General features: G+C 39.5%; 106 protein-coding genes. 83 read left to right on the top strand and 23 right to left on the bottom strand.

The window, feature by feature from the left end:
- The first annotated feature begins 426 nt into the window (after positions 1 to 426).
- The 3 genes from FS608_RS20255 (at position 427) to FS608_RS20245 (ending at position 4,166) form a co-directional block, all read left to right on the top strand.
- Positions 427 to 963, top strand: coding sequence for a sigma-70 family RNA polymerase sigma factor (locus FS608_RS20255; protein WP_144554391.1), 537 nt, complete (start codon positions 427 to 429; stop codon positions 961 to 963).
- Positions 941 to 2,281 carry a DUF4179 domain-containing protein gene (locus FS608_RS20250; protein WP_144554390.1) on the top strand — a complete coding sequence of 447 codons (1,341 nt, stop codon included), beginning with the start codon at positions 941 to 943 and terminating at the stop codon, positions 2,279 to 2,281. The genes FS608_RS20255 and FS608_RS20250 overlap by 23 nt, the downstream gene beginning before the upstream one ends.
- A 253-nt stretch (positions 2,282 to 2,534) precedes the next feature.
- On the top strand, positions 2,535 to 4,166 hold the full coding sequence (locus FS608_RS20245; protein WP_144554389.1) for a M4 family metallopeptidase: 1,632 nt from the start codon (positions 2,535 to 2,537) through the stop codon (positions 4,164 to 4,166).
- 378 nt (positions 4,167 to 4,544) lie between these two features.
- Here FS608_RS20245 and FS608_RS30440 read toward each other — a convergent pair whose 3' ends face one another.
- Complete coding sequence (locus FS608_RS30440) at positions 4,545 to 4,709, bottom strand: hypothetical protein (protein ID WP_186328828.1); 165 nt, start codon at positions 4,707 to 4,709, stop codon at positions 4,545 to 4,547.
- A gap of 133 nt (positions 4,710 to 4,842) precedes the next feature.
- Here FS608_RS30440 and FS608_RS20240 point away from each other — a divergent pair, with 133 nt between their 5' ends.
- Complete coding sequence (locus FS608_RS20240) at positions 4,843 to 5,331, top strand: GNAT family N-acetyltransferase (protein WP_260871750.1); 489 nt, start codon at positions 4,843 to 4,845, stop codon at positions 5,329 to 5,331.
- Positions 5,332 to 5,504: 173 nt separating this feature from the next.
- Positions 5,505 to 5,726, top strand: a complete 222-nt coding sequence (locus FS608_RS20235; RefSeq protein ID WP_144554387.1) for a hypothetical protein — start codon at positions 5,505 to 5,507, stop codon at positions 5,724 to 5,726.
- 71 nt (positions 5,727 to 5,797) lie between these two features.
- Here the strand turns inward: FS608_RS20235 and FS608_RS20230 are convergent, their stop codons facing one another.
- From FS608_RS20230 to FS608_RS20215, 4 genes are all read right to left on the bottom strand, one after another.
- Positions 5,798 to 6,307, bottom strand: a complete 510-nt coding sequence (locus tag FS608_RS20230; protein ID WP_144554386.1) for a DoxX family protein — start codon at positions 6,305 to 6,307, stop codon at positions 5,798 to 5,800.
- A 512-nt stretch (positions 6,308 to 6,819) separates the two neighbouring features.
- Positions 6,820 to 7,209: an SRPBCC family protein gene (locus FS608_RS20225; protein ID WP_144554385.1), complete on the bottom strand. Its 390-nt coding sequence runs from the start codon at positions 7,207 to 7,209 to the stop codon at positions 6,820 to 6,822.
- A gap of 36 nt (positions 7,210 to 7,245) precedes the next feature.
- Complete coding sequence (locus FS608_RS20220) at positions 7,246 to 7,701, bottom strand: SRPBCC family protein (protein ID WP_144554384.1); 456 nt, start codon at positions 7,699 to 7,701, stop codon at positions 7,246 to 7,248.
- Positions 7,685 to 8,011, bottom strand: coding sequence for an ArsR/SmtB family transcription factor (locus FS608_RS20215; RefSeq protein WP_222127384.1), 327 nt, complete (start codon positions 8,009 to 8,011; stop codon positions 7,685 to 7,687). The genes FS608_RS20220 and FS608_RS20215 overlap by 17 nt, the downstream gene beginning before the upstream one ends.
- A 191-nt stretch (positions 8,012 to 8,202) precedes the next feature.
- On the opposite strand from FS608_RS20215, the gene FS608_RS20210 reads away from it, so the two are divergent.
- From FS608_RS20210 to FS608_RS20200, 3 genes are all read left to right on the top strand, one after another.
- Positions 8,203 to 8,910: an MBL fold metallo-hydrolase gene (locus tag FS608_RS20210; protein ID WP_144554383.1), complete on the top strand. Its 708-nt coding sequence runs from the start codon at positions 8,203 to 8,205 to the stop codon at positions 8,908 to 8,910.
- Positions 8,911 to 8,922: 12 nt separating this feature from the next.
- Positions 8,923 to 9,495, top strand: a complete 573-nt coding sequence (locus FS608_RS20205) for a TetR/AcrR family transcriptional regulator (protein WP_144554382.1) — start codon at positions 8,923 to 8,925, stop codon at positions 9,493 to 9,495.
- 171 nt (positions 9,496 to 9,666) lie between these two features.
- The gene (locus FS608_RS20200) at positions 9,667 to 10,272 is read left to right on the top strand and encodes an exonuclease domain-containing protein (RefSeq protein ID WP_144554381.1); all 606 of its coding nucleotides are present in this window, start codon (positions 9,667 to 9,669) and stop codon (positions 10,270 to 10,272) included.
- 101 nt (positions 10,273 to 10,373) lie between these two features.
- Here FS608_RS20200 and FS608_RS20195 read toward each other — a convergent pair whose 3' ends face one another.
- Both FS608_RS20195 and FS608_RS20190 read right to left on the bottom strand, forming a co-directional pair.
- Positions 10,374 to 10,799, bottom strand: coding sequence for a VOC family protein (locus FS608_RS20195; protein ID WP_144554380.1), 426 nt, complete (start codon positions 10,797 to 10,799; stop codon positions 10,374 to 10,376).
- A gap of 194 nt (positions 10,800 to 10,993) precedes the next feature.
- Positions 10,994 to 11,518, bottom strand: a complete 525-nt coding sequence (locus FS608_RS20190) for a DinB family protein (protein WP_144554379.1) — start codon at positions 11,516 to 11,518, stop codon at positions 10,994 to 10,996.
- Between the two features lie 172 nt (positions 11,519 to 11,690).
- Here FS608_RS20190 and FS608_RS20185 point away from each other — a divergent pair, with 172 nt between their 5' ends.
- The 7 genes from FS608_RS20185 (at position 11,691) to FS608_RS20155 (ending at position 16,587) form a co-directional block, all read left to right on the top strand.
- Positions 11,691 to 11,918, top strand: a complete 228-nt coding sequence (locus FS608_RS20185; RefSeq protein WP_144554378.1) for a hypothetical protein — start codon at positions 11,691 to 11,693, stop codon at positions 11,916 to 11,918.
- A 104-nt stretch (positions 11,919 to 12,022) separates the two neighbouring features.
- Positions 12,023 to 12,511 (top strand): hypothetical protein, encoded by a 489-nt coding sequence (locus FS608_RS20180; protein ID WP_144554377.1) that lies wholly within the window; start codon positions 12,023 to 12,025, stop codon positions 12,509 to 12,511.
- A 167-nt stretch (positions 12,512 to 12,678) separates the two neighbouring features.
- Entirely contained in the window at positions 12,679 to 13,125 is a 447-nt protein-coding gene (gene grpE, locus FS608_RS20175) for a nucleotide exchange factor GrpE (protein WP_186328827.1), read from the top strand.
- Positions 13,126 to 13,220: 95 nt separating this feature from the next.
- Complete coding sequence (locus FS608_RS20170; protein ID WP_144554375.1) at positions 13,221 to 14,405, top strand: tetratricopeptide repeat protein; 1,185 nt, start codon at positions 13,221 to 13,223, stop codon at positions 14,403 to 14,405.
- Between the two features lie 165 nt (positions 14,406 to 14,570).
- Positions 14,571 to 15,404 carry a BglG family transcription antiterminator LicT gene (gene licT, locus FS608_RS20165; RefSeq protein ID WP_144554374.1) on the top strand — a complete coding sequence of 278 codons (834 nt, stop codon included), beginning with the start codon at positions 14,571 to 14,573 and terminating at the stop codon, positions 15,402 to 15,404.
- A 258-nt stretch (positions 15,405 to 15,662) separates the two neighbouring features.
- Positions 15,663 to 16,049: a VOC family protein gene (locus FS608_RS20160; protein WP_144554373.1), complete on the top strand. Its 387-nt coding sequence runs from the start codon at positions 15,663 to 15,665 to the stop codon at positions 16,047 to 16,049.
- 145 nt (positions 16,050 to 16,194) lie between these two features.
- A complete protein-coding gene (locus tag FS608_RS20155) occupies positions 16,195 to 16,587 on the top strand; it encodes a globin domain-containing protein (RefSeq protein WP_144554372.1) in 393 nt (130 codons plus the stop codon).
- Between the two features lie 45 nt (positions 16,588 to 16,632).
- On the opposite strand, the gene FS608_RS20150 is transcribed toward FS608_RS20155, so the two are convergent.
- The 3 genes from FS608_RS20150 to FS608_RS20140 all read right to left on the bottom strand — a co-directional run bounded on the left by FS608_RS20150 (position 16,633) and on the right by FS608_RS20140 (position 19,800).
- Complete coding sequence (locus FS608_RS20150) at positions 16,633 to 17,928, bottom strand: ABC transporter substrate-binding protein (protein WP_144554369.1); 1,296 nt, start codon at positions 17,926 to 17,928, stop codon at positions 16,633 to 16,635.
- 76 nt (positions 17,929 to 18,004) lie between these two features.
- On the bottom strand, positions 18,005 to 18,832 hold the full coding sequence (locus FS608_RS20145; RefSeq protein WP_144554367.1) for a carbohydrate ABC transporter permease: 828 nt from the start codon (positions 18,830 to 18,832) through the stop codon (positions 18,005 to 18,007).
- A complete protein-coding gene (locus FS608_RS20140; protein WP_144554365.1) occupies positions 18,832 to 19,800 on the bottom strand; it encodes a carbohydrate ABC transporter permease in 969 nt (322 codons plus the stop codon). Before FS608_RS20140 ends, FS608_RS20145 begins: the two co-directional genes overlap by 1 nt.
- Positions 19,801 to 20,005: 205 nt before the next feature.
- Here FS608_RS20140 and FS608_RS20135 point away from each other — a divergent pair, with 205 nt between their 5' ends.
- From FS608_RS20135 to FS608_RS20110, 6 genes are all read left to right on the top strand, one after another.
- A complete protein-coding gene (locus tag FS608_RS20135; protein ID WP_144554363.1) occupies positions 20,006 to 21,826 on the top strand; it encodes a sensor histidine kinase in 1,821 nt (606 codons plus the stop codon).
- Positions 21,823 to 23,412, top strand: coding sequence for a response regulator transcription factor (locus FS608_RS20130; RefSeq protein WP_144554361.1), 1,590 nt, complete (start codon positions 21,823 to 21,825; stop codon positions 23,410 to 23,412). Before FS608_RS20135 ends, FS608_RS20130 begins: the two co-directional genes overlap by 4 nt.
- Positions 23,413 to 23,559: 147 nt before the next feature.
- Positions 23,560 to 25,356 (top strand): sensor histidine kinase, encoded by a 1,797-nt coding sequence (locus tag FS608_RS20125; protein ID WP_144554359.1) that lies wholly within the window; start codon positions 23,560 to 23,562, stop codon positions 25,354 to 25,356.
- Complete coding sequence (locus FS608_RS20120) at positions 25,334 to 26,914, top strand: response regulator transcription factor (protein ID WP_144554357.1); 1,581 nt, start codon at positions 25,334 to 25,336, stop codon at positions 26,912 to 26,914. Before FS608_RS20125 ends, FS608_RS20120 begins: the two co-directional genes overlap by 23 nt.
- A 26-nt stretch (positions 26,915 to 26,940) precedes the next feature.
- Positions 26,941 to 28,266 (top strand): ABC transporter substrate-binding protein, encoded by a 1,326-nt coding sequence (locus FS608_RS20115; RefSeq protein WP_144554355.1) that lies wholly within the window; start codon positions 26,941 to 26,943, stop codon positions 28,264 to 28,266.
- Between the two features lie 431 nt (positions 28,267 to 28,697).
- A complete protein-coding gene (locus FS608_RS20110) occupies positions 28,698 to 28,922 on the top strand; it encodes a hypothetical protein (RefSeq protein WP_144554353.1) in 225 nt (74 codons plus the stop codon).
- A gap of 38 nt (positions 28,923 to 28,960) precedes the next feature.
- Here the strand turns inward: FS608_RS20110 and FS608_RS20105 are convergent, their stop codons facing one another.
- On the bottom strand, positions 28,961 to 29,866 hold the full coding sequence (locus tag FS608_RS20105) for a nuclease-related domain-containing protein (RefSeq protein ID WP_144554350.1): 906 nt from the start codon (positions 29,864 to 29,866) through the stop codon (positions 28,961 to 28,963).
- A gap of 262 nt (positions 29,867 to 30,128) precedes the next feature.
- Here FS608_RS20105 and FS608_RS20100 point away from each other — a divergent pair, with 262 nt between their 5' ends.
- From FS608_RS20100 to FS608_RS19975, 25 genes are all read left to right on the top strand, one after another.
- Positions 30,129 to 31,064, top strand: coding sequence for an ABC transporter permease (locus FS608_RS20100; protein WP_144554441.1), 936 nt, complete (start codon positions 30,129 to 30,131; stop codon positions 31,062 to 31,064).
- Positions 31,065 to 31,082: 18 nt separating this feature from the next.
- A complete protein-coding gene (locus FS608_RS20095; protein WP_144554348.1) occupies positions 31,083 to 31,964 on the top strand; it encodes a carbohydrate ABC transporter permease in 882 nt (293 codons plus the stop codon).
- Positions 31,965 to 32,025: 61 nt separating this feature from the next.
- On the top strand, positions 32,026 to 33,642 hold the full coding sequence (locus tag FS608_RS20090) for an ABC transporter substrate-binding protein (RefSeq protein WP_144554346.1): 1,617 nt from the start codon (positions 32,026 to 32,028) through the stop codon (positions 33,640 to 33,642).
- A 183-nt stretch (positions 33,643 to 33,825) separates the two neighbouring features.
- Positions 33,826 to 35,304 carry a glycoside hydrolase family 32 protein gene (locus tag FS608_RS20085; protein ID WP_144554344.1) on the top strand — a complete coding sequence of 493 codons (1,479 nt, stop codon included), beginning with the start codon at positions 33,826 to 33,828 and terminating at the stop codon, positions 35,302 to 35,304.
- 68 nt (positions 35,305 to 35,372) lie between these two features.
- On the top strand, positions 35,373 to 39,179 hold the full coding sequence (locus FS608_RS20080; RefSeq protein ID WP_144554341.1) for a GH32 C-terminal domain-containing protein: 3,807 nt from the start codon (positions 35,373 to 35,375) through the stop codon (positions 39,177 to 39,179).
- Between the two features lie 149 nt (positions 39,180 to 39,328).
- Positions 39,329 to 40,315, top strand: coding sequence for a carbohydrate kinase family protein (locus FS608_RS20075; RefSeq protein WP_144554338.1), 987 nt, complete (start codon positions 39,329 to 39,331; stop codon positions 40,313 to 40,315).
- A 36-nt stretch (positions 40,316 to 40,351) separates the two neighbouring features.
- Complete coding sequence (locus FS608_RS20070) at positions 40,352 to 41,491, top strand: Gfo/Idh/MocA family protein (protein WP_144554336.1); 1,140 nt, start codon at positions 40,352 to 40,354, stop codon at positions 41,489 to 41,491.
- A 96-nt stretch (positions 41,492 to 41,587) separates the two neighbouring features.
- On the top strand, positions 41,588 to 41,773 hold the full coding sequence (locus FS608_RS20065) for an ABC transporter ATP-binding protein (protein WP_144554334.1): 186 nt from the start codon (positions 41,588 to 41,590) through the stop codon (positions 41,771 to 41,773).
- A gap of 50 nt (positions 41,774 to 41,823) precedes the next feature.
- Positions 41,824 to 42,021, top strand: coding sequence for an ABC transporter transmembrane domain-containing protein (locus tag FS608_RS20060; protein ID WP_144554332.1), 198 nt, complete (start codon positions 41,824 to 41,826; stop codon positions 42,019 to 42,021).
- Between the two features lie 149 nt (positions 42,022 to 42,170).
- Positions 42,171 to 42,983, top strand: coding sequence for a Cof-type HAD-IIB family hydrolase (locus FS608_RS20055; protein ID WP_144554330.1), 813 nt, complete (start codon positions 42,171 to 42,173; stop codon positions 42,981 to 42,983).
- A 145-nt stretch (positions 42,984 to 43,128) separates the two neighbouring features.
- Positions 43,129 to 44,103 (top strand): LacI family DNA-binding transcriptional regulator, encoded by a 975-nt coding sequence (locus FS608_RS20050; protein WP_144554328.1) that lies wholly within the window; start codon positions 43,129 to 43,131, stop codon positions 44,101 to 44,103.
- A 301-nt stretch (positions 44,104 to 44,404) separates the two neighbouring features.
- Entirely contained in the window at positions 44,405 to 45,361 is a 957-nt protein-coding gene (locus FS608_RS20045) for an ABC transporter permease (protein WP_144554325.1), read from the top strand.
- A gap of 18 nt (positions 45,362 to 45,379) precedes the next feature.
- Positions 45,380 to 46,294 carry a carbohydrate ABC transporter permease gene (locus FS608_RS20040; RefSeq protein ID WP_251026625.1) on the top strand — a complete coding sequence of 305 codons (915 nt, stop codon included), beginning with the start codon at positions 45,380 to 45,382 and terminating at the stop codon, positions 46,292 to 46,294.
- An 84-nt stretch (positions 46,295 to 46,378) separates the two neighbouring features.
- On the top strand, positions 46,379 to 48,019 hold the full coding sequence (locus tag FS608_RS20035) for an ABC transporter substrate-binding protein (protein ID WP_260871749.1): 1,641 nt from the start codon (positions 46,379 to 46,381) through the stop codon (positions 48,017 to 48,019).
- 70 nt (positions 48,020 to 48,089) lie between these two features.
- On the top strand, positions 48,090 to 49,061 hold the full coding sequence (locus FS608_RS20030) for a PfkB family carbohydrate kinase (RefSeq protein ID WP_144554323.1): 972 nt from the start codon (positions 48,090 to 48,092) through the stop codon (positions 49,059 to 49,061).
- Between the two features lie 105 nt (positions 49,062 to 49,166).
- Positions 49,167 to 49,403, top strand: coding sequence for an aspartyl-phosphate phosphatase Spo0E family protein (locus tag FS608_RS20025; RefSeq protein ID WP_144554321.1), 237 nt, complete (start codon positions 49,167 to 49,169; stop codon positions 49,401 to 49,403).
- A 75-nt stretch (positions 49,404 to 49,478) separates the two neighbouring features.
- Positions 49,479 to 50,975 (top strand): glycoside hydrolase family 32 protein, encoded by a 1,497-nt coding sequence (locus FS608_RS20020; RefSeq protein WP_144554319.1) that lies wholly within the window; start codon positions 49,479 to 49,481, stop codon positions 50,973 to 50,975.
- A 33-nt stretch (positions 50,976 to 51,008) separates the two neighbouring features.
- On the top strand, positions 51,009 to 51,617 hold the full coding sequence (locus FS608_RS20015) for a YesL family protein (RefSeq protein ID WP_186328826.1): 609 nt from the start codon (positions 51,009 to 51,011) through the stop codon (positions 51,615 to 51,617).
- 195 nt (positions 51,618 to 51,812) lie between these two features.
- The gene (locus FS608_RS31365) at positions 51,813 to 57,110 is read left to right on the top strand and encodes a GH32 C-terminal domain-containing protein (RefSeq protein ID WP_483861893.1); all 5,298 of its coding nucleotides are present in this window, start codon (positions 51,813 to 51,815) and stop codon (positions 57,108 to 57,110) included.
- A 199-nt stretch (positions 57,111 to 57,309) separates the two neighbouring features.
- Positions 57,310 to 59,706, top strand: coding sequence for a GH32 C-terminal domain-containing protein (locus tag FS608_RS20000; protein WP_144554315.1), 2,397 nt, complete (start codon positions 57,310 to 57,312; stop codon positions 59,704 to 59,706).
- Between the two features lie 334 nt (positions 59,707 to 60,040).
- On the top strand, positions 60,041 to 61,372 hold the full coding sequence (locus FS608_RS19995) for a glycoside hydrolase family 68 protein (RefSeq protein WP_144554313.1): 1,332 nt from the start codon (positions 60,041 to 60,043) through the stop codon (positions 61,370 to 61,372).
- Positions 61,373 to 61,398: 26 nt separating this feature from the next.
- Complete coding sequence (locus tag FS608_RS19990; protein WP_144554311.1) at positions 61,399 to 62,739, top strand: glycoside hydrolase family 68 protein; 1,341 nt, start codon at positions 61,399 to 61,401, stop codon at positions 62,737 to 62,739.
- A gap of 219 nt (positions 62,740 to 62,958) precedes the next feature.
- Entirely contained in the window at positions 62,959 to 64,305 is a 1,347-nt protein-coding gene (locus FS608_RS19985; RefSeq protein ID WP_144554309.1) for a glycoside hydrolase family 68 protein, read from the top strand.
- A 128-nt stretch (positions 64,306 to 64,433) separates the two neighbouring features.
- The gene (locus FS608_RS19980; RefSeq protein ID WP_144554307.1) at positions 64,434 to 65,834 is read left to right on the top strand and encodes a sucrose-specific PTS transporter subunit IIBC; all 1,401 of its coding nucleotides are present in this window, start codon (positions 64,434 to 64,436) and stop codon (positions 65,832 to 65,834) included.
- 48 nt (positions 65,835 to 65,882) lie between these two features.
- A complete protein-coding gene (locus FS608_RS19975; protein ID WP_144554305.1) occupies positions 65,883 to 66,743 on the top strand; it encodes a PRD domain-containing protein in 861 nt (286 codons plus the stop codon).
- A 78-nt stretch (positions 66,744 to 66,821) separates the two neighbouring features.
- On the opposite strand, the gene FS608_RS19970 is transcribed toward FS608_RS19975, so the two are convergent.
- Entirely contained in the window at positions 66,822 to 71,246 is a 4,425-nt protein-coding gene (locus FS608_RS19970; protein WP_144554302.1) for a pullulanase X25 domain-containing protein, read from the bottom strand.
- Positions 71,247 to 71,622: 376 nt separating this feature from the next.
- Here FS608_RS19970 and FS608_RS19965 point away from each other — a divergent pair, with 376 nt between their 5' ends.
- Positions 71,623 to 72,690 carry a LacI family DNA-binding transcriptional regulator gene (locus FS608_RS19965; RefSeq protein ID WP_144554437.1) on the top strand — a complete coding sequence of 356 codons (1,068 nt, stop codon included), beginning with the start codon at positions 71,623 to 71,625 and terminating at the stop codon, positions 72,688 to 72,690.
- Positions 72,691 to 72,754: 64 nt separating this feature from the next.
- On the opposite strand, the gene FS608_RS19960 is transcribed toward FS608_RS19965, so the two are convergent.
- A complete protein-coding gene (locus FS608_RS19960; RefSeq protein WP_144554300.1) occupies positions 72,755 to 73,531 on the bottom strand; it encodes an AraC family transcriptional regulator in 777 nt (258 codons plus the stop codon).
- 124 nt (positions 73,532 to 73,655) lie between these two features.
- On the opposite strand from FS608_RS19960, the gene FS608_RS19955 reads away from it, so the two are divergent.
- The 7 genes from FS608_RS19955 (at position 73,656) to FS608_RS19925 (ending at position 81,998) form a co-directional block, all read left to right on the top strand.
- Positions 73,656 to 74,735 (top strand): Gfo/Idh/MocA family protein, encoded by a 1,080-nt coding sequence (locus tag FS608_RS19955; RefSeq protein ID WP_144554298.1) that lies wholly within the window; start codon positions 73,656 to 73,658, stop codon positions 74,733 to 74,735.
- Positions 74,736 to 75,693: 958 nt separating this feature from the next.
- The gene (locus FS608_RS19950; protein WP_144554296.1) at positions 75,694 to 76,422 is read left to right on the top strand and encodes a ThuA domain-containing protein; all 729 of its coding nucleotides are present in this window, start codon (positions 75,694 to 75,696) and stop codon (positions 76,420 to 76,422) included.
- On the top strand, positions 76,422 to 77,456 hold the full coding sequence (locus FS608_RS19945; RefSeq protein WP_144554293.1) for a Gfo/Idh/MocA family protein: 1,035 nt from the start codon (positions 76,422 to 76,424) through the stop codon (positions 77,454 to 77,456). Before FS608_RS19950 ends, FS608_RS19945 begins: the two co-directional genes overlap by 1 nt.
- A gap of 16 nt (positions 77,457 to 77,472) precedes the next feature.
- Complete coding sequence (locus tag FS608_RS19940) at positions 77,473 to 78,441, top strand: sugar phosphate isomerase/epimerase family protein (RefSeq protein ID WP_144554291.1); 969 nt, start codon at positions 77,473 to 77,475, stop codon at positions 78,439 to 78,441.
- Positions 78,441 to 79,211: a sugar phosphate isomerase/epimerase family protein gene (locus tag FS608_RS19935; RefSeq protein WP_144554290.1), complete on the top strand. Its 771-nt coding sequence runs from the start codon at positions 78,441 to 78,443 to the stop codon at positions 79,209 to 79,211. Before FS608_RS19940 ends, FS608_RS19935 begins: the two co-directional genes overlap by 1 nt.
- Before the next feature lie 28 nt (positions 79,212 to 79,239).
- Positions 79,240 to 80,910 (top strand): glycoside hydrolase family 13 protein, encoded by a 1,671-nt coding sequence (locus tag FS608_RS19930; protein WP_144554288.1) that lies wholly within the window; start codon positions 79,240 to 79,242, stop codon positions 80,908 to 80,910.
- Between the two features lie 260 nt (positions 80,911 to 81,170).
- Positions 81,171 to 81,998, top strand: a complete 828-nt coding sequence (locus tag FS608_RS19925; protein WP_144554286.1) for a glycerophosphodiester phosphodiesterase — start codon at positions 81,171 to 81,173, stop codon at positions 81,996 to 81,998.
- 234 nt (positions 81,999 to 82,232) lie between these two features.
- Here the strand turns inward: FS608_RS19925 and FS608_RS19920 are convergent, their stop codons facing one another.
- The 3 genes from FS608_RS19920 to FS608_RS19910 all read right to left on the bottom strand — a co-directional run bounded on the left by FS608_RS19920 (position 82,233) and on the right by FS608_RS19910 (position 84,691).
- Positions 82,233 to 82,622 (bottom strand): YuzC family spore coat inner layer protein, encoded by a 390-nt coding sequence (locus tag FS608_RS19920; protein WP_144554284.1) that lies wholly within the window; start codon positions 82,620 to 82,622, stop codon positions 82,233 to 82,235.
- A 124-nt stretch (positions 82,623 to 82,746) separates the two neighbouring features.
- A complete protein-coding gene (liaG, locus tag FS608_RS19915) occupies positions 82,747 to 83,625 on the bottom strand; it encodes a LiaG family protein (protein ID WP_395947797.1) in 879 nt (292 codons plus the stop codon).
- Between the two features lie 142 nt (positions 83,626 to 83,767).
- Entirely contained in the window at positions 83,768 to 84,691 is a 924-nt protein-coding gene (locus tag FS608_RS19910) for a DMT family transporter (RefSeq protein WP_144554282.1), read from the bottom strand.
- 270 nt (positions 84,692 to 84,961) lie between these two features.
- Between FS608_RS19910 and FS608_RS19905 the strand changes: the two genes are divergently transcribed.
- Positions 84,962 to 85,930 (top strand): bile acid:sodium symporter family protein, encoded by a 969-nt coding sequence (locus FS608_RS19905; RefSeq protein WP_144554280.1) that lies wholly within the window; start codon positions 84,962 to 84,964, stop codon positions 85,928 to 85,930.
- Positions 85,931 to 85,983: 53 nt separating this feature from the next.
- Here FS608_RS19905 and ade read toward each other — a convergent pair whose 3' ends face one another.
- Both ade and FS608_RS19895 read right to left on the bottom strand, forming a co-directional pair.
- A complete protein-coding gene (gene ade / locus FS608_RS19900) occupies positions 85,984 to 87,729 on the bottom strand; it encodes an adenine deaminase (protein ID WP_144554278.1) in 1,746 nt (581 codons plus the stop codon).
- Between the two features lie 23 nt (positions 87,730 to 87,752).
- A complete protein-coding gene (locus FS608_RS19895) occupies positions 87,753 to 88,223 on the bottom strand; it encodes a nucleoside deaminase (protein ID WP_144554276.1) in 471 nt (156 codons plus the stop codon).
- Positions 88,224 to 88,658: 435 nt separating this feature from the next.
- Between FS608_RS19895 and FS608_RS19890 the strand changes: the two genes are divergently transcribed.
- The 20 genes from FS608_RS19890 to FS608_RS19795 all read left to right on the top strand — a co-directional run bounded on the left by FS608_RS19890 (position 88,659) and on the right by FS608_RS19795 (position 103,500).
- Complete coding sequence (locus FS608_RS19890) at positions 88,659 to 89,717, top strand: XdhC family protein (RefSeq protein ID WP_144554274.1); 1,059 nt, start codon at positions 88,659 to 88,661, stop codon at positions 89,715 to 89,717.
- On the top strand, positions 89,707 to 90,354 hold the full coding sequence (locus tag FS608_RS19885; protein WP_144554272.1) for an NTP transferase domain-containing protein: 648 nt from the start codon (positions 89,707 to 89,709) through the stop codon (positions 90,352 to 90,354). Before FS608_RS19890 ends, FS608_RS19885 begins: the two co-directional genes overlap by 11 nt.
- On the top strand, positions 90,347 to 90,856 hold the full coding sequence (gene uraD, locus FS608_RS19880) for a 2-oxo-4-hydroxy-4-carboxy-5-ureidoimidazoline decarboxylase (RefSeq protein WP_144554435.1): 510 nt from the start codon (positions 90,347 to 90,349) through the stop codon (positions 90,854 to 90,856). Before FS608_RS19885 ends, uraD begins: the two co-directional genes overlap by 8 nt.
- A gap of 13 nt (positions 90,857 to 90,869) precedes the next feature.
- On the top strand, positions 90,870 to 91,823 hold the full coding sequence (gene pucL / locus FS608_RS19875; protein ID WP_144554270.1) for a factor-independent urate hydroxylase: 954 nt from the start codon (positions 90,870 to 90,872) through the stop codon (positions 91,821 to 91,823).
- Entirely contained in the window at positions 91,820 to 92,179 is a 360-nt protein-coding gene (gene uraH / locus FS608_RS19870) for a hydroxyisourate hydrolase (RefSeq protein WP_144554267.1), read from the top strand. Before pucL ends, uraH begins: the two co-directional genes overlap by 4 nt.
- A 13-nt stretch (positions 92,180 to 92,192) precedes the next feature.
- The gene (gene allB / locus FS608_RS19865; protein WP_144554265.1) at positions 92,193 to 93,551 is read left to right on the top strand and encodes an allantoinase AllB; all 1,359 of its coding nucleotides are present in this window, start codon (positions 92,193 to 92,195) and stop codon (positions 93,549 to 93,551) included.
- 17 nt (positions 93,552 to 93,568) lie between these two features.
- Positions 93,569 to 94,828 (top strand): ArgE/DapE family deacylase, encoded by a 1,260-nt coding sequence (locus FS608_RS19860; RefSeq protein WP_144554263.1) that lies wholly within the window; start codon positions 93,569 to 93,571, stop codon positions 94,826 to 94,828.
- A complete protein-coding gene (locus tag FS608_RS19855) occupies positions 94,825 to 95,127 on the top strand; it encodes an urease subunit gamma (protein WP_026564564.1) in 303 nt (100 codons plus the stop codon). The genes FS608_RS19860 and FS608_RS19855 overlap by 4 nt, the downstream gene beginning before the upstream one ends.
- 210 nt (positions 95,128 to 95,337) lie before the next feature.
- Positions 95,338 to 95,667: an urease subunit beta gene (locus FS608_RS19850; RefSeq protein WP_144554260.1), complete on the top strand. Its 330-nt coding sequence runs from the start codon at positions 95,338 to 95,340 to the stop codon at positions 95,665 to 95,667.
- The gene (ureC, locus tag FS608_RS19845; RefSeq protein ID WP_144554258.1) at positions 95,664 to 97,376 is read left to right on the top strand and encodes an urease subunit alpha; all 1,713 of its coding nucleotides are present in this window, start codon (positions 95,664 to 95,666) and stop codon (positions 97,374 to 97,376) included. Before FS608_RS19850 ends, ureC begins: the two co-directional genes overlap by 4 nt.
- A 10-nt stretch (positions 97,377 to 97,386) precedes the next feature.
- A complete protein-coding gene (ureE, locus tag FS608_RS19840) occupies positions 97,387 to 97,833 on the top strand; it encodes an urease accessory protein UreE (protein WP_144554256.1) in 447 nt (148 codons plus the stop codon).
- The gene (locus FS608_RS19835) at positions 97,826 to 98,512 is read left to right on the top strand and encodes an urease accessory protein UreF (protein ID WP_144554253.1); all 687 of its coding nucleotides are present in this window, start codon (positions 97,826 to 97,828) and stop codon (positions 98,510 to 98,512) included. Before ureE ends, FS608_RS19835 begins: the two co-directional genes overlap by 8 nt.
- A 24-nt stretch (positions 98,513 to 98,536) precedes the next feature.
- Complete coding sequence (gene ureG / locus FS608_RS19830) at positions 98,537 to 99,148, top strand: urease accessory protein UreG (RefSeq protein WP_144554251.1); 612 nt, start codon at positions 98,537 to 98,539, stop codon at positions 99,146 to 99,148.
- Positions 99,149 to 99,967: an urease accessory protein UreD gene (locus tag FS608_RS19825; protein ID WP_144554249.1), complete on the top strand. Its 819-nt coding sequence runs from the start codon at positions 99,149 to 99,151 to the stop codon at positions 99,965 to 99,967.
- A gap of 124 nt (positions 99,968 to 100,091) precedes the next feature.
- Positions 100,092 to 100,547: an SRPBCC family protein gene (locus tag FS608_RS19820; RefSeq protein ID WP_144554248.1), complete on the top strand. Its 456-nt coding sequence runs from the start codon at positions 100,092 to 100,094 to the stop codon at positions 100,545 to 100,547.
- A gap of 80 nt (positions 100,548 to 100,627) precedes the next feature.
- Entirely contained in the window at positions 100,628 to 100,843 is a 216-nt protein-coding gene (locus FS608_RS19815; protein ID WP_144554247.1) for a hypothetical protein, read from the top strand.
- Positions 100,830 to 101,765 carry a dipeptidase gene (locus tag FS608_RS19810; RefSeq protein WP_144554246.1) on the top strand — a complete coding sequence of 312 codons (936 nt, stop codon included), beginning with the start codon at positions 100,830 to 100,832 and terminating at the stop codon, positions 101,763 to 101,765. Before FS608_RS19815 ends, FS608_RS19810 begins: the two co-directional genes overlap by 14 nt.
- The gene (locus FS608_RS19805) at positions 101,762 to 102,790 is read left to right on the top strand and encodes a DmpA family aminopeptidase (protein WP_144554245.1); all 1,029 of its coding nucleotides are present in this window, start codon (positions 101,762 to 101,764) and stop codon (positions 102,788 to 102,790) included. The genes FS608_RS19810 and FS608_RS19805 overlap by 4 nt, the downstream gene beginning before the upstream one ends.
- A gap of 5 nt (positions 102,791 to 102,795) precedes the next feature.
- Entirely contained in the window at positions 102,796 to 103,026 is a 231-nt protein-coding gene (locus tag FS608_RS19800) for an excisionase family DNA-binding protein (protein ID WP_144554244.1), read from the top strand.
- Between the two features lie 99 nt (positions 103,027 to 103,125).
- A complete protein-coding gene (locus tag FS608_RS19795) occupies positions 103,126 to 103,500 on the top strand; it encodes a DUF488 domain-containing protein (RefSeq protein WP_144554243.1) in 375 nt (124 codons plus the stop codon).
- A gap of 280 nt (positions 103,501 to 103,780) precedes the next feature.
- On the opposite strand, the gene FS608_RS19790 is transcribed toward FS608_RS19795, so the two are convergent.
- Both FS608_RS19790 and trhA read right to left on the bottom strand, forming a co-directional pair.
- Positions 103,781 to 104,602, bottom strand: a complete 822-nt coding sequence (locus FS608_RS19790) for a YitT family protein (RefSeq protein ID WP_144554242.1) — start codon at positions 104,600 to 104,602, stop codon at positions 103,781 to 103,783.
- Between the two features lie 122 nt (positions 104,603 to 104,724).
- On the bottom strand, positions 104,725 to 105,372 hold the full coding sequence (gene trhA, locus FS608_RS19785; RefSeq protein ID WP_144554241.1) for a PAQR family membrane homeostasis protein TrhA: 648 nt from the start codon (positions 105,370 to 105,372) through the stop codon (positions 104,725 to 104,727).
- Between the two features lie 131 nt (positions 105,373 to 105,503).
- On the opposite strand from trhA, the gene FS608_RS19780 reads away from it, so the two are divergent.
- Positions 105,504 to 106,094 carry a DUF1836 domain-containing protein gene (locus FS608_RS19780; protein WP_144554434.1) on the top strand — a complete coding sequence of 197 codons (591 nt, stop codon included), beginning with the start codon at positions 105,504 to 105,506 and terminating at the stop codon, positions 106,092 to 106,094.
- Here the strand turns inward: FS608_RS19780 and FS608_RS19775 are convergent.
- The gene (locus FS608_RS19775; protein ID WP_144554240.1) at positions 106,085 to 107,653 is read right to left on the bottom strand and encodes a glycosyl hydrolase family 28-related protein; all 1,569 of its coding nucleotides are present in this window, start codon (positions 107,651 to 107,653) and stop codon (positions 106,085 to 106,087) included. The two genes, FS608_RS19780 and FS608_RS19775, sit on opposite strands and share 10 nt — an antisense overlap.
- A 248-nt stretch (positions 107,654 to 107,901) precedes the next feature.
- Between FS608_RS19775 and FS608_RS19770 the strand changes: the two genes are divergently transcribed.
- From FS608_RS19770 to FS608_RS19755, 3 genes are all read left to right on the top strand, one after another.
- Positions 107,902 to 108,384 (top strand): CBO0543 family protein, encoded by a 483-nt coding sequence (locus FS608_RS19770; RefSeq protein ID WP_144554239.1) that lies wholly within the window; start codon positions 107,902 to 107,904, stop codon positions 108,382 to 108,384.
- 977 nt (positions 108,385 to 109,361) lie between these two features.
- Positions 109,362 to 109,832, top strand: a complete 471-nt coding sequence (locus FS608_RS19760) for a hypothetical protein (protein ID WP_144554238.1) — start codon at positions 109,362 to 109,364, stop codon at positions 109,830 to 109,832.
- A gap of 163 nt (positions 109,833 to 109,995) precedes the next feature.
- Positions 109,996 to 110,955: a DUF3231 family protein gene (locus FS608_RS19755; protein WP_144554237.1), complete on the top strand. Its 960-nt coding sequence runs from the start codon at positions 109,996 to 109,998 to the stop codon at positions 110,953 to 110,955.
- A 437-nt stretch (positions 110,956 to 111,392) separates the two neighbouring features.
- Here the strand turns inward: FS608_RS19755 and FS608_RS19745 are convergent, their stop codons facing one another.
- Together FS608_RS19745 and FS608_RS19740 are read right to left on the bottom strand one after the other, a co-directional pair.
- Positions 111,393 to 111,668 (bottom strand): hypothetical protein, encoded by a 276-nt coding sequence (locus FS608_RS19745; RefSeq protein ID WP_098935020.1) that lies wholly within the window; start codon positions 111,666 to 111,668, stop codon positions 111,393 to 111,395.
- 108 nt (positions 111,669 to 111,776) lie between these two features.
- Positions 111,777 to 112,367 carry a molybdopterin-dependent oxidoreductase gene (locus FS608_RS19740; RefSeq protein WP_144554236.1) on the bottom strand — a complete coding sequence of 197 codons (591 nt, stop codon included), beginning with the start codon at positions 112,365 to 112,367 and terminating at the stop codon, positions 111,777 to 111,779.
- A gap of 399 nt (positions 112,368 to 112,766) precedes the next feature.
- Here FS608_RS19740 and FS608_RS19735 point away from each other — a divergent pair, with 399 nt between their 5' ends.
- From FS608_RS19735 to FS608_RS19720, 4 genes are all read left to right on the top strand, one after another.
- Positions 112,767 to 113,660: a hypothetical protein gene (locus FS608_RS19735; protein ID WP_144554235.1), complete on the top strand. Its 894-nt coding sequence runs from the start codon at positions 112,767 to 112,769 to the stop codon at positions 113,658 to 113,660.
- A gap of 49 nt (positions 113,661 to 113,709) precedes the next feature.
- The gene (locus FS608_RS19730; protein WP_144554234.1) at positions 113,710 to 114,180 is read left to right on the top strand and encodes a hypothetical protein; all 471 of its coding nucleotides are present in this window, start codon (positions 113,710 to 113,712) and stop codon (positions 114,178 to 114,180) included.
- A gap of 189 nt (positions 114,181 to 114,369) precedes the next feature.
- Entirely contained in the window at positions 114,370 to 114,618 is a 249-nt protein-coding gene (locus tag FS608_RS19725) for a DUF3892 domain-containing protein (RefSeq protein ID WP_373561738.1), read from the top strand.
- 35 nt (positions 114,619 to 114,653) lie between these two features.
- Entirely contained in the window at positions 114,654 to 115,229 is a 576-nt protein-coding gene (locus tag FS608_RS19720; protein WP_144554232.1) for a GNAT family N-acetyltransferase, read from the top strand.
- Positions 115,230 to 115,343: the final 114 nt, after the last annotated feature.

Here is a 115,343-nt window from a genome sequence, read left to right as displayed (position 1 = left end):
AAGTATTAAGTATATATCATAAATGTTCTCATTTGGTGGATTCTAATTCCACATGGATTATGATAAGCGAATTCATAATATTGAAAAGGAGGTATTATATGGAGGATAAGACAAGACTTCGCTAGTATGCAGCTTTAATTCCAGAAATAACACTCTATGCAGAAGCAGGAGCGAAAATTATGATCAAAAACGGATGGATGGAGGAACCTGCTCAAGCAGATGATCGTGATGTTTTAATAAAAAGTTAGGGTAATTTAGTTCAACATTCTATATTAATCGTAACCGTCATTGTTTCCATGGCGGTTTTTTCTTGTACACGTCACTAAGTAAAGACAACCTTTGATACTATAAAGATTATTATCTTAAAAATTTGAAACTTTTGGTCGGATACTCCTCTCTAATGAGTGAAAGGAAGGAGGTTAAAAGATGAAGGAAATAAAACTAGTGAAAAAGGCGATAAAGGGCAATAAGAAGGCTTTCGAAGAGCTTTTAATTTTACATAGTGATCAATTATACCGTACAGCTTATCTTTATGTTGGTAATCGCGAAGATGCGTTAGATGTAATTCAAGAAACAGCCTATAAGGGACTACTAGCTATTGGGCAGTTAAGGGATGAAAAGTATTTTTTAACATGGTTAACCAAAATCATAATCCACTGTGCCTATGATGCAATAAAAAAGAAAAAGAAAGAAATTTCAGTAGATAAAATGCTTGAACGGACGCCAGTTAAAGAGGACAAACGGGAGGTGGCACTAGATTTAGTAGATGCAATTGATCGTTTAAATGATCATTATCGAAATGCTGTTATTCTTTTTTACTACCAAGATTTGCCGATAAGTGAAGTGGCTAAATTGATGAACATACCTGAAAATACTGTCAAAACCTACTTATATCGGGGGAAAAGCGAGTTGAAAAAGCTGTTAGGAGGGAATCAATATCATGGAGAAGAATCTTTTTTCTGAGGAATATGAAAAGATAGAAGTACCAAAAGAGGATGTTATTCATGCAATTAAGAAGGGGGTAAAACGCGCTAATTTGACAAATAAACCTCGAAAGAAACGGGTCATTGTTTTTTCAGCCGCAGCAGCAGCAGCCATCTTTATTTCATCCGGTTTTATTTTTCCCACCATGTCAAAAGTATTGGCGGATATGCCATTGGTGGGTCATCTTTTTAGAGACTTGATTGGCGAAAATTTAGCTTCTCAAAAATTAATCACGCAATTAAATGAAAAGGCTAGTTATGGAGGGATTGATGTAGCGATTACAAGTGCTTATTATGATGGGGCTGTAATTGGGGTTACCTTTGATGTGAAGGGAAGCGTGGAAGCAGATAAAGAAGGGCGTCTAGCTGGCTTTTATGAGATATTTGATGGGGATAAAAGTATCGCAGAAACGAAAGAAATTGTCCAAATGGAGCCTGTTGAAAAAGGATTTACCGGGCATATCCAGCTTAGTTATCCAAAAACATCATTACCCGCAGATACCACATTTCCTATTGAATTTTTAAGTATTGGTGAAAAAAAGGGGTCTTGGCGATTTAATGTTCCAATCAGGCAATTACCGTTTGAAAAAGTAACAATAAATAAAGTTAGTATGAAGGATGATTTTAAGGTCCAGATTGATTCTATCATTAATGGAAAAGCGTCCACTGCAATTAACTACACTGCCACTTATCCAAGAATAGGAAAGCATGATCAAATAAGGATGGAGTTAAAGGATGACAAGGGTAATCCCATCCACCCGATATCCAGCAGTTCTCTTGAAAGGAGACAGACTGGGGATCAAATGATGATAAAAGGAAGAACAAATATATTACAGCCGTTGAAAGGTAAAACTGGTTTTGTAGAAATTCATCCACAAGTGGCGATTTCAGAGCCCTATCAATTTGTTTTATTAGATGAGGAAACACCAACTCTAATCAAATCTGACAGACAAAATCTCTCGGTAATGGTCGAAAAAATGACTGTCAAAGACAAGAGCTTTACGTTGGATTTTCAAGTGAATAGTGGCGATAAAAGAGACAGAGGGTTCATGTTCTTTCATAATTTTGCTCGAAATGATGTGACTCTAGTGAAGGAATCCAGAAAAAAAATATATGAAAAACCAATTAAACATACGATAATAACCCTTGATAAAAAAAAATTACGTTTCAGAAGTACGTTTGATATCAGTAAAATGGGAGAGTTCCATCCAGATCAATTCGTGGTTAGAGTGAGTTTGAATTCACTGGCAATGAATATGCCGCTTGAACTAGACCCTGTGAAAATTGAAATCGAGTAATCTTTAGGAACTATATAAAAAGTTACAAAAAATAAAATAAACTTTAGTCCCCAAAAATAATAAATCAGTAAATTTTCCCAACGCTTCTGAGAACCTAGCGTTGGGATTTTTAATAGAATGAATATTTTTCGCTAGTGCTTTCGCTGGTGCCTGACACCATGTCCCACACTTTTTCCCAATTATCCTAATAGATTCATCGTGTTATGATTATTTTGAAAATTCTACACAAAGAGAAATTAGGAGGCGGTTGGCGATGAAAAAGAGAACATCACTTGTATTAGCATTGGGATTAACAGTGGGGTCTGTGCTGCCGATTACGGCTGCGGCAAAAACTATTCCGTATAATGTTACGGTTCAGAAGGATGCTGCCCAGTTTGGTCAGGATGCAAAAGTTCATTGGAAACAAGGTCAAAAGGTACCATCCTTTGTTCATGGAAAGTTATCTACCAAAGCTTATAAAGATAAAGATGCCATTAAGCAGTTTTTAAAAGAAAATAAAGAACTATATCAATTAGATACAGCTAAAGATTTAACTTTACTAGATGTTCAGACGGACGAACTTGGCCGCAAGCACTATAATTTTGTTCAATCGGTTCAGGGGATTCCGGTGGATGGAGCAAAGTTTAAAGTCCATACCGATAAAAATGGACTCGTTACAGCAGTCAATGGAGATGTGTTCCCAGAAGCATCCTCCTATTTCCAAGGGGCCCTGAAAGCGCAGTTATCGAAAGATGCTGCCCTTGATAAGTCATGGAAATCTATTAAAGTAGCGAAAGCGGAGACCTTAACCAATGCGGAAGCTGGACCTACTGGTAAAAAGGTAGAAGATACGGTTGAAAAAGCAGAATTAGTGGTTTATAAAAATGGAGATCAATTTAATCTTGCGTACAAGACAAATCTACAATTTATTCAACCATACCCTGCCAACTGGGTTGTTTATGTGGATGCCGTAAATGGGAATATCTTAAAGTCCTATAATGCGGTGGCAGAGGGCACAGGGGTTGGTGTACTCGGGGATACGAAAACAATCAACACCTATTACTCAAACGGAACTTACTATTTATATGATATTACTAAGCCGATGACGGGTGTCATTGAAACAAGAACGGCAGCAAATCAATCTCGATTACCTGGTAATTATTCAGTGGATGCTGATAATAATTTTAACGCTACAGGCCAGCGAGCCGATGTAGATGCACACTACTATGCTGGGGTCGTCTATGATTATTATAAAAATACGTTTAATAGAAATAGTTTTGATAATAATGGTGCGACGCTTCGCTCGACGGTACACTATGGCAGAAATTATAACAATGCGTTCTGGAATGGATCGCAAATGGTCTATGGAGACGGTGATGGTACTACTTTCCGTTCTTTGTCGGGTGCACTAGATGTTGTAGCTCATGAATTGACACATGCGGTCACTGAAAGAACGGCAGGGCTTCAATATCAATACCAATCAGGTGCTTTAAATGAGTCGATTTCTGATACGTTTGGAGTGTTCCTTGATAAAGGTGATTATTTAGTGGGCGAAGATGTGTATACACCTAATAAAGCTGGCGATGCTCTTCGTAGTCTATCAAACCCTGAACTTTATGGACAGCCATCGACGATGAGCGGCTATGTAAATACAACCTCTGATAATGGTGGAGTTCACACAAACAGCGGTATTCCGAACAAAGCAGCTTATTTAACGATTTCAAGTTTAGGGACAGCCGTTGCTGAAAAAATTTATTATCGTGCACTAACTGTTTATCTGACTCCAACAAGTAATTTTAGTGGTGCTCGTGCAGCACTCCTTGCTGCAGCAGCTGACCTTTATGGATCGGGCAGCACACAATACAATGCCGTTAAATCTGCTTGGACACAAGTAGGAGTAAACTAAACTAGGAAAAAAGGTCAGCCATCAAAAAATCAGATGGCTGACCTTTTATTGGCAAAAAAATAGATTGGTGTCAGGCACCAATCCAAAATGGGAAGTTTAAGAAATGAGCTCTTCGAACCATTTCCTAATTAAGTTATCTTTATAATAGTTAAAACATATGTAGAACTTAGGGAGAACTTGTGTGGAAGTTGTGAAGAAATCAGTTAAGGGCAAAAAAAATAGATTGGTGTATACACCAATCAAAATAATGGGAAGTTTTAAGAAATGAGCTCTTTGAACCATTTCCGTATTAACTTGAGTTAATCATATGAAAAACTTATGTAGAATTTAGGTGGAATATGTGTGGAAGTTGTGAAGATTTAAAATGTCGCAATTCAGTTAAGATGGTTTGCGCCCATTTAGGACAACTTCTGCCATAAAAGGGGAGTACTTTTTCCATTGCATAGTTAATTCGTCACTCATGACGCCGCTTATATAGTTATGCAGCCGCTTTTTAATATAGATATTAGATTGATGATTGTATTCATGAAAACTTGTGATCAAAATAGCTCCCTGCCTTTTTTTTCTATACTATTAAAATAGCAGCTATTTTAAAAAAGCTCTGCTTATTTACGTTGTTGGCATGTATAAAATTAGGACCACAACATATTCTTAATTGCGAGAAAAGAGGATGGAAATGAATAGATATCAAATCAGATATGGAGTAAAAGAAGACGAGGATTTTTTATGGGAGATGCTGTATCAGGCAATCTTTATTCCCGAAGGACAGCCTCGGCCATCAAAAGATATATTAAATGAGCCAAATATTGCCCAATCACTGAAAGGCTGGGGAAGAAAAGGGGATCTCTCCTTAATTTCGACAACTTCTGATCAAACACCAATGGGCGCTGTCTGGGTCCGACTATTCGATGATACAAATAAAACATATGGTTATATTGATGAAAAGACCCCTCTACTGGGAATGGCTCTCCTTCCAAATTACAGGGGAAAAGGCATAGGCACCGCCTTACTTGGCAAAATATTAACGGTCATAAAAGAAGCTGGATTTAGCAGGGTTTCTTTAAGTGTTGACCCCAACAATCCGGCGCTTCATTTATACCAAAAATTTGGCTTTAAAAAGGTAGGAGTGGACGGGAGCTCTTGGAATATGGTTTTACCTTTATAGAATGAGCAAATGTCTCATCCACAACCAGCAGCGCTTTATTGTGAATAAATATTTTTCTTTCAGGGTGTTGTTATTCCCTTTTTTGCAATATAATAAAAGTAAGGTGTTCACAAAATTGTCAAATTCAAATTTATCGAACTTACATAAATAATAAATTTTTAGGGGGAAGACATATGATTAGGGCGGCTATTGCTGGTGTAGTGGGTTTTGTACTTATTTTTATCGAATCGATGATTGTCATGAATCTAAAAGGCCTTGAAACCCTTGAGTTTGGCGGAATAGCCCCATTTATTAATGTCTGGGCTATGAACTTCTTTTTCGTCTTTGCAATCCTTACACAGGTAACCAATTGGTACGTGAACAAGGAAAGCTTGGAAGAGGATAATAGCTTTTAAGAATTCCATATGAATAAAAAAGCTACACAATTTGGAACGATGTCCAAGATTGTGTAGCTTTTTTGATTGGTTTAAACGTTGTGATTTACGGCTTTATTCCCTTTAAATGCAGTTTTACGAATGAATGGGATTACCCAACGGTCAAGACCGATGCGGCCGGCGTTATAACCTGCGAATAAGATAATGGCTCCGATGAAAAGGTCAGTAGGAATATGAGATACAGTTCCTGCTAGGAAGAAAGAGAAGTTCATCACAAGCCCAAAGAACATTGCTGCTGTTGTTAAGCATCCAAGAATAAGTCCAAGTCCAACTAAAAATTCGCCAAGTGGAACGATCGTGTTAAAAATATCAACATTTGGTAATGCGAAGTGTTGTAAGAAATCAACATACCAGCCGTAAACTACGCTGCCGTCTGGTCCTTTAACGGGATTAGCAATTGCTCCTTTTAAGAATCCAGAAGCATCGAAACCACCTGCTAATTTGTGGTACCCAGCTGTTAACCAAGAATAACCGATATATAGGCGAAGGACTGTTAAAATTCCTGCGGCAACTTTGTTTTCTCTTAACCAATTTACTACCATGTGAAACCCTCCTTGTTTAATAAGTTTTTTATTTGTTGTCTACATTGTTACTATAACAAACTTATTTCGAAATTAGGGTAAAATGTTCAGTATTTCACATATTCGTAAAGAAGTTTTGAACAAATTTTGAACAAACATCTTTTTTCATGCAGACCCACGGGAAAAATCATTATTAATATATAGGCTCTGTTATAACTGAATGTGAATTACACTGTGTTTGAAAAATAACGGTAAAATTCCGCTTAAATTGGAAATACCCATATTTCCTTAAAAATAAAGGAAGTTTTTTCGTTTATATTATCCAAATCTTTGGATTTTGTCTTATTTAGAGTAGTTAATCGGAATATCTCCTCTTATATCTGCTTCTTAAGCCTCCTCTATACACATTAGCCGGAAATTCTCCGCCTATGAATTCTCATACCTACACGAAAATCAACAATGAATAATAACATAGACAATATATAAAAAATGCTTGGAGAAGCTCCAAGCATTTTTCGTAGACAGGATAACGCTTATCCTAAATATTTTTCTAATGGTCTCCAATAATTTTCTCCCCATCCAGCCGCAAGATGTTCTCCTTCTGCTTCAGGAAAACCGATGTGATCAAAAACCAAAAGTGTTTTAGAGTCTTGTTCTTTAAGCTCAAACTTAGCGATAGAGTAAACCCCTTCAGGCCAGTTTGCTACGCGCCAAGCTTGAACAATACGTACTCCCGGAACTAGTTCAATATTTCTTCCAAGAATCATACCGCCAAAGCATGAGAAAGTCCCACCAGCTTCAGGGCTGATTTCAACCGGTGCTCCTCCCGTAACTTCACTAAATTGCTTTGAATCTGTGAGTGCTTCGTAAATCTGGCCCGGGCTTGAATTGAAAACTACTTCCTGATGAATTGTTTTAGACATTTATTTCTCTCCTCATAAATAATGTTTTTATAAAAATTAATGCATAGCTACAACGGACCAAGGGTCTACGCCTGGATCTCGGTCTTCGGCAAAATCCTTTATGCGAGGCATGTAATGGGACCAGCCTTGTTGATGAGAAGGTATTTCTTCCACTGGCAAGTCATAATGGGTTAATACTAGGTTTGTACCATTTTCTTTCGGAGTCAGTTTGAATTCAACTTTACTTGAGCCAGGCGGCACGAGCTTTGATTTTTCCCAGCCCCAAGACATAACAATTTTTTCATAAGGTACAATTTCAACATATTCGCCCATGGCAATATCGCTGCCATTGACATCAATTCGATACTTACCGCCGATTTTAGGTTCGAGCAAGATCTGTCTTCCCATCCAGCGGACCATTTTGTCGGCATCCGTAAAGAATGAAAATAATGTTTCTGGACGGGCTTCAATGAAAATTTCTTTGGTGATTACGTCATTATTGGTCTGATTCATTATTGATTCTCCTTTCTTCCTCTTCTGCAGCTTCTTTCAAACGAAGTAAACTATCATCCCAAAAACGGTCAATATACTGCTTTAATTCTGTGAATCCGTCCCTTCTAATTCCGTAGTACCGTTTTGTTCCGTCTCTCCGAACCACAACAAGGCCAGATTGTTCGAGAACTTTGAGATGCTGAGAGATTGCTGGTGCTGAGATGTCAAAATGTGAGGCAATTGCGCTGGAGGTAAGCTCTCCATCGCGAACAAGATATAAAATATCTCGTCGTCTGGGCTCTGCCAAAGCATGAAGGACTTTTTCAATCATGTTGTTATTTTAGCGTACACTTAATTAAGTGTCAACTTAATTAATTAGTATCTATGTTAGTATTTTTTGGCACAGGAGATGAATATATGACTAAAAGCAGGAAATGAAATTTTTCCCAAAAATAGGCTTGATAAAACTAATGGTATTAGTTATGATAAAACTAACGATATTAGTTAAAGGGGATATGCCAGATGAGGATGATTAAAAATGGATATTTATATCAAGTCACATTCATGGCAAGTGTTTTTCCGGTCAACTGCTATTTGGTAGAGGTAGAGGATGGGTTAACATTAATTGATGCCGCACTTGGTTTTTGCACGAAGGGGATTATGAAAGCAGCAGAAATGATTGGAAAGCCCATTACAAAAATAGTGCTGACACATGCTCATGAAGATCATGTCGGAGCATTGGATTCCTTAAAAGACTTGATGCCAGAAGTACCCGTTTATATTTCGGCGCGCGACCACAGACTGATGAATGGTGATCGCTCACTTGATTCTCATGAGGCACAATCCCCGATTAAAGGTGGTGTGCCGAAAAAATTAAAAACGCGAGCCAATATTTTATTGAAGGATGGCGACTTAATTGGTTCGTTAACCGCAATCGAAACGCCAGGACATACACCCGGCTCGATGTCATTTTTAGATTTGCGGACAAAGGCATTGATTGCTGGGGATGCCTTGCAGACTCGAGGTGGAATGGCGGTGGCAGGGGACATAGTTCCGTGGTTTCCATTTCCAGCCTTTGGTACTTGGAGTAAAGAAACAGCTATAACTAGCGCACGTAAACTAGTGGGTTACGAACCAGAGTTACTTGCGGTCGGCCATGGGGAGATGGTGATGAATCCTGTGAAAGAAATGGAACAGGCTATCAAACATCTTGAACGAAAAATTGGATAGGGAGTTATGACTATGTCACCAAGACCAAAAATCGGTCTCGAATTATCATTTATTATTGAAGCGGCAGGAGAGCTTGCTGACCAGCAGGGTATCCAGGAAGTTACCTTAGCAAATCTCGCGAAAAAACTAGGAATCCGCCCGCCTTCTTTATATAACCATTTCGACGGACTACCCGGATTGCGAAAGAAATTGGCAATCTATGGAATCAATATGCTTTATGAAGTGATGGAAGATGCAGCAATTGGGGTGTCAGGCACCGAGGCAGTCCTGGCAGTTAGTCAGGCTTATGTAGATTTTGCTCGAAGGCACCCAGGAATTTATGAGGCAACCCTACTTGCTCCGGATCCGGAAGATGTTCATGTGCAGCAAGCGGGATCGAAAATCGTTGACCTTTCAATCCGCATTTTGCAAGCCTATCATTTAGAAGGGGAACGTGCCCTGCATGCCGTCAGAGGATTGCGCAGTATATTACATGGATTTTCAGCTTTAGAGCAAAAAGGTGGTTTCAAGATGCCTTTGGATTTGAATGAGAGTCTCATGATAATTATCAAGGCATTTCTTGCGGGGATCGGCGATGGGGATTAATGCGTAATAGGAAGGTTCATAGTGCCCGTAGTTTTAGAAAAATATCTGTCATGGGCACTCTGGTGGACTATTCTCCGTGAGTTTCACATGAAGGTACATTTTGGAGATAGAGTCTTATGTCTTGCTTTGGTATAATGGGATAAAGTTTAGTATTAAGGGATGATCATGTAGATGAGATCAGAAAAATTGGGTTTAGTATTAGATGTTGAGACTACCGGTTTAGGACCAACTAAAGATGAAGTAATTGAACTTGCCTTAAAGTTATTTTCTTATCGAGCCGACACTGGCGAGGTAATCGATATTATCGAAGAAGATTCCTTTTTACGTGAGCCGCTCTCCCGTACAGCAAGAAATAATTATGACTCAGCGTATCGAGTTCATGGAATCCCATATGAACTGGTTCAAGGGAAAAGCTTTTATGATGTAAAAATAAAAACATACTTCCATCGTGCTGATTCAGTGTTTGCTCATAATGCTTCCTTCGACCGAAGCTTTCTTTATCATATGTATCCTGAAGTCAACGATCTGAAATGGTACTGTACGATGAGGAACATCCCTTGGAAAAATTACGGCTTTCCAAATGGAAAATTACTGACCCTATTACAGGCACACAACATCACAGACTACCAAACACATAGAGCACTAGATGATATTACATACTTGTTGGAGCTGCTCAAGAAAACAAGTCCAAATGGAAACTATTATCTTCAAGAAGTGTTAGAAAAGTCCCCGATGAGAAAATATCAGCCAGCCGTTACACGATCAAAAATGGGTTAAAAAACTAATCAAGCGCTTGATTAGTTTTTTTGTTAGGTTGGCAAAAAAAGCCCGGTCACATAATGGACCGGGTTAATTGTTTACTTCTCTTATGTACGAATCTATTGTCTGCCCTCAGTGAAAATTTGGAAAGTTATACCGAATTTATCGATTACACTGCCGTATGCTGGGCTGAAAAATGTTTCTTGAAGAGGCATGGTTACTTGACCGCCTTGTTGCAGGGCTTCAAAGAATTTATGTGCTTGGTCTCTGTCGTTCGTTGAAATACAGATGGTCACTTGATTACCGCTTTGATGTGGTTGGCCAGGGAAGGTGTCGGAAAACATTAGTTCTGTTTCTCCCACTTTAATCGTCGCATGACTTATACGGTCTTTCGCTTCAGCTGGTAGTGGAAAATCAGGGTTATCTGGCATTTCTCCGAATGATTGTGAAAAAAGAACTTGTGCATCTAGAGCTTTTTCGTAAAATTGAATGGCTTCCTTCGCATTTCCATCCATCACTAAATAGGGAATCAAACGTAATGACATAATTAATAACCTCTCCTTAGTAAAAAGTGTATTTTTTTTGAGACCTTCGATCGGATATAAGCCGTAGTGGACATGCTGATTAGTGCGTCCCACTTCTTATTATTACCGATAATTCTATTATAAAACGGGGAACTTATGTTCGCAACAATAAATTGAGCCCGCAGGATAAATTTTCCCACGGGCTCGTTATAAGTCTATTTTAATAATGGCAGGTATCGATCACTAATAATATTAAAATGATGGAAGGCGTGGCCAGCGATAATATAGGCGATGGCACGGGTAGTGACTTCCGTGTTATTGGCAAAGCCAATGTTTGCCCAAGCCTCTTCCGGCATATTTTGAATTAGAGTAAGGGTAGCTTTTCTAGTAGCGATAAAGTCTTCAAGAATATTTTTTATGGGTAATTTATGAATTTGTGACCCTTGAATATATTCATTTTCATCAAAACCCGCCAAAGCAGTCTGGTCCCCTCGCCCGACGCGGAGAAGCCGATAGCTCATAATTCTTTCCGTATCCGCCATATGGCAAAGTACTTCTTTGATGCTCCATTTATTTTCAGAATAACGAAAGTGGCCAGCCTCTTCCGATAGTGACTCGAAAAGCTCGATTGTTTTTACCAAATGTTCTTTCAAAAGTGATAATAGATCACCATCAGGAACTAGATTTACATACGGATTATAATATTCTGGGTACTCACTTACTTGTGGGCGTTGTAACATTTCAATTTCTCCCTCCTAATTCTTATGACAAAATTGAATTTTCGGAAATTATCACAATTAATTTTACCACAAATCGTAAATAGTGAGTTAAATCTAAATATATGTACGGACAGTACGTTAGCAGATTCATATGATAAATAGATAAGAAATATCATAATAAGGGGGAGAAATGATGGATTTTTTCTTGGTAGGAATCGTCTATTGGCTATTAATCGGAGCATCTGCGTTGCTCTTTGTTTGGGGTGTTTGGAAAAAATCTTGGAAAGGGTTTTTATGGAGTGGAATTGCCCTTGCCTTACCAACGATTTCTCTATACGTTGGCGGTGCGGAGGGTTGGTTTAGACTAGCAGGACTTCTGCCGCTTCTTTTGTGGTTCCTTGCATATTATACAAAGAAATAGTATTTATATGTTATTCCAATTTAAAGAAAAAAATATTTTTATAAAATCATAAATAGTTTTCTTTAATTTTGTGCATTCTAGGAAGAAAAAGGAATGGCACATAGATGAGAAAAAATAAAATGATTTTACTCGTTATCATGATCCTGCCTTGGTTGTCGATGCCTTTCATGGGGAAACGAACAATCAAGCGTTTATTTCCAGGGGCTATATTTATGTTCATCTGGGTAGGTGTTGAAAGTATTCTCGCCAAAAAAAGAGTGTGGTGGCGGATCTATGAAAGGGTTAATCCTAAAGTAATAGGCGAATTGCCATTCATGCTGGGTCCATTTTTTGTCGGGTCATTATGGATTTTAAAATGGACATTTGGTAAATTTCCTCGATACCTTTTTTTAAATTTTATTTTTGATACTCTTTTTGCATATCCTGGGATGTTTATATTAAAAAGACTAGGAATTGCCTCTCTTGTTAGACTAAAACCTTACCAAATGGTTCTTTTATTTATGAGTAAATCAGTGATCATGTACGGTCTTCAGAGCTCGGTAGATAAATTGCGTAAAAAACCTAAATCTCTACTTCAAAAATTATTCTCATAGGAGACACCATATGTAAAACAGTTCGTAGATGCTGTTTTCATCTGGTGTTTCTTTTTTTCGTTAAATTTCGAGAAAAGTTAGTGGATGTCCATCATATATATCACAAAAGACCACTAAAAAATAAAGCGGCCATTGAACATGACTATTAACTCGGAGGGATGCGAACGGTGACCAATGAGAGTACCTACATTCAAGAATTTAGAAAAAAGCTGCAAGAATTGAAGCCTATCACGAAAATGGATATTGAGCCCGAAAAGAACAAGATATACCATCAACAGGAGGTAAATGAACTAATCCATTTGACCATCCAAGCTGTTGACGCAATGGATTTAATCTATCATTCAGCTTTAAAAATGTATCTTAAAGAATGGGGGGAGCAAATAGAAGTGATTATTAATGACTATCTCAAACTTCTAGATTCCTATGGTATTGAGGAAATTAAGTCATTAGGTGAATTTATGAATAGTGGCACCATGACTAGTATTGGCACGATTCCGGAAAGTTTTCAGGCAGAATTACAAAAGTTTCAAGTCTTTGGGGTTCACGAACGTGGTTTCCGTCATAAAGACACAGGAAAACTAATCCGTGATGCAAAAGTCATTACTATATATTAATTTTTTAAGGGGGAGCGTTAAAATGTCTTCAATTGTGTACATTTCTAGAATGGTCAAAATAGACAAGTTTATTTTTGGGGTTTAGAGGCGATTAGATGGAGATACAATCATATAACCTAGCTATTCAGTACTTACAAGCGGAGCAGTTTGAAGAGGCTTCGCTTATTCTGGAAACGATGATAAAGGAGTATCCTTTATGTGCCGATGTAAGCTGGGCACTTGGGTTACTTCATGTTCTTTCTGGGTTTCCTCAGCAAGCACTGAAAGAATGGAAAAACTTACAAACGGCAAATCACCTAAGCACTAGGCAAATGCTAGAGGAGAAAATTCCTGTTTATGATGAGCTATATCAGAACTACAATCAGGCCTTGCATTTGGTCGACGCTGGAGAATTTCATCTGGCGAAAAATATTTTTCACGATCTTCTAACTTTTCAAACGGAACTTCCTTTACCGGTTGACTTTTACCATGGCTATTTATTGGCCCTGATTGTAACTGGAGAAGAAAAAGGTGTACTTCAAGAAATAAATCACATGCCTCTTTATGTGAAAAACAGTTCCATTATTCGCGATTTGAAACTATTGTTAGAAGCTTATCAGTCACTAGAACCAAATGGTGTGGAGAAAAAATCGTTCAAAAATGGCTGGTCCAAGCGTCTTATCATAGGATCAAGTTTGGCTGCTTCTTTATTGATGGGAGGGGTTGGTTTACGGGTTTTCAGCCAACAAAAAGAGGCGGAGCCAGTGATTCAGAAACAAGGAATTCCACCAAAAACAGAAATTTTTAAGAAGGAGTCAGTAGGTTCAAAGGGACAGAACGAAGGGGAGGAAAGACCACCAGAACCTCAAGACACCAAAAGCAGGTTAGAGTCTTCTACGAAAGCTGGTTTAAGTACTTATAGAAAAGGCTTAACATCGTTTAGAAATAAGGATTACAGGGCCGCAGCGGCACAAATGGAAAAGAGTCTATCACTAGAGCCAAATGAATACTTCTCAGATGATGCCATGTTCTTTTTAATTGAATCAAAGCAAAGGCTGAATGAAAAGGAGAACATTCACTATCTTTACGATAACTTCTTTTCTCAAACCAGCCATCACTATGTTTATTCACCATATATAGATGAATTGCTGCTTGGTAAAGCAAAGGTATTGATTGAGGATGGGAATACCATTGATGCTCTGCCGTTTTTGGGAAAAATTCTGACCGATTATAAACAAGAGTGGACCTCAGTAGAAGCGATGTTACTGATGAATCAAATCAAAGCGGAAGATAAATCTTAAAGAACCAAAAAATATTGCATACCCTTTCAAAAAGTGATAATATTTGAATTAACTTTTTAAATAATAGGATTGTTACTGTTAAATCAGGCAAAACCTAAAACTAATAATACTCATTATTAGTTTTAGGTTTTTTTTTTTATAAAACTTCACAAAAAGGTGATTTATATGAAAATCGCGAAGGTAATTAATAATAATGTTATCAGTGTTTTGGATGCGCAGAATAAAGAATTAGTGATCATGGGCCGGGGAATTGCGTTTCAAAAGAGGCCCGGGGATGATGTGGATGAAAGTAGGATCGAGAAGACCTTCAAATTGGACAATAAAGATGTTTCGGAAAAGTTTAAAACGTTGTTATACGATGTTCCTTTAGAATACATGGATGTATCAGAAAGGATTATTTCCTATGCCAAAGAAAGACTAGGAAAAAAGTTAAATGATAGTATCTATGTATCATTAACCGATCATATAACTTTTGCCATTGAGAGAAATAAAAAGGGTTTACTTATCTCTAATGCTTTATTATGGGAGATCAAAAGAATTTATAGTGATGAATTTGCGATTGGTTTGAAAGCGATTAAAAAGATCGAAGAAATGCTTGGGATTACTCTTCCTGAAGATGAAGCTGGTTTTATCGCCATGCATATTGTCAATGCGGAACTCAACGAAGAAATGCCCAATGTCGTCAATATGACAAAATTAATTCAAGATATTTTAAATATAGTGAAATATCATTTCAAAATTGAAATTGATGAAGAATCGTTGAATTATTTCCGATTCCTTACCCATTTAAAGTTTTTTGCGCAACGCCTTTTTAGTGAAAAAAACTTGGAAAGTCCAGATGATTATCTTTATGATATGGTGAAAATAAAGTATCCAGATGCCTTTATATGTACCGGAAAAATAGCGGAGTTTATTGAGAAAACCCATAATTATAAAATAACAAAGGAAGAAATGTCCTATCTTACGATTCATATTGAACGAGTCGTAAATCGTAACTAGTCAGGAATTACTTTATTAGAAAGCGTTGACATGAAAGCGCATGCTAATCTCATTTTTCTGGCATAAGATGTGATTTCTACTAATAGAGGACAACTGTAAGACGTCAATAGCCTTTTTGGTTATCGGCGTTTTTTGTATGATTCCTTCAAATAAATTATAAGTTTCTAGTATTTTAATAAGCGAATCTATCTGGGCCGTATCTATTTTTAAAATGATACAATTGGTGAAAAATAGGTCTTATAAAAGGAGATAGAAGGTATGTTGCACCATGTAGAAATCTATGTTTCCAACCTCAGCAAATCAAGTGAGTTTTGGGGCTGGATCTTAACTGAATTAGGTTACGTTCCCTACCAAAAATGGGAGTCTGGCATCAGCTGGAAACATGGAGAAACCTATCTTGTTTTTGTTCAGGCGGAAGAACGATTTTTGGATGTCTCGTACCATCGCTCTCGAGTAGGTCTTAATCATTTAGCTTTTCATGCCGAATCGAGAGAACAGGTGGATGAAATAACAATGCACTTGAAGGTAAAAGGGGTAAATATTCTTTATATGGATAAACATCCATTTGCCGGCGGAGAAACTCATTATGCTGTTTTTTTCGAAGATCCAGATCGCATTAAAGTGGAATTGGTAGCTCCAGTCTAGCTGTTTTGATTCTGATTCTTTTTCATGAAGTTTGGAAACTTTTGTATTTCTCTATTTAAAGTGATTTAAATCACAAAAACCCATCCTTTTTACCATTATAATAAACAAAAACAGGGGAAAAACTAAAGTTGGATGGTGACGAAACGTGGATTACAATTTTAAATCAATCTATGATGAAATAGGCGGGCAAGAAACAATAGATAAATTGGTTAATGCTTTTTATCCGCGTGTATATGCCGACCCAGAACTAAGACCATTGTTTGAAGGGGATATGGAAGAAATAAAGCGTAAACAGCGGATGTTTTTGCCGCAATTTTTAGGAGGTCCTGCCCTTTACAGTCAGGAATTTGGACCGCCTGCCATGAGACATCGGCATCTGCCATTTGAAGTAACGCCAAGAAGGGCAAAATGCTGGCTTCGCTGCATGAAAGAAGCATTTGAAGAAATTGGACTTGATCAACAACCTGCCGGGCCGGCGTTTTATGACCGGTTAACGCAAGTGGCTGGAATTATGGTCAATAGCCCGGATCGTGAATAATCAAAAGGCTCTTCTCAAATTGAGAGGAGCCTTTTGAATGAAATCCTATTTCTTTAACTTAGCCCAAGTAGCATCCAAAGCTTTTTCTGTTTCTGCTTTAGATTTTTGGCCGCCAACATAGGCTTGAAGTGAGGCACCGAATTCTTGACCTGCACCATCAGGATATTTCATGAACTGCCAAGAGTAAGTTTTGCCTTCTTGAGAATACTTTTGAAGTTCTGCACCTAGAGGTCCAATATCTTCCGCTTTTGCTTCAATTGTTTTAAAAGCAGGGATGTACTTGAACTCCTTAACTAGAGCTGTTTTCCCTTCTTCAGAGGTAACCATCCAGTTTAAGAAATCCTTTGCCGCTTTTTTATCGGCTTCAGGAGCTTTGTTATGAATTACCCAGTTAGTTGGAACGTCAACCATTAATTTATCTGCTTGAGCAGCATCATCAGTAAGTGCCATTGGAATGAAGCCCACTTCCATGCCTGGATTTAATTTATCAAGCATTGGCTGAATCCAGTTACCTTGCTGAATCATTGCTGTTTCGCCGTTCGCAAATTGAGTTACTTCTGTGTTGTAGTCAGTTGTTAAAGGATTTTTGTTGCCATACTTAATCGTTAAATCGACAAGCTTGAAGTAGTCGTCGAAGTATTTGTTACCCTCGATTTTCGCTGTCCCTTCGTTTAAACCTTGGATGTAGTTCTCTTCATCTGCTTGTTGGTAAGCAAATGGAACGTTAAGCCCATGATTTGCTAAAACCCACCATTCTGCATAGCCGACAGAGAAAGGTGTAATTCCAGCTGATTTTAGTTTTTTCGACGCAGCTTCTAACTCCGTGAATGTTTTTGGCAGTTCTGTAATACCGGCTTTTGCAAATAGTTTCTTATTGTAGGCAAAGCCATAGCCTTCCATATTAACTGGCTGTCCATAAATTTTTCCATCGATTGTCATTGGCTTTAAGGCATTTTCATAAGCATCTTTTACCCACGGCTGATCGGATAAATCCTCGAATTTATCTTTCCATGTTTGAGCCTCTTGATAACCGCCATTGCCAAAGATATCCGGAGCCTTGTTGGAAGCAAACTTAGCTTTTAAAGCTGCCGATCCATCTGCACCGCCACCAACAGTTTCAATATTAAAAGTAACGTCGGGATGCTCTTTTGTATATTGATCTGTTAACGCTTTCAATTGGTCAGCAATTTCTACCTTACCATTAAAAAGATCGACTACTACTTTCCCATCTTTCCCACCACTTTTTTTATCACTAGATGCACTGTCACTAGAACAAGCTGTTGCTAATAGTAGTGATGCGGATAGAACACCTGCAAGTAAAGAATACTTTTTGATCCCCATTAAAATTCCCTCCTGATATATAAATCTATTTTATATTTGTCTCTGCTATCTGTCATGCAGACAGCAGAGGTTGTTCCTACTTAATAGAACCACTGGTAATTCCTTTAATAATGTGTTTTTGCATCGCAAAGAAGAAGATTAATAATGGAACAATGCCCATGACTAAGGCGGCTAAAGCCAAATCCCATTGCTTTGTATACTGTCCAAAGAAGGAGAACGTTGCTAAAGGAATCGTTTTTAATTCCGGATCCTGGAGCACAAGTGATGGCAATAGGAAGTCATTCCAAATCCATAAGCTATTTAAAATCACAATAGTCACGGTAATTGGTTTTAACAATGGAAACACGATTCTCCAAAAAACGCCAAACCTTGTACAGCCGTCGATGATAGCTGCCTCTTCAAGTTCAACTGGAATCCCTTTAATAAATCCGTGATACAAGAAAATGGTCATCCCTGAGCCAAAGCCAAGGTACATGATGACAAGGCCCCATACGCTATTTAGAAGTCCAAAGGTACTGGCTGTTTTGATAAGCGGGATCATGATTGATTGAAACGGAATGATCATGGCTGCCACAAATGTCATGAAAATTACATGGCTAATTTTCTTTCTTGTTCGGACCAGCATATACGCTGCCATCGAACAAAAGATCACTAGAACTACATTACTGACAACAGTTACTATTAATGAGTTTGAAAATACTTTAAGATAGTTCAATTTTTCGAAAGCACTCACATAGTTCTGTAACTCCAGAACCTTCGGCAAGGCCGAGGTGTTAGATAAAATATCAGCGAAAGGTTTCAAGGAGTTTGAGATCACATAATAAAAAGGGACTAAAAAGGCTAGACCGAGCAGGATAGCAAGGATCTCAACAATAAATGTTTTTCCTGTATACCTGTTTCCCATTAGGACTCAACCTCCTTTTTCTTCGAATAAGTTACTTGAATGACTGAAATTGCTGCAACAACAAGGAAGAATATCAGTGCTTTTGCTTCACCAATTCCGTAACGATTATTTACAAAGGCTTCAGTATAAATGTTAAGTGCTAACATTTCAGTAGACTTAAATGGACCGCCATTTGTCAAAGATAGGTTTGCATCAAAGACTTTAAAGGAAGATGCTGTTGTTAAAAATAAACAGATGGTAACGGCGGGTGCGACGAGCGGCATGGTAATGTGGCGAAGGATCTGCCACCTATTTGCCCCGTCTATTTTCGCTGCTTCAATTAATTCTTGAGGAACGTTTTGGAGTGCAGCGATATAGATGATCATAATATAGCCTGCACCTTGCCAAACACTGACAATCACAATTCCCCAGAAGGCCGTATTCGCATCTCCTAACCAAGCTATTTCAAAAAGGGGAATCTTTGTTAACTGTCCAATCGATGAGAAACCTTTTACAAAAATGAACTGCCAGATAAAACCTAATAAAAGGCCGCCAATCAAGTTTGGCATGAAGAAAACGGTTCGTAAGATATTTCTTGTTTTTAGCATTTGTGTGACAAGTAGGGCTAATCCAAATCCAATGACATTTGTTAAGAGAATCGCAACAATGGTATATTTCGTTGTAAGTTTGAAGGAAGCTTGGAATTGCTTGTCCTCGGTAAAGATGTACTTAAAGTTGTCCAAGCCGACCCATTTGACCGCTCCCGTGATCCCGTTCCAGTCTGTAAAGGCATAATATATACCTGTAAAAAAAGGAATCAGAACAATCAGGGTAAAAGCTAGCAAAACGGGCCCCACAAATAAAGCAAATAATCCTGCATCTTTCAGTTTCTTGTGCTTATTTAAGGAAACTGATTTCGAAACCGCTTCGTTTCTGTGAACTTCTAAGACTGAGGTTTCTACTTTTTCCAACTTACTTTGGCTATTCATAACCTGCACCTCCATAATTCCATTTTAGAGAATCCAGAAAATTATGAAACGGCTTACATTGACCAGTAGGGTGGAATATATTGAACAGTCCAAATAGAAGACAAGTCAATAAATGCCATAGGAATGGATAAAGAATGTTGTTACAATGGAGAAAATTCATTAAGTGGAGGAAGGTTAGTTCACTGTTAACTAACCAAGATGATCTATGCACTGGGGTATTCGTAAAAAGCTGATTATATTTTTAATGCTTGTCACGGTCCTGCCTTTTGGAAGCTCGATCGCGATTACATATTATCAAACAACAAATTCTCTCAATAACCGTTTTGTTTCGACCAATCATGATCTAATTGTCAAAGGTGCAGACGAACTTACGGTTTATTTAGAAGATGTTGCCCAGATGTCGTCCGTACTTTACCGCTATACTCCCTTCATGAATGTGATGAGGGATGGTCTTTCACAAAAGTTAAATTCAAATCAGGAAGAAGTTCGCCGGGCTCTAGCCTATTTATTTAATACCCGTCCTGAAATTGAACAAATGCATCTCTATATTGATATTGGAAAAGATTCATATACAAATTATCATTCAAGAATAAGCGGTAGAGGAAAATATGAAAGTGTTTTTTCTCACCCTTACTATTCGAGGTTAACTCGCTATGATGGCTTTTCGCTAATCGAACCACCACATGAAATGTACAGCTATAACAATATTTCCGTCATTCCAAATTCTGAAAAGAAGAATGTCCTCAGCTTTCATAACATCCTTCGTGACGTTCCGTCTGATAAGCTGTTAGGCTTTTTGTCGATTGATATTAATCTTTCAAAAATAAGTGCGATTGCAGGACGATTATTTACAAAGGATATGGAAGACTTGTATATTATGGATGAAAATGGGGCGATTATTTATTCCTCAAATGAATCGATGATTGGCAAGGAAAATAAGGAAAAATGGTTTAGGTTTATAAAAAAAGAGCCCTCTTCTAATAAAAGTACGGAATGGAAGGATCAGCAATTCAATGGAGTGATTGTCTATGATAAGTTTTCCTCTCCCTACAAGAATTGGTATATTGTTAAACGGATTCCTTACCATGTGCTCTATCAGAGTGCCAGGGAAACAGCACTAATTAATATTGTCATTGGGATTGTGACGCTTATATTTGTGTTAATCGCCACGATGTTTGTTTCCTTTAAGCTTACGGCACCGATTAAAGTATTAATCGATAACATGAAAAAGGTAGAACAAGGTGTATTTGAGGCAGACTTTGATTCGTTGGGTAACGATGAGATGGGGATGTTGGGAAGACATTTCAAATTAATGATCGCCAAAATCAATGATTTAATTGAGAGAGAATATAAACTCGCAATCGAAAACAAAGAATCACAACTAAGAGTACTGCGTTCGCAGATTAACCCGCATTTCTTATATAATGCCCTTCAATCGATAGGAACCTTAGCGTTAAAATCCAACGCTGTTCCTGTTTATTCATTACTCACTTCATTATCGAAAATCATGCGATACAGCATGGATATGAAGGAAGATATTGTTCCGATTCATTCGGAGTTAATGCATGTAAAAGCGTATTTATTATTACAAAAACAACGGTTTGACGAGCAGTTTGAATTTGATTTAAATATTTCAAAAGAAGTCCAAGAAATTCATATTCCGAAAATGATCCTGCAGCCTATTGTAGAAAATTCCTTTAAGCATGGATTTGACCAGCAAATCGATAAAGCATCCATTCAGATTGACGGTCAGCTCCAAGAGGACGGAATGGTTTGCATTACGGTAAAAGATAATGGAGTCGGTGTAAATGGTCAACAGTTGGAAAGAATCAGGCAAGAATTATTATATGGAGCATTAAGAGAAGACGAGCAAAGAGAAGCGATTGGCTTAAAAAATATTTATGATCGCTTACAAATTTATTACACTAATCAAGCACATATGTCGATTCATAGTAATGAAGGATGTGGATTTACGGTTACCGTTCAATTTCCAAAGGCTATCCAAAAAGAGGTGGAGCAGGCATGAAAGTATTAATCGTTGATGATGAAAAGCACGTTCGTGAAGGAATTAAGATACTGGGTGCGTGGGACCAAAATGGGATTAGTGAAATTTATGAAGCAGGAAATGGTGAGGAGGCCATTCATCTCATCCAAAAATATAAGCCAGAGATCATTTTTTCAGATATGAAGATGCCAAAAATGGATGGCGTCTTGCTGTTAGAATGGATCAAAGAAAATCAGTCAACCAGCAAGACGATCGTTGTGACAGGTTATGATGATTACCACTACATGCGAAAAGCGATTCATTTCGGCAGTTCTGACTATCTCCTAAAGCCGATTGATCCCGAAATCTTAAATCATACCTTGGAAACCGCCGTGCATGAATGGAAAAAAGAAGCCTTAGAGCGTGCGCGAAAAGAAAGCAGCACACAATTAATCAATGAAATGAAGCCAGTTTATCGAGACCGAAAGCTTACCAAACTGATGAATAGTGATAATCTGAATGGCGATTTATTTGAGGGATTTGGAATTCATCCGTCTGACAACTATCAAGTGGCTCTTGTCCGGATTAATGGCAAGACCATGGAGGTATTTCAAGGAGATCGTGATTTAGCCTACTTTACGATTCTCAATGTCATAAATGAAATCATGCTGGAAAATGAATCAGGAATTGGATTTCGATACTTATCCAGTAAAGGCGAAGTGCTGATTATCTTCTGGAAAAAGTTTGCGGAAATAGGAAAACTTTTAAACCGAATCTATAAGACGCTTAAAAGTACGATGAATATCTCTTGTCCGATTACTTTAGGGAAACGAGTGAATAAGAACGGCAGATTATTGGATTCCTATCTTCACGCGAAGCAAATATTTTCTTATACAAATATTTTAGATAAGATAGAAAGTCGAATCTATGTGCAAGAAAACCCTACTCCCCATGCATTAAGGAACCTTATGGACTATGCTGCCAGTATTGATTTGGCTGTACAAGTTGGTAAAATGGATGCATTTGATGAAGTAATTCATCAAATAACCAAGGACTTTACGGAAAATAACCATCTATCCATAAAACAGCTGCTCCAATTAGAAAATGAATATTTGGTGATCAGCAATAGATGGTTTAAACATTATCATCTTCCAATTAAAGCGGCAGAGGATATCCAAAAACGACTTGATTTATTTTTCAACGAAAACGGTTCCTTCATGTTAGAAGAATACATAAAGAGAAAGAAACGAGAGATTGCTATCTTTTTGAAGAAGGTTAGCAAAAGCTCCCTTCAGAAAAATAGCAACATTATATATGAAATTGAGAAATACCTGCAGGCAAACTTCGACCGCGATGTTAAACTACAAGAGATTTCCGATCATTTTTATATCAGCCGAGAATATATCTCGAGAAAATTTAAACAAGAATTTAACGTCAATATCTCCGATTATATTGTTAAATTTCGAATGAAAAAAGCGAAATCGTTATTAAAAAACAGCCAGTTAAAAATCTATGAAATTGCCAATATGATTGGCTATCAAGACGACAAATATTTTCGGAAAGTATTTAAAAAGGTTGAGGGGATTACCCCGAATGAATATCGTGAAGCATATATAAAACAGAAATGAGCAGAGCCGGAATCAGGTTTCTGCTTTTTTTTTGGCATAAAATCACCCGTGGTAAGTTGATAGGGGATATGTTAAATTGAATAAATAATAAATCTAATTAATTGAGAAGTGGATTGTAAGGGTTTTCTTTTTGTATGGGGGGATATTATGTTTTTTTCCTTACGGAATCGCTTATTCATTATATTTACGTGTTTGTTGACGATTCCCTTAATCATTTTGTCGATTATTATCCCTCGATGGTTTACATCTATTATTGAAGACCAGACGCAGGATTTAACTATAGAAGCGATGGATCAATACTCGATGTATACTGACTCGATCACAACCCAGGCGGAGGATTTGGGAAAACAGGTCCTGGTCAATCAAACCACACAACAGTGGTTAAGATTAGAAAAAAAAGATGAAGAAATACCAAGAGAGCAGAGCTTGTTACAGAAGAATCAACTGAAAATGCTGCTTTCCTCGATGATGGTGAATAATTCAAATGGGATGTCTATCTCTGTCGTTCTGAATAACGGTGAAGGAGTATGGGGAAATAATTCGAACTTACGCAACCTAGATTGGTTTCAAGACTTTACTATTAATGAACAGCGATTTGTTAAATCACATATTGATCCATATATGCCGGCACAAGGAACTAGTAATAGTTATCTTTTGCCCCTTGTTGATTTGAATACGATAGTTTCCTACGGATTTATTAAAGTTAATTTCCCTTCAACATTGCTAGAAACAGCCTTAGAGAAAATCTCGATTGGTAAAAATGGACATGCATATTTATTAGATCAACAGGGAGCAAATGTGTTAGAGGGGAAGATTGATACCCCTAAATCGGTATTGAAAAATAGTTTAACCAAAATAAAAACCAGTCAGAAGGAAAAGGGTTTATTAGAAACGGATTATCACAGCGAAAAATACTTTGTGTTTTTTCAAAAGTTAGCAGTAGGTGATTGGATTCTAGTTAGTGAAGTGACCAAGTCTGACCTATTCTCTAAAGTAAATATTCTACAACGCAACCTACTATTAATCAGTGCCCTCGTTTTTTTATTAACGATTGTTGCTTCTTTTGTGCTTTCGTCTAATATCGTCAGACCGTTAGGAAAACTAGCAAAAGCAATGAAATTTATCGAACATGGGGATTTTTCAGGTGCCAAACGCTTTATGCCAACGATTAAATCGTCTAACGATGAAGTTGGTTACGTGGTAAAAGTGTTCGACCATACTGTCGACCAATTGAAGAATTTAATTGAAACAGAATATGAAGCGAACATTCGTAGGAAAGATGCGGAATACAAAGCTTTATTACTGCAAATCAATCCTCACTTTTTAAATAATACGCTTGAAATTATTGGCGGATTAGCCGTACAAGGAAAAAATAAAGAAGTCATGAACGTAAGTATCTACTTAGGCCGGATGATGAGGTACTCCTTGAATACACAAAATGATGTGGTGAGATTGGGTGAAGAGATCAGCTATATCCGCAGCTATACGGATATTTTAAAGGTGAGATATGAGGATGCAATTACGATTGATCTTGTAGAGGATCCGGAGACAAAAAATCTTCCTATCATTAAATTCATTCTCCAGCCGCTTGTTGAAAATGCCGTTAAATATAGTTTTATAGAGAAAACTACGGCTGATATTTTTATAAAAACTGAAAAAATTAACAATCAAGTATTGATAATTCTAGAAGACAAAGGGATTGGCATGTCCGAAGAAGTAATATCAGATTTAATGAGTGATGAAATAAAGAATGAAGCGATTAGTGTCTTAGCGAGTAAAGGAAACAGTATTGGGCTAAAAAATGTACTTGGCCGACTAAAGCTTTACTACGGTCAAGATTTCTCGTATAAGATTGAATCTGAAAAAAATGTAGGCACGAGGATTACATTGTGTATTAATTTTGACCGAGGTGATATACATGATGAAGGTCATCATAGCGGATGACGAAATTCAAATTCGTAAAGGCTTGCGGATGAAAGTGGATTGGGAAGAGGAAGGGTTTCAAATCGTTGGCGAGGCTTCCAATGGGAAAGAAGCACTCGAATTACTTGGGAAAATGAATGTTGATTTAGTCCTTACAGATATGAGAATGCCAATAATGGATGGCCTTGAATTGGCAAAACGCTGTCAGCAGGAATTTCCAAACGTAAAAGTGATCGTTTTATCGGGTTATTCCGATTTTGAATTGGTCCGTGGTTCCATGAAGGAAGGGGTTAAGGACTATCTATTAAAACCCGTTGCCCCGGATGAACTAGTGGAATCCCTACAAAAAATTTGTAAAGAAATAGAGACGGAGAGGCAAAAACAGGTTGAAACAGCGCAGATGCGTCAGCTTGTTCATTCTCAACTCCAAGAAGTACAGGAACAATACTTGCTTTATTTGGTGAAAGAGGAATGGCTGGAGCTTAATTTAGTCATCGAGAGACTACGCCAGCTTCAATTAGAGCAACTTGTCAATGAGAACGCTGTTGTCCAATTTGTAACTGTGGAAATTCGAGAGAGTTTTGGTAATCCCAATCGATTAAAAGAACTCTGGCTTCCTTTTCAAATGCTATGTAAGGAAATCTCAAAAGAGCATGTAGGAACTTATTCCTTTTACGACCCAAGCTATGCTAATATGGTTCATTTTTTAATCCGAATTGATTTAAATACTCCTTCTAATTTAGTTAAAAGTTTACAACAGAATGTGAAAAGGTTGTTGAATTTAGAAACAGTTATAGGAATTGGGAATGTTGTCACCGGACTAACTAGCTTTAAGACAGGTTATATTTCTAGTTTGCTTGCTTGGAGTCAAAGTCAGTTAGGCTCCCGATCCCAGGTGATTGATGCGGCGATAACGAAAGAGGAAGCGTTTGAATTTTCACCTGATTTTGAAAGAAAGTTAACCAATGCGATTGAAAATGCCAACTTCGAAGCATTTAGAGAAAATATTCAATCCTTATTACAAGGGGATGGAAACCAATCGATTTTATCGTTTTCGTTTGCAGCCAATCGAGTGTTATTCCTGTTAGGGTCACTTGCCAAAAAATATGATATCGAAACAAAAGATATTCAAAAAACGATTTGGAATTGTCAACAAAGTATTTGGGAGCTTAATTCGCAGAGTAAAGTGCTTGAAAACCTCCTTCAATTAGCCCTATTAATAATTGAAAAGGTGCATTTGGCCCGCTTTTCAAATGGGAAGTTAATCGTGGATAGTGTTCGAAATTATTTGGACCAGCATTATGCCAGTGAGATTTCATTGACCTTATTATCGGAACTATTTCATATCAATAGTGCTCATTTATCAGAGACTTTTAAGAATTATGTTGGTCAGAATTTTAGTGATTATCTGGTGAAATTACGAATGGATAAAGCCCAGCAATTTCTGAGAGATAAGCAACTTAAAATCATTGATGTAGCAAATTTAGTTGGCTTTTCAAACTCCGGGTATTTTAGTACAGTCTTTAAAAAACATGTAGGACAGACACCGGTTGAATTCCGTAATGCCATAGATTCCTAAGTTTTCAGGAAAGAAAGGGAATGTAGATGAAGAGAGGGTTCACCATTTTTGCAGTGATACTTATAGGTATTTTAGTGTATGCGTTGTCCTTTTTTGATACATTCTCAGGCAACGGCCAAAAAGAGAAAGGGGAAACGGTAAAGGATTCAGAACCAATCCGGTTGACGTTCTGGCGAAATGGCGGGAACGTGGCAGAAAATAAAGCATTTGAAGAATTAGTGGCTTCCTTTGAAGCATCTAACCCTAATATTTTGGTGAATATGAAGTCAATTCCCTATAGTGACTATGAGATCAGGCTGCGAACAGAACTTGCCGCGGGGAACCCTCCGGATATTTTGACCATTGACAGTCCTACGCTTGGTCTGTATGCAAATACGGGTTCGTTATTATCGATCGACCCTTTCATGAGAAAAGAGGGGAAGATCGATGATATCCCTGATTCCACCTTAAAAGGATTAAGTTATAAGGGGCAAATTTATCTCGCCCCGATTGTAGAGTCAAGTATTGCATTATATTACAATCGACATTTACTAAAGGCGGCTGGTATCCCAGATCCACCAACAGATCCCAATAACCCTTTAACATGGGATGAGGTATTGGAGATTGCTAAGAAGGTAAATAATCCTGCTAAAGGAGTAATTGGAATCGACCCAGCTCAAGGATTTAATGATGGAGAATCACCAGCTTATTTTAAAACACCACTTCTTTGGCAGTTTGGGGCTAAGGTTTTAAGCCCTGATGGAACTACTGCAAGCGGGTTTTTAGATTCAAAAGAAGCGTTAGATGCTCTGCGATTTTACCAAGACTTGTATCATAAATATCGAGTGGCTTCGATAGAAATACCTGGCGGTGCCTTTGAAGAAGGGAAGCTGGCGATGACTGTACTTGGCTCTTGGACACTTGCAGATTTAGAAAAAAATCATCCTGAATTCAAGCTGGGAGAAGATTTTGGGGTAACTCCTCTGCCAAAGGGAAAGTATCAGTTTGTTCCCAATGGCGGATGGGCGCTTGGCATCACATCAAAGTCCAAACACCCACAAGAGGCATGGAAGTTTATCAAGTATGTCACCGGTTATCAAGGAGTGAAAAAATATGTCACCATTACCGGTGATATACCTGCCCGATACTCTGTCGCAAAAGATTTCCCAGAGTTGAACGAATATCCAAAAAACATATTTGTACTGCAAAGCCAAAAATATTCAAAGAACCGCCCGGTAACTCCTGCCTATCCGGTTGTCAGTGATGCCATCAGAAGGTTATTTGAGGATGTTGGAATCGGCGGAAAAGATGTAAAGGTTGCTGCCAAAGAGGCAGTTGAAAAAATCAATATTGGTCTTAAAGAAATCAAATAAACCTAGATTTATGGGGAATATCGGTAATTTTTACGGAGGCATCTCTTCTAGTTAAGGTACTAGAGGAGATGTTTTTTATTATAAGATAACCCTAGTGGTTTAGGTGGTTTTGGGATCCGATGGACAAAACGGGGCAAGGAACCAGGTAAAACGTCTATCGGGAGGGTTCCGATGGACAAAACCACACAAGGGAACAGGTAAAATGTCCATCGGGAGGGTTCCGATGGACAAAACGGCATAAGGGAACAGGTAATACGTCTATCGGGAGGGATTCGATGGACAAAACGGGGCAATAGAGCAGGAAAAATGTCTATCGGAAGGGAGCCGATGGACAAAACGGGACAAGGGAACAAGTAAAATGTCTATCGGGAGGGGTCCGATGGACAAAAAGGCATAAGGGAACAGGTAAAACGTCTATCGGGAGGGGTCCGATGGACAAAACCCCACAAGGAAACAGGGAAAACGTCTATCGGGAGGGTTCCGATGGACAAAACCACACAATGGAACAGGCAAAACGTCTATCGGGAGGGTTCCGATGGACAAAACAGCCCAAGAGAACAGGCAAATGTCCATCGGAAGGGCACCGATGGACAAAACGGCCCAAGGAAACAGGAAAAATGTCTATCGCAAAGGTTACGATGGACAAACCCACATAGAGAACCAAGAAAAAAGTCTTTCACAGAGATTCCTAGGGTTACTCATAATAAGTCCAATTTCGTACCCCTACAGTCTTAAAATTTCTCTCCAGAATTCTGCTTATTCTTTTCTTAGACTTCACCACCATACACCATTCATGCACAACCTTGGTTGTTATTTTCAGATTAGGAAAAAGGATCTTAATTTCCTTCACATTACGTAAAACAGCAGATTCAACTATCTCTTTGCATCCACAATCATTACACATAACATTCTTTCCCAAGACAGTGATCATAAACGAACCACAATCTCTGCAAGTAATCCCCTTCTTCAGTTTCTCATAGTCATATGGCGGTACTTTTATAAATGAGGAGTCCCTTTCATGTAACGAAACTAGTTTTTCAGCTAGCTGCTTATTCTGGTTGGTTAATTTCGACGGAGTTACATTTAATTCTTCCAATAATTTTTCTAACTGCGTTGGATAAATGATAGGTTCGTTAAGAGGAGCTTGGTATAAGGTAAACCGGGGGTTAATAAAAACAACTTTTCCCTCAATAGATACATTATATCCGTGCTTTTGGAGTAATTGGCGGAATAAGGACTTGCTGCGCTTCAACTGATAGAGCGGATTCTTAATTTCCCTTTCAGCGAGCGTTTCAAAGACGCCGTTGCGAAAACAATAATCACCTTCGGAATTTTTTACATCAAAAAGGCTAATTGTCTTTTGAAAAATGATCGTGGTATCTAGTTGGAATGTTGTGTCATTAATCTTCAGCACCAAATCATTTAAAATATAACACTCACTCTGAATCTTCTCTGTTAACAAATCAAACTGAACTTCACCCTCATAGCCTTTTTCCTGGTATAAATAATACCGTTTCTCCTCGCGTGATAGATTCATTCGGTTGTTTAAAATTCGTAGTTTGATAAGATCAACTGGGACTGTTCGGGCTTTAAAAGGCATTTCCCACTTCCTCTCTCATTTTCAAAACTCCATATTTATCATATAAAAATTAACAGTCGGAATGCGTGAATACTTTGTTAATCTTTTCTCGAACATATTGCAATCGTTTTCAACTGCCGAAAATTTTAAACCTCCGTTTCCAAAGATATTAAACTCTTCCCTTTTTTAAATTTGTTAAAGTTAGAACCAGATAAACCAATAAAGATAGGAGGTTAAAAGCTTGCAAGAATTAGTAAATACCCAAAAGGAAACCGCTTTAAAAATTCCAACCGAAAAGAAAGCAGCATCAAAATTGAAAAGCAAACTTGATTATATCAAGAAAAACTACCATCTTTATTTGCTTATTGCACCAGCTGTTATTCTAACTATCATTTTTAAATACATCCCTATGTATGGAGCGGTTATTGCCTTTAAAGATTTTAGTACGATCAAGGGGATATTAGGAAGCGATTGGGTGGGAGTAGATAATTTCACCAAATTCTTATCTTCACCGAACTTTGCAGACATTTTTATGAATACGCTTAAACTTAGTTTTTTTGGACTAATCATAGGGTTTCCAGTTCCGATTATCCTTGCGTTAATGCTTAATCAACTGCGCAGGGCAGCTGTTAAAAAGAATATTCAACTTGTACTCTATGCACCAAACTTTATTTCGGTAGTTGTAATCGTGGGTATGGTGTTCATTTTCCTATCACCAACAGGTCCCATTAATCAACTTGTTAGTTTCATAACAGGAAAGCCGCTAATGTTCATGTCAAATCCAGAATACTTCCGTTCGATCTATATTATCTCTGGCATTTGGCAGGCTGCAGGCTGGTCATCGATTATCTACGTTGCCGCTTTAGCCAATGTGGACCCTGAATTGCACAACGCAGCAACAATTGATGGAGCAAATATTCTTCAAAGAATGATCCATATCGATTTACCGTCACTAAAGCCATTAATGGCTGTGACCTTTATTTTGGCAGCGGGGGGGATTATGTCGATTGGCTTTGAAAAGGCCTATTTAATGCAAACCTCAATGAATTTACCTTCATCAGAAATCCTGCCTACTTATGTATATAAGGTAGGGTTGCAATCAGGTGATTATGCTTATTCGACAGCGGTTGGTTTATTTAATTCAATCATCAATGTCATTCTATTATTTGTTGTAAATAAAATCGTGAAGAAATTAAACGAAGGAGAAGGTTTATATTAACGAAAAAGGAGTCTTGATATGAATATTAAGCACACCCGCATAGACCGAATCATATTAGGCTTTAACAATATCTTTCTATGCATTGCTGTATTAGTCGTGTTAGTGCCCTTGGTTTATGTCGTCCTAGCCTCATTCATGGATCCAACGGTTCTATTAAATAAAGGGATTTCATTCAATTTTTCAGAATGGAGTTTTAAAGGGTATCAGCTGATTTTAACCAATGATGCAATGGTGCGCGGTTTTATCAATTCGATTCTTTACTCGGTAGGATTCGCGATTATCACTGTTGTGGTCTGTATTTTCGCGGCCTATCCGTTATCGGTAAATGGTTTTGTCGGGAAGAACTTCTTCATGACCCTATTTATGATCACCATGTTTTTCGGAGGCGGGCTTATCCCCACTTACCTAGTTGTAAAGGACCTAGGAATGTTAAACACACCATGGGCGATCTTATTACCAGGCGCGGTGAATGTTTGGAATATTATCTTGGCAAGGACTTATTTCAAAGGGATTCCGTATGAATTGCATGAAGCAGCTAAGGTTGATGGAGCATCTGACCTATTAATCTTCTTTAAAATCGTTTTGCCGCTTTCCAAACCAATTATCTTCGTTTTGGCGATGTATGCGTTTGTTGGTCAATGGAACTCTTACTTTGATGCAATGATTTATCTCGAAGATCCAAATTTACACCCATTACAATTAGTTTTGAGATCAATATTGATTCAAAATCAAACGGGTCCTGGAATGATTAGTGATCAGCAAGCAATGGCTGAGCTTAAGAAGCTCTCAGAAATGATTAAATACTCATCAATTGTCATTTCCAGTCTGCCACTAATGGTCATGTATCCATTCTTCCAAAAGTATTTTGAAAAAGGTGTTATGGTGGGCTCATTGAAATAATGAGCCAATTTAATAGATTTACTTGTAAATGCTTACACACAACATTTAGGAGGATAAGTATATGAAAAATGCAAAAAAAGTTATGGCCGCCTCACTTGCTACGATCTTACTAGTTTCAGGTTGCAGTAACAATAGCAAAAGTGAAACAGCATCATCCAAAGAATACAAACTAAAGGATGTAACATTCCCATTAAAGGAAAAAGTAACATTGAATTTTATGACGCAAAGCTCGCCATTGGCGCCGGCTGACCCAAATAAAAAGTTAATTTATAAGCGTTTAGAAGAACAATCTGGTGTTCATATTAAGTGGAAAAATTACACTTCAGATGCGTTTATTGAAAAAAGAAACCTCGCAATGGCGAGCGGCGATTTGCCAGATGCGATCTTAGATGCTGGTTTTAATGACCATGATTTATTAAAACTAGCAAAAGATGGGGCGATTATTCCAGTAGAAGATTTAATTGAGAAATACATGCCTAACCTACAAAAGGTCCTCGAGGCTGCACCTGAATATGAGGCGATGATGACGGCTCCTGATGGACATATTTATTCCTTTCCATGGATTGAGGAGTTAGGCTCAGGGAAAGAAAGTATTCACTCCGTCGATGATTTCCCATGGATTAATGTTGAATGGTTAAACAAATTAGGATTAAAAATGCCGACAACAACAGAAGAATTAAAGCAAGTATTGATTGCTTTTAAAACAAAAGATCCAAATGGTAACGGAAAAGCTGATGAAATCCCGATGTCATTCATTGGTAAGCAAGCAGGCGGGGAAGACTTAGCATTCTTATTTGGTTCATTCGGTCTGGGGGAAAACTGGGACCATACGGTTGTATGTAATGATGGGAAAGTCACGTTTACTGCCTCAGACAAGGGCTATAAAGAAGGGATTAAATTCCTCAATGAATTATATAAAGAAGGCCTAATCGATGTGGAAGCGTTTGAACAAGATTGGAATACGTATCTAGCAAAAGGTAAAGATAATCGTTATGGTTTATATTTCACTTGGGATAAAGCTAATATTACCGGAATGAATGACAAATATGACTTAATGAAGCCGCTGGCTGGTCCTGATGGTCATGTGAATGTAGCTAGAACCAATGGAATGGGCTTTGATCGAGGTCGAATGGTTATTACAAGTGCTGATAAAAATATTGAATTGACGGCAAAATGGATTGACCAATTATATGAACCAAAACAATCTGTTCAAGATAACTGGGGAACGTATGGTGATGAAAAGCAGCAAAACATCTTTGAATTAGACGAAACGGCAGGAATGCTAAAACACTTACCATTAGAAGGTGCTGCGCCAGTAGAATTAAGACAAAAAACTAATGTCGGCGGTCCGTTAGCGATTTTAGATGAGTACTACGGAAAAGTTACCACCAAACCAGATGACGCGGCATGGAGATTAGGGCTAATGAAGGATGTTATGGTTCCGCATATGACTGCCGAAAATATTTATCCAAGAGTATTTTTCTCTCTTGAAGATAGTGACAAGCTTACTACCATTGAAACAGATATGTTTGCTTTTGTGATGAGAAAACGTGCGGAATGGATTCAAAATGGGAAAGTGGAAAAAGAGTGGGATGGATATGTGAAAGAATTAGACCGCTTAGGATTACAAGAGTGGTTAAAGATTAAACAAGCAGGATACGACAGGAACACAAAATAATCGATTTTAAGTAATAGGGCTGAGGTTGTACTGTGCAAGCATACGTACAGCCTTGTTCCAATTTAGGATGATAGAAATTCACAAAAAATGGCGATGAAGGACAAATCTGATTGAAAGCCAGTGAGATCTGTCCATCATAATCGAAATAAAAGATATTAAAAGAAAACAAAGGAGTGACACATAATGACACAACTATATAAAGAAAAATATCGTCAGCAATTTCATTTTTCACCTGAGGAAAAATGGATGAACGACCCGAACGGAATGGTCTTTTTTAATAATGAGTATCACCTTTTTTATCAATACCATCCATTTGGTACTACATGGGGACCAATGCACTGGGGACATGCGGTTAGTAAAGATCTAATTCACTGGGAACAACTGCCGATCGCGCTATATCCAGATGAGCATGGTGCAATTTTCTCTGGAAGTGCAGTAGTGGATTGGAATAACACATCAGGATTTTTCCAGAATGGACCTGGGTTGGTAGCCATTTATACGAGTGCGGATAACTATCCAGATTCCGAGCGGCCGCGTCAGCGTCAAAGTCTTGCTTATAGTACCGACAATGGAAGAACATGGACCAAATACGAAGGAAATCCAGTACTTTCTGATGTAAATATTACCGATTATCGTGATCCAAAGGTTTTTTGGCATGAAGAAACAAATAAATGGGTAATGGTGCTAGCGACTGGACAATCTATCACCATTTACACCTCTCCAAACCTAAAAGATTGGGAGTTTGCAAGTGAATTTGGAAATAATGCTGGGTCACATGACGGCGTTTGGGAATGCCCTGACCTGTTTCAATTGCCAGTAGATGGTGATGAAAACATCCAAAAATGGGTCCTGTTTGTCAGCATTGGTGATAATCATGATTTCAAAGAAGGTTCAAGAACACAATATTTTATAGGTGATTTTGACGGAACAACCTTTGTAAATGAAAATACTGATGAAACAATTCTTTGGATGGATCATGGCAGGGATAATTATGCAGGCGTAAGTTGGTCTGATATCCCAGCTGAAGATGGAAGAAGAATTTATATTGGCTGGATGAGTAATTGGCGTTATGCAAATCAAGTACCAACTGAAGATTGGCGGAGTGCGATGACCTTGCCAAGAGAATTATCGTTAACTTCTAGTGAGGATGGAGTTCGCTTGGTCCAGAAAGTAGTACCAGAAATTAATTCGATTCGAAAAGGTTCACAAGGTTATCAAAATTTAACGATTGAATCAAACCAACCCACATCTTTTAACGTGTTCTGTCCATTAATGGAAGTGAATATGGAGTTTGAAAAACAAACTTCTAATTCCTTTGGTATCGTTTTACAAAGTTCTGAAGATGAAAAGACAGTAATTCGTTATGATGTGGAAAAGGAACTAATATCAGTTGACAGAACTAATGCTGGAGATAATAGTTTTTCAGAATCTTTCCCAGCGGTACAAAATGCTTCGCTGAAGACGAAAAATGACAGAATCAAACTTCAAATCTTTATTGATGCTTCTTCCATAGAAGTATTTGCAAATGATGGCAAGGTAGTATTTACTAGCTTAATCTTTCCAAACCAACCATATGAGAAAATTGTTTTATTTTCAAACGAAGGAAATATCCGAGTGTCTTCATTAAAACTAACAGAACTAGATTCCATTTGGGGGAAGTAACTTTATTAGGCAAAGCTCTAATCGAATAAATAGGGTTAGAGCCTTGTTTTTGGAAGAGAGGGCAAAGGATGAAACCAACTTTGATAAAATGGACTTCTGTATTTTTGTCCATCGTACTTATCGCTGCCTCCATAGGCACGATTCTTGTTGATCCTACAACAGGCTGGGCAACCGAATCGAATGAAACGGGAAGTAAAGAAACGCGGGAGGGTGCGACAATTATTGAAAGTGTATCCAAAGCAATTACTAATCTGACAGACTGGCAAATTAAAGGGAAAGGCACGTTAGAAGACACAGAACAGGGACTTTTGCTTACTTCAGAACCTAAAGAGAATGTAATGGCTATATCAAGTGTTAATTCTGAAGATTTTATTTATGAATCGGATGTAAAAATAATAGACATGAATGCGGACGCCACCTTAGTATTTCGTTCCAGTGAAGATGGCTGGGACTCCTACATGCTGCAAATTGTTCCAAATGCGGGAATCATTCGTCTTCGTGATGCTCGTGATGAAAGGAAATTTAAAGAGGAACGCCAAGTTAAGCTGCAAGAGGGAGGAATCTATCATCTGAAGGTAAAGGTGGTAGAAGACAATATCAAAGTTTATTGGGAGAATAAGTATGCTCCTATTATTGATGTTAAAAATAATTCATACGAGAAGGGGTTTCTTGGCCTTAATGTATGGGGGGGAGCAGCGTTGTTTCAAAATGTAAAAGTTAGCGAACTTTCAACAAATCTTGGCCCATCCATATATAAAGAAGGAAGTTGGGAACCAGCAATCAAAGGTCTGAAGGGAATTGCTGTTGATGGTGTGAAAGCCAAGCAAATCTACAATAAGAGTGCAAGCGACTTTGTACTTGAAGGGAATGTTTCTTTTGATCAAAACCCATCGGAAGCAGCACTTTCATTTCGTACGAATGAACGAGGAACAACTGGTTATCAGGCTGTGCTTATTAAAGAAGGAAGCACTGTCAGAGCGCAATTGAAGAAGGCGGACGGTTCTGTTCTCAAAACATCCGACCGCACTTATAAAACCCATGAGGGTACCAAACACCATCTTGAAATTATAACAAATGGCAATAAAATCGAATTTTATGTTGATGGATATTCTGAGGCAGCTTTAAAGGTAACGGATATGAGTTACAAAACTGGATTTGCTGGATTTACCGTAACATCAGGCTCTGCTTACTTCCAGGATATTTATCTCGTTCCAACATCCAGCTATTACAAAGAAAAATATAGACCAGATTATCATTATACTCCAGCTCGTGGCTCTGTAAGTGATCCGAATGGTTTGGTGTACTACGAGGGTGAGTATCATTTGTTCCATCAAGATGGGGGGACTTGGGCTCATGCAGTAAGTAAGGATATGGTGAATTGGAAACGCCTCCCTATTGCTTTGCCATGGAATGATCATGGGCATGTTTGGTCTGGTTCTGCTGTAGCGGACCTGAATAATGCTTCCGGTTTATTCACTAATTCTGGTGGTAAAGGGCTAATTGCATACTACACTTCCTTTAATCCAGATGGACCTAATGGTAATCAGCGTATTGGTCTTGCCTACAGTTCTGATCAGGGACGTACTTGGAAATATTCAATGGAGTCCCCAATTGTCATTGAGAATCCGGGCAAGAATGGAGAAGATCCAGGAGGCTGGGACTTCCGTGATCCTAAAGTAGTCCGGGATGATGCGAACAATCGATGGGTCATGGTTGTATCTGGAGGAGATCACATTCGCTTTTTTACTTCTACTAACCTAATGGATTGGAAGCTTACTGATAATTTTGGTTATGGAAATTATGTTCGTGGCGGTGTATGGGAATGCCCTGATCTCTTCGAACTTCAGGTAGACGGTACGGGAGAGAAGAAATGGGTTCTGATGATTAGTACAGGAGCAAATCCGAAGACGCAGGGATCCGATGCGGAGTATTTTGTAGGGCATTTGACAGCGGATGGTAAATTCGTCAATGACAATACAGCAGGTAAAGTACTGAAAACGGATTACGGGAAGGAGTTCTACGCATCTATGTCCTTCGCCAATATGCCGGATAACCGTCGTGTGATAATGGCATGGATGACCAACTGGGATTATCCATTCGCTTTTCCAACTATGGGCTGGAAGGGAGAATTGACTATTCCGAGAGAATTAAGATTGGTGAAAACAGATGAAGGGATAAGACTTGCACAAGCTCCTATTAAGGAACTACAGTCGATTCGCAGTACCATTTTCCAGACACAGAACAAGGTAGTCAATCCGACTAATGCCTCCAACTTGTTGAAGGGAATCTCTTCAGGAGCATTTGAAATAGAAGCGGAGATTGAAATTCCTTCTACCAGCAAATTAACCGAATTTGGTTTTCATGTTCATGAAGGGGCTGACCAAAAAACAGTCGTTGGCTACAAAACTGCAGATAATCGAATATTCGTTGATCGTGCTGAGTCAGGAGAAACTGATTTCTCAAGACTATTTTCCACTTTACATGAAGCTCCTTTAAAACAGGATAATAAACGTATCAAAATGAATATCTTCGTAGATGATTCGTCCATTGAAGTATTTGCCAATGATGGAAAAGTAGTTTTTTCTGATGTTATTTTCCCTGATCCTTCAAGTCGCAGTGTGAATTTCTACACCAAGGGAGGCGATGTGAAAGTTGTATCCTTAAAAGTACATTCTCTTGCAGATACTTGGAACCAAAACGCGGATGAGGATACAAGAATTGTAATGGATACAAATCAAAGAGAGATGAATATCGGTGATTTTCTACCATTGTTTGCTTCCGTAGATAATGGAAAAGGAAAGGGAACTCAGTCAATTATTTGGAAATCTAGTAATTCCAATGTAGTAAAGGTTGACTCATCAACTAACTCAAAAGCAGTACTTAAAGCAGGAAGCAAAGGAGAAGCGATAATTACAGCCTCCACACCAAATGGAAAGGCTTCGGCAAGTGTAGTTGTAAGAGTGTATGAGGGTGAATTCCATACAAATCTGACTGGATGGAAATCAGATCTTTCTGCCTCCAAATGGACAATTACCGAAAATGGAATCCGTGGAACGCATACAAGTGATGCAAACTATATGGCCAAGGAAACTGCAGGAGACTTTACTTATGAAGCAGATATGATACTGGGACAAACAGGAGGAGCAGGTTCCGTTCTATTCCGCGCAAGTGAAGATGGAAGAAGCGGTTACTACTTCAATCTTGATCCGAATATGAAGGCTTTTCGTCTTTTTTACAAGATTGACGATGGTTTTGAGGAACGTATGGTAATTGGGAAGGTGCCTGCCCTTATTCAACCAGGAAGGACATATAAGGTGAGAATCGAAGCGAAAGGTCCTCATATCCAGATTTATGTGGATAGTCAGAAAATCATGGATTTACAGGATGGAACCTTTGCAGAAGGCCATTTTGGTTTAAATGTATTTGGTGGTCAAGCCACCTATCAGAATGTTAATGTCAGCAATGTGTCAGAAGCAAACTTAACCGTAACAAGCTTTACGAATATCGCAACCGGCAAAGCGATTTATACTGCCAATTCTCAGAACGGTGAGCCTGTGACCGTAGCTGATGCAGAAAAAGCTACAAAATGGACTTTGATTCCAACCGGTGATGAGCATGGTTCTTATTCCATACGTACAGAGGGCGGCAAAGCGTTAGATATGGATACAGGGCAAAATAAAATTCAGCTGTACAACTATCTTGGCTATAATAATCAGCGTTGGATTATTACCAAAAATGACAATGGTACTGTAAGAATCACTTCTGTTCATAATGGCAAGGCACTCGAAGTATCGAGAGAGGGAATTTTGACACTCAATGATTTGAATCCGAATCCGGAGCGTCAGCAGTGGACACTTTCGTCTGATATAAAATAAAGAGGTAAAAAAACGCAAATTATCGTTAACTTCCAGTGATAGGTATTTTTATTTTTCGGCAGAGCTCTAATCAAAGGTTAGAGCTTTGTTTTTGCAAGGCCATGAACAAGTTACTATATAGAACAATTTGAAAGGACGGTTGAGCTAAAATGAAAAACAATTCATCAGTCATTTGTATTGGAGAAATATTAATCGATTTTTTCTGTACAGATATAGATATTGATTTAGTAAAAGGTCAAAATTTTGTAAAACAGGCTGGGGGAGCCCCTGCGAATGTGTGTGCAGCGATTGTGAAACTGGGGGGCAATGCCTTATTCAGTGGAAAAGTTGGCAATGATCCGTTTGGGCATTTTTTAAAAAATACATTAGATGAAGTGAATGTCGATACCTCCATGCTTGTGCTCGATGATGAGCATCCAACAACATTAGCTTTTGTTTCGTTAAAAGCAAATGGAGAAAGAGATTTTGTTTTTAATCGCGGGGCAGATGCATTTTTAACGGAAAATGATCTTGATAAAAAAAGAATCATGGAATCGAGTATTCTACATTTTGGCTCAGCGACCGCTTTATTGGATGATCCATTTCAAACCACTTATTTAAATTTAATGCAGGATGCCAAAAATAAAGGAAAATTTATCTCATTTGACCCTAACTTTAGACATGACCTTTGGAAGGGAAGAAGAGAACAATTTGTAGAGTTGGTAAGAAAGGGAATCGCGATCGCTGATTTTGTCAAAGTCAGTGATGATGAATTAAAGGTTATCTCGGGAGCAGATAATTTAACAGAAGGAATCGCTGCCCTTCATCAAATAGGGGCAATAGCAGTAGCCGTTACGTTAGGGAAAGAAGGGACATTGATTTCAAATGACCATCACATCGAAACCATCCCTAGTATTGTAGTTGATGCAATCGATTCTACCGGTGCCGGGGATGCTTTCGTAGGAGCAACGCTTTACCAGCTGGCGAAAGCAGAAGAGCCGAAAAGTGTTTTAGAAGATTTCGCACACCTAAAACAAATCATTTCCTTTAGTAATAAAGTGGGAGCGATGGTCTGCACGAAAGTAGGGGCCATTTCTGCCCTGCCGACCCAAGTGGAAATAAACAGTTTTAAAGATACGCTGATTAAAAGTCTTTAAGTCAGTCCATTTTATAAGTTTAAGGGAGAGTGTCTAATGAAACTAGGTTTTATTGGTTGTGGTGTTATTGCGATGGCACATGTTGAAGGGTTGAAAGAGTTAAAAAGAAACGGAATTGAAACATTTGAATTGTCAGCGGTTTGTGATATTCAGCAGGAAAGGGCTGAGCAGTTTGCTTCAGAGGTGGAAAAGCGGTTAGGCAACCGTCCTGCAGTCTATACGGAATATCGTTTGATGTTGGAAAAAGAACAATTAGATGCCATATCCATCCTAATCAATCATGATTTGCATCATACAGTAGCAGAAGATTGCTTTGCAGCAGGGGTTCATGTACAAATGCAAAAGCCGCTTTCCATTTCCCCGTCTTTTGGCCGGAAAATGATCGCTGATGCAAAAAAGTATAATAGAGTCTTAACATTATCCGAACCCAGCGTATTAGGGGCAGAAAATGTTGCTATTGCTGAGGCAGTAAAAGAAGGTCTGATTGGTCGCGTATCTTTCATAATTGATTATGCAACTGTTACATTGAATCGCGGATTTTTCGCCGGTACGCCATGGCGTCATATGAAAGGTCAAGCAGGGGCGGGCTGGATCAATGATCATGGAGTTCATAGAACTCACTTTTTTACTGAGATTAATGGTTCGATTGATGAAGTTTTTGCCTATACGGAAATTTTTGAAAAAGAATTAAGTAATGGGAATGTAACGGTCAAACCTACGGGAGAAGACACGGCCGTTACGGTCTTCAAGTTTACAAATGGAGGACTCGGTCATTGGATGTGTGCTACATCAGCCCATGGTGAAGGGACAGGAGGTGTGTGGATTTATGGAAGTAAGGGATGCCTTCGCCCTGGGCTTCATGCAACTCTTGAAGATGGGAAAAAAATTCTGATGCCGGAATTGATTGAGCGGTTTGCCCCGAATATAGTTAAACATCCATTCGCTCATTCCTATGTAGAATTATGGGAAGCCATTGCTGAAAATAAAACACCTATTTCGAGTGCGATGAGAGGCCTGGAAGCATTAGGAGTTGTATTTGCTGCTCTTGAATCTGCAACAATCGGCAAGCCCGTTAAAGTTCAAGACATACTTAATGGGAAAAAACATGCCTATGAAGATACCGTTCTGGAAGAGATGAAATCAATCTTAACACCGGAACTTAAAGGATTAAGATAAAAGAAATAGGTTAGTAAATTAGGTACAGCCCTTTCTTAATTAAAGGAGGGCTTTTCACTTTAGTTTTTATGAACTATAGGAAGGAGAAGTAAATACATGCATAGTATACGTTGGGTATGGGGGTATATGCGGAATTACCAAGTTAAATTATTCTTTGGTCTTTCTCTCGTTCTAGTTGTTTCGTTACTAAATATGTTTAATCCCTATATTGCAGGTAAAATCATCGATAAGGTCATTTATGGACATCAGAATGATTTATTATGGCCCCCCTGTTGGGATTAATGATTGGTGTAACCATAACCAAGACAGTGATTCGTTAGAGGTATCAATTAATGTTTGAGCGGATTTCGCAAAATGTAATATTTACGATAAGGGAAGAGTTGTATACTCGTCTTCATCAATTGGATTTTAGTACTTATGATCGAACAAAAGTGGGAGATGTCATGGCGCGCATGACTGGGGATTTGGAAGCAGTTTCACAGCGAGGTAATGAGATGTGTCAGTTCATAAAGGTAAAAGGACAAAATTAGTTAACTTAAAGAAGAAAACCAATTTTTATTGACAATACATTTATGATCTTCAAATCGACGATATAATTGATATATTAGCTTACTATAAATTTAGACACTTGTTATAAATTCCGACTAAAAATATTTTATTAAGGACTAGGGGGATTCATATGGGTAATTTCAAAATGGTATGTTTGGATATTGATGGGACATTACTGAATTCCAGGCATGAGATTACGGAAAAAACGAAACAAGTCATCCAGAATGTCGCAAATGAAAAACATATTCCAGTCATCTTAGTTTCTGCAAGAATGCCAAAAGGTATGTTGTTCTTACAGAAAGAGCTAAATATTGTTCAGCCGATTATTTGTTACAGCGGTGCTCTTATTTGGAATCATGGTGATCTACAATTGAACATTACGATACCAGTTTCAGATGTAAAGAAGGTGTATACTATTGTTAAAAACTTAGGCATCCATATCAGTTTATACAAGGATGATGAATGGTATATAGAAGAAATGGATGAATGGGCAAAACAAGAGAGTGAAATAACCAGTATTACTCCTGCTATTTCCGATTTTAGTAACCTTTTTACTTTTTGGGAGCAAGAAAGTACTGGACCTAATAAAATTTTATGTATGGCTGAATCCCCAGATATCCAACAATTGGATACAACAATGAAAGAATATCCTTCTAATCATTTAAATATTTATCCTTCAAAACCTACCTACTTAGAAATAATGCCTAAACATACAACCAAAACTTCTGCCCTTGAATTTTTATGCGAAAAGTTTGATATCCTAAAAAACGAGATAATCGCAATAGGCGACAACTATAACGATATAAATATGATCGAATTTGCGGGACTTGGAATTGCCATGGGAAATGCACCGGAACAAGTGAAACAAATTGCTAATGATATCACACTTTCCAATGATGAGGACGGTGTAGCAGAGGCATTAAAAAAATACATTCTAGCTTGAAAAAAGAAATCAGAATTTTTTTACAAAAAAAGCATTGAAACGTTTCCAAGATGGTGATATTATAGGTGTATGGAAACGATGAAACGTTTCCAAAGCGATAATATTATAAGTGAATGAAATCGCTTTATTACTGGAGGTAGTGGTAGTGCCAAGCATTAAAGATGTTGCAGAACTGGCAGGAGTTGGGGTTGGCACTGTTTCACGAGTCATAAACAATCATCCAACTGTAAAGCCTGAAACCCGGGAGAAAGTGAATGCAGCGATCAAACAATTAAATTATATTCCAAACGAAGTGGCAAGAAATTTTAAAATGCAAAAATCAACAATGGTTGCGCTGGTGATTCCGAGTGTATGGCATCCATTTTTCTCAGAGCTCGCCTATTATATCGAAGATGAGCTTGACCGAGAAGGGTATAAATTGATGCTTTGCAATAGTGGGGGAAGACCTGACAAAGAGCTTTATTATTTAGATATGCTCAATCAGAATAAAGTAGCAGGCATTATTGGAATCACTTACAATGACATCGAAGATAGTGTGAGTACTGATATTCCGATTATCAGCATTGACCGCCATTTTGGAAAAAAAATCACATGCGTAACCTCGGATAACTACACTGGCGGCCGCATTGCCGTAAGAGAGCTTGTGAAAGTGGGAACTAAAAAAGCCGCATATCTTGCAACCTATAGTGATGTTTATAGTGAGGTTGAACTTCGGAAAAAGGGATTTATCGATGAAGCAGAGGCTCAAGGTATCGAATATATCATCTACGAGGTGCTTGATGCTGTTTTTAATGATGAAAAATACTTCGAAAATTTCTTTAAAATGAAAGAACATCAGGGTGTGGACGGGATATTTGCCAATACCGATCTACTTGCCGCCAATTATATCGATAAAGCTAAACAATATGGCTTGCGGACTCCAGAGGATGTAAAAGTAATCGGATATGATGGAATTCAGGATAATAAGCTGTTTCATCCAATTCTATCAACGATCCGGCAGCCGGTTGAGGAAATGGCAAGAATGTCTGTAAAGCTTCTCTTAAGAAAGATTGAAGGTGAAGCACTGGAGCAAGAGATTTATCGAATCCCTGTCATGTACAGAGAGGGCGAAACAACTTAGCTATTATTTGCAATTTTTTTAACTCTTCATTGGAAACGTTTCAATTAAAAAGTTGGAGGATAAGGGTTTATCAAATGCCTCTCGTTACAGAGAGGGAGGAACCTTAGAAATATAAATTTTTTTAACTCCCTTTGGAAACGTTTCAATGAAGCATTCAAGTAAGAGATTTATCGAAATACCTATGATGTAAAGAAAGGAAGAAACGGTTTAGATAACACAAAATTTTTTAGCTATTGTTGGAAACGTTTCAATTGAAATGTTAGACAAAACAAAAAAACATTGTTGAAAGTGAGGCAAGAATATGGAAGTGGCAAGGAAGGCAAATCCGATCATCGATTCACCCATCCAAGTAAGAAAAGCATCAAAACTAAAAAAAATCTTGAGTAATTATCAGCTCTATTTATTTCTTTTACCCGCTTTAGTTTATTTTATTGTTTTCCATTATGTCCCGATGTATGGAGTATTAATTGCATTTAAAGATTTTATTGCAACAAAAGGAATTATGGGAAGTCCGTGGGTTGGATTTAAACATTTTGAGAGATTTTTCGACTCCTATCAATTTTGGAGCCTGATTAAAAATACTCTTGGTCTTAGCATTATACAACTAATCGTTGGTTTTCCGCTTCCCATTTTTCTAGCTCTCATGATGAACCAAATTAGAAGTGATAAGTACAAACGTTTTGTTCAAACAGTTGTTTATGCGCCGCATTTTATATCAGTAGTTGTTTTAGCGGGTATGATTTATGTCTTCTTTTCAAACAATGGTCTTATTAATAACTTAATCCTGATTTTTGGCGGTGATCCGATTTCGTTTATGGCAAAACCTGATTGGTTTAAACCATTATATATTGCCTCAGGCGTTTGGCAAGAAACCGGATGGGCTGCGATTATATATCTAGCAGCACTTGCAGGAGTCAGCCCTGAACTGCATGAGGCTGCGGTAATGGATGGAGCAAATAAGTGGCAGCGTATTTTTCATGTGGATATTCCGGCGATTATGCCAACGGCTGTTATTCTATTAATTCTAAATGTTGGTAACATTATGAATATTGGTTTTGAAAAGGCCTACCTGTTACAAACGCCAATGAACCAGCCGGCAGCAGAGATTATCCCAACCTATGTTTATAAGATGGGGTTACAGCAGGCGCAATATAGTTTTGCTGCCGCAGTAGGATTGTTTAATTCAGTGATTAACTTAGTTTTATTAGTCTTAGTAAATAAGTTTGCAAAAAAATTATCTGGAACAGGATTATGGTAATAAGGAGGTGCAGCATAAATGAGTATATTAGCTTTAAAGAATAAGAGAATGACAAGAAAATCGAAGGAAGATAAGGTCTTTGATATTATTAACTTTTTTCTGGTCGCGATCATCTTACTATTGGTAGTGTATCCATTGTACTTTATTGTAATTGCCTCTATCAGTGACCCAAACATGATTTACGAAGGAAAGGTATGGCTATTACCCAAAGAGCTGACCCTGGAAGGGTATCAGAGAATCTTTGGAGACAGCAAGATTTGGCTGGGCTATAAGAACTCCATCATCTATACGGTGGTTGGTACGATTGTAAACGTTTCTTTTACCTTAATGGCTGCCTATGCATTATCAAGAAAAGATTTATATGGAAGAAATGTGATTATGTTTTTATTCCTCATGACAATGTTTTTCTCAGGCGGATTAATTCCTACATACCTGGTTGTTAAGAATCTTGGTTTGCTTAACACTATGTGGGCGCTAATCCTTCCAAAAGCTGTTGCGGTATGGAACGTCATTGTGGCCAAAACGTTTTTTGAGTCTTCTATTCCTAATGAGTTATTAGAAGCAGCACGAATAGATGGTTGCTCGGATGTGAAATTCTTCTGGAAAATTGTCCTTCCTTTATCAAAACCGATTGTGGCTGTTATGGTCCTATTTTATGCAGTAGGGCACTGGAACTCCTATTTCGATGCGTTAATCTATTTGAATAATGAAAACTTATATCCATTGCAATTAATTTTACGAAATATCTTAATTCAAAATCAGAGCTCGACGATGATGATCAGTGATTTGGACTCACTAGCAGCAAAACAAAGAGTGTCTGAGCTAATTAAGTACGGTGTCATTATTGTAGCTTCCATACCGCTTTTAATCGTCTATCCATTTGTCCAGAAGTACTTTGTAAAAGGTGTTATGATTGGCGGAATTAAAGGTTAATAGTAATGATCAGCATTAAGGGGGTGATGGTAGACGTAATTGATTGTTTACCATCCAATTAATATCCTAGAGGGGGAAAAACAAATGATTCGATCAATCAGGAAAAATGTCCAGAAAAACAAGAAAAAGAGCATGGCAATGGCGTTGGTTTTAGGATTAAGTGCTTCATTAGCATTAACTGGCTGCTCAAACAATGATTCAGCTAGTTCCGATAAAAAAGCAGATGCTGCCTTTCATAAAACAGGTTTACCGATTGTCGACAAACAAGTAACGCTAAACATTGTTTCACCAAAGGCAGCTCTCGCACCCGACTATTCCAAAATGGTGATTTTTGATCGACTTCAAAAAGCAACAAACGTTAAAATTAAATGGAATAATATACCAGGTGATGGATACCAAGAAAAGAAAAACTTAATGCTGGCAAGTGGCGACCTGCCAGATGCGTTCTATGCGTCAGGCTTTACCGATAATGATCTTGTACAAAATGGCCAGAATGGTACCATTGTCCCATTAGAGGATTTAATTGACGAATATGCCCCGAATTTAAAAAAATTATTTGAACAAAGACCAGACTTGAAAAAAGTTGTAACAGCACCGGATGGACATATTTATTCCCTGCCGCGTGCAGAAGAAATGGATTTAATCGGAATGCCTAACATTATGTTCATAAATAAAACATGGTTAGATAAACTGGGTCTGCAAATGCCAACGACATTAGAAGAATATCATGATGTGTTAAAAGCATTTGTCGAAAAGGATGCGAACGGAAACGGTAAGAAAGATGAAATTGGGCTGACTTTCTGGTATAACGGCTGGTGCGGTAATGAAGGAGATTTAATTGGTTTATTCGGATTGCCGGATGCTCCATTTGAAGCAGACCACCGTATTGTAAGAGATGGAAAAGTCCTTTATGCAGCGGTTCAGCCAGAGTTTAAAGAAGCAATTAATTATTATAACAGCTGGGTAAAAGAAGGTTTAATTGACCCTGAGGTTGTAACCCAAAAGACGGAACAGTTATTTGCCAAAGGGAAAACCCAAGATCCAACACTAGGCTCGTTTATTTGGTGGGAAAATACGGAAGTAGTGGGTACCGATCGAGTAAAAGATTACGTCGTATTGCCTCCATTAAAAGGGAAAGATGGCAAAGTTGTCATTGGACGTTCAAACTATTCTGAGTATGGAAGAGATGCCTTTGTGATTACCTCAGCAAATAAGAACCCTGAGATTACGATGCGCTGGGTTGACCAGTTGTATGAGCCAAAGATGTCTGCGCAAATCAACTGGGGCCCAATCGGTGAAATATACGAGGAAGATGCGAATGGCATGTTAGTCAATAAAGAGCTTCCAGCAGGCGTAGCAATGGGTGAATTACGTCAAAAGGTTGCTCCGGGCGGTCCGTTTGTAGTCTTAAAGGAGCACTTTGGCAAAGTGGTAGACATGGAGCCAAGAGCGAAAGAAAGATTACAAATTCTAGACCAGTATTATAAACCGCATATGGTACAAGAAAACTATCCAGCGATCTTCTTTAGCCCTAAAGAACTTGAAGTGATTAATACCATTGAGCCGGAAATTAAGGCGTTTGTGAAGCAAAAAGAAGCGCAATGGTTGGTCGAGGGCGGAATTGAAAAAGAATGGGATGCTTATGTAAAGCAATTAAATGATATGGGTCTTGATAAATTAATGAAAGTTTACCAAAAAGGATTAGACCGCTATAACAAGCAATAATTCTAAATATAAGCCAGACAACCTTTCGTGTCTGGCTTTCCTTTTAAAAATACAAAATAGGATGATGTACATGTTTGATGTCACGGCTTTAGGAGAGTTATTAATTGATTTTACTCCGTCCGGTCATTCGGAAAAGGGGAATGGTTTATTTGAAACAAACCCTGGCGGAGCGCCGGCCAATGTCCTTGTGGCACTTTCAAGATTAAATAAGAAAACCGCGTTTATCGGAAAAGTGGGCCATGATCAATTTGGCCAGATGCTTAAGGGTGTCTTAGTAGACCAAAAGATTGATACAACCAATCTTTTATTCTCGAAAACTGTCAATACAACCTTAGCCTTTGTGCATTTAGATGAAAAAGGGGATCGTTCTTTTAGCTTTTATCGAAATCCAGGTGCCGATATCATGCTAGAGGAAGCTGAAATTAATGAAGATACAATTAAACAATCGCGCATCTTTCATTTCGGTTCCATATCGTTAACTGATGAACCGGCAGCGTCAGCCACTTTTACTGCATTGGGATATGCCAAAAAGCATAAGGTAACGATTTCCTATGATCCTAATTTTCGAATTCCTTTATGGCGGTCACTTGATGATGCAAAGCGGCAGATTTTAGTGGGATTTGAATATGCAGATATTGTGAAAATTTCTGAGGAAGAATTGGAATTTTTAACGGGATACTGTGATGTAGTAAAAGGGACGGAAGTTTTACAGGAACAGTTTGGTACAGCAGTTATTTTTGTAACACTAGGATCCGAAGGCTGTTTTTACCGAAGCAAAACCTTCTATGGCAGTAAAGAAGGATATCAAGTAAACGTTGTCGATACGACGGGAGCAGGAGATGCCTTCTTGGGTGGTGCACTATCTCAAATCCTTGAAATGAATAAACCTCTAGATCACTTAACTGAAGTAGACATTGAAGAAATCGTCACTTTTGCTAATGCAGTCGGTGCCCTAACGACAGAAGGAAAAGGTGGGATTCCTAGTATTCCAACTATTGAGCAAGTTGAAAGGTTTTTAAAAAAAGGCTTTGTTAAAGGCTAGTGTTGATTTTGGGCGGAGGGTAAAAGTCTGTGCTGGTTTTATATAGATAGATTAGTTTTTATATATTAACAATATTCGATAAACTGTGGAAAGGAAATAAAATCAATGGGGACTGTATCAGCTTTACGGGAGACTATAGATGAATTTCGCCAGAGTATGTACGAATTAGCAAAGAAGAAGGGCATTTCTGATCCACGTGTAATAAAAATTAGTCAGCAATTAGATGGAAAAATCATCATGTTGCAAAACATCATATACCATTCTCAATCTTTATCAACAGCAAAGACTCTTTATTATGATGAAAACAAGATTGAGCCTGTAAATATTACTCATAGTAAATAGTTTAACTGAAATAATCAACAGCAAACCTTAACAAAGTCTAAAAAAAGGATTCCTGGGAAAGGAAGAGTGTAAGAAATGAATAATAACGTCTTGGAAAAAAAACAGTATTATACAGAAAAATACCGTCCGCAGTATCACTTCTCACCGGAGCGCCAATGGATGAATGACCCGAATGGGATGGTGTATTATAACGAAGAATATCATTTATTTTATCAATATCATCCCGATGGAACGACATGGGGTCCGATGCATTGGGGGCATGCGGTAAGTAAAGATCTTGTTCACTGGGAACACCTCCCGATTGGTTTGGCACCAGATGAGCATGGAACGATTTTTTCGGGTAGTGCAGTCGTGGATTGGAACGACACAAGCGGTTTCTTTGAAGGGAAATCAGGGTTAGTGGCAATTTTCACCCATGCGGATACATACCCTGATTCGGACCGTCCACGACAAAGGCAGAGTCTTGCCTATAGCAAAGACAATGGGCGTACATGGATAAAATATAAGGGGAACCCTGTTCTGCAAGAAGAAAGTATAACAGATTTTCGTGATCCCAAAGTGTTCTGGCACCGTGAAACAAATCAATGGATCATGGTATTAGCCGCAGGTCAAACCGTTAGAATATACACTTCGAAAAATTTACTATCATGGGAGTTTACGAGTGAATTTGGAGAAGGACATGGCTCACATCAGGGTGTCTGGGAGTGTCCCGACCTTTTTGAATTAACTGTTGATGGGGATTCCAATCAGAAAAAATGGGTGCTATTTGTCAGCATTGGCAATGATCCAAAATATGAAGAAGGATCCAGAACGCAATATTTTATTGGCGATTTTGATGGTAAAACATTTTTCAATGATTACAAACCAGAAACGACCCTTTGGATTGATCATGGACGTGATAATTATGCGGGCGTTAGCTGGTCCGATGTTCCAGCTGAAGACGGAAGAAGGATTTATATTGGCTGGATGAGCAACTGGCAATATGCAAATGTTACACCTACAAAAGAATGGCGAAGTGCGATGACGATTCCTAGAGTACTTGAGTTAAAGAAAACTGAAGAAGGGATTCGGCTTGTACAAAAACCGGTTCGTGAGTTACAAGGTATTCGTGATGAAAAAATAGTAATTCAAAACGAAGTGGTTGTACCCGGTAAAAATCTTTTAGAAAATGTGAATAGTAACACATTCGAAATCATTGCGGAGTTTGAAATTGGAACCGCAACGGAATTTGGGTACAAGGTTTGTAAGGGAGCCAATGAAGAAACAATTATTGGATTTGATGTAGAAAACCAAACATTATTTATAGATCGAACTAATTCGGGAGAGGCTGCTTTCCATGATGCCTTCGCAGGAAAACATGAGTGCTATTTACTACCAGAAAATAATAAGATCACTTTACATGTTTTTGTTGACCAGTCGTCTGTAGAATTGTTTGGAAATAATGGAAAGTCCGTCATAACGGACTTAATCTTCCCAAATCAAGAAAATAAGCAATTGGAGCTCTATGTAAATAATGGAGAAATTAAGTTACACTCGTTAGAGCTTTATTCGTTAAAATCTACTTGGCGATAATGTAGTGAAAAGGTAATAGGGGGAATGGAATTAATGAATGGTTTAAACAACAGATTATTTAATACCTTGAATTCAATGGTAGATTTATTTCTTTTAAATTTACTATGGGTCATTACTTCGCTCCCCTTAATAACCTTTTTTCCTGCAACAGCAGCCATGTTTGGCGTTGTCCGCAAACGCATTTTACAACAGGAAACAGAAAGTATTTTTAAAAGCTTTTTAAAAATTTTTAAAGGAAATTTCAAACAAAGCTTTATTATCTCGATTATTTGGTCGGTACTTGCCTGTTTCTTATATTTTGATTATAGGCTTATAGATCCAAGCAGTTCTGTTGGTCACCTCATTCTGTATATCATCTTAGTCATTGGCATTTTGTTGTTTAGTTCGATCTCCATTTATCTATTTCCGATTATGGTCCATTTTGAACTAAGCTTTAAGCACGTTATTCGAAATGCCTTTCTCTTTTCCCTTATGAACCCAGTCTTAACGATTCTTTTATTGATAATTGTTGCGGCGGGTACTGCTCTTTTCTACTTTTATCCAGCTACGATTTTCATCATCGGTAGTCTCGCAGCATATGCAGTTTATTACTTATGTCAATTATGGTTTAACCAGTTGTTAAACATGAAGGGAACAAACTGAAGATTAAAAATTATTCTAGGGTGCACTTAAACAATACATAGTAGCACCCATTCTTATAAGTTGATTTGTAAGCGCCTTCTAATTGCTTGGATAGTAGTGATAAATAAATGTTGGAGGGGAACAGGGTTGAAGCAAAGATTAAAAAATCAAGGAATATCGGTTGTGGTCATTTTTTCTTTAATTATTTCAATATTTATGCCCACTGTTTCTAGTAAAGCCGAAACAGGTGAAACATCGATTTCGACTGTTGATGGCGAAAATGAACCATATCGGTCCAAATTTCATTTTTCTCCGGAAAAAAACTGGATGAATGATCCCAACGGCATGGTGTATTACGATGGGGAGTATCATCTGTTTTATCAGCATAATCCTACTGAATCAAAGTGGGGACCGATGTATTGGGGACATGCGGTAAGTAAAGACTTGGTCAATTGGGAATACCTGCCGATCGGTCTTTATCCAGATGAAACAGGTTTTATCTGGTCAGGGAGTGCAGTTGTGGATTGGAACAATACGACTGGATTTGGAAAAGACTCTAAACCGCCGCTGGTTGCTGTATTTACTCAGGAAAAAGGTGGTCATCAAGTTCAAAGTTTAGCTTACAGCAACGATAAGGGCCGTACTTGGACGAAGTATGATGGTAATCCAATTATCCCTATGCCAGAGGGGATTGATGTTTTCCGGGACCCAAAGGTATTTTGGTATGATGAAACAAAAAAGTGGATTATGGTAATTTCAGCTGGTGACCGGGTTTATTTTTATCAATCGCCAGATTTAAAAAAGTGGACGAAAGTAAGTGAATTTGGAAACCAAGACGGCTCCCATAAGGGAACATGGGAATGTCCGGATTTATTTGCCCTTCCGGTTGATGGAGATCCAACTAAGAAGAAGTGGGTATTAGCTGTCAGTATCAGTGAAGGGGCCCCTGCCGGCGGTTCAGGGATGCAGTATTTTATTGGTGATTTTGATGGGAAAACCTTCACCAATGCCAATGATCCGAGTAAAGTCCTATGGGCCGATTATGGGGCTGATTTTTATGCAGCTGTTTCATGGAGTGATGTTCCTGAGGGACGCCGTTTATGGCTCGGGTGGATGAATAATTGGAAATATGGGCAGGACATTCCAACATCCTCATTCAGAGGAACGATGTCGATTCCGCGTGAACTTGGCTTATCAACTGTTGATGGGGAAGGAATTCGCCTTACACAGAAATCTGTAAAAGAGTTAGAAAGTCTGAGGGGAACGCCACAAGTATTTGAAAATAAAGTGCTAACTCCGGGAGAAAATCTGCTTTCGAACGTATCAGGAGATACCTTTGAGATTATGGCGGAATTTGATTTGAATTCGGTGACAGCAACGGAGTTTGGTTTTAAAGTTCGAAAGGGCGATAGCGGGGAAACAAAGATTGGTTACGATATTGGCAATAAAAACTTGTTTGTTGACCGTTCCAATGCTGGTGAATCAAGTTTCAATGGCAACTTTGCTGCAAAACATGAAGCACCGTTAAATGCCAGTAATCAAACCGTTAAACTCCATCTGATTGTTGACAAGGCATCTGTTGAAGTATTTGGTCAAGATGGCCGTGTTGTGATGACGGATCAATTCTTCCCTAATACTAACAATCAATCTCTTGCACTTTACACAACCGGTGGAGAAGTATCCCTAAAATCATTAAAAGTATATGAATTGGACAGCGCAACCTTTGTTTCAAAAATAGATCAAGTGGCCGTTGATGGAGGCAGTCTGCCAAATGAAATTGAAAATCCGGATTTTGAGACTGGAGATTTATCAGGATGGACAGAGGCAGGCTCAGCATTTGATCGTCCAGTATCGGATGTTACTAGTTTTTGGGGCGGTCCTTTTCAGCAGCAAGGAACGTACCATGTTTGGGGATTTGCCGGCGCAGCGAATGATGCAAACTCTGATTTCCGTACGGGTGTAATGAAATCAACTGCATTCAAACTGGGCGGGAATGGAAAGATTGATTTCCTTGTTGGCGGGGGCCAGGATATTACGAAACTATATGTTTCCTTGGTTCGTGCTTCGGATGGAAAAGAGCTTTTTAAAGCAACGGGATCCAACACAGAGGCCTACCGAAGAGTTAGTTGGGATGCATCGGAATATATCGGGGAAGCTATGTATATCAAAGTAGTTGACTATCATTCTGGCGGATTCGGTCATATCAATGTAGATGATTTTCATGTTTTTAATAATGACCAGATGAATACCGATGTTATCCAAAATCCAGATTTTGAGACTGGTGATTTAACAGGATGGACAATTGTGGAAGGCGATGCCTTCAGCAATCAGGATGTTACAGCTGATAAGGATTGGGGTTGGGGCGGACCGTTTAATCACCATAACCAATACCATCTATGGGGAGCTAAAGATGGTGAAGACGGACAAACGGGAATTTTAAGATCATCAAACTTTACTCTTGCAGGCACTGGTGAAATTAATTTCCTAATCGGCGGCGGTAATGACATAGACAAATTATATGTGGCATTAGTTAGAGCCTCCGATGATAAAGAACTTCTCAAAGCGACGAATACCAATTGGAAGGACAGCGAAGCTTATACCCGGGTCAAGTGGGATGCAGCGAATTACCTGGGGGAAAAAGTATACCTCAAAGTGGTTGACCAGTCAAAAGAAGGATGGGGACATATTAATGTAGATGACTTTCATGTGAAAAATACTGGCATTATAGCCAACTGGTCGTTGGATGAAGGCAGTGGGACCAAAACAAAAGACATCGTAAGAGGAACGGAAGATCCTATTTCCTATGTGTTTACCAAGGCTTTATACAAGCCATCGACGGATCCTTTATGGAGGGATGGAATCCGCAACAAGGCTTTATTGTTCGACGGATATTCCACTTGGATTACGAGGCCTTCTGACCAGGTGATTAAGCCGACGGATGCCCTCACAATTGAAGCATGGGTTGCACCAAGGTCTTATGAGTGGGGCGATCTCGGCCAAATGTCAGCAATCGTAAACCAACACAATAAAGCCGCAAGCGAAGGCTATATCCTTGGATTGGGGCGACACGGGAAATGGTCGTTTCAGGCAAGTATCAACGGTGAATGGAAAGAAGTGTGGGCAGCGGAAAACAAACCTCTCGAAAAAAATAAATGGTCGTATATTGTGGCCACCTTTGATAAGGCAGAGCAAAAAATGAAGCTTTATTTAAATGGTGAATTGGTCGGGGAGACGGTCACACCAAAAGGGATGATCACCCCATCATCGAATGATTTATTAATCGGAAAGCATAATAGCGCTGCTCTGATTAACGGAGCTTTCACGGCCAATATGTTTAACGGAATGATTGACGAATTAAAAATGCATAACAATTCTCTGTCAGGAGAAAAAATTAAAGAGAATTATGATTCCTATTTAAATAGTTTTGAGAATCATAAACTTCCAATACCTGATTTAACACCTGACCGCAGTCGTTATGATGGCGATCGGTACCGCCCGCAATATCATTTTATCGCACCAGAGCATTGGATGAACGAGCCTCATGCACCGTTCTTCTATAATGGAAAATATCATTTATTCTATCAAAATAATCCGCAAGGCCCATATTGGCATCAAATACATTGGGGACATTCTGTAAGTGATGATATGGTTCATTGGAAAGATGCACCGATAGCACTTGCGCCTGATGGGAACTCCATTGCGCCGGATGGTGTTTGGTCAGGCGGGTCAACTATTGATGCGGATGGTAATCCGGTTTTATTTTTTACAGCAGGTGATGATAAAAAGGTTCCAAATCAAATGACGGGTCTGGCAACGAGTAACGATCCTGAAGACCCCGATTTGAAAGAATGGTCCATGTATGAGAAACCAGTTACGATTCAAGAGCCCAACCTCCTGGCAAAAGAAGGGGAGGTATGGTACGGGCAATTCCGTGATCCATATGTTTGGAAAGATGGAGATACATGGTACCAGCTCGTTGGTTCAGGTATTAAAGGTGCTGGGGGAACGGCACTTCTTTATACCTCCAAGAACCTGAAAGATTGGAAATACAAAAAGCCACTGATTGTCGGCAATTATAAGCAAAACCCAAAAACAGGCCAGGTTTGGGAGTTGCCAGTGTTCTTGCCATTAGGTAAAGATGCAAAAGGCGTTGAAAAATATATCTTCTTTTTCAACCCTTGGTTTGATGGGTACAGTCCACACAATGTCAAATATGTTTGGTATTGGATTGGAACATGGGATAAAGAAAAATTAGAGTTTGTTCCTGACCACGAGGAACCGAAACAATTTGATTATGGTGAACACTTTACAGGACCAAGCGGAATGGTTGATGAAAAGGGACGTTCGATTCTCTTTAGTATTGCACAGGACCGCCGGACGGAGCAGCAGCATTACGATGCTGGCTGGGCTCATAATGCAGGGCTGCCGCTTGAGCTTTCATTAACTTCAGAAGGTGGATTAGGGATTAAACCAATTTCCGAATTAGATTCCTTAAGGAAAAAGGAACTTGTTTCAATCAAGAATGAAAATACAGATAAAGCCAATGAATTATTAACAAATGTTAAAGGTGATCTGTTGGAAATTCAACTGGAAATCAATCCAGCCTCTGCAAAACAAGTGGGGCTAAAAGCTAGAAAGTCAGCAAATGGCGAGGAAGAAACATTACTATTCTTTGATGTTGAAAAACAATCACTAAACATTGATCGAAACAAATCGAGTCTTGATCCGGATATCCAAAAAGGGATACAGGGCGGAGAGCTTAAGATTGGAAAAGAGAACCTCAAGCTTCATATGTATCTGGACCGGTCCATGATAGAAGCCTATGCGAATGGCAAAAAAAGTATCACCTCACGTGTTTATCCAACCCTTTCCGATGCTCTGGGCCTTGAGTTATGGAGTAATGGCGGAAAGGCGAAAGTGGTGTCGATGAAGGTATGGGAAATGGGTTCCGCATACGGGGAAACGGTTCCTGCCTATTGGCCTGAATTGAATGGCGGAGGAGATCCTATTTCAGAAAGTACAGAATTGCCAAACCATGATTTCCAAACCGGCGATTTAACCGGATGGACTGTTGTAGAAGGGAAAGCTTTTAGCAATGAACACGTTTCCAAGGCAAACGATTGGGGATGGGGTGGACCGTTTAACCAAGCCTCAGACCGAATCGACCAGGAACGACACCATTTATGGGGTTTTAATGGAGAAAAAGGCGGGGATTCATTGACAGGAGTGTTAAAATCGGAGAACTTTGTGTTAGGTGGAAACGGAAAAATCGATTTCCTAATTGGCGGCGGAGCTAATATCGACAGACTTTATCTAGCGCTGGTAAGAGCTTCAGACGGCAAAGAGTTAATGAAGGAAACAGGTGGTAACTGGGAAGCCTATCGAAGAGTTAACTGGGATGCTTCGGATTATATTGGCGAAGAGTTATACATCAAAGTTGTAGACTATGAAACGGGCGGATGGGGACATATTAATGTGGATGATGTCAATGTACCTGTGGCGATAAATAAGTAAATCGTATCTTGATAGATAGGAGCAATTAACCTAGAATGATCATGTAAATTTCAAAATAGGCAGGATTGCGACTGGTTGGCAGGCAAGACCTAAAATGAGTGAAGGACAGAAGGTACCTTTGTGTATATGTCCTTACCCGTTTTAGGTCTTTTTTTGTTATTAAGATTGAATACACTGTACTAGATAAGGAGTTTTTAAGATGAAAAAGAAGAGGATTATATGGAGGCGGCTGCTTGTTTTAGCAGTATGCTTCCTGACGATTACAGGAGTTTTAATCAAAAAACAGGTGAATACCAGATTAGAAACAACCAATATCAACCAAAAGAAGGGTCAACCTTTAGACCTGGTGATTAGTAATCGTGCTCTCCATCAGTGGGGATTTGATGAAGGGGATGGTAACGTCACTCGTGATCATGCTCAATCTGTGTCGTATGTTATTCATTATGCATTAACATCAGATCCGGAATGGAAAACCGGCATTAGCGGTAAAGCATTATTATTTGATGGATATTCCAATTGGCTGGAAATTCCTTCAGAAAAGGTTCATAACCCAGCTGGGTCTTTTTCCATTGAAGCATGGGTTGCCCCGAGAGCCTATGAATGGGGCGACAATGGACAGCCCTCCGTGATTATCAATCAACAGGATAAAGGAAATAAACAGGGATTTATGCTCGGAATGGGACGGCATGGATATCTCACGTTTCAGCTTGCCATAAACGGGGAATGGCAGGAAATTTGGTCGCCAGAAGGGAACATTTTGCCGAAAGATCAATGGTCTCATGTTGTTGCACAATTTGATAAAGAAACAACTAAAGTCTCACTTTATTTAAACGGTGTACTTATTCAAGAAAAAGCAGTACCTCCGAATAGTGAGTTTACACCAGCAGCTCATACGCCGTTACTTGTTGGAAAACATAATCAGGCAGTCGCTGTGTCTGAGGTTTTCCAAGTTAATATGTTTGATGGATTAATGGACAATGTTTCCCTATACAACAAAGCATTTAGTAATGAATCAATTAAACGACACTATGAAGAAGCCATTAACGGCTGGAACCATAAACTGCCGATACCGGATACGTCATTCGATCGGACGGTTTATAAAGGAGACCGCTACCGCCCGAATTATCATTTTACTGCTCCCCAGCATTGGATGAATGAACCACATGCACCGATATACTATAACGGAAAATACCATTTATTTTATCAGTTTAATCCAGCTGGTCCTTTTTGGCATCAAATTCATTGGGGACATGCCACAAGTACAGACATGATTCATTGGGAAGATCGCCCCATTGCGTTAAGTCCAACAGAGGGAACGGCAGCCAGGGATGGAGTGTGGTCCGGTAGTGCAACCTATGACAAAAATGGGGTGCCAGTGCTATTTTTCACAGCGGGGAACGACGAAATGAATCCGAATCAAATGACTGGTATGGCACGGCAAGAAGATGCAACTGATGTCAACTTAAATCATTGGAACATGAATCCAGCCCCTGTAACCGTACAAGCTGAAAATATCGAAACACCAAAAGGAAAGGTGATCTTTGGCCAATTTCGTGATCCATATGTATGGAAAGAGGGAGACAAATGGTACCAGCTTGTCGGCTCGGGGATAAACGAGGCAGGCGGGACCGCTTTACTCTATACCTCAGAAGACCTTGAACACTGGAAGTATGAAAAACCATTGATAATTGGGGATAAAGTGAAATACCCGCGTACGGGAGATGTATGGGAATTGCCATCTTTAGTACCGATTAAAAACAAGGAGACGGGTGAACAAAAATATGTTTTCATGATTAGTCCTTATTTTATGTCCCCCAGCCCTGATGCTGCCCGCAATACGTTTTATTGGATTGGGACATGGGACCCAGGAAGGCTGGAATTTATTCCTGACCACGAGGAGCCTAAACTGTTTGATTATGGTGAACATTTTACCGGAGCACAAGGTTTTATAGATGGGCAAGGCCGCACCATTGTAACAAGCATTTTGCAAGACAGACGTTCGGAAAGGGAAAAATACCAATCAGGGTGGGCACATGGGGCCGGCCTGCCGCTTGAAATCTATTTAAATGATGAGCATGATCTTGGAATCCGTCCGATTGAAGAGGTTCAGTCACTTCGAAGCAAAGAACTGATATCCGTTGAAAATGTATCAATGGCGGAAGCCAATAAACAGCTTCGAAAAATCCAAAGCAATCAATTCGAAATCGAGTTGGAAATCGATGTTTCCAATACGAAAGCTGCCGGGTTAAAACTATTAAAAGCCCCAAATGAACAGGAAGAAACGACTATTTTTTATGATAAGGAACGGAAAACCATTCAGATTGACCGTCAGCGGTCAAGTATAAATCCTGATATTGAAAAGGGGATTCAAGGAGGGGCACTAAACCTTCCAGACCATATCTTAAGGGCACACCTATTTGTTGATAAATCGATTGTGGAAGCATACTTCAATAATGAAAAAAGCATTTCTTCCCGTGTTTTTCCATCCTTGGACCAATCAAAAGGACTTGAAGTATTTGGAGTGGATGGAGAGCCGTTTGTCCGCTCGATGAAGGCATGGAGTATGGATACGGCAATCGAAGGAGAGAAAGATTAGCCCTGCTGTATTACTTGTTCTAATAAGTTTTGAATCAGCACATATGAAAATATAACTAGTAAATCCAGATGGAATTAAGAGTAAATTATCCTATTGTAGGAAATTGTCGAACAGAATATAATGTTCCCTGTAAACAAAATTATGCGGGATTGTGACTGGTAAAGCAGGCAAGACCTAAAGTGTATGAAGGGCGAAGTGTACCTTTTTTGGTAGACATCTCCTTGTACATTTTAGGTCTTTTTTTGTTCTCTTAAAGAATATTTTAACTAGATTGACAAGTCGAAAAATTCTTAAAAGAAACAGTTAACCGCGGAAAATGGAGGAATATGGGGAAATGGAAAGAAAAAATCGAAAAAAATCGAAATTGAAAAAGCTGGTATTGACAGCCGTTGTTGCTGCCAATTGCCTGGCGGTAACACCTGCATTTGCAGCGGAATTAAGTTCAGACTACACATCGATCTGGTCTCGTCAGCAAGCAGAAAAAGTAAGTCCTACTGATAAAACAACAGCGCCGAAAATTGATCTTGATTTTGATCTAGTAGCACCGGATCAATGGGTATGGGATACATGGCCGCTGCAAAACAGAGACGGTTCAATGGCGATTGTAAATGGCTACCGAGTGGCTTTTGCATTAGTCGCGCCGCGTTCATTAGGATGGGGTGAACGCCATACGGAAGCAAGAATTGGCATGTTCTACTCAAAAAACGGCAAGGATTGGACATATGCAGGAATCCCTTACGACTATAATAAAGCCCTTGGTCATATGCAATGGGCCGGTACAGCGATGCTTGATGACAATGGAAAAGTGCATTTATTCTATACAGCAACGGGTGAAAAGGATAATTGGGATAATAATGGATGGGATAAAAGGGCCGTACAGCGGATTGCCAAAACAACCTTTGATATTCATACCGATAAAAACGGAGTTCATCTGACCAATGAAGGAAAACATCAAGTTATTCTAGAAGCAGATGGAAAATATTACGAAACTCTTGCACAAGCAAATAGTCCAATCATTACGGCATTCCGTGATCCATTCTTCTTCCAGGATCCGAATACAGGCAAAGAATATATTATCTTTGAAGGACAAGCTGGAAGCGATAGGGACTTTCTCAAACCGGAAAATATCGGGGATGAAGAATACCGTAAAACCCATTCCGTTCCTCAAGGAGCCGAATTGTATAACGGTAATATCGGAATCGCAGAAGTACTTGACAAGGACGTAACCAAATTGAAGCTTCTCCCTCCATTGCTTGAGTCGGTTGGAACCAATCATCAGATGGAACGTCCGCACGTTGTCGTAAATGGAGACGATTATTATCTATTTACCATCAGCCATACATTTACGTATGCTCCTGGCTTGACTGGTCCTGATGGTGTCTATGGATTTGTTGGCAAAGGACTGTTCGGCAGCCATAAACCAATGAACGAAAGTGGCCTTGTTATTGCGAATCCGAAGGAAAACCCTTATCAAGCTTATTCTTGGATGGTCCTTCCAGACCAACAGGTAATCAGTTTCATTAACGAGCCGAAGGATGAGAACGGAAATGTGAAATTTGGCGGTACATTCGCTCCTACTCTAAAATTGAAGTTGAATGGTGAGAAATCTGAAGTTGTAAAAGAAGGTAAAGCCGGCGAAATAAAACCATTCGGGGCAAATCGATAATAATAACTGGAAGAGGAGAAAGCAGGATGACCATTATAAGTAAGAAAGCCGTATCTGCCATCGTGCTAGCAGCTAGTGTTGTTGCCTCAAGTTTTTCCGGACTTACTGTAAAAGCGGAAGAAGCGGGGCAAACGACAAATTGGACACGGGAACAGGTGTCAAAAATCGAACTGAATCAAGATAATACCTTGCCTTATACGGATATAAGCAAGCTGGATAAATTGGCACCAGGTTATCACATTTGGGACACATGGCCTCTGTTGGACCGCGATGGAAATATCGCTTCCGTAAAAGGCTGGAAAGTGATTTTTGCCCTATCGGCTCCAAGTAATGTGCTGCCTGGAAAGGTGCATGACATTGCAACCATCCGCTATTTTTACTCGAAAAATGGCAAGGATTGGACCCTTGGAGGGACACTTTTTCCAGAAGGAGCATCATTGGGTTCTCGTGAATGGGCTGGATCTGCCATGATGGATAATGGGAAAATTCACGCGTTCTATACAGCAACCGGGCATAGAGGTGAAGAGCGCTTGACATTTGAGCAACGCATTGCAGAGGCAACCGGAGATATAATTGCGGATAGCGATGGAGTTCATTTTGCAAATTGGGGTAAACACAAAATTATTTTAGAGCCGGATGGCAAATATTATCAGACAAAGGAACAAGCTCAGCAAGGTGAAGGCGGCGGCTACGCTTTCCGTGATCCGATGTGGTTTAAAGACCCGAAAACTGGAAAAGAATATATTTTATTTGAAGGAAATTCAGGCGGCACCGTGGGAAATCGCACATTTAAACAAGAGTTTGCCGGAAGTTCCGAATATACCAGCAAGAACCCTGTCCCAGCAGGAGCTGTTCATGCAAATGGGAACATCGGTATCGCCGAGGTAGTTGATGGTAATCCTTCCAATCTTAAAATGCTGCCGCCACTGTTGGAAGCAAATTATGTAAACGAAGAATTGGAACGACCGCATATTGTGGTAAAGGATAAAAAATATTATCTATTTACGGACAGCCATATCAATAAATATGCTGAGGGGCTGCAAGGACCTGAAGGGATGTACGGGTTTGTTTCCGATACCTTAATTGGCGGGTATAAGCCGCTGAATGAAAGTGGTTTGGTTTTAGCTAATCCTCCGGGAAATCCGTACCAAGCGTATTCATGGCTTGTACTTCCTAACTTAAATGTTGTCGGGTTTGCTCATTTTGGCGATTTGGGCAACATGTCCATTGGGGATGTTGGAAACCAATCACCAGAATTCCAATTTAGCCATTTTGGAGGCACGTTGGCTCCTACGATACAGCTATCAATCAAAGGTGATGCAACAAAAATCGCAAAAGAGTTATCACCTGGCTGGATAAAACAATAAGGAAATGATTTGAACGGTTCCCGCGCTTCAATCGCTCACTAAGAGACCGTATAAGCGCTTGTGGAACCGGTTCTTATGGTGTGAATTGGTCACTAAGAATCCGTATAAGAGCCCATGGTACCGGTTCCTGAGCTCTAATCGATCTCTTAAAATTTATCGTTAATCAACAAAGTTTTTATCAAAGCCAAAAGTAAGAAGGCATTTGGGGGAACACTTTTCATGAAACGGAACAAAGTTAAAAAAAGCAATTCTATCATAGCAGCTATTATCGGACTTTTTATTATCTTCATACCCATTGTTGGTCAAACCGTTTCTGCCCAAGAAAATGCAGATACATTCAACTGGACCAGAGAAAATGTTAGCAATCTAACAATCAATGATCAAAATACAGCCCCGACATTTAATAAAGATGAGCTTGTTAAACTTTCATCAGACTATTATATTTGGGATGCATGGCCATTGCAGGATTTAAACGGTCATCCAGCTGTAGTAAATGGTTTTAAAATTATTTTCGCTCTATCGGTACCGAAGGATGTCCTTCCTGGAAAACGCCATGATCTAGCTCAAATTCAATATTTCTATTCAAAAGACGGAAAGAGCTGGGAGTCTGGCGGCCCCGTTTTTAAAGCAGGAGAAGCATTGGGGTCCAGGCAATGGGCTGGCAGTTCCATCGTTAATAAAGATGGGAAATTGCAAATCTTTTACACAGTAACGGGGCAAAAAAATGAAGCCGGGCTAAGCTATGATCAGCGGCTGGCAACTGCAACGGCTGATGTTCGTACAGCAAACACCGGTGTGTCCTTTAAGAATTGGTCCAAACATCAAATAATTCTTGAGGCCGATGGGAAATACTATCAAACAAAGGAACAAACAGGGAATGAAGAATCTTCCTATGCATTCCGCGATCCGTATTTTTTCCAGGATCCAAAAACTGGGGAGCAATATCTTTTATTTGAAGCAAACACTGCAGGAAAGCTTGCAGACCGTCCATATAATAATGAATTTATTGGTTCGGAGGAATTCCGTCAGGACCATGTAACCCCTGAAAGTTCAAAAGCTTTTAATGGCAGCATTGGTATTGCCAAAGCAACCAATAAAGATTTATCCAAATTTGAATTGCTGCCGCCTCTATTAGAAGCAAATTATGTCAATGACGAACTGGAGCGTCCAAGTGTAATCGTAAAAGGAAACAGCTACTATCTTTTTACAAAAACACACACGGAGAAATTTGCATCCGGTCTTGAAGCGCCGGAAGGATTATATGGATTTACTTCAGACTCTCTCATTGGAGGCTATCATCCGTTAAATAATAGTGGACTAGTTATTGCAAATCCAACGGATAATCCGTATCAGACATATTCCTGGATGGTTATGCCGAATGGCACTGTAATTAGTTTTGTGAATTATGTTAATGTGGACGGTAAAGATATGAATGAAGTGGGAGAGCAATCACCGGAGTATCAAATGGAGCATTTCGGCGGAATGCTGGCCCCGTCCTTAAAAATATCGATCACACGTGATGAAACCAAGGTTCTTCATGAAAAGCAGCAAGGAGTTTTTAAATAAGATACAGTTGTGGCGTTCAGTTTTCTGCTGAACGCCACTGTGCATTATGAAAGTAATTGTCATTATTTACCTAAAAAGCGATTTGCTGCATAATGTGAAACAGACTATTCATAAATTCAAGGTGGAAGATGAACATTCAAGACGAGCCGAAAGAAGCAAAAGATTTTGTGCAAGAATTATTACCGCTATTAGGCGGGAAAGAAAATATTATGAATATGACCCATTGCACGACTCGTTTGCGTTTTGAACTTTTAGATGAAAGCAAGGTTAATAAAGTTGGAATCGATAAACTGAACGGTGTACATGGAACCTTTTCCCGAATGGGACTTTTTCAAATTATTTTAGGTCCCGGGCTGGTCAATAAAGTATACAGGGCCTTAATTGAAACAAAACTGACTCCTGTTAGCGGCATCTCTCCTGCAGAACCACCAAAGGTGAGAATGAATCCTTTTATTGGATTTGCGAGGACCTTGTCCAATATTTTTGTTCCGATTATTCCTGCTATTGTTGCCAGTGGTTTACTAATGGGACTGATCGGAATGATCAAGGTGTTTCAGTGGGCACCACCTGAAAGCTCATTCATGCGAATGCTTGATATCTTTTCAAGTGCCGCCTTTATTATTTTGCCGATATTGATTGGTTTTAGTGCTGCCAAGGAATTTGGCGGCAATCCCATCCTGGGTGCAGTGATAGGCGGGATATTAACTCACCCTTCGCTATTAAATCCTGCCGAACTTGGATATAAAGTCCCGGAATATATCGAGGTTCTGGGAGTTGATATTCCTTTAATAGGGTATCAGGGAACAGTGATACCAATCTTACTTTCTGTCTTTTTTATGAGTAAGCTCGAAGTGCGCCTGAGGAAAATAATACCGAGTTCATTGGATTTGTTCTTAATCCCATTTCTATTGATTATTTCGATTGGTTTTATCTCACTTTTAATTATTGGCCCGATCTCGTTATTCATCGGTGACATGATGACCAATACGTTTGAGCTTATTTATAAATCTGGGGGAGTTATAGCCGGATTTTTATTTGGCGGCTTATATTCTCTCATTGTGGTAACGGGGCTGCATCATACTTTACATGCAGTTGAAATGGAATTGCTTGCAAATCCAAAGATAGGTGTTAACTTTTTGTTGCCAATTTGGTCCATGGCCAACATGGCCCAAGGAGGAGCGGGGTTAGCCGTATTTTTTAAAACAAAGAATGAGAGACTAAAAAAAATTGCTATCCCTTCAGCTTTTTCAGCATTTTTAGGCATTATTGAGCCGGTTATGTTTGGGATGAATATCAGATTGTTCCGACCATTTATAGGTGCAGCCATAGGTGGTGCTTTTGGAGGGGCGTATGTAGTTCTTACTCATGTAGTAGCAAACTCTTATGGCTTAACAGGAATTCCCATGATCGCTATTGTAGCCCCAATAGGGATTTCGAATTTAATGCATTACCTTATTGGTCTTGGAATCTCTGTCGTAGCCGCGTTCATAGCCACTTTCATTCTGTGGGTGAAGGAAGAAACCGAGTAGTCTTGATTTTTCAGTTAATGCAAGAGCAAAAGAGGGAAGGTGAAAGAAATGAGAATTAAAAAAATCCTAAATAATAGTGCGGTTGTAGTGAAAGACATCGACGGAGAAAAAATCGTGATGGGCGAAGGAATAGGATTCCAGAAACGAAAGAATGATCCTATAAATCAAGCTAAAATTGATAAAGTGTTTGTTATGAGGGATGCAAATGAGCATAAAAAATTCGAAGAAATACTGCAATTATTACCAGAAGAACATATACAACTAGCAGAAGAGATTATCTCTTATGCGGAAAGGGAATTGGGCGTTACGGTAAATGAACATATCCATGTCGCTTTTTCGGATCACCTATCGTTTGCCATTGAGCGATTAACAAATGGCATTGCCATTAAAAATGCCCTGCTGGAGCAAATTAAAATTCTTTATGTAAAGGAATTTCAAATCGGACTTTGGGCAAAGGAGTTAATAAAAGAGAAACTCGGAGTAGAAATTCCTGAAGATGAAGTAGGCAATATTGCGATGCATATTCATACGGCCAGGATGAATAGAGGAGATATGCAGGAAACGATAGACATTACTACAACGATTCAGGAAATTACGAGAATCATTGAAAGTTGTTTAAATATCAATATTGTGGAAGATACGATGTCCTATGAACGATTAATTACTCATTTGCGCTTTTCGCTCAAAAGCCTATTAGCAAATGGGACGAACCATGACTATGATGAAAAAATGGCTTCGATGATCAAGGAAAATTTTAAAGTGACATATGCCTGTGCACAAGAGGTTGGCCAATTTTTGGAAGGGAAATACCGGATAAAATATCCTGATGCAGAGTTAATGTATATTTCCATGCATATTCAAAGATTCTATAATCGAGCTTTATGCGGAAACAACAGATGTGAAAGCTGATGTCAATACCAAGTCGCTTTTCTTAACTTTCAGCAAAAAAGGTCTGCCATGATCCCGGCAGACCTTTTCGATGACCACTTACTTGGTCTCGCTTATCGTTTTTGTTAGGACATCGATGACATAGTTCTTTGTATTCTTGCTAATAGAACCGCCGTCCTCTTTAAAGATGGTGGACTTTGTGGAGTCAGTTGGTTCGACATGAACAGGTACTTGTGTCTGTCCTGCTTGAAGGGTAAAGGATAGAGTGAAATTCATATCATTTCCGACTGTCACTTTTTCCCCATTGATGGTGAAGTCAGAACCCTTAATCGCATTCCCCTTGACGGTCATAGTCTTACCATTCACATCAATTTGACTGACTGTCAGCGGCATATCAATCCAGCGCAAAATCGTATCCTGTACCACCATTTTGTTGTTGCCTTGGTTCGTGACCACAATTTTCATATCGGTTCCTGGGGCGCCATAGCCATAGTTACTGATATCGTCATCCGAATGATCAGATGGCGTATGATCTGCCAAACCTTCATGATCCCAGCTATTGTCCCTCGTATATTTATACGTAAGCTCTGTTCCTTCCTCAAGCTCCACTGTGTATTCCCAATCAGGCGTCACAGCGCCATTCCGGCTCATAGACCAAGCACTAGTATTCCACCCATTTAAGCTGCCTGGTATATTGACTTGAGCTGATAATGGAGTGTAATCCGGTGCATGCACCTTAAAGGTTACTTGTACCATAACAATTTCCGGTGTTACACTTACTGTGTTTGAATCCACATAGTTTCCAGCCTGATCATAAACACGAACTTGGTATTTATAAGTGGTACCATTTGCTACCTGATAATCACGGAAGGAAGTGGTATTGCCGTCCAATGTTGAAAGAATTTGGCCGTCACGATAAATGACCGTTTTAAATGGCTGATCCGGCTGAATGAGTTGCCAGATCAAGTTGACCTGGCCGGATTCCTTGATCGGAGTGTCCAAAGTAACATCACCAGCAGGTGGGGAAGTATCAGACGTGCCGTGTGAAAAGGTTACTTCACCAGTAATTGAGTAAACCCATGTATTTCCTAAATCCGGCGTAAAGGCCATTCGGTATTCATATGTTCCCGCCTCATAAGCTATAAAGCTTCCCTGAAACTCATTTGCCTGGTCTCCCTGATCCTGGCCATTATACAGGGTTTGGTAAGATGTCCAAGCGGTTTGGCCTTTCATTCTTACTTGAAGTTCAGCCGTAATTCCTTCTGCTGCACCAGTTTCGGTCGCACCTTCCAGGTAAAAAGCTGCTTTAACTTTGGAGGCCTGTGCCAGATTCAATTCCCCGTTGTCTAAAGTAGTCAGTTCCTTAATACTAGCCTTTGAAGCATCGTAATGAGGCACAAGGCCGGATGAGGCAGCTGGTACAGATTCATTCCCACTTTCATTTACGGCCGTAACAGTAAAATAGTAGGTACGACCATTATTTAAATCGGAAATTTTCACAGATGTACCTGTTGTTTCCTTCACTTTTGTCCATAATCCACCTGAAACAGTAGATTGATAGACATTGTATTTTGTACCGGTTCCTGTCCAGCTTAAAGTAACTTCCTTAGAACCAGCTGTGCCGGTAACTTCTTTAACAGGCTGCAGTTGTTTAACTTCATTAACTGTTATTAACATTCTTCCGGATTCTGCAGGAACTTTTAATGACAGCTTGCCATCTTTCGTTGTAGTCACATATTTAGGATCCAATTGATCCACAAAACGAAGACCATTCGCCAGCAACTCTTTTGTATCGATATCGACTGTTTGTGTGGTTTTCCCTCTGTTGATAATGACTAGGCCGGATTTTGATTCTTTTGTCCGGACATAGGCTAACACATCATCCTTTGCGTATATGTGGTGCAGATCGCCATGAGCGAATAGGTTAGCATTTTCCTCGCGAATTTGACCAATCTTTTGATAGTGTGCAATGAGTTCTTTGTTTTCGTTCCCCCACGGATATGTGCGTCGGTCATCAGGGTCTTTGGATCCTGTTTGACCCGCTTCGTCTCCATAATAGATGGTCGGTGCTCCAGGGTAACCCATTTGCAGGATAGAAGCCAGTTTCAATCGCTTCACACCTTCATCGTATTTGTAGTTCGGATCTTGTTCCGCTCTGAAATACGTATCCGTTCCATTACCTAACAGGAAGATTGCCCGAGCTGTGTCATGTGATCCCATCAGGTTCATGAGGGCATAAAAAGCTTCCTTTGGATAGTCCTCCTGTATAGCGAGAAGGGTGTTTTGTGCATTTGCGGCATTACCGTTCTTTAAGTAATCCAAAATGGCTCCACGGAAACGATAGTTCATGACTGAGTCATATTGATCCCCTAAGAAGTACTTGGATGCATCATCCCAAATTTCACCTAGAATAAGTGGCTTTTCTTCTTTTTGAAGTGTTTTTCCGGCTCCTATCATAGTCTTGGACTTCATTTGCTTGCGGAATTCCTGCCAGAAGGAACTGTCCACTTCATTAGCTACATCCAGGCGCCAGCCAGATGAACCTCGATTAATCCAAGTTTTTCCTACTGAGTCCTTGTCATAAAAAATATAATTTGCCAATGCTGTGTTGTTAAGTTCACTTGGATGGTTAACCTTTGTGCCGTTAACGGATTCGAATACAGGAAGACTGTCGTATCCCCACCAGCCTTCATACTTATAATGCTCACCCGTCGAAACACCGTTGACTTTTTCATTTGGAACTTTAACATTTTCAATATGGAACCAGTTTTCAAAGCCGTATGGGCTAAAGGTTTGTCCTTCAGCCATGAGTTGCTGTTGGGCCTTATCCTTAGCTGCAGTTTCAGACAATTTTTCGTTATTCATTAAATCGTAAATACGAGACCAGTATTCATAGGCACCTACTGTTTTATATTTGTGGTAGCGGTCAAAATAGATGGAATCATCAGCCACATGATTAAATACCCCGTCCAAAATCAGGTGCATGTTCCGTTTAGACAATTCCTTGGCGAAATCCTCGAATTCTTTTTCCGAGCCAAACATCGGATCCACCTGTTTATAGTCTGTTGCATCATATTTATGGTTGGACGGTGCAAGTGCAATTGGGTTTAAATAAAGGGTATTGACGCCAAGTGATTGAAGGTAATCAAGCTTCGCCTTAATACCAGCAATGTCGCCGCCAAAGAAGTCGTTTGTAAATTCTCCGTCCCCTGTGTAGGAGCCAGTGCCTTGTTCATATGGATTATCAGGCAAGGATGACCAGGAGTCGGGATGTTCTATTGGCTGGCTGCCTCGAGCTCCAATCTGATCCTTTACATGGTCATTTGCTTTGTTGCCGTTATAAAAACGATCAGGATAGATTTGATAAACAACAGCTTCCTTCATCCAATCCGGTGTTTGATAGCCCGGGTCGAAAACGGTCAATTGGAAGAGTCCTGCATTTTTATCCTCCGCTTTACCGGTATGCCCATCCTGTGTGTCTTCTCCGTATTCCACTGTTGTATCCTGATCCCCGGCAATGAATTTATAGCCGTGAACTCCTTTGTCAGACGGAGTAAAGGTGGCTTCCCAGAACTCAATGGCACCTTTGTCCTTTGTGTCTGTCCAGCCTGCATTTTTCATTGAAAGCACCTTTGTTGTGCCTGTATTATAGTTTTTCACATACAGGCTGGCTCTTGTTAGGTCACCCTTTTTAGCCGATACCCGTAATGTGACGGGTTTCCCTGCAGGAATTGCCCCAAAAAGCGTCCGGTATACTTGGTCCCATGAATCATGATAAAGCCCATTCTTATCTATCATGCCATCAGATCCAATAGGTTTATAATCTGAATAAACTTCTTTTGTTTGGTTGTTATAGAAAAATGTGATTGTCGTATCAGAGAGTACATTCAGCTTCTCATTTGAAGCAGGGTAGGATTCCGTCCAGTCCTTGCCCAATACAATCTTGTATTCGTAGCTACCTCTAGGTACCTTAGCAGTAAAGGAGTAGATGTTGTCAAAATGGGTGTCCTCCATTAACGCTGTTGAGTCTGCCGGACTCCAGGTAGACCCTGCTTTAATGGCAGGTTGAATGCTTCCAACTAAACGAGGCATCTTGTCTTCTGCCAAAATTGTATAATGGGTACTATCAGCAATAGCATGGGTATTGTCATTGTAGTAGAAGGTGACTTCTTTTTGTTCGGTCAGACTTAGTTTAATGTTGTTTCCGCCAGGCGCGCCGCCGTCTCCGTAATTTTCATTCCAGCTTCCTCCAATGGCGATTTTGTACTCATATGCTCCTGCCGGCAGTGTGCCGGAAAAGCTATACAAACCATTTCCTTGGTAAGCCATTTGCGTTTTGGAAGAGGATGGATCCCAATCTCCTGAATTCCCTAAAACTGCCTGCAGACTGCCAACAAGTACAACCTGCTTCGGTTCTGTTTCTGCCGCTTTGGCTGTTTGACTTGTCACAAGTCCAGAAAATAATTGAAGAATTAGTCCAACTACTGTAACAAGTGACAGAAGTGATTTCTGCTTTCTCTTCATGAAAAATCTCCTTTCCCTTACTCTATTAATCTAGGAAACCGTTTGCATGAAATTGCACAAAAAATCGTATGTAAGATGCTTAGGAGGCTGTCGTATTGTGCAAACGTTTGCGCAATCGTTTTCAAAATTAATTATATCTATTTCTCAGCGCAATTCAATAGAAAATCAGAAATAAAATCCAAATTTTCTGATATATCGTTATTGAAATCGAGAGGTCTATATTTTTTATCTGTATAACTGATTATAAAGCCTTTATAATAAAGAGTGGATTGTGCAACCGTTTTCGTAAATGTTGGAGTATGCAAAAATAATCGTTTCTATTATTTTAAAATTAGTAGTAAGAATCAATGAACTTCGAATGAGAGGGGAGAAGAAAATGGCTGTTACCATTAAGGATGTGGCAAAGCTTGCAGATGTCGCCCCATCAACTGTTTCAAGAGTAATTGCCAATAATTCGCGAATCAGTGAAGCGACGAAACGAAAAGTTAAAAAAGCAATGGAGCAGCTAGGGTATCATCCTAACCAAAATGCCAGAAGTCTTGCCATTCAATCTACCCAAACAATCGGGCTTGTCATGCCAAGCTCTGGTGATGTGGTGTTTCAGAATCCTTTTTTTTCAATGGTGTTACAGGGAATCAGTGAAAGTGCCCATAATAAAAAATATGCCATGCATATGACGACTGGAAAATCAGACGAGGAAATATTTGAAGCAGTCATCCACATGGTTCAGGGAAAACGAGTAGATGGGATGATTCTTCTTAATTCCAAGGTGGAGGATAAAGCCATTTCGTATTTAAGAGAAAGGGATTTTCCTTTTGTTGTTATTGGAAAACCTTCTAAAGATGCAGAAGAAATTACACATGTTGATAATGATAATGTTCGTGCAATGAGAGAGGCTACTGAATACTTAATTGACCATGGACATCGGAAAATCGCTTTTATTGGCGGAAGTCTGGAGCTAATGGTTACAGTTGACCGTTTGAATGGGTATAAGCAGGCTTTAAATAAGGCAAACATTCCTATAAAAAATGAATATATCCTTCATGAAGAATTCCTTCGGGAAGGCGGTCAAGAAGCGGTGAGTGAATTAATGGCGCTTGAACAACGCCCCACTTCGCTCGCTGTGGTTGACGACTTAATGGCACTAGGTGTACTGAGCACTTTAGATGAGCTGGGAATCAGGGTTCCGGAAGAAATCTCTGTCGTTAGCTTTAATAATGTCCTTTTATCAGAAATGTCAAAACCACCCTTAACTTCCATTGATATTAATATTTTTGAACTAGGATATCAGGCATCCAGGAGTTTAATTCAAAAAATCGAAAATAGATCAGAACCGACCAAGCGCATTATCATTCCACATAAATTGGTTGAACGTCAATCATGCAGTCACCAAATTCCTACAACCATAGATGAACAAAATGCAGATGGTAACGAGAATCTATAAAAGATTCCCGCTATACCGTCTGCTTTTAATAACTGATTCAAATACTATTTACTATTCTTGAATTCTAGTATTCCAGACGCCTATACGCCCCAGGGGCCATGCCATATTTCTTATGAAATACCCTGTGAAAATAAGGATAGCTGCCGAAGCCGCAATCTTCGGCAATTTGTTCAAGTGTCATGGATGTGTATTTCATTCGCTCGACTGCAGCGGATAAACGGATTTCTAAGGCGTATTCAACCATCGTTTTCCCGACACTGCTTTTAAAAAGATGAACGGAACGCGAAACGCTAAGACCAGCATGGCGTGCCACATTCTCCACTTTAAATGCTGCTAGGGCATGCTCTTCAATGTACCTCATCATCCGTGTGACGGTATACGGGTGATTGAAGGTAGGAACCGTTTCGTTGACACCTCGTTCCAGGTATAAACAGAGTGCTCGCAGCAAATAACCGGTGAGTTCTTCGTTTTGGCTCGAGGATGGACGGCGTTTTTCGTTTATGATTTGCCGCCATAAGGAGAGCAGTTTTTCATCCAGATCGATTCGGGAGACAGGCGGCTTAGCGGAACGGCTCCACCACTCGTCCACCCAAGCTCCTTCACAGACTATGTGATAGTCCCCGCTGTTTTGTCCCGCTTTAACCAGCAGTTCATAATGATCCCCTGGTTTAATGAGGAGAAGGTCTCCTTTCTCGAGTTCCATTTTTCTTCCCTTCACCACTACTTCACAGACACCTTCTGATTGCAGGCGAAAAAGATACGAAGGGTATCCGGATTTATGTTGGGCATGGTATCCATTTGTGTGAAAGGAATACCCGCAAAAAAATATATTCGTGGTCATGTACTCACCTTCTAAAAAAATAAAATAGCAAAATAGTCGATGTTTCAATTATATCATCTATGTTTATTTGATGAGACAAAGTTTAAGATGGAATCAAATAAGTAAGTCCTGAAGGAGAATATAAATGACAAATAAAACCTATAATTTAGTGATTGTTGGTTATGGCGGGATGGGAAGCTATCACGCAAAATTACTCAAAGAAAATCAAACAATAAACGTCGTTGGGACCTTTGATACTTTAGAAGAAAGACGTGCAGCATCCCTAGCAGATGGATATAAAGTATATGAAAGTTACTCTGACGTTTTATCCGATCAGGATGTAGACCTCGTTCTGATTGCAACGCCTAACGAAGTACATAAAGAAATAGCGAATGCTGCTTTAGTCGCGAAAAAACATGTCATCTGTGAAAAACCAGTCACTATTTACAGCGAGGAATTAGAAGAAATTATCCAGGTTGCAGAAGCAAACAATCGTAAATTTGTGGTTCACCAAAATCGCCGCTGGGATAAGGATTTTCTAACGATAAAAAAAATATACGATAAAACGATGATCGGTAACGTCTTTCACATTGAATCGCGCGTCCAAGGCGCAAACGGGATCCCGGGCGATTGGCGCCATTTGAAAGCACATGGCGGGGGAATGCTCCTTGATTGGGGAGTTCATTTACTCGATCAATTGCTGTTTATGGTCGATAGTAAGATTGCAAGCGTATACGCCAATTTAAGTTTTGTTCTAGGGGATGAAGTAGATGATGGTTTTCAGACAATCATCACGTTTGAAAATGGCTGCACAGCTATAATTGAAGTTGGGACCACGAATTTTATTCAATTGCCTAGATGGTATGTCAAAGGGACTGCCGGCACAGCAGTGATTGAGGATTGGAGCGTAGCAGGGAGGATTGTGACCCAAAACTTCGGTGTGGATATAGAATCCCCAAAACCAATTCAGGCCGGGCAAGGCTTAACGAAAACAATGGCTCCACCGTCGGAAGCAGCTGTCAGCACATCTGAATTACCAGAGATAGAATCAACGATGGAAAGCTTTTTCGAAAACGTCATTTCCGTCATTGAAGGAAAGGCTGACCCTATCGTAAAAAATACAGAAGTGCTGCGTGTCTTACGGTTAATTGAAACTATTTTCAAAGCAGCTGAAATGAACGAAGTCATTAAGGATTTTGATTTGTACAAAGCTGAACTGGTGTAAAAGATTTATACTATTGTTTCATTTACCTATGAAATAAAAAAAGTCCCTTAGCGGTAAATGGAGGAGGACCCCATTCACTGTTAAGGGGAAAAAATCGCCGCGACGGTAAATGAAAGAGCGCTACATTGCCCGTTAAGGGGAAAATGGGCCGCGCCGGTAAATGAAAGAGCACACCATTGCCCGTTAAGGGGAAAAAAGTGCCACCCTGGTAAATGAAAGAGCACTCCATTGCCCGTTAAGGGGAAAAAATCGCCACGGCGGTAAATGAAAGAGCGCTCCATTGCCCGCAATAGGGAAAAAGTGGGCCGTGCCGGTAAATGAAAGAGCACGCCATTGCCCGAAAAGGGATTAAGCGGACCGCGCCGGTAAATGAAAGAGCGCTCCATTGCCCGATAAGAGATAAAGCGGACCGCGACGGTAAATGAAAGAGTACTCCATTGCCCGAAAAGGGAAAAAGAGGGCCGCGACGGTAAATGAAAGAGCACTCCATTGCCCGTTAAGGGGAAAAGTGGGCCGCCCTGGTAAATGAAAGAGCACGCCATTGCCCGTTAAGGGGAAAAGTGGTCCGCCCTGGTAAATGAAAGAGCACGCCATTGCCCGCAAAAGGGAAAAAAGAGCCGCGCCAGTAAATGAAAGAGCACTCCATTGCCCGCAAAAGGGAAAAAATCGCCGCGCCGGTAAATGAAAGAGCGCTCCATTGCCCGTTAAGGGGAAAAGTGGTCCGCGCCGGTAAATGAAAGAGCGCTCCATTGCCCGATAAGGGGAAAAAATGGGCCGCCCCTGTAAATGAAAGAGCATTCCATTGAACGCAAAGAGGAAATATCACCAACCAAGGTAAATGTACCCACGCAAGTGGAGTTCAATATTTTCCACCCTATCTGTCAATGTAAGCCGTTTCATATATTCTATCAATCTCTAAAATTAATAATAAAGTAACCAATCAAAGGAGTCATTCATTATGTTGAAAGTTACCGTATGGAATGAAAATCGTCATGAGCAAAAAAATCCAGTCGTCAGAGATATCTATCCAACAGGGATCCATGGCACCATCGCCCAATTCCTTCAGGCTGAAGGTATTGAAACAGGTACGGCTACTCTTGATGAGCCAGAGCATGGCTTAACAGATGAGGTATTAGCAGCCACTGATGTCCTGGTTTGGTGGGGGCACCTCGCCCATGGAGAAGTGAAAGATGAGATCGTTCAAAAAGTTCAACAGCGTGTTCTCGATGGAATGGGATTAATTGTTCTTCACTCCGGCCATTTTTCAAAAATCTTTAAAACCTTAATGGGGACCAGCTGCGATCTAAAGTGGCGGGAAGCCGATGAAAAAGAACGCCTTTGGGTTGTGAGCCCAAGCCATCCAATAACAGAAGGAATCTCTGAATATATTGAACTATCCAAAGAAGAAATGTATGGCGAGCACTTCGATATCCCGCAGCCAGATGAGCTTATCTTTACGAGCTGGTTTGAAGGCGGCGAAGTATTCCGCAGCGGAATCACCTACAAACGTGGAAATGGAAAAGTATTTTATTTCAGGCCGGGCCATGAAACTTATCCGACTTACCATTATGAACAGATTCAGCGTGTAATCATCAATGCAGTCAAATGGGCAGCACCTGTCAAACGGGAACGTCCAGTCTACGGAAATGCGAAACCGCTAGAACAAATTAAAGGAGGACATCAATAATGAAAAAGTTAAGAGTTGGAGTAATCGGTTGCGGCAGCATTGCCCAGCACCGCCATATACCTGAATATCTTGCGAATCAAAATGTCGAGTTAGTCGCAGCTTGTGATATTAATGAAGAACGGGTTAACGAGATTGCAGAAAAATATGAAGTGGAAGCTTACACAAATTATGAAGAGTTAGTTAGCAGTGGTATAGTCGATGCTGTCAGCGTTTGTACACCGAATTATCTTCATGCCCCCATTTCAATTGCGGCCCTAAATGCAGGTCTACATGTACTCTGCGAAAAACCAATGGCCACTTCAAAACAGGAAGCAGAAGCCATGATTGCCGCAGCTAAAGAAAGCGGCAAAAAGTTAATGATTGCCCATAATCAGCGCTTTGTACCATCACACCAACGAGCACGTCAGTTAATTGCAAGCGGTGAAATCGGCAAAATTTATAGTTTCCGCACAGCGTTTGGGCATGGCGGTCCAGAGGGCTGGAGTGTAGATGGGAAAGACAGCTGGTTTTTTGAAAAGGATAAAGCATTCGTTGGTGCAATGGGTGATTTAGGAGTCCATAAGACCGACTTATTAAGGTTTGTACTAGGTGAAGAAATTACCGAGGTTGGCTCCTTTGTTGAAACAAGTGCCAAAGCTTTCGCTGATGTCGATGACAATGCGGTTTGTATATTAAAGACTGAGAACGGGATTATCGGAACCCTTGCCGCCAGCTGGGCTTATGTCAGCAAAGAAGATAACTCGACGATTATTTATGGTGAAAAAGCGATTCTTCGTTTAGAGGATGATCCAAATAATTCACTAGTTGTTCAGTATGCCAACGGAGATGTGATTAATTATCAGCTTGGAAAAATTCAGTCAAATGATGCGGGCGGACAACGGACCACACATGTGATCAATCACTTCGTGGATGCGGTTGTTCAGAACCAAGAGCCGCTTATTCCTGGAGAAGAAGGCCTGAAATCACTAGCAGTGATTTTAGCAGCCCTTCAATCTAATGAAACGAAACAAATCGTTAAAGTATCTCAACTTTAAGAAGGGAGAATTCATTATGAAACTAGGAGTTTTTACTGTATTATTTGCTGAAAAATCATTTGAGGAAATGCTTGATACTGTCAAAGAAGCTGGACTGCATGCAGTTGAAATCGGAACGGGATGCTATCCTGGAAACAATCACTGTGATTTAGATACGTTATTAGAAAGTGAAGCGGCGCGCCAAGAGTATATTCAAAAAGTAGAAGAGCGCGGGCTAACGATCAGTGCCTTCAGCTGCCATGGAAATCCAATTTCTCCTGAAAAAGAATTTGCTAAAAACTCACACGAAACACTTTTAAAAACGATTAAACTTGCTGCACTTTTGGAAGTGCCGGTTGTTAACTGTTTTTCGGGTACAGCAGGTGACCATGAGGGAGCTAAATATCCAAACTGGCCAGTAACCCCGTGGCCGAATGAATATGGCGATGTGTTAAAGTGGCAATGGGAAGAAAAGCTGATTCCTTATTGGAAGGAAGTTGGTCAATTTGCCAAGGACCACAACGTAAAAATAGGGCTTGAACTTCACGGAGGATTTTTAGTTCACACCCCGTATACACTCTTGAAGCTCCGTGAGGAAACCTGTGATGCCATTGGTGCTAATTTAGACCCAAGCCACTTATGGTGGCAGGGAATTGACCCGGTAGCAGCAATAAAAATTTTAGCGAAAGAAAATGCAATTCATCATTTTCATGCCAAAGACACATACATTGATCAGGAAAATGTGAATATGTATGGATTAACGGATATGCAGCCTTATGGAGAAGTGAAAACGAGGGCATGGTCGTTCCGTTCAGTTGGCTGTGGACATAGCCTAAAAGAATGGTCTGATATGATGAGTGCACTCCGCACCTACGGGTATGATTATGTGGTCAGCATTGAACATGAGGATCCAATTATGTCAATTAACGAAGGTTTCAATCGTGCAGTAACCAATTTGAAATCGGTGCTAATTGAAGAATCGGTATCCCAAATGTGGTGGGTGTAATGACGAAAAACATACCTGTGGCCGTTCAAATGTACAGTTTACGGGAAGAAAGTGAAAAGGATTTTGCGGGCACACTGAAAAAAGTGGCTGAGCTGGGATTTGATGGCGTGGAATTCGCTGGCTATGGCGGATTATCTGTAAAGGCGGTTAAAACATTATTGGATGATCTTGGTCTTCGCGCTGCAGCCAGCCATGTCCCGCTTGAGCATTTGGAAAACAATTTGTCTCAAGTCATTGAAGAAATGAAAATATTAAATAGTAAATATGTTGTTTGTCCATACTTAATGGAAGATCGTCGCAGCGAACAGGATTATCAAGCGCTGATTTCAATATTAAATCAAACGGGTGAGGCGTGCCAGCGTGAAGGAATTACCCTTTGTTACCATAATCATGATTTTGAACTTGCCCGCTTGTCTGATGGAAGAAGGGCATTGTCAGCTATTTTGGATGATACCAACATCGACTATGTAAAGGCTGAATTTGATATCTACTGGTTGACAAAAGCGGGTGAAAAACCGGTTGAATGGATCAATCGATATAAAAATAGAACACCGATTATTCATTTAAAAGACATGACAACCGATGAAGAACAATTTTTCGCAGAGCTTGGAACCGGCGGCGTTGATCTTGACGCCGTCTTAAATACAGGTGGAGAAGCTGGTGTCAAATGGTGGGTGGTTGAACAGGATATAAGCCGCCGTACGCCATTTGAAAGTATTGAAATCAGCATCAATTACTTGAAATCGAAGCTGCCTAATCTTTATGAATAGATTTACTTGAAAGAACTGAGGTGCCCAAGTGAATAAAAAATGGTGGAAAGAAAGTGTCGCTTATCAAGTTTATCCTCGTAGTTTTATGGATAGCAATGGGGACGGAATTGGTGATTTAAAAGGTGTTACGGCCAAATTAGATTACCTCAAAGATCTAGGAATTGATGTGATTTGGCTTTCACCCATGTATAAATCACCAAATGACGACAATGGTTATGATATTTCCGATTACCAAGATATTATGGATGAATTCGGGACGATGGCCGATTTTGACGAGCTGCTTGAAGGCGTTCATCAGCGTGGGATGAAATTAATCCTAGATTTGGTCATCAATCATACGAGCGACGAACATCCGTGGTTTATCGAGTCGCGTTCCTCAAAAGACAACCCGAAAAGAGACTGGTACATTTGGAGAGATGGCAAAGATGGAAAAGCCCCGAACAATTGGGAGTCAATTTTCAGTGGGCCGGCTTGGAGATATGATAAGGAAACAGAACAGTATTTCATGCACATCTTCTCCGCACGTCAGCCTGATTTGAATTGGGAAAATCCAGAGGTAAGAGATGCTTTATACGATATGGTGAACTGGTGGCTGGAAAAAGGGATTGACGGCTTCCGAGTAGATGCCATCTCGCATATTAAAAAAGAACCAGGATTCCCTGATATGCCAAACCCAGACCACTTAGATTACGTGCCTTGTTTTCCTAAAATGATGAATGTGGAAGGAATTGATAAGTTCCTGACAGAATTTTCTCAAAGAACCATAAAGAACTATGATATTATGACCGTTGGGGAAGCGAACGGTGTTGGACTAGATGAGGCAGATCAATGGGTAGGCGAAGAAAACGGCTATTTTAATATGATATTTCAATTCGAATTTTTAGATCTGTGGGATAAGGATGCAGAAGGTTCGATTGATGTTCGTAAGTTGAAAAAGATTTTAACCAAGTGGCAGACAGGTTTGGAAGGCAGAGGCTGGAATGCCTTATTTATTGAAAATCATGATCAGCCGCGACGGGTTTCTAGCTGGGGAAATGACAAGGAGTATTGGAAAGAGAGTGCCAAAATGTTAGGAGCACTATATTTTCTAATGAAGGGTACCCCGTTTATCTACCAAGGCCAGGAAATTGGGATGACAAATGTCCAATTCCCTTCCATTGATGAATACAACGATGTTGGCATGACTAACTACTATCATGTTGAAACGGCAAAAGGACGTTCCCATGATGAAATTATGAAGGTTATTTGGGAAAAGGGACGGGATAATGCGCGGACACCAATGCAATGGGATGCAACCAATAAAGGTGGATTTACAGCAGCGAAGCATTCTTGGCTTGGGGTCAATCCGAATTACACAGAGATTAACGTCGAGGCACAAGTAAATGATCCAAACTCAATCCTTTCTTTCTACAAAAAATTGATTCGTTTAAGAAAAGAGAATCCTGTGTTTGTTTACGGTACCTATGATTTATTAGCAGCGAATCATCCGAAGTTGTTTGTGTACACGCGCAAATTAGGAAATCTAAAAGCGATTGTTATTAACAATTTTAGTGGAAAATCGACCAGGTTCCGTCTCCCGGGAAGTTTATCTTTTTCAACCTCTGAACTCGTTCTTCATAATTATGACGGTGTGGATAAGAAATTACGGAAAAATTTTACTCTTAAACCCTATGAAACAAGAATATATTTATTGAAGTAATGAATTAGAGGGAAAAAGGCTGCGGGCCTGCCCTGAATGAATCTCGTAGAGTGTATATTGGGCAGGGCCGTTATCCGGTTTCTGCCTTTTTAATTTAGCAAAAGGAAAAAGAACGGCTTTTTTGTAAATTATGGAATGAACAAGTACCTATACTTTTTTACATAATATTAATAATGACTATATGTGAATACCATAGTGACTTAACATTTTTCTCATACAATTTTCTATGTAATACACATATGAAAGGGAGATGAGGAAAAATGAGAAAAACAACTTTATTAGGGGCTGGACTTGCTTTTACTTTATTATTTAGTCCGTTTCAACAGGCGTTTGCTGCAGAAACAACTGGGGAGTTACGAAAAATGGATACCGTTGCCCACCGCGGAGCATCTGGGTATGCGCCTGAAAACACCATTGCTGCTTTTGATAAAGGGGTAGACATGAAAGCAGATTATATTGAAATTGATGTTCAAAGAAGCAAGGATGGGAAATTGGTCATCATTCATGATACAAAGGTTGATAGAACAACAGATGGTACAGGGTATGTTAAAGACTTAACATTTGACCAGATCAGGAGTCTTGATGCAGGCAGCTGGAAAGGGGAACAATTTAAAGGGGAAAAGATTCCTGCTTTCGATGAAATTCTTGACCGATATCATGGGAAAATTGGTATTTTAATAGAATTAAAGTCCCCTGAGCTTTATCCTGGAATTGAAGAAATGGTAGCCCAAGAATTAAAAGAACGAAACTTGGATAAACCGCAAAATGAAAAAATCATTATTCAATCATTTAATTTTGAATCCATGAAAATAACAAACAGCCTGCTTCCTAAGGTACCAATTGGAGTCCTGACTTCGAATAGAGCGGACACAACGGAACAAGCATTAAAAGAATTTGCTGCCTACGCAGATTACTTTAACCCAAACTACGGAATTGTAACGGAAGAATTAGTCAAGCAAGTACACGCAAACGGTATGAAAATTCAATCCTGGACTGTGCGCAGCCATGAAGCGGCAGAATTTCTCTTAAATATGAATGTAGATGGAATTATAACTGATTATCCTGATTTTGTGGATCCAAGGAACTAAGAAAACTAATGCAAAAAGAGGGAACCTTTTGACTCTCTTTCCAATGATTTAAAGTCAGAGGGAATCGAAACAGATGAACAGCTTCAAGGAAAACGATTGTAAGATTGGTCAGGGCTATTTCTTTAGCAAACCAATACCAGTTGAGCAGATGGATAGATATCTTTTATCTAGAGATGAAAAAAGTAGTGGTATCCGAGTGTGATGGGGATACCACTTTTTTTGATAAATATTTCTTTACTTCCCCCATTTCATCGATACTTTTAATGTGCAGCAGCTTTCAGGATTGTTTGGGTGCGGTGAGGCGTAGAGTTCGAATTGGACGCCAGATGGTGTAAATTGGGTTTCAACAGGTACTTTTAATCCAACGGAACTAATTAAGTGATCAACTTCCGTTTTTTTACCCTGCTGGGCTGCACTCATCATTTTCCGAGCGAAGCCAACATCTCCTAAGCGATCTAACAAAATACTCCCTTGATCCATTAATAGACGAAATGACTTGACTGAGCTCTCAAATATTTTTACATCTACGGGCGGATAACTCCTTGGATACGGTTGAAACAGAATTTGAGGCGGGTATGCAGACAATGGAGGATAGACTGGATATTGATGCGGATGGTAATACATGGTAACTCTCCTTCCGTATTTAAAACGCAAGCCAGAATAAAATATGATATTTTTCGGATTAAGGTTCCTGATAGGAATAAAATAAAAAAACGCATGGATTAGCACATCCACGCGCATTTGAAACTTAACGGATTCTAATATCTCCGCTGGACACATCCAGGTCTATTTTGTATTTACCAGAGCCATGGATGCCTTCGATGCTTCTTTTCTTGATATTTTTTGATGTCAATGGCAGTTCACAAATGATGTCTCCACTGGTAACATCTCCGTCTAACGTGAAATCCGCATTGTTAGGAAGGTCTAGTTTTACATCTCCAGAACTAACTTCAATATCAATTGAATCTGTCAGTTGATCTACTTGAAAATCAATTTCCCCAGAGGAAACATTTGCTTGAATGGCACCAGTATATTCCTTTACATCCAGGCTGCCAGAGCTTACATCAAAAGATCCAGTTTCTGTTTGTAATGATTTAATATCAACATTTCCTGACGCTACATTTTGTTCGAATTTGTTGATCATCATGTTTTTTAGGTCCATGTTACCTGAACCAATATCAACTTTTAGTTCGTCTAGTTTTAGCGGGTTGCTTTTGGATTGTCCGGAAAAAATAACATTCCCCGAACCTAAACTGATGCGCATTTTGCGGTGATAATCCTCTGGGATATAGATTTCTAATTTCTTCTTTTTGGTGAAAGGAGACCAGTCGAACCAACCAAATCCCTTATGTTTGACTGAAACCACGATGGTGTCGCCATGCTCTCTAACAGTAAGCTTATCTTTGCCGTTGTAGATGGCTTTCACATCTTTTCGATCCTCTGGAATAATTGTGGTGCTGACACTGGAAATATCCACTTCAATGACATCAATATTTTCTGTCATTGCGGACTGTGTGGTTTTATTATTTGTTTTACTAAACCAATCAAATGTAGAAGCTTGATTGTAGAGAATATATAATCCGGTGATCACCAATAGCAGTAAGACAATTCTTTTCACTTTTCCCATCCCCTTTTCTTACATCTTCTAGTTAATGATAAGAAATCCTCCCACTTTCCTCAATGAGCCAGAGAATTATTTATGTCTAAGGCTTGAGGCGTATTGTGGTTGAGTTTTTGGGACAAAAAAAGTGACCCAAGCCTGAGTCACATTAATGCAAGTCCTTTACTTTATTCAAATATAATCGATTCTTTTTTTGCTTGGATTGAGATAGGAATTCCTCAAACGCACCAGACCCAAATAAAACACCTACAAGTATGAAGATAAAACCAAAGATTTGCGATGCAGTAATCTGCTCATCAAGAAAAATAACGGCACCGATCAAGGCGAAGAACGGGTTGAAATTGATAAAAATAGCCGATTCAGCTACACCCACTTTACCAATGGCATTATTGTAAATCATATGACCAAGCGCGGTGGCAATAATGGCAGAAGCAAAAAATATCATCCAAACGCTGACAGAACCATGAGAAATTTCTTTCAGTCCATTTGGTTCTGTAAAACAGCTAATGATAAATAATATGGCAGAACCAATTACCAGCATATAACCTGTCATCAAGCGCGGATCCAACGTATCAGAACATTTTTTAATTATACTAAAACTAAATGCCTGGGCGAATATTGCCAAGAACACATAAATATCTCCACTAGAGACGGTACTTACCCCGCCATTTCCAAATATTACAATAAACGTAACACCCATAAAACCCATCAAGATTCCCAACAATCGAAACAGCGTGATCCTAGTGCCTAATAAGAAAAAGGCAACAATCGTCGTAAGCAAGGGACCAAGTCCTAAAATAAGTCCTCCATTTGTTGCAGAAGTTTTTAATAACCCAAGTGACAGAAAGAAATGGTGGCATACCACGTTAAAAAAGCATGCGAAAAAAATATAGCGAAACTCTTTTCTAGTGGGCAGCCTGACTTTCTTTAAAAATCCAAGGATGATAAATACACAAATGCCTGCTGTGAATACCCTTAATGCAGTAATGGTCTCTGGCATGAAGGCCGTAACAATGATTTTCGTCGCAATGACATTCAGCCCCCATGTGGCCATTACAAATACTAATAGCATGTATATCTGATATTTTTGCGCTTTGGCCAACTGCTTCACTTCTTTCTCATTTCAATACAATGTAAATAGATTGCAATTATTATACATCTTTAGTAGATATTTGACATGTATATTTTTTCGTATTTCGAAAGATTTTTAGATTGCTTGATACAGGAAGGAAAGAAAGTATGGTATTCTTTATAAGTAAAAAGTGACGTCTTTAAAAGGATGGACTTACTGGTTGAAAGATATATGTAAGTTCGCTTTAAGACGAATAGGGAGATTCTTAACATGCTGCAAAAGATAAATAAACAACTAGAAAGAATTATGCCATTAATCACTCCAGTTGGTGTATTGACTGGAGTAATATTCAGCATCTATCTAAAGGACTTATCTTTCTTAATTCCATGGATTTTTGCATTTATGACCTTCGCAGGAAGTTTAAGTTCCAATTTCCATTCGTTAAAGGAGGTAATTGTTCATCCGTTTCCCATTTTTATCGCGATGTTAATCCTCCATATTCTTATGCCGATATGGGCTTGGAGTGTTGGTCATGTCGTCTTTTCTGGTGATATATATACGATTACGGGACTTATTTTAGGAATGGTAATCCCGACAGGAGTCACAAGCTTCATGTGGGTGGCTATTTACAAGGGGAATATTCCTCTCGTCTTATCGATTATTTTAATCGATACCTTACTTTCACCCATTATTGTTCCTTATTCGCTATCGTTATTTATGGGCGAAACCATTGAGATGGACTTTATCAGTATTATGAAGGGACTATTGGGAATGGTTGTTATTCCCTCGCTGGTAGGTATGTATTTAAACCAAGTGACCAAGGGGAAAATTAAAGACCAATTGGGAACACGTCTTGCGCCCTTTTCAAAAATATGCCTGGGTTTTGTGGTCATGCTAAATGGGGCTGTTGTAGCACCATACTTAAAGAATATTAATCTTAAATTAGTTAGTATTACGTTTACCGTCTTTATGATCGCATTGACTGGCTACTTGTTTTCGTTTTTAATAGGGAAATTTTTTAAAGGTGGACGCGACAACGTTATATCGCTGACTTTCACTGGCGGCATGAGAAATATCAGTGCAGGTGCAGTAATCGCAGTTTCCTACTTTCCAGCGGCAGTAGCGGTGCCAGTGGTTGTCGGCATGCTATTTCAGCAGGTCCTTGCTTCCTTAAATGGGCATTTTCTCAATAGGTATTATAATAGAAAAGTTGAAAAACAGGATTCGGTTGCTTTATAAGATCAAATATACGAAAACATCCTCACGACCGAAATGGCAGGAGGATGTTTTTTTTACTCTTCTTTTGTATCAAGACCGATATGTTTAAAGTTACTAACCTTGAATAACCCCTTATCTGTAAGTTTTAATTCTGGTATGACCGGAAGTGCTAAAAAAGATAAGGTTAGAAACGGGTTAAAGTGATGATTTGCTCCTAGTTTTTGAAGTGCAAGATTGATTTCTTTAAGACCAGAATACACCTCTTGATATGGACGATCGGACATTAATCCTGCAATGGACAATTCCAATGAAGCAATGATTTCTCCGTGGTTAACAACGACCAGCCCGCCTTGTATCTCTTTGATTGCTTTTGCGGCAATTACCATATCTTCATCTGTTGTTCCAGCAATAATTAGATTATGAGAATCATGGGCAATAGTTGTGGCGATGGCCCCTGATTTTAGTCCCAAACCTTTGACAATTCCTAAACCAATTTGATTTTTTAAGTGATGGCGTTCAATTACGGCCAGCTTTAATTGGTCATTGGTTATAGAAGTTTGAAAGAACCCGTCATCATTCTTTTCAACCTTTTCAATCAGATGGCGGGTTACCAGGCTATTGGGAATAATTTCAATGATATTTGCTTTGTTTGTTTTTAGGGAAATATGGAAATGTCCTTCTGTTAGCTTATGGTAACGAACTGAATTTCTCAATCGTTCTGTTTCAACGAATGTTTGGTTGTTTAAATCCATAGTAAGCTGACCATTCTCGACAACAGGAATCCCATCTTTAAAAACGGTTCTAATATTAATTTTATTCATGTCATCAAACAGGAAGAAATCGGCCTTGTATCCGGGGGCAATTGCTCCCTTATTTTCGAGCCCAAAGCATTCGGCTGCATTGATGGTTGCCATTTGAATGGCGGTAATCGTTGAAAGGCCTGAGGCGATAGCAAGTCTCACGTTGTGATCGATGCTTCCATCATGAACAAGATCGTCTAAATGTTTATCATCGGTGACAAATAAGCATCTCCTGGCATTGCGTTCATTGACGATCGGAATCAATTGTTGCAAGTCCTTTGCCACTGTCCCTTCACGAATCATTAAATACATTCCTCTTTGGAGACGTTCTTTTGCTTCCCTGGCTGTTGTGCTTTCATGATCAGTTCGAATCCCCGCTGACATATAAACATTAATATCATTAGCTGATAAGCCTGCGGCATGGCCATCAATTTTTTTACCAGATTGTTTAGCTGTTAAAATCTTTTCAATCATGTCCTGTTCAGCGTGGAAGACTGCCGGGAAATTCATGACTTCAGCTAGTCCTAGTACACGTGGCTCGAGATAAAACGGTTTGAGGTCATCGGCATTTAGAGTAGCACCGGAATTTTCAAATTCAGTCGCTGGAACACAAGATGGAAGCATAAAGAAAAAGTCAAACGGTAGATGTTCCGAGGAATCAAGCATGTATTGTATTCCATCTGTTCCTAATACGTTGGCAATTTCATGAGGGTCGGCAATAACCGTGGTCACCCCGTGCGGCAGAAGAACCTTCGCAAACTCCTTTGGTGTGACCATCGAGGATTCAATGTGTACATGACCATCGATAAAAGCAGGGGAAATATATAGCCCCTTCGCATCGATGACATTTTTCCCCTCATATTCACCTATCCCTGCAAAGTATCCATCAACAATTGCGATGTCACCTTCCAACAATTCACCTGTAAAGACATCAATCATTTTGCCATTTTTAATGACTGTATCAGCCGGCTCTCTATTGGAGGATACAGAGATTCGTTTAATTATTTGTTTTCTCTCCATAGGACAACATCCTTTTTGTCAAATTAATATTCCACTTTATCTTGTGCATTCTCCCATGTTCTAAAAGGTAAGTCTCCATCTGTTGGAAAGATTTTTTTCATCGGTATTTTTCGACTTTCGATGGGAAGCGATAGCTGTTCATAAATAAATTGATCATCAAAGCCAATCTTTGCTGCCTCTTGTTTGGTGCAGGCATAATAAACAGCCTTAGGGCGAGCCCAGTAAATGGCGCCGATACACATCGGACAAGGCTCACAGCTGGTATAAATCTCACAATCGTTCAACTGAAAGTCGTTTAAATTCCGGCAGGCATCTCGAATCGCTTGTACTTCTGCATGGGCAGTAGGGTCGTTTGTTGCTGTCACTTGATTTCGACCTACACCCACAATTTTTCCATCCTTGACGACGACCGCCCCGAACGGTCCCCCTTGTTTCGTCAATACATTATTTAATGCTAGCTCAATCGCCTTTTTCATAAAGAGAGTATCCGTCATACCAGCACTCCATTCTAATTTTCAATTGGTCTATTTAGATCGATTCTATCTGTGTTGATTAACTGGCAGGTTAGGAGTAAGCCTTGTTGCCAGGAGTTGAGGACAGTGAATGAACTTACCATACATTATTCAGTAAGATGCTCACAAATGCTCTATTGTTGAAAGGATTTCTGACATGATTTTCAAATAAAATTGTGCAAGGAGAAAACAATCAATCCGCCAAATTTCTATGTAAGATTTTATGACATTAATGTAGATGCTAATTCCTCTTTTGGATAGTATGGTGAAAAAAGATGACATGGACTTTGTTCAGTATGTTCGTCTATCTACATAAAACTACCTGGTCAGTAGAAAATTGAAAAAGAACATGGGTGTATTTTGGGAGGTCTATCAATATATATAGTGTTAGAAACTAGGAAAGAATAGGGGGCCAAGATGGAAGAGATTCATGAAATCTTAAACGCCTTATTTTCTGATTCTTATCATGAAGACGATTGTTTAGCTACCATCATTCATGTAGAAGGATCCGCCTATCGTAAGGAAGGTACATCCATGTTGTTACGAAGTGACGGGACAAAGGTTGGTATGTTAAGTGCAGGCTGCTTAGAAACAGACTTATCCTATCAAGCTCAAGAAGCAAGGGATGAAGGGAAAGTAAAAACTGTAATTTATGATATGCGGGAGGAGGACGATTTATCGTGGGGACAGGGTGCAGGCTGTAACGGAGTCATCCGTGTGCTTCTTGAACCTGTCGATGCCTTTCTACGTGACCACCTTCAAAAGCTAAAGTTCCATTTGGACAATGGCCATCGAGTCACGATGATGAAAAAAATGACCGAGGATTATTCGGTTTCTGACTATTTATTTTTGTCGGATGATCAACATTATTTTGGTAAATGGCATGGAAGGAGAGTAAATGAGGTTAAGAGTCTAATAAACGAAATTCATCAAAACTTTCCGAAAAGCGGGATCAAATATTTTGCGGAACTATCATCAAATGCTTATATTCATTCATTTGAACCCAAACCTCGATTAGTTGTTTTTGGTGCTGGAGCTGATGCCGTGCCATTGGTGAAAATCGCCTCGCAGGCTGGATTTTCAGTGACTGTTTCAGATTGGCGTTCTGCCTTGTGCAATGTAGACCACTTTCCAGATGCTGACGGATGGCTAGTTGGAGTTCCTCTCGAGACGATACCACTGCTTCATTTGACTCGTTCTGATTCAGTCCTGATCCTTACGCACCAATTTCAAAAGGATCAGGAGATATTGAATCATTTAAAAGGGAAGGACTTAATGTATTTAGGCGTTCTTGGTCCAAGAAAAAGGACACAACGTCTGCTCGAGGGACTGGCGATCCCTCAGGAAATTAGCAGTCCTGCAGGTCTATCGATAGGAGCAGAGGGGCCTGAGGAGATTGCCATCAGTATTGTTGCAGAACTAATACAACAGCAGCGGAGTAAAAGGAAGCAAAAGGTGATTACCCTTGAAGGATAAAGCTGGAGTCATCGCAGTCATTCTTGCCGCGGGTAAGAGTCAGCGGATGGGAAGTAACAAGCTGGCACTCCCATGGGGGAAAAAATCGATTGGTCATTCAATCATAGAAAAAGCAGTAAAATCTAATTTACGTTATACCATTGTGGTGACAAGGGAAGCGGATCATCTCCACTGGATTGATCGTCCGCTTTTTCAAACTCTTCTCCGAGAAAAGTGGAAAGCTGTTGTATGTCAAGACGCTGACCTTGGGCAGGCCCATTCCTTGCACAGAGGATTACGAGAAGCGATGAAAATGGAGCCAAAAGGAATCATGATCCTTCTTGCTGATCAACCTCTCCTGCCAATACAAATTATCAATGACTTGGTTTCTCGTTACACGGAGGGTCTCCGCCAAAATATCGATATCTCGTTTTGGGCAGCAAGTTTTCAGGGCATTCCGAGACCGCCAATTATTTTTTCACCTAAAGTAGTTCCTGATTTACTGAAACTTGAAGGGGATGAAGGGGCTAGGCAGCTTTTTAAAAAGGCTCAATTAACTGGAAGATTTGTGGACTATGAAAATGGGTGGGACTTTTTTGATGTGGATACAAAAGAGGAGTATGAAATTCTGAAGGGTGTGGGCATGAGTGGTGAATAACCAGCCGCGACTTTCGATCGCCACTGTAAATCAATTGAACAAAGAAGAGTTTGTGAGTGCAGTAGGATGGGTGTTTGAGCACTCTCCATGGGTGGCAAGGGCAGCATGGGAAAGTCTTCCCGTCCATTCCCGTAAGGAGCTCTTACAAACAATGGTGACGGTTGTAAAAAATGCAGAGGAAGCATTGCAATTGGCACTGCTTCGGGCCCATCCGGATCTCGGGACTAGATTGATCATTTCAGAGGTTTCACAAAAAGAGCAAGCAGGTGTGGGGCTTGATCGGTTAACTAAGGATGAATATAAGGAGTTTATGTCACTAAATCAAAGGTATGTTGAACAATTTGGCTTTCCTTTTATCATGGCGGTGAAGGGTCAAAATAAGGATACCATCCTTGCAGCAATGAAAGTGCGTGTTGCTAATGCCTATGAACAAGAATTCATGACAGCCTTAAACGAGGTCTATAAAATTGTTGGGTTCCGCTTAACCGATCTTATTGAATAAAGGGGATGATGCTATGCAAAGAACGATGCGTTATGGAAAAGCAGATGTTTGGGTTTATCGTACTTACGCAGCCCCGCTCACAGCAGTCCGTCCGATTCCTGAATCAGCTTTTACGGGCCGTAGCAATATTCTGTTTGGAATGAACGTGAAGGTGGCAGTAGAGGGTGATGCTTTCTTATCGTCTTTTAAAGATGGCGATAATTCATTAGTTGTCGCAACTGATTCGATGAAAAATTTTATTCTAAAACATGCTGGCGATTATAAAGGTTCCACCCAAGAAGGGTTCCTAGAATTTGTCGCCCGTCGTTTCCTTGAAACGTATTCACATATGAGTGCAGTCGATATTACAAGTGAACAAATCCCATTTGATGAACTTCAAGTACCGACGAAGGATGGTTTTGAAGCGAGTCCATTAGTATTTCGCTATTCATTAAATGAGCAGTCTTTGGCTCAAGTGGAAGTGAAGCGCTCTGGAGAAGACATTATCACAACTGATCATCTCTGCAGCTTAAAGGGACTAAAGCTTTTAAAGGTGCGAGGCAGTTCCTTTTATGGGTTTGTGAAAGACGAATATACAACACTTCCGGAATCTTTTGATCGACCGCTGTTTATCTTCTTGAATATTGGATGGCGCTATAACGATTTTGAGGATGCGAAGGGCAGTTCAGCAAATGGGTATGTCGCAGCTGAGCAAGTAAGGGATATTGCTTATACGGTTTTTCATGAAGAAAATTCTCCCTCCATCCAAAATCTAATCTACCGCATTGGCCTTCGCGTATTAGAGCGTTTTCCACAGTTAGTTGAGGTTCGCTTTGAATCCAATAACCGGACGTGGGAAACCATTTTAGACGAAATTCCAGCCTCACAAGATGGAAAGGTATTTACCGAACCGCGTCCTCCATACGGGTTTCAATGTTTCTCAATGACACGTGATGATTTAGAAAATCCAGGGGAATTACCGAAATGACAGGAAAGTTAACTACTCACGTTCTAGATTTAAGTATTGGTAAGCCAGCAAGTGGAGTGGTAGTGGAGTTATGGCAAGTTGATTCAGAAAACAGGTTTCAATTCATTTTGACATGCCGGACAAATGAGGATGGGCGAGTAAATCAACCTCTCCTCGAAGGGGAAAATATGAAAAAAGGAATCTATGAACTTCGTTTTCATATCGGCGATTATTATCGGAAGCGCGGCACCTTACTCGGAGACCCTTCATTCCTAGATTGCGTTCCTATTCGCTTTGGCATTTCGGAAACCGAATCCCACTATCACGTTCCATTGCTGATTTCACCTGGTGGCTACAGTACGTATCGCGGGAGTTAAGGAGGATCCTAACATGAAAGAACTGTGGGTGAAGAATGGGCTTGTTTTTACAGAGGAAGGCTTTCGAGAGGTAAACATTCGAGTGGTTGATGAGCACATTGACTCCTTTGTAAAAAGTGAAGCAGAACCATTGAAAGAGGAAACAGATACAGTGATCGATGCAAGCGGCTGCCTGGTTGTTCCTGGCTTTATTGACGCCCATGTCCATTTCAATGACCCGGGAAGAACGGATTGGGAAGGTATCGAGACAGGAAGCCGTGCTGCAGCAGTCGGCGGCACCACGACGATTTTTGATATGCCGTTGAATTGTGCCCCCTCCATCACTAATTTTAAGAATTTACTAGATAAAAAGGACTACTTAACGACTAGGTCATATGTTGATTATGCTCTGTGGGGGGGAATAACAGAAACGAACATCATTGACCGGAAAGAGCTCTCTCAAATGAGTGCGGGGATTATTGCTTGGAAGGCGTTTATGAGTGAGAGTGGGATTGAAGATTTCCCATTCGTATCTCCGGATGGATTGAAACAGGCCATGCAAGCAGCAAAGGAACATAACAAGATCCTTGCCCTTCATGCAGAGTGGAATGAGGAGATTCATAAGTTGACAGCTTTTTATAAACAAAAGGTTGGAATGAATGGACGAAGGGCCTTTCTGGCGAGCAGACCTGTATCAGCAGAAGAGAAAGCTGTTAATTATGCGCTAGAACTTGCTGCAAAATATGGAACAGCTCTTCATTTTGTGCATATTAGTTCAGCGAAAGTAATCGGTTTGATCGAGCAAGCCAAAAAAAGCGGAGTAGACGTCACCGTTGAAACCTGCCCGCATTATTTAATTTTTGATGAAGAGGATTTTCTGAAAAGTGGTGCCATCCTCAAATGTGCACCGCCAATAAGACCGCGTGAAGAAGTAGAGGGGCTTTGGGAATGCCTTCTGAGAGGGTGGATTGACACCATTGGGTCTGATCATTCTCCATGCCTATATTCGATGAAAGCAACGGATTCAATCTGGGAAGCATGGGGAGGAATTCAAGGGGTTCAATTTACATGGCTCTCACTGCTTGATGAAGCCCTTAAACGGAGAATCAGCCTTAAACAAATTTTACCATTAGGGACATCAAATGTGGCAGAGAGGTTTGGAATCGCTGAACGAAAAGGAAGGATTCGGCCTGGTCTCGATGCGGACTTAGTGTTGATTCGTCTAGATGAATCAACGATTGTTGATAAACAGTCCTTGGCCTTTAGAAATGCTTATTCACCCTATGAGGATAAGGAGTTTTTACTCAAAGTGAAGAAAACAATTTTACGAGGGAAAGTCATTTATGATGACCAATTAGGGGTGGAAAAAGGGAAGTTTGGTGTTTGTCTTTAGTAAAAAGGAGGAATTTGATGAATCAGGATAAGGAACGGTTAATCCAATGGGTTGAGGAACACCAAGTAGAAATGATCGATTTATTAAAAAAGATCGTGCAAGTTCCTTCGGATAATCCTGCAGGCGACTGTTATCCAATTGCGGCCTTCTTATATCATCAGCTTCAAGAACTTGGATTTGAGGATGTTTCCCTTTTAGATGTGGAGGAAGAGGCAGTGAAGGCGGCTGGAATGATCAGTCTGGCCAATGTCCTAAGCCGCACTAAGTTTGGAAATGGAGTGGGAACAAATATAGCCCTAAATGCACATGGTGATGTCGTGCCGCCAGGGTTAGGCTGGAGTGTTGACCCATATGGAGGGGAAATCATTAACGGTAGGATGTATGGACGTGGCGTGGCTGTCTCCAAATCAGATATTGCTGCCTACTCATACGCAGTTTTAGCTTTGAAACAGGCAAAAATCAGTCAGCAGTTGCAAGGGGAAGTCGACCTGGCCTTTACTTTTGATGAAGAGACAGGCGGAGAATTAGGACCGAAAAGGCTGCTGGATCAAGGTGAGATTAAACCTGATCAGGCGATTGCTGCTGGCTTTACCTATTCAGCGGTTAATGCCCATAATGGATGTTTACATTTTGAAGTGAAAATCGTGGGAAAGTCTGCCCATGCGGCTTTGCCTCATACAGGAATTGATGCGCTAGAGGCGACGACTGAGATTCTGAATCGGTTATATGAATACAGAAAGACTCTCGCTGCGAAAAAATCTACTGTGCCTGGAATTGATCATCCAACCTTAGTTGTCGGTCTCATTTCGGGAGGAATTAACACCAATGTTGTGCCTGATGAATGCACGATCAGAGTGGATCGGAGATTAATTCCTGGTGAAGATGGGGCACAAGCGGAGGAGGAATTTAGAAGTGTAGTGGAAGAAGCCGTTAAGACGATCGCGGGAATAAAAATAGAGATTCGCAAAATTCTCCATGCGGAAAGTTTCGGACCTGTTCCGGAAGATTCCCCATTGATTTCAGCTCTGTCTTCGAATTGGCAGTCTATTATGAAGGGCAAGGGTGAATTAGCTATTAACGGCGTACCCATTTATGCAGATGCCCGTCATTTCTATGAAAAAGGGATCCCAACGATCATGTTTGGTGTTGGACCTAAATTGCTAGAAGAGGCCAACGGGCACCGGGCCGATGAACATATCCGCATCGAAGATTTGATTGATGCCACTAAGATTATTGCCTGTACACTTTATGATTTACTGGGGGAAGGTAAGGGATGAAATTAACTCAGCGGGAACAGGAAAAATTAATGATTGTCGTTGCGGCAGATTTGGCCAGGCGCCGCAAAGACCGAGGCTTAAAATTAAACTATCCTGAGGCGATTGCCTTGATCACCTACGAAATTATCGAAGGTGCAAGAGATGGAAAATCGGTGGCAGAACTGATGAGTGAAGGGGCCAAAATATTATCAAGTGAGGATGTGATGGAAGGGATCGCGGAGATGATTCACGATATTCAGGTAGAGGCAACCTTTCCAGATGGAACGAAGCTTGTCACTGTACATGAACCGATTCGATAGATTTAGAGCGGTTTGGTTGGGGGCTTTAAGCTAATTTTAGAAGAAAAATAGGGGGATTTTACAAAATAGAAAGTTAATTTTACAAAAAACAAATTTATTTAACGAATGAGAAGTTCGATTTTACAAAAAATGAAGTTATTTTACGAAATAGAGAGTTAATTTCACAGTGAATGTAAAATAACTTCCAATTAGGGAGGGAGAGAAAGAGAATTGATACCAGGAGAATATCGATTAAAACTAGAGCCGATTATCTGTAACGAGGGGAGAACGGCTGTTAGGGTCATGGTGCTCAATCAAGGCGACAGGCCGATTCAAGTCGGCTCCCATTTTCATTTTTATGAAGTAAATAGCGCGCTAAAATTTGACCGGGACCAAGCTTTTGGAAAGCATCTAAATATCCCTGCTGGAACGGCCGTCCGCTTTGAACCTGGCGATGCGAAAGAAATAGATCTCGTTCCCTTCGCCGGTCAGCGTGAAGTCTATGGACTAAATAATAAAACGGATGGCCCATTGGACCAAGGAGGAAAGAACCCATTATGAGCTTTCGAATGTCGAGAAAACAATATGCAGACATGTTTGGTCCTACAACAGGCGATGCCATTCGGCTTGCGGACACCGATTTATTTATCGAAATAGAAAAGGATTTTACTGTTTATGGGGATGAAGTGAAATTTGGAGGTGGAAAGGTAATCCGTGACGGGATGGGGCAGCATCCGCTTGTGACACGAGCACAGGGAGCACTGGATACCGTCATTACCAACGCCATTATTTTGGATTATAGCGGGATCTATAAGGCTGATATTGGGATTCGTGAAGGCAGAATCACTGGAATTGGAAAAAGTGGCAACCCTCTCTTAATGGAAGGCGTAGATCTCATTATCGGGGCTTCGACTGAAGTCATTGCCGGTGAAGGAATGATTGTAACCGCTGGCGGGATTGATGCCCATATCCATTTTATTAGTCCACAGCAAATCGAAACAGCCCTGTCATCAGGGATTACCACCATGATTGGCGGCGGCACCGGTCCGGCAACGGGAACAAATGCAACCACTTGTACGCCGGGGGAATGGAATATTCACCGCATGTTGGAAGCGGCTGAAGAATTCCCTATGAATCTAGGATTCTTAGGAAAGGGTAATTCGTCTGCTGAGGAACCGTTAATTGAACAGATCAATGCCGGTGTGATTGGTCTTAAATTGCATGAAGATTGGGGGACGACTGCCTCTGCCATTGACCACTGCCTCAAGGTTGCGGACAAGTATGATATCCAAGTTGCCATTCATACTGATACCTTAAATGAAGGCGGGTTTGTCGAGGATACTTTGGCAGCGATTAATGGCCGGATCATCCATACGTACCATACGGAAGGGGCAGGCGGAGGTCATGCTCCTGATATTATTAAGGTCGCAAGTTTCCCGTATATCCTCCCGTCATCCACCAATCCAACACGACCCTACACCAAAAATACCTTAGATGAGCATTTAGATATGCTGATGGTTTGTCATCACTTGGACCCCGACGTGCCTGAGGATATTGCCTTTGCTGATTCGCGCATCAGAAAAGAAACAATTGCAGCGGAAGACATTCTCCACGATTTGGGCGTATTCAGTATGATTAGTTCCGATTCGCAGGCGATGGGCCGAGTAGGCGAAGTGATCACTCGTACCTGGCAAACAGCTGATAAAATGCGGAAACAGCGCGGCAAGCTGCCGGAAGACCAGGGGACTTGCGACAACTTCCGTGCTAAGCGATACATTGCCAAATATACAATTAATCCAGCGATAACGCATGGGATTGCGGAGGAGGTTGGGTCGGTGGAGGTGGGGAAATTGGCAGATCTCGTCATTTGGGATCCGGCATTTTTTGGCGTTAAACCAGAGATCGTCATCAAAGGTGGAATGATTGCACATAGTTTGATGGGAGATCCAAATGCCTCAATTCCCACTCCGCAGCCTGTTCTGTATCGGCCCATGTTTGCTTCCTTCGGTAAAGCCAAGTACACCACATCGGTTACTTTCATGTCAAAAGCAGCGATTGAACTTGGGGTTCCCGAAAAGCTGGGACTAAAAAAACAAATCAAACCTGTACAGGGAATCCGCCAGCTATCAAAAAAGGATATGAAGCTCAATGCTGAGATGCCATCCATTGAAGTTGATCCACAAACCTACGAGGTTATCGTGGATGGCGAACTAATGACCTGTGAACCAGCAGAGGTATTACCAATGGCACAGCGCTATTTCTTATTTTAGGAGTGAGAGAATGATTATTGAAAAAGTCATTGGCAATGTGGAAGAAATCTCAACTACTGGACGTCACATAGAAAGAGTGTATCTAGCTAGTGATGACTTAGTGAAGCGAATCCAACGGGTGACAACGGACCACGGAAACGAGGTTGGGATCCGCTTAAAGGAACCAAAAGACTTAATTGATGGCGATATATTATTCATGGATGACAGAAATATGATTGTCATCAGTGTCACCAGTGACGACTTGATCGTGATTCAGCCGACAAGTTTAAAGCAAATGGGGGAAATTGCTCATCAATTGGGCAACCGCCACTTACCAGCGCAATTTGAAGGTGAGGTTATGCTCGTCCAATATGATTATCTTGTTCAGGAACTGCTCGACCAATTGGGTGTTCCATACTCAAGAGAAGAGAGAAAGGTAAAAAGGGCTTTCCGCCATATCGGACACTCGCATGGATAATCAACTTTTGGCTTTACTGCAAATTGGCGATTCGAATTTTCCTTCAGGTGCTTTTTCCCATTCATTTGGATTGGAAACTTACATTCAGGAAGAAACCGTCTATAGTAAGGGATCCTTTTTTGAATGGCTTCGCATTTACTTGGAAAAACAATTGGCCTATACGGATGGACTTGCCTGCCGCATAGCCTATGAAACCTTACTTAATAATGATACGGAAGAGCTCTGGGTACTCGATCGAAAACTGTTCATACAAAATATCCCCAAAGAAACACGGGAAGCAAACCGACGGATTGGGGAACGATTGATTCGAATGGGAATTGATATATATTCTATTCCATTATTAGAAGTGTATCTTAGTAAAATTCGTGCCAAGGAGGCGTTTGGCCACCCTGGAATTGCTTTTTCAATCATCTGTCACTACTTAGGTATTGAGAAAAGACAGGGGATCTTGACTTTCCTTTATTCAAGTATGGTGACTCTTATTCAGAATGGTGTGCGCGGAATACCACTTGGGCAGACGGCCGGTCAGCGTATCCTATTAGAACTGCACCCTTTTTTACTGAAGATAACAGAAGAAATTGAACTTATGGATGTGGATGATTTTGGAGTTGTCGCTCCTGGCCTTGAAATTGCACAAATGCGCCACGAAAGACTACATACCCGATTATTTATGTCCTAAATAACCATGAAAGAAGGGGAAACAATGGAACCAGTACGTATAGGAGTTGGAGGACCAGTTGGAGCAGGGAAGACTCTGCTTGTTGAACGATTAACCAGGTACCTCCATGAGGAATATAAAATGGCGGTTGTAACCAATGACATCTACACAAAGGAAGATGCACAGTTTTTAATAAAAAACAGTGTGCTCCCGGGGGATCGGATTATTGGTGTAGAGACCGGTGGTTGCCCGCATACAGCAATTCGGGAAGATGCGTCGATGAATTTTGCTGCAATTGATGAGCTAAAGGAGAAACATCCGGACCTCGCGCTTATTTTTGTTGAAAGCGGCGGTGATAACCTAGCTGCCACATTTAGTCCTGAACTTGTTGACTTTTCCATTTATATTATTGATGTGGCCCAAGGGGAAAAAATTCCCCGTAAAGGCGGGCAAGGAATGATTAAATCTGATCTATTTATCATCAATAAGATTGATTTAGCACCGTATGTTGGCGCAAGTCTAGAGGTCATGGAGGCAGATACACAGGCAGCTCGAGGCAAGAAGCCTTATATTTTTACGAACTTAAAAGAGGATGTCGGTGTAAACGAAGTTATTGATTGGCTTAAGTCAAATGCACTGCTGGTTGGGTTAGAGTAGGTGGTAAACTGGACAGGATACTTGAGACTAACAGGTTCCAGGAAAGGGAAGAAAACAATTTTAAAAGATTCCTATTCTGAGGGTGCGTTTAAAATCACTAGACCAGTTTATCTGACAACAAGTGGTGAGGCCTGTTTTTATATAATGAATCCTGGCGGCGGTTATGTGGATGGGGATTCATATAAAATTGATATTTGTTTGGAAGAAGACGCCCATGCGATTATCACGACGCAATCATCTACTAAAATATATAAGACGACAATCAAGCCTGCCATTCAAGAGCAGACAATCTATTTAAAAAGCGGCAGTGTTTTAGAATATCTGCCTGACCCAATTATCGCTTACCAGTATAGTTGCTATAAACAACGTACTGTAGTTCGAATGGAGAGTGGGTCCTCCCTTATTTGTTCAGAAATATTTACTCCAGGCTGGGCGCCTGATGGCACATTATTTCAATATGGCTTATTACAATCCAAAATGGAAGTATACCGAGATGAGAGATTAATATTATTTGATCATGTAAAACTTCAACCAGATGGGGATATCAAGGGGATTGGTTTTATGGAGGGGTTTACCCATTTTGGGACGATGATTGTTATTGATGATCGGGTAAACCAGCTTTTATTAGAAGAACTCCATAACTATTTCGAATCGGTTTCTGAAGCACGAATTGGTCTCACGATGATCGCAGTACCAGGGTTTGCCCTCAGGGTTCTTGCAAATACAACGCAGGAGTTAGAAAAAATCCTCTCTTTTTGTCATGAATGCATTCGTAATAAATTGATGGAAAAGGAGGCCGTGTTTCTAAGAAAATATTAAAATTTGTTTCGGGCTCGCCAGTTGGTGAGTTTTTTTTATCATTATGGTCAATAATTGTTAGTGGATGTTAACATGAATTATACTAGATATATCTTTAATATTAAGCTCTTTGGAGGAGGTACATATGGAAAAACTTTTTGTCGATAAAACGATTGAAATCAATGCTCCAGCGTCAAAGGTCTGGGATGTGATTACGGTTGAGGAGTACAATAAGCATTGGGCAACGGAATTCTCAAGCGGCGGACCACAGTTTCATCTTGACTCTACATGGGAATTAGGCAGTCCTGTCCTTTGGAAAGGGGAAGATGGGACCGTTATCGTCGAAGGAAATGTGACGGCTCTTAAGGAAAATAAACTCCTCCGCTTTACCGTATTTGATGTCCGCAGTGAGGAAAAGGCACTTGTTACCGAAGAGGACGGGATCACCTTTCAACTGACTGAGGAAAATGGAAAGACCAATTTACATATCTTGCAAGGAGATTTTTCAGTGATGCCGGAAGGAAAAAAATACCGTGATTTAAGTGCGAATATATGGGACAAAGTGCTGCCAAGTATTAAAAAGATGGCGGAATCAAACTAACTACTAAATTAAATTTTTTTCGGGCTAGGTATTTACCAACCTAGCTCCTTTTGTTGTGATAAAATTTTTAATAAAAGACTGTGTTAAAGGTTAATATTGATATTGGCACTCTGTTGATTGGAGAGGAAGGCACGAAGACTCCTGCGGGAGTACGGGGCAGGGGAGACCCCACAGGAGCAAAGCGACGAGGAGGCTCCCCGGCACGCCCGCGAACCGCTCGTGCCTGGAACGGAAATCAACAGACCAGTTTAACACAGCCTAATAAAAAGGAGTGTATGTTGAATGAATATCATTGACCTACATTGTGATGCCCTGATGAAACTTCAAGAAACGCAAGGGAAACTAGGTTTTGCGGATGCTCCGGAATTACATACAAATAAAACACGATTACAGCAAGGCCAAATCAAAGTTCAATGCTTTGCGATATTTATTGAACCTGAAATCAAGGGTGATCAGAAATTTCAAGTGGCTCTCGAGCAAATTGATTATTTTTACAAGGAAGTCCTTGGGAAAAATCCGGACATGGTCCATATCAAAGAATGGTCTGATTTTGATCGCTTAAAAATTGGCCAAATTGGCGCGATGTTAACACTTGAAGGTGTGGATCCAATTGGCAACGATTTAGCGAAGCTCCATATTCTTTATCAACTCGGGGTTCGATCCGTTGGTTTGACATGGAATCAAGCAAATCTCGCTGCAGATGGTGCCGGTGAACCGCGCGGGGCGGGGCTGACATTGTTCGGAAAAGAGATTGTCGAGTTTAATAACGATCATCAAATCCTGACTGATGTTTCCCATTTGAGCGACAAGGGGATCTGGGAAGTCATTGAATTAGCCAAGTATCCGATTGCAAGTCACTCGAACGCTCGAGCACTTTGTAATCATTTACGAAATTTAACAGATGAACAGGCGCAGGCGATGTTTGCTAAGGGCGGCCTCATTCATGTGGTCTACCATCCACCTTTTGTAAAAGAATCGGGCGAAGTAACGATTTCAGACCTGGTGAAACATATTGATCACTTTTGCTCATTGGGCGGCGTCAAACAAATCGGGTTCGGCTCGGATTTTGATGGAATCACAACTTTTATTAGTAATTTAGAGGATGCATCTAAGAGCCAAAATCTTATCAATGAACTTTTAAAATATTACTCGGAAGAAGTTGTCCGAGGTTTTGCTTATCAAAACTTTCTTGACCATCGGCCAGGGATTTTCCGATGAAGGTTAGAGAAAAAGGAATCATTGTTGGAAACCTGCCGCTGGGAAGGAAAAACTGTATCACCGATGTGGCGGATGTAATGGTCGGACATGTCACACTTGACTACCCGCTTAATCAGTCAGTTGAGGAATATGCCTGTACAGGTGTAACGGCGATCCTTCCTCATAAAGGCAATTTATTTAAAGAAAAAGTAACCGCGGCGAGTTATGTTCTTAACGGATTTGGAAAAACAACAGGTCTTGTGCAGTTAAATGAATTAGGTGTGCTTGAATCGCCCATCATGTTAACAAATACCTTCGCGGTCCCAGCTGTCACGCAGGGAGTGCTGGAATACATGCTCGAAGAAAACCAGGAAATTGGCGAAACGACCGGCACGCTTAATGTAGTCGTTGGGGAATGTAATGATAGTTACTTGAATTCAATCCGTCTATTTCCTGTAAAACCTGAGCATGCAGTTGAAGCAATCAAAAATGCATCGGCACGTCAGGCTGTAGAAGGGGCGGTTGGAGCAGGAAAAGGCATGGTTTGCTTTGGTTATAAGGGCGGGATTGGTTCATCCTCACGAATCGTTGAAGAGTATACGGTCGGATGTTTAGTTCTTAGCAATTTTGGAAAAAAAGAAGAATTACGAGCATTTCGGTATTCACAGGCGGGAGGCTTGTCTGACACATCCGATGGTTCGATTATCATTGTTTTGGCAACAGATGCACCATTAAGTGACCGTCAATTACAGCGCTTGGCGAAACGGTGCGGCATTGGCCTTGGGCGAACCGGCAGTCATTTTAGTCATGGCAGCGGTGATATTGTTATTGCTTTTTCAACGTCCTACAAAATGGCACACTTTTCGGAAGAAAAGATTGAAACTCGCATCCAGCTTCGCGAGGATCATCCAATCATGAATCAGCTTTTTACGGCCGCAGCAGAAGCAGCCGAGGAAGCCATCTTAAATTCATTAGCACAAGCGGAAACAACAAAGGGAAGAGCCGGAAGGGTTGTCCATCAAATTGAATTTCATAAAGAGGAGTAATCAAATTGTACCTTACTATAAAAGAGACGGCAGAATATTTATCAGTGCCTGAGGCAACCGTTAAAAGCCTTATTCAGCAAAAGAAAATCCGCGCCCTATTTGATGGGGAAGCATACCTAATCTACAAAGAACAATTCAACACCCACCTAAAACAAATGGAAAAATACAAACAACTTATCGAAGAAATCCTAAACGAACCCATCCCAGAAAGCATCGACGTGAAGGATGAGGACTAATATTGGTGCCTGACACCATTCGTGGACAAAACTATGAATTTGTCTATATAAGGTGGACGCTGGGATCAAATGGTGCCTGACACCAATTGGAGGTGAAGTATGGATCATATATTTTTGAAAAGGGTCTATGAGCCTTTTGAGGAAGTGGATGGATTTAGGATTTTGATTGACCGACTCTGGCCGAGGGGGATTTCTAAGGATGCGGCGAAGCTGTCATATTGGTTTAAAGATTTAGCTCCGAGCAATGAGTTACGGAAATGGTTTTGTCACAAACCTGAGCTTTTTGAAGAATTCCGGAGCAGATACCTTGAGGAACTTCGTTCAGATGAACAAAAGCGGGAATATATCCGGCAAATCTTTGAAATGACAGCACAGGGCACTGTCACGCTCCTATATGGAGCAAAGGACCCGGTCTATAATCACGCTCGGGTATTGATGGAGGAACTGGGAAGATTAGTTGAGATGGATAGATGAAAAAGGAGGGACCTCGATGCTTATGATGCCCGTTGAAGCTGGAAAATTGGTTCAACGGTAACCATAGGGCTGGTATGATGCCTGTGAAGGTTAAAAAAATGGGTCAATGGTAACCATTAGACTCGAATGATGCCCGAGAAGGCAAAAAAATTGATTCAACGGTAACCATAGGCCTTGAATGATGCGCGTGATGTCTTAAAAAACATCCCAACGGTAACCATAGACCGAAGATTATCCCTTCACCCCAAAATTAACCTTAATGGGGCATCATCCCACCACATCAATCCCTCCGAAAACGCCCCATTACTTCCATTGTTTGCATGATATTGACAAACGCCTTCGCATCCACCTGTCTAATCGTATGTTTTGTTTCATTTAATTCGAATTTGGTAATCACTGTGGTTAACACCTTTTTGGGCTTATGAGTGTAAGCCCCTTCTGCATCTGTTACTGTCACGCCGCGAGCATGCAAATGAATTAGTGCATCCGTCAGCTCTTCATATTTATCCGTCACAATCGTTAACGTTAATTTGTTTTGATTTGTGTAAACCATATCAACGGCCCGGCCCGACACATAAATAGCGATAATCGTATACAGTGTGATACCCCATCCAAAAATCAATCCGGAAATCCCCACGACTAAAAGGTTCATGCAAATATTTAAAAAGCCCACCTGTAAGTTCTTTTTTTTCGCAAGAGTTAGACTAACAATATCCGTTCCTCCCGTAGAACCACCAATCCGAATGATCAGTCCAACGGCTATTCCATAAAGTGCCCCCCCAATGATGCAAGAAAGAAGGATATCGTCGCTAATAGGATGAATTGGAATAAATTTCATACTCATTGATAACACAAAGACAGCATACCCTGTCAGCAAAATGAATTTTTTTCCTAAGTACTTTAATCCTAAGAAAAATAGGGGAATATTGATCAGCAAGATAATCCATCCAGTATTGATATTTAAAAAGTGGTGAATAAAAAAAGCGATGCCTGTCACACCACCTGAGGTCAATTGATGGGGAATAAGAAAAGTGTTAAAGGCAAATCCAAAAAGAATCGAGCAAAGTCCAATGACAATCAATTGAAAAATTAATCGTACCAACTTAGAACACCTCTATCTTAGTATGGTGCATTATTAGTTCTATATTGTCCTAACCATTAAAGTTTATTTCAAAAACAAAAAACGCCATCCATCGAGGGCGTTTTAAAAGTCTTCAACATTAATTAAATGACGTATAGGAACACGGTTAAAAAGTGTGCCAGACTTCCTAGCAAAATGAAAATATGAAAAATTTCATGGAAGCCCATGTATTTTGATTGCAAGAATTTAGGTTTAGCACCGTAGATTACCCCGCCAATGGTATAAAAAATTCCCCCGAGGATGAGCAAAAATAATCCATTGGGGTTTAAGCTTCCAGTAAGCGGTGAGAATACAAACACAATCATCCAGCCCATCGCTAAATACAAAGCGGTAGAAATCCAGCGCGGGCAATTAAACCAGACCATTTTAAAAACAACCCCGCTTATTGCAATACCCGCAATAATGGAAAATAGAATCGCCCCTATTTTTCCGTTCAAGCTAATAAAACAAAAAGGAGTATACGTACCAGCAATTAAAATGAAAATCATCGAATGATCGAGCCGGCGTAAAAAGGCAATGACTTTATCGCGGGCAATTACCATGTGATAAGTGGCAGATGCTGAGTAAAGCAGAATCATACTAACTCCGAAAATAATGACCGCAGTAATGGCAGTCGGTGAATTGGTTGTCGCAGCAGCTTTAATAACCATCGCAAGGAGCCCGGCAAAGGCTAATATTGCACCAGCTAAATGAGTCAGTCCATTAATAGGTTCGCGAATGTAAGTGTTCATTTGTAATGCCTCCTATTACAACATGTAGTTTTAATAACTACTTATAATAATACTTATATACTCACATCTAGTCAATGGATATCTGTTTAGGTATAATAAAAAATATAAAGCAAATGAACGAGGTTTTTAAATTGGAAAATATCAATCAAATTATTGAACAGCTCGGCCTTGAATCAAGTTTAACCTTAGAGGAAATACCACAGATCGATTTATACATGGACCAGGTGATCCAATTATTTGAAAATAAATTCACCGAAACGAAGCGGAATGAGGACGTCAAGGTCCTTACCAAAACGATGATCAACAATTACGCGAAAGGAAAACTCATTTTTCCAATCCATAATAAGAAATATTCAAAGGAGCATCTCATCCTGATGAGTCTGATATACCAACTAAAAGGGGCACTTTCGATCAATGATATTAAAGCTACCCTTGCTGGGATTAATCAAAAAATTATCAATGAAGAGATAGAACTCGATTCTTTTTATACCAGTTATCTGAATTTAACCCGCCAAAATGTTGAAGATTTTAAAGGAGACATTGAGGAAAGGGTAATGGAGGTTAAAAAAGAAATAATGGAGGTTGATCAAGGAAATTCGCAGGATCTTGAGCAGGTATTAATGATCTCTTCACTCGTTCATATGAGTAATTTATATCGCAAGGTCGCCGAAAAACTGGTCGATGAAATGACTATTGAAAAAGGAGAAAAGCGTCACAAATAGTTGTGGACGCTTTTTGTATTTTCAATTGTAACATCTTCGATTCCTGATCCGACATTGATTACTTTAGGTGCAGAATTTTGGCTCATTACATTAAAAATTTGTATAGTTTCGGCGTGATTCTCTCCGCCGAATACTTTAATATCGGTCCCCGCTTTTTTAAAATCCTTGAACGATATATTCTTTAATATTACGTTCCTGGCCCGGAACTGAACAGCGATTACAGGGTGACCTTTGTAGTCATAATTGGGATCACCAATCAAAGTAAAATGATTGATTACGACATTTTGATAAGCGGAGACCACCATTCCGCGAGGTGTTGAGTCCTTATATAACTCAGTAAAAACTGGTGCGAACGTGATAAGATTTGTAGCACAAATATTGTAGGCTGTTAGCGATTCAGCCTCCGTACTTTTGTGATGTCCGATATGCCGGAAATTAAACGAGCGGTTATCATTGACGGAAATATGCCCAATAATATGGACATTGGAAGCTGCTGAAGAATTTTCGTGAGCTTTAATTTCTACCCCGCCAAAGCATTTAGAGGAAGAATTATTAACTAGCACCACATTCCTCGAACCATCATCGACCTCAAACCCATTAGAATTAGAAAATCCCTTCTTGTGGGCCCGGCCACTCGGATCACACATGTGGCAGCGTGAGATGAAGATATAATCACTGTGATGAGTGGTTATACCATCGTCGCCAAAGCCATAGCCGTTTAAGTTATCGAGCCAGACATACTTGCTTCCCCCGCGGGCGCGAAAACCGTCGCCAGCATAATTGTACAAAGTCGATGAAATATCATAGCAATGCAGGCCTGGATTTATCGCTTCAACGTCCTTAACCCAACCATAGGTAACATTTGCATACGTTAAACAGCTTGAGTGGTTCCCCCAAGTACTTGTTTTAGCCACATCGCCAAGCCTTTCCACATTCCAGTCCAAACTTAGTGCTCCGACGAAAAGATGGTTGTTACCCTTCCAATGATTTGAGTTTGTGATCAGCCTAGTGCCTTTTTTTGCTGAATCATGAAGTTTAATGGTCGTCACGCCTTTTCCTGCCCCGACAAGCATAGTATAGGAGGGGAGTTGGATTCCTTTTGTGATAAAGACGCCAGCCGGTACAATTACCTTCACTTTTCCGTTGCCAACCGCTTTTTTAAATGCAAGGGTATTATCCGTTTTTCCATCCCCGATTGCCCCAAAATCAACAACATTGACCTCTTGAACCACATTATTTTTTAAATTAATGAACTCATTGTCCAACAAATCTTTCCAATCTGGTACAACGTCTCCAGCCTTATCTACTTTAACCCTTCCACGAGAATCGGTAGTTGTATAGGTGAATAAAAGGCGAAAAAAGAATGCTGCCATTTTTTGCGAAAGAGTTCCTATAGAATGATTTCCACTCTTTCCGCGATGAGAGGTTTTACTCACTCGGATTTGATTAAAAAGTTGTTCGGTTTCTTGAATAGCCTTTGTTAAATCAAATTGGTTGTTAATTTCGGCAAGGATTGCGGCGTTCCTTCTTGGATCATGGTTTTTCTCTAAATAAAGCAATCATTTCACACCCCAAAAGGACATTATGTGGTTCTCTTGCCATTTGAATTTCCCAAATGGATGTAAATTGGTTTTACAAACAGAGGAGCACTATACATTAACATCGTTAATCCTTCTTGAATCAACGCTTAGCTTAATATCCCTTACTGTTTTATTTCATATTATCTTCGTATTATAAATTTACCTTAAACAAAAATTGAATTAATCAATTCTATAAGTAAAAACTATTTATTAAAGGAGGATAATCAATGAAATATAAAGCAGAGAAAACTATTGAAATTTCATCCTGGATAATTGTGTCATTATTATTAATAAAATTTACACCAAAAAATAAAATTCGTGAAACACTAGTTGTATTTTTATTTAAACAAGCACTAACATGGATTTTTGGATTACTAGTGGTAGAAAAAAACTTAATTTCCTATCCATATCGCTTATTTTTCAAAAAAGCAAATAAAGCTTCTTTTTCATTTGAATACTTTATATATCCTGGACTGTGCGCTTTATTTAGTTTGTACTATCCAAAAAATAAATCTAACCTTTTAAAACCCCTGCATTGCTTTATTAGTACTTCTGTAATAGTCATCTTTGAAATAGTTGCAGTGAAATATACAAAATTAATTAAATATAAAAAATGGACTTGGTATTGGAGTTTTATAACAATTTGGATAACTGATTACTTAACACAAGCTTTTCACAACTGGTTTTTTAAAACTAAATTTCATGAATAAAAAGGGGCAGTTAGACTTCCCCTTGTATTTAGTTAAATGCAATATATCAGTCAAGTGCTATAAAAGATAGGACTGGATTTTTAACTCTCTTTGTCCACTCCGAGTTACTTTACTAAAAAAAGCTGTCAGAGTTGGCAGCCCTAATTATTTAGCTTACCCTTTAATTTATCTAATTTCTTTATATTACCGTTAAAATTGGGAAAAACAATACATCATAAATGATGTTAGTTTTAAAAATTCTAGGAAAAGGACGAACCGGGTATGCAACCCTTTTTTAGCAACAACATAAGTATCAATTAGGGTTGCTAAAACACCTTTAGAGAAATAAACAACTAGATTTTCCCTCATTTTTGATCCCCTGAATAGGAATGGAAAAGCAGCAAGACATAATACAATAAGACTGTTCAACAACTTTTTTCCATTTTTTTCTTTCGACACGATTAGTGATACTTAATACAATTACCCAAAACTATTTATCAAGAGCCTTTTCCTTGTTCAACGAAGGAGTAGGTTAGTACAATAAATATTTCACTATTTTTGAGGGAGTTAGGTTACGAAAAAATTTTAAAGCATTAAAGCTAATATACAGCCCAATATAATTAAAATAGTTATATCAATATCAAATACTCCTAAATTAGTCAGGTATTGTGTTAGACGTAAACGGATGACCAGAACGGTATTCTCACAAGCGATGGGGACAAGAACTGCATCTATATTGAGGAAAAACAGTTGATAGAAGCACGTATTTTTATTGGATAACTCTGTTTATTAATATTTAGAAATGAGATGCCATCACTGTACTTTTCATCACATTTTTTATGTTAAGCAGGACATTCTAAGGTTACGTTGGTGTAATATTAAATTTTATTTCCACTCTAAAAAACTAATTAAGTTTTTAATGAATAATAATTAGTGTGAGTCTTTTTTACAATTGAGATAATCACACTATACGAAACTTGGTAAGGAGCTTGAATTATGTGGCTAACTCAAAAGAAGTATTACTATGGAGTATTGCTCTTCCTGGCTTTGGTCAATTTTTAAATGGCAAACTAATAAAAGGTATTGTTTTTGTATTTTTAGAATTCCTTATAAATGTAAATGCAAATTTTAATGTTGTTATAATTTCTAGTTTTCATGGAGAAATCGAAAAAGCCATTGCTCAAACTGATTACTTATGGCTAATGTTTTACCCTTGTTTATACTTTTTTGCTATGTGGGATGCTTATAAAGATGCTGGTGGAGGAAATAGAAAATATTCTTATTTACCATTCGTTTTTTGTGCTTTCTTTGTAACAGTGGGGTGTATATATTCATCAACTTTCAAGATATTCGGATTTTTATTTGGCCCAATATGGTTACCAATTTTGTGCGTGATACCAGGAATTTGGATAGGCCTTTTACTAATGAAAATCATTAAAAAAACTATAGAGAAACCTGAGTGCCAGTGAATTTAATTAGTATTCTTTTAACAAACTCTAAATTATATAAATTACAATTATTAATAAAGTTTGAGATTGAGGCTAAATGTATTAATTAGAAATATACCCTGAATAATTACCAATATTTTTGTTATTCTAATAAGAGAAAATAAATAATGAAGGAGCCTTTTGTATGAACGTAAATGAGTTCGGCTTTCTTTGGTATCTACAATCAAGTTCGAATATGGTTAATATTTTTTTAAAAAATCTTATTGACACTGCTGAGGATAAAGATTTGAGAAGTGTCTTAGATGAAATCAATTCATTATCTACATTTCAAGAAAAAGAGGCTACAAAGTTATTAAATGACAGCGGTTATAATGAAACGCCATTTTTCAGTGAAGTTGATTTATATAACTCCTCAGTAAAGCTTTTTACCGATCAATTAATTATTGAAATTCTTAAGCATATTACCGGAAATGGGATGCGGATTCTCGCTTCTCAATATGCAGAACTAGCGGATATAAATGTAAAGAAATTCTTTAGTGAACTCCTCACTAAAATGATTCAAATTGATGAATCTCTTTTAGTTTTATTAAAAGAAAAGAACTTGTTACAAAACAGTCCATTTTTATACATGAAAGCACATGAAAGAGAGGGTAAACTGTTTAAGGTTATATCTACTCAATTGAGGCCACTTAATGCGGTAGAATTAGGACATATGTCCAGTGCACTTCAATGCAATAATGTTGGTGTTGCTCTATGCACTGTTTTTGCTGATTTGGTAAAAGATGAAGAGTCAAAGGAATTAATTAATGATGGCAAGAAATTAGCATTTCATCAAGCTGCTACTTTATCCGATATTTTCAGGGAAAACGGAGTTAGTACTACAACTGGACTAGAGAGCTTCGTTCATAGGGTCCATGAATCACCATTTTCAGATAAGTTAACAACGAATCTAATAATGTTTTTAAATCCTATTGGAATAATAAATTTACAAAACGCTGCTGTATCTAGTTATAAGAAGAATCATGTCAAAATACTAAGTGAATTAATTGAACAAGTCCAAAGTTTTTCAGAAAAAGGGTTTAAACTATTGGTTAAAAAAGGTTGGTTTAATGAACCACCAGTAACTAGTAGGTCAATTAAATAATTATAAAACAGAGGAATTTTGTGGAAAAATCAACCGATTCTATAGAGCAAAATTATAAATTTTTCCAAGATAAACTTACATATTGTCAGGATATAGAATAAGTGGTTATAAGGGGGCCAAGAGAGGGATTTGTTGCAAAAAATTATTGATCGCATTGATAGTATTAAATTATAAAATACTCATGACTCAGGTACGATTGAACGTTTATTAGAAAATCATCCACTTTATCTGTTCCCACAAATAATCACAACCGAAAGGCCTGTTAAGCTTACATCTGACATATCAGAGGGGATAGCATTATTATTGCCATTATAACGACTTAAAAATTGAATGAACCTTTTATTCCTATATCTAAAAAAAGAACAAGCCTAGAAGCCTGTTCTTTTTGCCTAACAAATGTATTTTTCAATTAATTATGCTGTTAATTGCAGTATCTATTATTCATTTATATCTAATCCGGATAAATTTAAAGAAAGTTCATCTAATACTAAAAATACACAACCAAAAACGGTTCTGTAATCGATATAGTCCCCTTTAACTTCAACATTTATCTCAATAATATTCCTTTTATTATGTATGTATTTTTCTTCAAATTGATTAAAATTAATACTTGTAACAGATACACTAATTTCCTCTAAGGATTTTTTTAGCTCTCTTTCAAATATTGAATTATTAAAGTTTTCCCTGAAGAAAATACGGATAGTAAATTTCATTTCAAATCCTCCTTCTACTTAGGATTTGCCAAATCTTCCTTACTTAACCTTTTTTCGAATAACTAAGTTTATATATTTCTTACCCTCCTTTTTGTTTCGTAGCCTGTGTTAACGGTACCGCTCTTCTTTAAATGGATTTGCTGTCATCGAATAGCCAAGCTCTTCCCAAAAACCAGCCTTGTCTACTTTCATAAACTCAATCCCTGAAACCCACTTTGAGCCTTTCCATAGATAAAATATTTCTGGTGGAATAAACCTTAGTGGATAACCATGTTTTTGATCAATATCATGCCAATCATGATTTTTATCCTTCCAACGGTATACAAACAAAGAATCGTCCCCTAATAAAGGCTCTAGCGGCAGGTTTGCAGAATAACCAAATCTGTCCCCATTGTAGTAACCGTAAATTTTAATGTATTTTACATCTTCATTAATTTCAACAAATTTCAATAACTCTCTAAGTGCAATTCCTTCAAAAGTTGTATCAAATTTAGACCAGGTGGTAACACAATGCATGTTAACGCTTGATATGGTCTTCGGAAGCTCCATGATTTCTTTATAGGATAAGGACTTTTCTTCCTTCACCTCACCAAAAAGTCTGAAATTCCATGTGATTTCATTAAACTCGGGAACATCCCCTTTGTACAGTATTGGCCATTTTTCTGTTTCGAATTGGCCAGGTGGAAGCTGCTTTTTCATCTTACACCATCCCTTTTTCATCTTAAACGTTAATTAAATCACAGTGCTTTGTATAGTATGCTTCAAAATAATGAAAGCATACTGTAGTAAAATCCAATATTAGAGGCTTACCTAAAATTTGGAACCAGTTTATTCCCATAAATTTCTTATTCCATTATCCCCGTTAGTGCAGCAAACATAACTTTATAAATGTTGGAATCATCAAACAGTTTCCTCGGAAGTTTAGATTCTGTATAAAGCATTTTCTAAAGGGCCAAGGTATTGGTCCTTTTTTTCATATAATCAGTGTTGGCATTCCGAATATTTTGTGAACAGAAAGGATGTAGTTAGGGATATAGAACGGAATGGTTTAGGATAATAGTAGGATAATTTTTTAAATTAGAAGGGAGGAAATCCACCATGAGGAATCAAAGGTTCATAAGGTTACTTGTCTTCTTTATTACCATTTTCTCAACTGCTGCTGCAATGTACACCATCTTTTCAAATCAAGGACCCGGTCAGTATCAATATGAATCCATCTTTGGAGAAAAAGTTTCACTTTATGGGAAGGGCCTATACCAACATGACTCCGTATCGATGGCTTCTCAGGCAATTGCTCAAGATTATGTGACATTATTTATGGGCGTTCCGTTACTATTGTTTTCTCTTTATTTGTCTGGAAAAGGACTGTTAAAAGGGCATTTGCTCCTGACTGGAACGGTAGGCTATTTTTTATATACCTACGCTTCCTATTCATTTCTATCTATGTATAACTCCCTGTTCCTTATCTACGTACTCCTTATGTCTGCCAGTTTTTTTGCTTTTACGTTGGCCATGATGTCATATGAGATTTCGAAATTACCTTTATTTTTCACAGAAAAACTCCCTGTCAAATTAGTTGGAGGTTTCTTACTATTTGCTTCGTTTGTATTTGGAATGATGTGGCTGGGGAAGATTGTCTACTCTCTAATGAACCATACTCCCCCAAAAGGAATCGAACATTATACCACTCTTGTTATTCAGGCATTGGACCTGGGATTTGTTGTTCCAATAGGGATTATTGCAGGGATCCTTCTAATGAAACGTAAGCCGTTTGGATACCTTCTAGGCCCCGTTATCATTATCAAAGACATTACCTTGCTAACCGCACTCACTGCAATGGTCCTTCTTCAAATTCAGGCCGGGGTAGAAATAAGTCCAGCCGTTGTCGCACTTGTACTGATTTTAAATTTCCTTGTCGTCTTTCTGCTAGTATTAATCTTAAAAAATGTAAAAGAGGTGTCAGGCACCACACCCCATGTAAGTCTTAATTGACTTTCTTACTCATATAATTGAGAAAATGTAGATGAGGGGGATGGATGGGATGGGGGGAAAAGGGTATTTTCTCGTAGTTTTTTTATTATTCCTAGTCATGTTTTCCTCACTTCAAACAGGGGATGTTACTCCATACAAGCAGTATTATAGATGGTACACAGAAGAAATTGCCATACCCATTGATCAGGCATTAAAAGATTCCAATGACACCTCTACAGTTAAACAATATCTTCAAACAAGAAACGTATTCCTACATGCCTATGAATTCGCAATTGACTATCAATTACCAGATAAGAATTTAGATAAAACACACAAACAATTATTAGGATATTTGGAATGGCGTATAAAATATGTGGAAGGTTTTATTCAGTACTTGCAGACTAAGAGCAGAGATACAAAGGCATTAGTTAATAATTATAATGATGAGGGCAATATCCATTATTCGTTATTTATTAGTTATTTTGATGAGTATGCAAAAGACCATAATCAAACCTTCCTAACTCCTAATGTTATATATTGAAAAACCTTGCCAGTTTAGGATGGGAAAGGGCATTTGTTCAGTTGAGGAAATTTCGAAACTTTCCTAAGCAAGGATAATTTATTTAAAAAGAAAAATACTAACAAATGTTCGGAGGTGGAAGATATGGAACAGAAAGATTTTGAAAAAATTTATGAAGAGTACAAGCAGGCAAGTCAGCAGCAAGCCCATATGGAAGCTGGTCAGAGTAATCCTGATGGCAAGGAAGAGTTCGTGTCCGTTAGGAAAAACGATGATGGAGATATTATCGCGTTTAAAACAAGCACAGGCCGCGAGTTGGATTATATTACGGCGTTAAATGAAGCAAAAGCTGGAATGATTGCTCATGTGGATGTTTTCCATAAATATGGACGAGACATTATTCGCAGTGAACCAGACGGCATCAAAGAAAATAATCTTGATCAACTGCCTGAGTTTTAATGGAAAAACTAAGTAGCGTATAAAGGAGTATTACCATGCATTGGTATGAAAAGTTGAATCAATATTTTCCTGTTGAAGAAATGAAATCAAGGGCTCACATGGAAACCTTACTGAAAGAACGTTCAAACATCTATCATAAAGATGAAGGACCAAACCATGTTTTGATGTATGTGGAATTAGACAATTTTGTGTTTATTGATTATCTATTTGTCTCAAAAAATGCACGTGGCCAGGGACTTGGACATAAACTTTTGGAAAAGTTAAAACGAAAAGGAAAGCCTATTATCCTTGAAGTAGAACCAGTCAACTATGAGGATAGCGATACCGAAAAAAGGCTTCATTTTTATAAACGTGAAAAATTTAAGCATGCCGTTTCTATCGGTTACGAGAGAAAATCATTAGCGACAAACGAGGTTAATAGGATGGAAATCCTCTACTGGGCTCCTAATGAAGAATCAGAAGAAATGATTTTTGAATCCATGAGAAAAACATATGATATGATTCACACCTATAAAGATCATCATTTTTATGGTGAATCATACGAGCCGGTTGAAGAGGTCTTGACCTTTAACCAAGAATCTGAGAATAGAAATATTTTAAACGAGCTGTGACAACCAATAAAAAATGAGCCTGGGATTACAGGCTCATTCAGATTGTCGACAAAAGGGGTTCGGAATGTTTACTTTCCGAACCCCTTTTGACTTTTTCACTGTTTTTCCACCTAT

Source organism: Bacillus sp. X1(2014) (assembly GCF_007678255.1).
The sequence above is the reverse complement of the archived record's forward strand: the minus strand, read 5'-3'. Positions and strand labels throughout refer to the sequence as shown.

Coding starts and splice junctions, on each gene's coding strand:
- FS608_RS20025 (WP_144554321.1), top strand. CDS start 49,167: ATGGGGACTGTATCAGCTTTACGGGAGACTATAGATGAATTTCGCCAG.
- FS608_RS20240 (WP_260871750.1), top strand. CDS start 4,843: ATGAATAGATATCAAATCAGATATGGAGTAAAAGAAGACGAGGATTTT.
- FS608_RS20125 (WP_144554359.1), top strand. CDS start 23,560: ATGTTTTTTTCCTTACGGAATCGCTTATTCATTATATTTACGTGTTTG.
- FS608_RS19980 (WP_144554307.1), top strand. CDS start 64,434: ATGAACATTCAAGACGAGCCGAAAGAAGCAAAAGATTTTGTGCAAGAA.
- FS608_RS20030 (WP_144554323.1), top strand. CDS start 48,090: ATGTTTGATGTCACGGCTTTAGGAGAGTTATTAATTGATTTTACTCCG.
- FS608_RS20250 (WP_144554390.1), top strand. CDS start 941: ATGGAGAAGAATCTTTTTTCTGAGGAATATGAAAAGATAGAAGTACCA.
- FS608_RS31365 (WP_483861893.1), top strand. CDS start 51,813: ATGCCCACTGTTTCTAGTAAAGCCGAAACAGGTGAAACATCGATTTCG.
- FS608_RS20135 (WP_144554363.1), top strand. CDS start 20,006: ATGCACTGGGGTATTCGTAAAAAGCTGATTATATTTTTAATGCTTGTC.
- FS608_RS20060 (WP_144554332.1), top strand. CDS start 41,824: ATGTTTGAGCGGATTTCGCAAAATGTAATATTTACGATAAGGGAAGAG.
- FS608_RS19945 (WP_144554293.1), top strand. CDS start 76,422: ATGAAAAAGTTAAGAGTTGGAGTAATCGGTTGCGGCAGCATTGCCCAG.
- FS608_RS19995 (WP_144554313.1), top strand. CDS start 60,041: ATGGAAAGAAAAAATCGAAAAAAATCGAAATTGAAAAAGCTGGTATTG.
- FS608_RS20205 (WP_144554382.1), top strand. CDS start 8,923: ATGTCACCAAGACCAAAAATCGGTCTCGAATTATCATTTATTATTGAA.
- FS608_RS20075 (WP_144554338.1), top strand. CDS start 39,329: ATGAAAAACAATTCATCAGTCATTTGTATTGGAGAAATATTAATCGAT.
- FS608_RS20000 (WP_144554315.1), top strand. CDS start 57,310: ATGAAAAAGAAGAGGATTATATGGAGGCGGCTGCTTGTTTTAGCAGTA.
- FS608_RS20210 (WP_144554383.1), top strand. CDS start 8,203: ATGAGGATGATTAAAAATGGATATTTATATCAAGTCACATTCATGGCA.
- FS608_RS20255 (WP_144554391.1), top strand. CDS start 427: ATGAAGGAAATAAAACTAGTGAAAAAGGCGATAAAGGGCAATAAGAAG.
- ade (WP_144554278.1), bottom strand. CDS start 87,729: ATGGAGAGAAAACAAATAATTAAACGAATCTCTGTATCCTCCAATAGA.
- FS608_RS19725 (WP_373561738.1), top strand. CDS start 114,370: ATGGAAGCTGGTCAGAGTAATCCTGATGGCAAGGAAGAGTTCGTGTCC.
- FS608_RS20220 (WP_144554384.1), bottom strand. CDS start 7,701: ATGAATCAGACCAATAATGACGTAATCACCAAAGAAATTTTCATTGAA.
- FS608_RS20160 (WP_144554373.1), top strand. CDS start 15,663: ATGTTGCACCATGTAGAAATCTATGTTTCCAACCTCAGCAAATCAAGT.
- FS608_RS20070 (WP_144554336.1), top strand. CDS start 40,352: ATGAAACTAGGTTTTATTGGTTGTGGTGTTATTGCGATGGCACATGTT.
- allB (WP_144554265.1), top strand. CDS start 92,193: ATGAAAGAACTGTGGGTGAAGAATGGGCTTGTTTTTACAGAGGAAGGC.
- FS608_RS20020 (WP_144554319.1), top strand. CDS start 49,479: ATGAATAATAACGTCTTGGAAAAAAAACAGTATTATACAGAAAAATAC.
- FS608_RS20090 (WP_144554346.1), top strand. CDS start 32,026: ATGAAAAATGCAAAAAAAGTTATGGCCGCCTCACTTGCTACGATCTTA.
- FS608_RS19985 (WP_144554309.1), top strand. CDS start 62,959: ATGAAACGGAACAAAGTTAAAAAAAGCAATTCTATCATAGCAGCTATT.
- liaG (WP_395947797.1), bottom strand. CDS start 83,625: ATGGGAAAAGTGAAAAGAATTGTCTTACTGCTATTGGTGATCACCGGA.
- FS608_RS19960 (WP_144554300.1), bottom strand. CDS start 73,531: ATGACCACGAATATATTTTTTTGCGGGTATTCCTTTCACACAAATGGA.
- FS608_RS20040 (WP_251026625.1), top strand. CDS start 45,380: ATGAGTATATTAGCTTTAAAGAATAAGAGAATGACAAGAAAATCGAAG.
- uraH (WP_144554267.1), top strand. CDS start 91,820: ATGACAGGAAAGTTAACTACTCACGTTCTAGATTTAAGTATTGGTAAG.
- FS608_RS20080 (WP_144554341.1), top strand. CDS start 35,373: ATGAAACCAACTTTGATAAAATGGACTTCTGTATTTTTGTCCATCGTA.
- FS608_RS19805 (WP_144554245.1), top strand. CDS start 101,762: ATGAAGGTTAGAGAAAAAGGAATCATTGTTGGAAACCTGCCGCTGGGA.
- FS608_RS20065 (WP_144554334.1), top strand. CDS start 41,588: ATGCATAGTATACGTTGGGTATGGGGGTATATGCGGAATTACCAAGTT.
- ureG (WP_144554251.1), top strand. CDS start 98,537: ATGGAACCAGTACGTATAGGAGTTGGAGGACCAGTTGGAGCAGGGAAG.
- FS608_RS19975 (WP_144554305.1), top strand. CDS start 65,883: ATGAGAATTAAAAAAATCCTAAATAATAGTGCGGTTGTAGTGAAAGAC.
- FS608_RS19855 (WP_026564564.1), top strand. CDS start 94,825: ATGAAATTAACTCAGCGGGAACAGGAAAAATTAATGATTGTCGTTGCG.
- FS608_RS19990 (WP_144554311.1), top strand. CDS start 61,399: ATGACCATTATAAGTAAGAAAGCCGTATCTGCCATCGTGCTAGCAGCT.
- pucL (WP_144554270.1), top strand. CDS start 90,870: ATGCAAAGAACGATGCGTTATGGAAAAGCAGATGTTTGGGTTTATCGT.
- FS608_RS19970 (WP_144554302.1), bottom strand. CDS start 71,246: ATGAAGAGAAAGCAGAAATCACTTCTGTCACTTGTTACAGTAGTTGGA.
- trhA (WP_144554241.1), bottom strand. CDS start 105,372: ATGAACACTTACATTCGCGAACCTATTAATGGACTGACTCATTTAGCT.
- FS608_RS19950 (WP_144554296.1), top strand. CDS start 75,694: ATGTTGAAAGTTACCGTATGGAATGAAAATCGTCATGAGCAAAAAAAT.
- FS608_RS19720 (WP_144554232.1), top strand. CDS start 114,654: ATGCATTGGTATGAAAAGTTGAATCAATATTTTCCTGTTGAAGAAATG.
- FS608_RS19955 (WP_144554298.1), top strand. CDS start 73,656: ATGACAAATAAAACCTATAATTTAGTGATTGTTGGTTATGGCGGGATG.
- FS608_RS20195 (WP_144554380.1), bottom strand. CDS start 10,799: ATGTCATTACGTTTGATTCCCTATTTAGTGATGGATGGAAATGCGAAG.
- FS608_RS19810 (WP_144554246.1), top strand. CDS start 100,830: ATGAATATCATTGACCTACATTGTGATGCCCTGATGAAACTTCAAGAA.
- FS608_RS20015 (WP_186328826.1), top strand. CDS start 51,009: ATGAATGGTTTAAACAACAGATTATTTAATACCTTGAATTCAATGGTA.
- FS608_RS19740 (WP_144554236.1), bottom strand. CDS start 112,367: ATGAAAAAGCAGCTTCCACCTGGCCAATTCGAAACAGAAAAATGGCCA.
- FS608_RS20145 (WP_144554367.1), bottom strand. CDS start 18,832: ATGGGAAACAGGTATACAGGAAAAACATTTATTGTTGAGATCCTTGCT.
- FS608_RS19795 (WP_144554243.1), top strand. CDS start 103,126: ATGGATCATATATTTTTGAAAAGGGTCTATGAGCCTTTTGAGGAAGTG.
- licT (WP_144554374.1), top strand. CDS start 14,571: ATGAAAATCGCGAAGGTAATTAATAATAATGTTATCAGTGTTTTGGAT.
- FS608_RS20225 (WP_144554385.1), bottom strand. CDS start 7,209: ATGTCTAAAACAATTCATCAGGAAGTAGTTTTCAATTCAAGCCCGGGC.
- FS608_RS19920 (WP_144554284.1), bottom strand. CDS start 82,622: ATGTATTACCATCCGCATCAATATCCAGTCTATCCTCCATTGTCTGCA.
- FS608_RS19965 (WP_144554437.1), top strand. CDS start 71,623: ATGGCTGTTACCATTAAGGATGTGGCAAAGCTTGCAGATGTCGCCCCA.
- FS608_RS19910 (WP_144554282.1), bottom strand. CDS start 84,691: ATGCTATTAGTATTTGTAATGGCCACATGGGGGCTGAATGTCATTGCG.
- FS608_RS19935 (WP_144554290.1), top strand. CDS start 78,441: ATGACGAAAAACATACCTGTGGCCGTTCAAATGTACAGTTTACGGGAA.
- FS608_RS20245 (WP_144554389.1), top strand. CDS start 2,535: ATGAAAAAGAGAACATCACTTGTATTAGCATTGGGATTAACAGTGGGG.
- FS608_RS19905 (WP_144554280.1), top strand. CDS start 84,962: ATGCTGCAAAAGATAAATAAACAACTAGAAAGAATTATGCCATTAATC.
- FS608_RS19730 (WP_144554234.1), top strand. CDS start 113,710: ATGGGGGGAAAAGGGTATTTTCTCGTAGTTTTTTTATTATTCCTAGTC.
- FS608_RS20215 (WP_222127384.1), bottom strand. CDS start 8,011: ATGATTGAAAAAGTCCTTCATGCTTTGGCAGAGCCCAGACGACGAGAT.
- FS608_RS20110 (WP_144554353.1), top strand. CDS start 28,698: ATGGACAAAACCCCACAAGGAAACAGGGAAAACGTCTATCGGGAGGGT.
- FS608_RS20085 (WP_144554344.1), top strand. CDS start 33,826: ATGACACAACTATATAAAGAAAAATATCGTCAGCAATTTCATTTTTCA.
- ureC (WP_144554258.1), top strand. CDS start 95,664: ATGAGCTTTCGAATGTCGAGAAAACAATATGCAGACATGTTTGGTCCT.
- FS608_RS20055 (WP_144554330.1), top strand. CDS start 42,171: ATGGGTAATTTCAAAATGGTATGTTTGGATATTGATGGGACATTACTG.
- FS608_RS20150 (WP_144554369.1), bottom strand. CDS start 17,928: ATGGGGATCAAAAAGTATTCTTTACTTGCAGGTGTTCTATCCGCATCA.
- FS608_RS19745 (WP_098935020.1), bottom strand. CDS start 111,668: ATGAAATTTACTATCCGTATTTTCTTCAGGGAAAACTTTAATAATTCA.
- FS608_RS20105 (WP_144554350.1), bottom strand. CDS start 29,866: ATGCCTTTTAAAGCCCGAACAGTCCCAGTTGATCTTATCAAACTACGA.
- FS608_RS20180 (WP_144554377.1), top strand. CDS start 12,023: ATGAGAAAAAATAAAATGATTTTACTCGTTATCATGATCCTGCCTTGG.
- ureE (WP_144554256.1), top strand. CDS start 97,387: ATGATTATTGAAAAAGTCATTGGCAATGTGGAAGAAATCTCAACTACT.
- FS608_RS20230 (WP_144554386.1), bottom strand. CDS start 6,307: ATGGTAGTAAATTGGTTAAGAGAAAACAAAGTTGCCGCAGGAATTTTA.
- FS608_RS19820 (WP_144554248.1), top strand. CDS start 100,092: ATGGAAAAACTTTTTGTCGATAAAACGATTGAAATCAATGCTCCAGCG.
- FS608_RS20235 (WP_144554387.1), top strand. CDS start 5,505: ATGATTAGGGCGGCTATTGCTGGTGTAGTGGGTTTTGTACTTATTTTT.
- FS608_RS20185 (WP_144554378.1), top strand. CDS start 11,691: ATGGATTTTTTCTTGGTAGGAATCGTCTATTGGCTATTAATCGGAGCA.
- FS608_RS20035 (WP_260871749.1), top strand. CDS start 46,379: ATGATTCGATCAATCAGGAAAAATGTCCAGAAAAACAAGAAAAAGAGC.
- FS608_RS19940 (WP_144554291.1), top strand. CDS start 77,473: ATGAAACTAGGAGTTTTTACTGTATTATTTGCTGAAAAATCATTTGAG.
- FS608_RS20170 (WP_144554375.1), top strand. CDS start 13,221: ATGGAGATACAATCATATAACCTAGCTATTCAGTACTTACAAGCGGAG.
- FS608_RS19860 (WP_144554263.1), top strand. CDS start 93,569: ATGAATCAGGATAAGGAACGGTTAATCCAATGGGTTGAGGAACACCAA.
- FS608_RS19735 (WP_144554235.1), top strand. CDS start 112,767: ATGAGGAATCAAAGGTTCATAAGGTTACTTGTCTTCTTTATTACCATT.
- FS608_RS20200 (WP_144554381.1), top strand. CDS start 9,667: ATGAGATCAGAAAAATTGGGTTTAGTATTAGATGTTGAGACTACCGGT.
- FS608_RS20190 (WP_144554379.1), bottom strand. CDS start 11,518: ATGTTACAACGCCCACAAGTAAGTGAGTACCCAGAATATTATAATCCG.
- FS608_RS20045 (WP_144554325.1), top strand. CDS start 44,405: ATGGAAGTGGCAAGGAAGGCAAATCCGATCATCGATTCACCCATCCAA.
- FS608_RS19925 (WP_144554286.1), top strand. CDS start 81,171: ATGAGAAAAACAACTTTATTAGGGGCTGGACTTGCTTTTACTTTATTA.
- FS608_RS20095 (WP_144554348.1), top strand. CDS start 31,083: ATGAATATTAAGCACACCCGCATAGACCGAATCATATTAGGCTTTAAC.
- FS608_RS20140 (WP_144554365.1), bottom strand. CDS start 19,800: ATGAATAGCCAAAGTAAGTTGGAAAAAGTAGAAACCTCAGTCTTAGAA.
- FS608_RS19770 (WP_144554239.1), top strand. CDS start 107,902: ATGAAATATAAAGCAGAGAAAACTATTGAAATTTCATCCTGGATAATT.
- FS608_RS20120 (WP_144554357.1), top strand. CDS start 25,334: ATGAAGGTCATCATAGCGGATGACGAAATTCAAATTCGTAAAGGCTTG.
- FS608_RS19895 (WP_144554276.1), bottom strand. CDS start 88,223: ATGACGGATACTCTCTTTATGAAAAAGGCGATTGAGCTAGCATTAAAT.
- FS608_RS19890 (WP_144554274.1), top strand. CDS start 88,659: ATGGAAGAGATTCATGAAATCTTAAACGCCTTATTTTCTGATTCTTAT.
- FS608_RS19755 (WP_144554237.1), top strand. CDS start 109,996: ATGAACGTAAATGAGTTCGGCTTTCTTTGGTATCTACAATCAAGTTCG.
- FS608_RS20130 (WP_144554361.1), top strand. CDS start 21,823: ATGAAAGTATTAATCGTTGATGATGAAAAGCACGTTCGTGAAGGAATT.
- FS608_RS20115 (WP_144554355.1), top strand. CDS start 26,941: ATGAAGAGAGGGTTCACCATTTTTGCAGTGATACTTATAGGTATTTTA.
- FS608_RS19835 (WP_144554253.1), top strand. CDS start 97,826: ATGGATAATCAACTTTTGGCTTTACTGCAAATTGGCGATTCGAATTTT.